110 protein-coding genes and 1 other RNA gene (1 of these 111 running past the window's edge) are annotated in these 115,343 nt (G+C 40.7%); 65 read left to right on the top strand and 46 right to left on the bottom strand.

Annotation, left to right across the window (positions count from 1 at the left end; translation table 11 throughout):
- Window positions 1–225: the 3' end of a GTPase ObgE gene (gene obgE / locus H6G18_RS07075; protein ID WP_190406383.1), read on the top strand. It extends 804 nt beyond the left edge of the window; 225 of the gene's 1,029 nt are visible here — the last part of the coding sequence; its start codon lies beyond the left edge, outside the window; it ends in the stop codon at window positions 223–225.
- Window positions 226–402: 177 nt separating this feature from the next.
- On the opposite strand, the gene H6G18_RS07070 is transcribed toward obgE, so the two are convergent.
- On the bottom strand, window positions 403–1,530 hold the full coding sequence (locus H6G18_RS07070; protein WP_190406382.1) for an acyltransferase family protein: 1,128 nt from the start codon (window positions 1,528–1,530) through the stop codon (window positions 403–405).
- Window positions 1,531–1,744: 214 nt separating this feature from the next.
- Here H6G18_RS07070 and H6G18_RS07065 point away from each other — a divergent pair, with 214 nt between their 5' ends.
- Window positions 1,745–2,341: a Uma2 family endonuclease gene (locus H6G18_RS07065; RefSeq protein ID WP_190406381.1), complete on the top strand. Its 597-nt coding sequence runs from the start codon at window positions 1,745–1,747 to the stop codon at window positions 2,339–2,341.
- Between the two features lie 104 nt (window positions 2,342–2,445).
- Window positions 2,446–2,907, top strand: coding sequence for a peroxiredoxin (locus H6G18_RS07060; protein ID WP_190406380.1), 462 nt, complete (start codon window positions 2,446–2,448; stop codon window positions 2,905–2,907).
- A 52-nt stretch (window positions 2,908–2,959) separates the two neighbouring features.
- Here H6G18_RS07060 and hpf read toward each other — a convergent pair whose 3' ends face one another.
- The gene (gene hpf, locus H6G18_RS07055; protein WP_190406379.1) at window positions 2,960–3,601 is read right to left on the bottom strand and encodes a ribosome hibernation-promoting factor, HPF/YfiA family; all 642 of its coding nucleotides are present in this window, start codon (window positions 3,599–3,601) and stop codon (window positions 2,960–2,962) included.
- Between the two features lie 604 nt (window positions 3,602–4,205).
- Here hpf and lipB point away from each other — a divergent pair.
- From lipB to H6G18_RS07040, 3 genes are all read left to right on the top strand, one after another.
- The gene (lipB, locus tag H6G18_RS07050; RefSeq protein ID WP_190406378.1) at window positions 4,206–4,874 is read left to right on the top strand and encodes a lipoyl(octanoyl) transferase LipB; all 669 of its coding nucleotides are present in this window, start codon (window positions 4,206–4,208) and stop codon (window positions 4,872–4,874) included.
- A 152-nt stretch (window positions 4,875–5,026) separates the two neighbouring features.
- Window positions 5,027–5,227, top strand: a complete 201-nt coding sequence (locus H6G18_RS07045; protein ID WP_390824740.1) for a hypothetical protein — start codon at window positions 5,027–5,029, stop codon at window positions 5,225–5,227.
- Between the two features lie 292 nt (window positions 5,228–5,519).
- Window positions 5,520–5,795 (top strand): DUF5132 domain-containing protein, encoded by a 276-nt coding sequence (locus H6G18_RS07040; protein ID WP_190406376.1) that lies wholly within the window; start codon window positions 5,520–5,522, stop codon window positions 5,793–5,795.
- 89 nt (window positions 5,796–5,884) lie between these two features.
- Here the strand turns inward: H6G18_RS07040 and H6G18_RS07035 are convergent, their stop codons facing one another.
- The 3 genes from H6G18_RS07035 to H6G18_RS07025 all read right to left on the bottom strand — a co-directional run bounded on the left by H6G18_RS07035 (window position 5,885) and on the right by H6G18_RS07025 (window position 8,324).
- On the bottom strand, window positions 5,885–6,235 hold the full coding sequence (locus H6G18_RS07035; protein WP_015136553.1) for a DUF1257 domain-containing protein: 351 nt from the start codon (window positions 6,233–6,235) through the stop codon (window positions 5,885–5,887).
- Between the two features lie 141 nt (window positions 6,236–6,376).
- On the bottom strand, window positions 6,377–7,888 hold the full coding sequence (ycf46, locus tag H6G18_RS07030) for a stress-responsive protein Ycf46 (RefSeq protein ID WP_190406375.1): 1,512 nt from the start codon (window positions 7,886–7,888) through the stop codon (window positions 6,377–6,379).
- Window positions 7,889–7,976: 88 nt separating this feature from the next.
- Window positions 7,977–8,324, bottom strand: coding sequence for a hypothetical protein (locus H6G18_RS07025; protein ID WP_190406374.1), 348 nt, complete (start codon window positions 8,322–8,324; stop codon window positions 7,977–7,979).
- A 285-nt stretch (window positions 8,325–8,609) separates the two neighbouring features.
- On the opposite strand from H6G18_RS07025, the gene H6G18_RS07020 reads away from it, so the two are divergent.
- The 3 genes from H6G18_RS07020 (at window position 8,610) to H6G18_RS07010 (ending at window position 13,766) form a co-directional block, all read left to right on the top strand.
- Window positions 8,610–9,764: an NAD-dependent epimerase/dehydratase family protein gene (locus H6G18_RS07020; RefSeq protein WP_190406373.1), complete on the top strand. Its 1,155-nt coding sequence runs from the start codon at window positions 8,610–8,612 to the stop codon at window positions 9,762–9,764.
- Window positions 9,765–9,988: 224 nt separating this feature from the next.
- Window positions 9,989–11,125, top strand: a complete 1,137-nt coding sequence (locus H6G18_RS07015) for a glycosyltransferase family 4 protein (RefSeq protein ID WP_190406372.1) — start codon at window positions 9,989–9,991, stop codon at window positions 11,123–11,125.
- Between the two features lie 61 nt (window positions 11,126–11,186).
- Window positions 11,187–13,766: a GAF domain-containing protein gene (locus H6G18_RS07010; protein ID WP_190406371.1), complete on the top strand. Its 2,580-nt coding sequence runs from the start codon at window positions 11,187–11,189 to the stop codon at window positions 13,764–13,766.
- 43 nt (window positions 13,767–13,809) lie between these two features.
- Here the strand turns inward: H6G18_RS07010 and H6G18_RS07005 are convergent, their stop codons facing one another.
- Window positions 13,810–14,070 (bottom strand): DUF7219 family protein, encoded by a 261-nt coding sequence (locus H6G18_RS07005; RefSeq protein ID WP_242040216.1) that lies wholly within the window; start codon window positions 14,068–14,070, stop codon window positions 13,810–13,812.
- Window positions 14,071–14,841: 771 nt separating this feature from the next.
- Here H6G18_RS07005 and purC point away from each other — a divergent pair.
- The 6 genes from purC (at window position 14,842) to lpxB (ending at window position 22,360) form a co-directional block, all read left to right on the top strand.
- Window positions 14,842–15,579 (top strand): phosphoribosylaminoimidazolesuccinocarboxamide synthase, encoded by a 738-nt coding sequence (gene purC / locus H6G18_RS07000; protein ID WP_190406369.1) that lies wholly within the window; start codon window positions 14,842–14,844, stop codon window positions 15,577–15,579.
- A 146-nt stretch (window positions 15,580–15,725) separates the two neighbouring features.
- On the top strand, window positions 15,726–18,416 hold the full coding sequence (locus tag H6G18_RS06995; RefSeq protein WP_190406368.1) for a BamA/TamA family outer membrane protein: 2,691 nt from the start codon (window positions 15,726–15,728) through the stop codon (window positions 18,414–18,416).
- Window positions 18,417–18,542: 126 nt separating this feature from the next.
- Entirely contained in the window at window positions 18,543–19,391 is an 849-nt protein-coding gene (gene lpxC, locus H6G18_RS06990; RefSeq protein WP_190406367.1) for a UDP-3-O-acyl-N-acetylglucosamine deacetylase, read from the top strand.
- 76 nt (window positions 19,392–19,467) lie between these two features.
- Window positions 19,468–19,983: a 3-hydroxyacyl-ACP dehydratase FabZ gene (gene fabZ / locus H6G18_RS06985; RefSeq protein ID WP_190406366.1), complete on the top strand. Its 516-nt coding sequence runs from the start codon at window positions 19,468–19,470 to the stop codon at window positions 19,981–19,983.
- Between the two features lie 248 nt (window positions 19,984–20,231).
- Complete coding sequence (gene lpxA, locus H6G18_RS06980; protein ID WP_190406365.1) at window positions 20,232–21,050, top strand: acyl-ACP--UDP-N-acetylglucosamine O-acyltransferase; 819 nt, start codon at window positions 20,232–20,234, stop codon at window positions 21,048–21,050.
- A 149-nt stretch (window positions 21,051–21,199) separates the two neighbouring features.
- Window positions 21,200–22,360 (top strand): lipid-A-disaccharide synthase, encoded by a 1,161-nt coding sequence (gene lpxB / locus H6G18_RS06975; protein WP_190406364.1) that lies wholly within the window; start codon window positions 21,200–21,202, stop codon window positions 22,358–22,360.
- A gap of 122 nt (window positions 22,361–22,482) precedes the next feature.
- On the opposite strand, the gene H6G18_RS06970 is transcribed toward lpxB, so the two are convergent.
- The 3 genes from H6G18_RS06970 to leuB form a co-directional block, all read right to left on the bottom strand.
- Entirely contained in the window at window positions 22,483–23,292 is an 810-nt protein-coding gene (locus H6G18_RS06970) for a prepilin peptidase (protein ID WP_190406363.1), read from the bottom strand.
- 98 nt (window positions 23,293–23,390) lie between these two features.
- On the bottom strand, window positions 23,391–23,657 hold the full coding sequence (locus H6G18_RS06965; RefSeq protein WP_190406362.1) for a hypothetical protein: 267 nt from the start codon (window positions 23,655–23,657) through the stop codon (window positions 23,391–23,393).
- Between the two features lie 88 nt (window positions 23,658–23,745).
- Window positions 23,746–24,834, bottom strand: a complete 1,089-nt coding sequence (gene leuB, locus H6G18_RS06960; RefSeq protein ID WP_190406361.1) for a 3-isopropylmalate dehydrogenase — start codon at window positions 24,832–24,834, stop codon at window positions 23,746–23,748.
- A 178-nt stretch (window positions 24,835–25,012) separates the two neighbouring features.
- On the opposite strand from leuB, the gene H6G18_RS06955 reads away from it, so the two are divergent.
- The 5 genes from H6G18_RS06955 (at window position 25,013) to H6G18_RS06935 (ending at window position 27,994) form a co-directional block, all read left to right on the top strand.
- Window positions 25,013–25,867, top strand: a complete 855-nt coding sequence (locus H6G18_RS06955; RefSeq protein ID WP_190406360.1) for a mechanosensitive ion channel family protein — start codon at window positions 25,013–25,015, stop codon at window positions 25,865–25,867.
- Window positions 25,868–26,179: 312 nt separating this feature from the next.
- Window positions 26,180–27,040, top strand: a complete 861-nt coding sequence (locus tag H6G18_RS06950) for a mechanosensitive ion channel family protein (protein ID WP_190406359.1) — start codon at window positions 26,180–26,182, stop codon at window positions 27,038–27,040.
- A 44-nt stretch (window positions 27,041–27,084) separates the two neighbouring features.
- Complete coding sequence (locus tag H6G18_RS06945; protein ID WP_190406358.1) at window positions 27,085–27,285, top strand: hypothetical protein; 201 nt, start codon at window positions 27,085–27,087, stop codon at window positions 27,283–27,285.
- Between the two features lie 24 nt (window positions 27,286–27,309).
- Window positions 27,310–27,609: a type II toxin-antitoxin system HigB family toxin gene (locus H6G18_RS06940; RefSeq protein ID WP_190406357.1), complete on the top strand. Its 300-nt coding sequence runs from the start codon at window positions 27,310–27,312 to the stop codon at window positions 27,607–27,609.
- Window positions 27,593–27,994: a helix-turn-helix domain-containing protein gene (locus H6G18_RS06935; RefSeq protein WP_190406356.1), complete on the top strand. Its 402-nt coding sequence runs from the start codon at window positions 27,593–27,595 to the stop codon at window positions 27,992–27,994. The genes H6G18_RS06940 and H6G18_RS06935 overlap by 17 nt, the downstream gene beginning before the upstream one ends.
- A 7-nt stretch (window positions 27,995–28,001) precedes the next feature.
- Here the strand turns inward: H6G18_RS06935 and H6G18_RS06930 are convergent, their stop codons facing one another.
- On the bottom strand, window positions 28,002–29,873 hold the full coding sequence (locus H6G18_RS06930; RefSeq protein ID WP_190406355.1) for an ATP-dependent nuclease: 1,872 nt from the start codon (window positions 29,871–29,873) through the stop codon (window positions 28,002–28,004).
- 32 nt (window positions 29,874–29,905) lie between these two features.
- Window positions 29,906–32,791 (bottom strand): excinuclease ABC subunit UvrA, encoded by a 2,886-nt coding sequence (gene uvrA, locus H6G18_RS06925; RefSeq protein ID WP_190406354.1) that lies wholly within the window; start codon window positions 32,789–32,791, stop codon window positions 29,906–29,908.
- A gap of 179 nt (window positions 32,792–32,970) precedes the next feature.
- On the opposite strand from uvrA, the gene H6G18_RS06920 reads away from it, so the two are divergent.
- Entirely contained in the window at window positions 32,971–33,228 is a 258-nt protein-coding gene (locus tag H6G18_RS06920) for a hypothetical protein (RefSeq protein WP_190406353.1), read from the top strand.
- Here the strand turns inward: H6G18_RS06920 and H6G18_RS06915 are convergent.
- A complete protein-coding gene (locus tag H6G18_RS06915) occupies window positions 33,205–33,903 on the bottom strand; it encodes a glutathione binding-like protein (RefSeq protein WP_190406352.1) in 699 nt (232 codons plus the stop codon). The genes H6G18_RS06920 and H6G18_RS06915 overlap by 24 nt on opposite strands.
- A gap of 121 nt (window positions 33,904–34,024) precedes the next feature.
- On the opposite strand from H6G18_RS06915, the gene H6G18_RS06910 reads away from it, so the two are divergent.
- On the top strand, window positions 34,025–34,405 hold the full coding sequence (locus H6G18_RS06910; protein ID WP_190406351.1) for a hypothetical protein: 381 nt from the start codon (window positions 34,025–34,027) through the stop codon (window positions 34,403–34,405).
- Between the two features lie 62 nt (window positions 34,406–34,467).
- On the opposite strand, the gene H6G18_RS06905 is transcribed toward H6G18_RS06910, so the two are convergent.
- Both H6G18_RS06905 and trxA read right to left on the bottom strand, forming a co-directional pair.
- On the bottom strand, window positions 34,468–35,133 hold the full coding sequence (locus tag H6G18_RS06905; RefSeq protein WP_190406350.1) for a nitroreductase family protein: 666 nt from the start codon (window positions 35,131–35,133) through the stop codon (window positions 34,468–34,470).
- A 286-nt stretch (window positions 35,134–35,419) separates the two neighbouring features.
- A complete protein-coding gene (gene trxA / locus H6G18_RS06900; protein ID WP_190406349.1) occupies window positions 35,420–35,752 on the bottom strand; it encodes a thioredoxin in 333 nt (110 codons plus the stop codon).
- A gap of 76 nt (window positions 35,753–35,828) precedes the next feature.
- Here trxA and H6G18_RS06895 point away from each other — a divergent pair, with 76 nt between their 5' ends.
- From H6G18_RS06895 to H6G18_RS06880, 4 genes are all read left to right on the top strand, one after another.
- A complete protein-coding gene (locus H6G18_RS06895) occupies window positions 35,829–36,167 on the top strand; it encodes an ArsR/SmtB family transcription factor (RefSeq protein WP_190406348.1) in 339 nt (112 codons plus the stop codon).
- An 82-nt stretch (window positions 36,168–36,249) separates the two neighbouring features.
- A complete protein-coding gene (locus H6G18_RS06890) occupies window positions 36,250–36,522 on the top strand; it encodes a hypothetical protein (RefSeq protein WP_190406347.1) in 273 nt (90 codons plus the stop codon).
- A 129-nt stretch (window positions 36,523–36,651) separates the two neighbouring features.
- Window positions 36,652–38,886 carry a CHASE2 domain-containing protein gene (locus tag H6G18_RS06885; RefSeq protein ID WP_190406433.1) on the top strand — a complete coding sequence of 745 codons (2,235 nt, stop codon included), beginning with the start codon at window positions 36,652–36,654 and terminating at the stop codon, window positions 38,884–38,886.
- A 37-nt stretch (window positions 38,887–38,923) separates the two neighbouring features.
- Window positions 38,924–39,973, top strand: coding sequence for a VOC family protein (locus H6G18_RS06880; RefSeq protein WP_190406346.1), 1,050 nt, complete (start codon window positions 38,924–38,926; stop codon window positions 39,971–39,973).
- A gap of 53 nt (window positions 39,974–40,026) precedes the next feature.
- On the opposite strand, the gene H6G18_RS06875 is transcribed toward H6G18_RS06880, so the two are convergent.
- Entirely contained in the window at window positions 40,027–40,461 is a 435-nt protein-coding gene (locus H6G18_RS06875) for a hypothetical protein (protein WP_190406345.1), read from the bottom strand.
- 419 nt (window positions 40,462–40,880) lie between these two features.
- On the opposite strand from H6G18_RS06875, the gene H6G18_RS06870 reads away from it, so the two are divergent.
- Window positions 40,881–41,429: a hypothetical protein gene (locus H6G18_RS06870; RefSeq protein WP_190406344.1), complete on the top strand. Its 549-nt coding sequence runs from the start codon at window positions 40,881–40,883 to the stop codon at window positions 41,427–41,429.
- A 111-nt stretch (window positions 41,430–41,540) separates the two neighbouring features.
- On the opposite strand, the gene H6G18_RS06865 is transcribed toward H6G18_RS06870, so the two are convergent.
- The 6 genes from H6G18_RS06865 to H6G18_RS06840 form a co-directional block, all read right to left on the bottom strand.
- Window positions 41,541–41,984, bottom strand: a complete 444-nt coding sequence (locus tag H6G18_RS06865) for an SRPBCC family protein (protein ID WP_190406343.1) — start codon at window positions 41,982–41,984, stop codon at window positions 41,541–41,543.
- A 19-nt stretch (window positions 41,985–42,003) separates the two neighbouring features.
- Entirely contained in the window at window positions 42,004–42,192 is a 189-nt protein-coding gene (locus H6G18_RS06860; RefSeq protein ID WP_190406342.1) for a CPXCG motif-containing cysteine-rich protein, read from the bottom strand.
- Window positions 42,193–42,271: 79 nt separating this feature from the next.
- On the bottom strand, window positions 42,272–43,906 hold the full coding sequence (locus H6G18_RS06855) for a B12-binding domain-containing radical SAM protein (RefSeq protein WP_190406341.1): 1,635 nt from the start codon (window positions 43,904–43,906) through the stop codon (window positions 42,272–42,274).
- A 21-nt stretch (window positions 43,907–43,927) separates the two neighbouring features.
- Window positions 43,928–44,182, bottom strand: coding sequence for a SemiSWEET family sugar transporter (locus tag H6G18_RS06850; RefSeq protein ID WP_190406340.1), 255 nt, complete (start codon window positions 44,180–44,182; stop codon window positions 43,928–43,930).
- A 326-nt stretch (window positions 44,183–44,508) separates the two neighbouring features.
- Complete coding sequence (locus tag H6G18_RS06845; protein ID WP_190406339.1) at window positions 44,509–44,694, bottom strand: hypothetical protein; 186 nt, start codon at window positions 44,692–44,694, stop codon at window positions 44,509–44,511.
- A 1,060-nt stretch (window positions 44,695–45,754) separates the two neighbouring features.
- Complete coding sequence (locus H6G18_RS06840) at window positions 45,755–46,726, bottom strand: DUF362 domain-containing protein (protein ID WP_190406432.1); 972 nt, start codon at window positions 46,724–46,726, stop codon at window positions 45,755–45,757.
- A gap of 239 nt (window positions 46,727–46,965) precedes the next feature.
- Between H6G18_RS06840 and H6G18_RS06835 the strand changes: the two genes are divergently transcribed.
- Window positions 46,966–47,397, top strand: coding sequence for a DUF6006 family protein (locus tag H6G18_RS06835; RefSeq protein ID WP_190406338.1), 432 nt, complete (start codon window positions 46,966–46,968; stop codon window positions 47,395–47,397).
- A 70-nt stretch (window positions 47,398–47,467) separates the two neighbouring features.
- Here the strand turns inward: H6G18_RS06835 and H6G18_RS06830 are convergent, their stop codons facing one another.
- Window positions 47,468–48,883 (bottom strand): aspartate ammonia-lyase, encoded by a 1,416-nt coding sequence (locus H6G18_RS06830; RefSeq protein WP_190406337.1) that lies wholly within the window; start codon window positions 48,881–48,883, stop codon window positions 47,468–47,470.
- 187 nt (window positions 48,884–49,070) lie between these two features.
- On the opposite strand from H6G18_RS06830, the gene H6G18_RS06825 reads away from it, so the two are divergent.
- The 7 genes from H6G18_RS06825 to H6G18_RS06795 all read left to right on the top strand — a co-directional run bounded on the left by H6G18_RS06825 (window position 49,071) and on the right by H6G18_RS06795 (window position 54,407).
- Window positions 49,071–49,634: a Uma2 family endonuclease gene (locus tag H6G18_RS06825; protein ID WP_190406336.1), complete on the top strand. Its 564-nt coding sequence runs from the start codon at window positions 49,071–49,073 to the stop codon at window positions 49,632–49,634.
- A 20-nt stretch (window positions 49,635–49,654) separates the two neighbouring features.
- On the top strand, window positions 49,655–50,173 hold the full coding sequence (pgsA, locus tag H6G18_RS06820) for a CDP-diacylglycerol--glycerol-3-phosphate 3-phosphatidyltransferase (protein WP_190406335.1): 519 nt from the start codon (window positions 49,655–49,657) through the stop codon (window positions 50,171–50,173).
- Window positions 50,174–50,249: 76 nt separating this feature from the next.
- Complete coding sequence (locus H6G18_RS06815; protein ID WP_190406334.1) at window positions 50,250–50,798, top strand: shikimate kinase; 549 nt, start codon at window positions 50,250–50,252, stop codon at window positions 50,796–50,798.
- A 75-nt stretch (window positions 50,799–50,873) separates the two neighbouring features.
- Window positions 50,874–51,767: an acetylglutamate kinase gene (gene argB, locus H6G18_RS06810; protein WP_190406333.1), complete on the top strand. Its 894-nt coding sequence runs from the start codon at window positions 50,874–50,876 to the stop codon at window positions 51,765–51,767.
- A 159-nt stretch (window positions 51,768–51,926) separates the two neighbouring features.
- Window positions 51,927–52,448, top strand: a complete 522-nt coding sequence (locus tag H6G18_RS06805) for a tetratricopeptide repeat protein (RefSeq protein WP_190406332.1) — start codon at window positions 51,927–51,929, stop codon at window positions 52,446–52,448.
- A 260-nt stretch (window positions 52,449–52,708) separates the two neighbouring features.
- On the top strand, window positions 52,709–53,443 hold the full coding sequence (locus tag H6G18_RS06800) for a DUF3153 domain-containing protein (protein WP_190406431.1): 735 nt from the start codon (window positions 52,709–52,711) through the stop codon (window positions 53,441–53,443).
- A gap of 541 nt (window positions 53,444–53,984) precedes the next feature.
- On the top strand, window positions 53,985–54,407 hold the full coding sequence (locus H6G18_RS06795) for a response regulator (RefSeq protein ID WP_190406331.1): 423 nt from the start codon (window positions 53,985–53,987) through the stop codon (window positions 54,405–54,407).
- A 10-nt stretch (window positions 54,408–54,417) separates the two neighbouring features.
- Here H6G18_RS06795 and H6G18_RS06790 read toward each other — a convergent pair whose 3' ends face one another.
- Entirely contained in the window at window positions 54,418–54,597 is a 180-nt protein-coding gene (locus tag H6G18_RS06790; RefSeq protein ID WP_190406330.1) for a hypothetical protein, read from the bottom strand.
- A gap of 623 nt (window positions 54,598–55,220) precedes the next feature.
- On the opposite strand from H6G18_RS06790, the gene uvrC reads away from it, so the two are divergent.
- From uvrC to H6G18_RS06750, 8 genes are all read left to right on the top strand, one after another.
- Window positions 55,221–57,104 (top strand): excinuclease ABC subunit UvrC, encoded by a 1,884-nt coding sequence (gene uvrC / locus H6G18_RS06785; protein WP_190406329.1) that lies wholly within the window; start codon window positions 55,221–55,223, stop codon window positions 57,102–57,104.
- 523 nt (window positions 57,105–57,627) lie between these two features.
- Window positions 57,628–57,807 (top strand): replication restart DNA helicase PriA, encoded by a 180-nt coding sequence (locus H6G18_RS06780; protein ID WP_190406328.1) that lies wholly within the window; start codon window positions 57,628–57,630, stop codon window positions 57,805–57,807.
- A 952-nt stretch (window positions 57,808–58,759) separates the two neighbouring features.
- On the top strand, window positions 58,760–59,260 hold the full coding sequence (locus H6G18_RS06775) for a DUF2231 domain-containing protein (protein ID WP_190406327.1): 501 nt from the start codon (window positions 58,760–58,762) through the stop codon (window positions 59,258–59,260).
- The gene (locus H6G18_RS06770) at window positions 59,257–59,862 is read left to right on the top strand and encodes a DUF2231 domain-containing protein (protein ID WP_190406326.1); all 606 of its coding nucleotides are present in this window, start codon (window positions 59,257–59,259) and stop codon (window positions 59,860–59,862) included. Before H6G18_RS06775 ends, H6G18_RS06770 begins: the two co-directional genes overlap by 4 nt.
- Before the next feature lie 140 nt (window positions 59,863–60,002).
- Window positions 60,003–60,917 carry a cytochrome c oxidase subunit II gene (locus H6G18_RS06765; RefSeq protein WP_190406325.1) on the top strand — a complete coding sequence of 305 codons (915 nt, stop codon included), beginning with the start codon at window positions 60,003–60,005 and terminating at the stop codon, window positions 60,915–60,917.
- 31 nt (window positions 60,918–60,948) lie between these two features.
- Complete coding sequence (ctaD, locus tag H6G18_RS06760) at window positions 60,949–62,616, top strand: cytochrome c oxidase subunit I (protein WP_190406324.1); 1,668 nt, start codon at window positions 60,949–60,951, stop codon at window positions 62,614–62,616.
- 104 nt (window positions 62,617–62,720) lie between these two features.
- Window positions 62,721–63,335, top strand: a complete 615-nt coding sequence (locus H6G18_RS06755) for a cytochrome c oxidase subunit 3 (RefSeq protein ID WP_190406323.1) — start codon at window positions 62,721–62,723, stop codon at window positions 63,333–63,335.
- A gap of 278 nt (window positions 63,336–63,613) precedes the next feature.
- On the top strand, window positions 63,614–64,261 hold the full coding sequence (locus H6G18_RS06750; RefSeq protein ID WP_190406322.1) for a hypothetical protein: 648 nt from the start codon (window positions 63,614–63,616) through the stop codon (window positions 64,259–64,261).
- Window positions 64,262–64,374: 113 nt separating this feature from the next.
- Here H6G18_RS06750 and H6G18_RS06745 read toward each other — a convergent pair whose 3' ends face one another.
- Window positions 64,375–64,992 (bottom strand): hypothetical protein, encoded by a 618-nt coding sequence (locus tag H6G18_RS06745; RefSeq protein WP_190406321.1) that lies wholly within the window; start codon window positions 64,990–64,992, stop codon window positions 64,375–64,377.
- 187 nt (window positions 64,993–65,179) lie between these two features.
- On the opposite strand from H6G18_RS06745, the gene rpsD reads away from it, so the two are divergent.
- From rpsD to H6G18_RS06720, 5 genes are all read left to right on the top strand, one after another.
- On the top strand, window positions 65,180–65,788 hold the full coding sequence (gene rpsD / locus H6G18_RS06740) for a 30S ribosomal protein S4 (RefSeq protein ID WP_190406320.1): 609 nt from the start codon (window positions 65,180–65,182) through the stop codon (window positions 65,786–65,788).
- A gap of 724 nt (window positions 65,789–66,512) precedes the next feature.
- Window positions 66,513–69,200, top strand: a complete 2,688-nt coding sequence (locus tag H6G18_RS06735; RefSeq protein WP_190406319.1) for a PAS domain S-box protein — start codon at window positions 66,513–66,515, stop codon at window positions 69,198–69,200.
- 218 nt (window positions 69,201–69,418) lie between these two features.
- Window positions 69,419–70,465 carry a substrate-binding domain-containing protein gene (locus H6G18_RS06730; protein WP_190406318.1) on the top strand — a complete coding sequence of 349 codons (1,047 nt, stop codon included), beginning with the start codon at window positions 69,419–69,421 and terminating at the stop codon, window positions 70,463–70,465.
- Entirely contained in the window at window positions 70,462–72,249 is a 1,788-nt protein-coding gene (locus H6G18_RS06725) for a sensor histidine kinase (protein WP_190406317.1), read from the top strand. The genes H6G18_RS06730 and H6G18_RS06725 overlap by 4 nt, the downstream gene beginning before the upstream one ends.
- Before the next feature lie 49 nt (window positions 72,250–72,298).
- Entirely contained in the window at window positions 72,299–72,769 is a 471-nt protein-coding gene (locus tag H6G18_RS06720) for a GNAT family N-acetyltransferase (RefSeq protein ID WP_190406316.1), read from the top strand.
- 421 nt (window positions 72,770–73,190) lie between these two features.
- On the opposite strand, the gene H6G18_RS06715 is transcribed toward H6G18_RS06720, so the two are convergent.
- Complete coding sequence (locus H6G18_RS06715) at window positions 73,191–73,514, bottom strand: slr1957 family protein (RefSeq protein ID WP_449224086.1); 324 nt, start codon at window positions 73,512–73,514, stop codon at window positions 73,191–73,193.
- Between the two features lie 604 nt (window positions 73,515–74,118).
- Here H6G18_RS06715 and H6G18_RS06710 point away from each other — a divergent pair.
- From H6G18_RS06710 to H6G18_RS06690, 5 genes are all read left to right on the top strand, one after another.
- Window positions 74,119–74,640 (top strand): pentapeptide repeat-containing protein, encoded by a 522-nt coding sequence (locus H6G18_RS06710; RefSeq protein WP_190406430.1) that lies wholly within the window; start codon window positions 74,119–74,121, stop codon window positions 74,638–74,640.
- Entirely contained in the window at window positions 74,637–75,779 is a 1,143-nt protein-coding gene (locus H6G18_RS06705; RefSeq protein ID WP_190406429.1) for a 5-(carboxyamino)imidazole ribonucleotide synthase, read from the top strand. Before H6G18_RS06710 ends, H6G18_RS06705 begins: the two co-directional genes overlap by 4 nt.
- Window positions 75,780–75,847: 68 nt before the next feature.
- Window positions 75,848–76,031, top strand: a non-coding RNA gene (gene ssrS / locus H6G18_RS06700) — 6S RNA.
- Window positions 76,032–76,320: 289 nt separating this feature from the next.
- Window positions 76,321–77,562, top strand: a complete 1,242-nt coding sequence (locus H6G18_RS06695; RefSeq protein WP_190406428.1) for a M16 family metallopeptidase — start codon at window positions 76,321–76,323, stop codon at window positions 77,560–77,562.
- Window positions 77,563–77,642: 80 nt separating this feature from the next.
- A complete protein-coding gene (locus H6G18_RS06690) occupies window positions 77,643–78,926 on the top strand; it encodes a M16 family metallopeptidase (protein WP_190406314.1) in 1,284 nt (427 codons plus the stop codon).
- A gap of 152 nt (window positions 78,927–79,078) precedes the next feature.
- Here H6G18_RS06690 and H6G18_RS06685 read toward each other — a convergent pair whose 3' ends face one another.
- Window positions 79,079–81,136: a thioredoxin domain-containing protein gene (locus H6G18_RS06685; protein ID WP_190406313.1), complete on the bottom strand. Its 2,058-nt coding sequence runs from the start codon at window positions 81,134–81,136 to the stop codon at window positions 79,079–79,081.
- A 121-nt stretch (window positions 81,137–81,257) separates the two neighbouring features.
- A complete protein-coding gene (locus H6G18_RS06680) occupies window positions 81,258–81,410 on the bottom strand; it encodes a hypothetical protein (RefSeq protein WP_190406312.1) in 153 nt (50 codons plus the stop codon).
- Window positions 81,411–81,866: 456 nt separating this feature from the next.
- Here H6G18_RS06680 and clpP point away from each other — a divergent pair, with 456 nt between their 5' ends.
- On the top strand, window positions 81,867–82,481 hold the full coding sequence (gene clpP, locus H6G18_RS06675) for an ATP-dependent Clp endopeptidase proteolytic subunit ClpP (protein WP_190406311.1): 615 nt from the start codon (window positions 81,867–81,869) through the stop codon (window positions 82,479–82,481).
- 64 nt (window positions 82,482–82,545) lie between these two features.
- On the opposite strand, the gene H6G18_RS06670 is transcribed toward clpP, so the two are convergent.
- A complete protein-coding gene (locus H6G18_RS06670; protein ID WP_190406310.1) occupies window positions 82,546–83,376 on the bottom strand; it encodes a hypothetical protein in 831 nt (276 codons plus the stop codon).
- A 910-nt stretch (window positions 83,377–84,286) separates the two neighbouring features.
- On the opposite strand from H6G18_RS06670, the gene H6G18_RS06665 reads away from it, so the two are divergent.
- From H6G18_RS06665 to H6G18_RS06655, 3 genes are all read left to right on the top strand, one after another.
- Entirely contained in the window at window positions 84,287–86,635 is a 2,349-nt protein-coding gene (locus H6G18_RS06665; RefSeq protein WP_190406309.1) for a ribonuclease R family protein, read from the top strand.
- A gap of 17 nt (window positions 86,636–86,652) precedes the next feature.
- Window positions 86,653–87,282, top strand: coding sequence for a flavin prenyltransferase UbiX (locus H6G18_RS06660; protein WP_190406308.1), 630 nt, complete (start codon window positions 86,653–86,655; stop codon window positions 87,280–87,282).
- A gap of 375 nt (window positions 87,283–87,657) precedes the next feature.
- A complete protein-coding gene (locus tag H6G18_RS06655) occupies window positions 87,658–88,323 on the top strand; it encodes a LapA family protein (protein WP_190406307.1) in 666 nt (221 codons plus the stop codon).
- Window positions 88,324–88,444: 121 nt separating this feature from the next.
- Here the strand turns inward: H6G18_RS06655 and H6G18_RS06650 are convergent, their stop codons facing one another.
- On the bottom strand, window positions 88,445–89,101 hold the full coding sequence (locus H6G18_RS06650; protein ID WP_190406306.1) for an SDR family oxidoreductase: 657 nt from the start codon (window positions 89,099–89,101) through the stop codon (window positions 88,445–88,447).
- A 176-nt stretch (window positions 89,102–89,277) separates the two neighbouring features.
- Between H6G18_RS06650 and H6G18_RS06645 the strand changes: the two genes are divergently transcribed.
- Window positions 89,278–89,943, top strand: a complete 666-nt coding sequence (locus H6G18_RS06645) for a DUF1997 domain-containing protein (RefSeq protein WP_190406305.1) — start codon at window positions 89,278–89,280, stop codon at window positions 89,941–89,943.
- A 64-nt stretch (window positions 89,944–90,007) separates the two neighbouring features.
- Here H6G18_RS06645 and H6G18_RS06640 read toward each other — a convergent pair whose 3' ends face one another.
- Window positions 90,008–90,478 (bottom strand): DUF4079 domain-containing protein, encoded by a 471-nt coding sequence (locus tag H6G18_RS06640; protein WP_190406304.1) that lies wholly within the window; start codon window positions 90,476–90,478, stop codon window positions 90,008–90,010.
- Window positions 90,479–90,593: 115 nt separating this feature from the next.
- Between H6G18_RS06640 and H6G18_RS06635 the strand changes: the two genes are divergently transcribed.
- Together H6G18_RS06635 and H6G18_RS06630 are read left to right on the top strand one after the other, a co-directional pair.
- On the top strand, window positions 90,594–91,874 hold the full coding sequence (locus H6G18_RS06635; RefSeq protein ID WP_190406303.1) for an ankyrin repeat domain-containing protein: 1,281 nt from the start codon (window positions 90,594–90,596) through the stop codon (window positions 91,872–91,874).
- A gap of 752 nt (window positions 91,875–92,626) precedes the next feature.
- Complete coding sequence (locus tag H6G18_RS06630) at window positions 92,627–93,091, top strand: cobalamin biosynthesis protein (protein WP_190406302.1); 465 nt, start codon at window positions 92,627–92,629, stop codon at window positions 93,089–93,091.
- 145 nt (window positions 93,092–93,236) lie between these two features.
- Here the strand turns inward: H6G18_RS06630 and H6G18_RS06625 are convergent, their stop codons facing one another.
- Window positions 93,237–93,590, bottom strand: a complete 354-nt coding sequence (locus H6G18_RS06625; protein WP_190406301.1) for a phage holin family protein — start codon at window positions 93,588–93,590, stop codon at window positions 93,237–93,239.
- 151 nt (window positions 93,591–93,741) lie between these two features.
- The gene (locus H6G18_RS06620; protein ID WP_190406300.1) at window positions 93,742–94,662 is read right to left on the bottom strand and encodes a peptidoglycan-binding domain-containing protein; all 921 of its coding nucleotides are present in this window, start codon (window positions 94,660–94,662) and stop codon (window positions 93,742–93,744) included.
- A gap of 66 nt (window positions 94,663–94,728) precedes the next feature.
- On the opposite strand from H6G18_RS06620, the gene H6G18_RS06615 reads away from it, so the two are divergent.
- Together H6G18_RS06615 and H6G18_RS06610 are read left to right on the top strand one after the other, a co-directional pair.
- Entirely contained in the window at window positions 94,729–94,854 is a 126-nt protein-coding gene (locus H6G18_RS06615) for a pentapeptide repeat-containing protein (protein WP_277875573.1), read from the top strand.
- Between the two features lie 8 nt (window positions 94,855–94,862).
- Window positions 94,863–95,489 (top strand): molybdenum cofactor guanylyltransferase, encoded by a 627-nt coding sequence (locus H6G18_RS06610; protein ID WP_190406299.1) that lies wholly within the window; start codon window positions 94,863–94,865, stop codon window positions 95,487–95,489.
- 75 nt (window positions 95,490–95,564) lie between these two features.
- Here the strand turns inward: H6G18_RS06610 and H6G18_RS06605 are convergent, their stop codons facing one another.
- Window positions 95,565–97,331, bottom strand: coding sequence for a DUF3685 domain-containing protein (locus H6G18_RS06605; RefSeq protein ID WP_190406427.1), 1,767 nt, complete (start codon window positions 97,329–97,331; stop codon window positions 95,565–95,567).
- Between the two features lie 133 nt (window positions 97,332–97,464).
- Between H6G18_RS06605 and H6G18_RS06600 the strand changes: the two genes are divergently transcribed.
- Entirely contained in the window at window positions 97,465–100,344 is a 2,880-nt protein-coding gene (locus H6G18_RS06600) for a pentapeptide repeat-containing protein (RefSeq protein WP_190406298.1), read from the top strand.
- A 55-nt stretch (window positions 100,345–100,399) separates the two neighbouring features.
- Here the strand turns inward: H6G18_RS06600 and H6G18_RS06595 are convergent, their stop codons facing one another.
- The 3 genes from H6G18_RS06595 to H6G18_RS06585 form a co-directional block, all read right to left on the bottom strand.
- Window positions 100,400–100,852: a Fur family transcriptional regulator gene (locus H6G18_RS06595; RefSeq protein ID WP_190406297.1), complete on the bottom strand. Its 453-nt coding sequence runs from the start codon at window positions 100,850–100,852 to the stop codon at window positions 100,400–100,402.
- Between the two features lie 874 nt (window positions 100,853–101,726).
- A complete protein-coding gene (gene era / locus H6G18_RS06590; RefSeq protein ID WP_190406426.1) occupies window positions 101,727–102,701 on the bottom strand; it encodes a GTPase Era in 975 nt (324 codons plus the stop codon).
- Between the two features lie 674 nt (window positions 102,702–103,375).
- The gene (locus H6G18_RS06585) at window positions 103,376–104,014 is read right to left on the bottom strand and encodes a histidine phosphatase family protein (protein ID WP_190406296.1); all 639 of its coding nucleotides are present in this window, start codon (window positions 104,012–104,014) and stop codon (window positions 103,376–103,378) included.
- Between the two features lie 345 nt (window positions 104,015–104,359).
- Here H6G18_RS06585 and H6G18_RS06580 point away from each other — a divergent pair, with 345 nt between their 5' ends.
- Window positions 104,360–105,745 carry a carotenoid oxygenase family protein gene (locus tag H6G18_RS06580; RefSeq protein WP_190406295.1) on the top strand — a complete coding sequence of 462 codons (1,386 nt, stop codon included), beginning with the start codon at window positions 104,360–104,362 and terminating at the stop codon, window positions 105,743–105,745.
- 259 nt (window positions 105,746–106,004) lie between these two features.
- On the opposite strand, the gene arsC is transcribed toward H6G18_RS06580, so the two are convergent.
- Together arsC and H6G18_RS06570 are read right to left on the bottom strand one after the other, a co-directional pair.
- On the bottom strand, window positions 106,005–106,400 hold the full coding sequence (arsC, locus tag H6G18_RS06575; protein WP_190406294.1) for an arsenate reductase, glutathione/glutaredoxin type: 396 nt from the start codon (window positions 106,398–106,400) through the stop codon (window positions 106,005–106,007).
- Between the two features lie 119 nt (window positions 106,401–106,519).
- On the bottom strand, window positions 106,520–106,972 hold the full coding sequence (locus H6G18_RS06570; RefSeq protein ID WP_190406293.1) for an ArsI/CadI family heavy metal resistance metalloenzyme: 453 nt from the start codon (window positions 106,970–106,972) through the stop codon (window positions 106,520–106,522).
- A gap of 96 nt (window positions 106,973–107,068) precedes the next feature.
- On the opposite strand from H6G18_RS06570, the gene H6G18_RS06565 reads away from it, so the two are divergent.
- The gene (locus H6G18_RS06565; protein WP_190406292.1) at window positions 107,069–107,407 is read left to right on the top strand and encodes an ArsR/SmtB family transcription factor; all 339 of its coding nucleotides are present in this window, start codon (window positions 107,069–107,071) and stop codon (window positions 107,405–107,407) included.
- Here H6G18_RS06565 and arsB read toward each other — a convergent pair.
- From arsB to H6G18_RS24595, 8 genes are all read right to left on the bottom strand, one after another.
- Window positions 107,401–108,540, bottom strand: a complete 1,140-nt coding sequence (gene arsB / locus H6G18_RS06560; protein WP_190406291.1) for an ACR3 family arsenite efflux transporter — start codon at window positions 108,538–108,540, stop codon at window positions 107,401–107,403. The two genes, H6G18_RS06565 and arsB, sit on opposite strands and share 7 nt — an antisense overlap.
- A 115-nt stretch (window positions 108,541–108,655) precedes the next feature.
- Window positions 108,656–109,918, bottom strand: coding sequence for an organoarsenical effux MFS transporter ArsJ (gene arsJ / locus H6G18_RS06555; RefSeq protein ID WP_190406290.1), 1,263 nt, complete (start codon window positions 109,916–109,918; stop codon window positions 108,656–108,658).
- 66 nt (window positions 109,919–109,984) lie between these two features.
- Entirely contained in the window at window positions 109,985–111,001 is a 1,017-nt protein-coding gene (locus H6G18_RS06550; protein WP_190406289.1) for an ArsJ-associated glyceraldehyde-3-phosphate dehydrogenase, read from the bottom strand.
- 225 nt (window positions 111,002–111,226) lie between these two features.
- Window positions 111,227–111,553, bottom strand: a complete 327-nt coding sequence (locus H6G18_RS06545) for an ArsR/SmtB family transcription factor (protein WP_190406288.1) — start codon at window positions 111,551–111,553, stop codon at window positions 111,227–111,229.
- Between the two features lie 30 nt (window positions 111,554–111,583).
- Entirely contained in the window at window positions 111,584–112,795 is a 1,212-nt protein-coding gene (locus H6G18_RS06540; RefSeq protein ID WP_190406287.1) for an aspartate aminotransferase, read from the bottom strand.
- Window positions 112,792–113,982: an iron-containing alcohol dehydrogenase family protein gene (locus H6G18_RS06535; RefSeq protein ID WP_190406286.1), complete on the bottom strand. Its 1,191-nt coding sequence runs from the start codon at window positions 113,980–113,982 to the stop codon at window positions 112,792–112,794. Before H6G18_RS06535 ends, H6G18_RS06540 begins: the two co-directional genes overlap by 4 nt.
- A 447-nt stretch (window positions 113,983–114,429) precedes the next feature.
- A complete protein-coding gene (locus tag H6G18_RS06530; RefSeq protein WP_190406285.1) occupies window positions 114,430–114,951 on the bottom strand; it encodes a Ycf51 family protein in 522 nt (173 codons plus the stop codon).
- Between the two features lie 178 nt (window positions 114,952–115,129).
- Window positions 115,130–115,343 (bottom strand): hypothetical protein (locus H6G18_RS24595; protein WP_449224087.1); only part of this gene is annotated, 214 nt, incomplete at its 5' end.

Below are 115,343 nucleotides of genomic sequence, written 5' to 3'. Positions count from 1 at the left end.
GGTTTAACTGAGCGAATGCAGATTTTAGCGCTGAATAAAATTGATGCAGTTGATAGAGAGACTGTGGATTTGGAAGCTTTAGCTACCCAATTAAATCATCTTTCTCACGCTCCGGTTTTCTTAATTTCTGCGGTAACTCGTAGCGGGATAGATGCAATGTTACAAGAAGTTTGGGGAGTTCTTGACCAAATCAATGCAGCCAAGGAAGTAGAGGTGTTTAGTTAAGTAAGAAACATGAGATCAAAACTGATGAAGCCACAGTTGTTGGTAACTTTGGTGTTAATTTACTTCTGACTTTTAAAGGTCAGCCTTATCAAGTCTTTATCCTGAGTCAGCGTCCTTGGATTCCTCAAAAAAGAATGTATGTATATCCTGATATCATAGCGATCGCAGGAAAGAAGGTTAAACTTTGAGGAACCAGCGTTGGCGATACATGAGGACGGCGACACCCCACCATAATAGAACAGTGGTTAGGGCAAATAATAGTGAAGCGTTGAAGGTTCCAGCCCAGGAAGCGAAGATGTTTTGATATATCCAGTTGTAGGTGCTGATAGCGGTTTCACCTACGCCGATTTTGGTTCTGACTAAGATTTTGATTAATAAAACTGATGCGATGAAAAGAGCGATCGCATTTAACCCCATAATTTCAAAAGGTTTACTCCAGCGTTTGATTAACCTGACTTCAATTAGTTCGTAGCAACCCGCGAGTAGCAATAAAGCCCAACCGCTAGTAAACACAACATAAGAACTTGTCCACAGTTTTTTATTAATGGGGAATACCCAACCCCAAGCCCAACCAATAATTAAACAGCCAATTCCCAATAGCGCCAACCCTAAGCTTATACGTGTTTGTACTGCTTGTCTACGTATCCAGTCGCCAGTAAAATAACCAGCTAAAACACTGACAATAGCCGGAATCGTACTGAAAAGTCCCTCTGGGTCGCCCAAATTTTTGTAACCATCCCCAGCATACAGATGAGCTTTCGGTATAATTATGCGATCAATGTAAGCGCCAAAGTTGCCTTCTCTGGTTAATACACCAGTGCCATACTCAGGGACTGGGACATACATCATAGCCAACCAGTAGCCAATAAGTAGCACACCAGCTAATATCCATTGTCCTTGGCGCGGTAGTTTCAAGACTGCCAAGGAAGCAAACAGATAGGTAAGGCTAATACGCTGCAACACTCCCATCAGACGGATGTTAGTTAAATCAAACGTCCCGATACCCTGATTCCAAAAGCCGTTGAGGAACAAACCCAACAAAAAGAGAATAGCAGCGCGGCGGCAGATACGCCAGTAAACAGCCGAGTTTGGTTTATTTTCCTGGGTGTATTTGGATAGAGAGAAAGTCATTGCCACACCGACAATGAACAAGAAAAAGGGAAATACTAAGTCAGTTGGTGTGCAACCATGCCATTCAGCATGAGCTAACGGAGGATAAACATCATTTGCAACTCCCGCCATGTTGACAAGAATCATCCCTGCAATGGTGATACCACGAAACACATCAAGCGAAGTCAGGCGCATGGACGAAATTTTGTATTTTATGAGTATCTAAACTAACTCGCCTGTTGCACACAATCAATTAATTGTTACAAACTTACTTACACAGGATTAATGCAACCGGAGAGCATCGCCCTGCTGTCAGAAAAGTTAAAATAAACAAATTGCCCTTGAATGCTGATTATTTTTCATCCCTCTAAATTAATTTAAGGGGATTTTGAATTAGGAGCAAAGTAACGTGACCCCAGCAGTGATAGCTCAACCCCCAAAAGAATCACCCCTGTTATTTGAAGGGCTGACCTGGAGAGAATTTAAGGCAGTTGAGCAGTTGCTAGACCGTCCAGGATATCGGCTCTCTTTCTTGGATGGAGTTTTGGAGATTCGGAGAATGCCTGGAGAAGCACACGAAACAGTTAAGAAGAGAATAGCTGCATTGTTGGAATTTTACCTACTCATGGCAGGTTTTGACTTTACCCCAACTGGTTCAATGACCTTGGAAAGTGAAGCGGGTGCTGTGAAGCGAGAAGCGGATGAATCCTATAAACTTGCCCCTGGTAGAGTGCGTCCCGATTTGGCAATCGAAGTAGTGTTTACCAGTGGTGGTATCAACAAACTGGAGGCATACAAGAGGCTGTTAATTCCTGAAGTGTGGTTTTGGGAAGATGGAGTTTTAGAAGTCTATCACCTGCGCTTAGATACCAACGCATTACGGTACGAAAAGATTTCTAGTAGTGAGGAAGTCAAAGGCATTGATTTGGATTTGTTGTTACGTTGCATCAATATGGTGAATCATGTTGATGCCATCAAGACTTTTCAGCAGGAGCTTCAACAATAGAGGGGATAGGGGATAAGGCATACGCAACTGATTTTCGGACTAATGACTAATGGCTTTAACAAATAGTCATAAAATATAAAAAATTTATATTTTACTAATTTTCTATGCCAGTCAAAGTTGGAGACACTGCGCCTGATTTTACTTTACCTGCACAAAACGGCTCATCTGTGAGTCTGAGTGAGTTTCGCGGTAAAAAAGCGGTGGTGTTGTACTTTTATCCCAAAGATGATACACCAGGATGTACAGCAGAATCTTGTGCTTTCCGCGATCGCTATGAAGTTTTTCAAAGTACGGGCGCTGAAATTATCGGTGTCAGTGGTGACTCTAATGAATCTCACCAAAAATTTGCTACCAAATACAATCTACCTTTTACATTATTGAGCGACAAAGGCGACCAAGTACGCAAACTTTACGGCGCAACGGCCGCTTTTGGTTTGTTCCCCGGTCGCGTTACTTACGTCATCGACCAACAAGGAGTCATACAGTACGTTTTTGATTCGATGTTTAACTTCCAAGGACACGTGGAAGAAGCACTGAAAACCTTACAACAGTTGGCAACTAAATAGGATTTGGGGCGATGGGGGAGAAAAAGTATAACTTTTCCTCATCCCCAGTTTCTTACCTACTATGAGACTTTTCCGACATCACATTATGGGCTACCTTGCCGTTTTTACCGTTGGTGTGACCGTTATTATTACGGGGTTGAATCACACCATAACCGCCATGATTGCGTTCGTAAATCACGTTAATTTCGTCGGTTTCGGCGTTGCGGAACATATAAAAGTCATGTCCCACTAGTTGCAATTGCTCTAAGGCTTCGTCAACTGTCATGGGGGGCATGGAAAAATATTTGGTACGGACGACTTCTCCTGGGAGTTCGGGAGTGCGATCGCCTATTAAATCTGCAACTACTGGTTCTGGTACAATTACTTCGGTAGTTGGTTGAGCTTGAGTTTTCTTATCTTGCCTTCTCTCTTTATATTTACGTAGTTGTCTAGAAATTTTATCTGCTACTAAGTCAATGCTTGCGTATAAATTTTCGCTGCTCTCCTCGGCACGGATAACGCTACCATTTGCATAGATGGTAACTTCAGCCGCTTGTCTAGTATTAATTCGGGGATTGCGAGCTACGCTTAAATGGACATCCACTTCATTGGTGATGTTCTGAAAGTGATTAACTGCCTTTTCAATTTTTTGATGCACATATTCTCGAATCGCATCGGTGATTTCTATATTTTTGCCGTGGATGACAAGCTTCATGTAAACTCTCCCGCTCAATAGCAAAATATTTGATGTGATGTTGTTTTTGGATGAAAAGAAATTGCGGTAAGTTCTACTTACTGCACCAACACCAACTGTGAACTTTTTTTATGTAAATCCTAGCTTCTTCCTGCCAAGCTTTTTGCATCTTGCTTGTATATAGTTCTACCTGATTTCTATAATACCAATTGCTTGCTAGACAATTAGATCATCGCATATTTTTCTCAACTAAGGTAGTGTGAGCAATAACTATTTTCACTTCCTGCTTCATCAAGACAAACTTTACATAACTCGATAGTAGTTACTTAGTTGTTTGTTAAAAGAGGTTTGCTCATCGTCAATGGATTATACAAGTACTATAGATGCAAACAACTCGGTTTAAATTCATCAGCCACTGTATTTGTTCCTCTGAACTTGGCGTGATGCTTATTGTAGAGAATTCCTCCCAACACCTGATGTGGTTATATATTCAAACTAGCACTTTGTATTGCCTATAGCTGCTTCCCTTGATGTTCCTTTAAAATCCTTTGCAAAGCTTGACAATTGTTGACTCTCAAGCTGTTAGTTGAAATATATTTAGTTGTTAACCCAGTTGATTTTTGGCATGATCCGTAGTAATGAATTTCCAATAAATAGTTGTTTGTTATATAACAAAGGATTGATGCCATACTTAGAGGCTCACGCATGGCAGCGATCGCTCTTGCGTCAACGCATCGATAACCCTAATCTAGATGATGTACTGATATTACTAGAACACCCGCCAGTCTATACCTTAGGGCAAGGCAGTAGTTCAGAATTTCTCAAATTTGACCCTAATTCTAGTGATTTCGAGATACATAGAATTGAACGCGGGGGAGAAGTTACCTACCACTGTCCCGGTCAATTGGTGGGGTATCCGATTTTAAATCTGCAACGCCATCGCCAAGACTTGCATTGGTACTTGCGACAATTAGAAGAAGTTATCATTCGTGTACTAATAGTTTACGGGTTAAAAGGCGATCGCCTTCCGTCTTTGACTGGAGTTTGGATAGAAGGACGGAAAGTTGCAGCAATTGGGATTAAAGTCAGTCGTTGGATTACCATGCACGGTTTTGCTTTAAATGTCTGTCCCGACATGACAGGGTTTCGGCAAATTGTCCCTTGTGGTATTGCTGATAAGCCTGTAGGCAGTTTAGCTGAATGGATACCAGGAATTACTTGTCAAGAAGTACGAGTTCATATTGTCCAAGCTTTTGCAGAAGTGTTTGGGGTATCAATAGTCAATAGTCCATAGTTTAAAAATCTGTTGACTGTTGACTAATTATGTAATAGGTGCAATCTACTACGGAAATTTGCATATATGAGAATTTCCAGGTTCAAGCTAAAATATGAATGTTTACCAGTCTCAAAACCCAATTTTTGCATCAGTCAACTCAAATTTTGCCTGTGAATTATCCAATCAATCCACAGATATACGCTCCAGTATTTACTTCTCTGAAGGATCGAGACTGGAAAGCCTTATTAGAATTATTCGACAGAGAAGACATTGATGAAGTTGAAGCTGACATCAACGGTAATTTGCTGTTGATGATACCAGAACCGTGCTGGGAAGACGATCCCTTCGATTTCTTACGTGAGTATCTTTAAGCGATTATGTACCGCTTGAGTTCCGCAGAAGTTTGACTATGCGATGACCTGCGCTCTGCGGGAAGCGATCGCAACATTCGGATTGTGATACAAATCAATTATAAAAGATGTTTCAACACCAATTTTTATGATCTGACATATTTCATAACAGATGAAATATATAGCAAACTCAAATTTAAATTTGTCGATTTACTTCTAGTTTCCATTACATTACATTGCGTGATGTTTTTATATATAGCTTGAAAAAAGAGCTAAATTAAAATTAAGTAAAACATAGGGATGAAAAAATACTATGTCAATTAAACTTTTGCCAGACCTGGGAGATTTAGCGGAAGGATTAGGAATTACAGGTATTGTAGGAATAGTTCTTGTACCCATATTTCTACCAGTAATAGGTGGTGTTGGTAGACCAATAGCCAAAGCAGTTGTCAAAAGCGGAATTGCTCTTTATGAAAGGAACAAAGAAACTATAGAAGAATTGAAAGAAAACTGGGAAGATATCATCGCAGAAGCAAAGGCTGAAGTAGGTGAAGAAAGAATGAGATCGGCTGAACCGATGGATTCTTAGACTCAGTAGCAATTAACAAATAAAAAAAAGCGGGCTAACCGCTATTAATTGGTTAACCCGTGCAGCTTTGGGAACGCGCAGAGAAATTGTTATTGCAATACCAACTTCACATTTGCATTTTGCAGACCGCGCTGTTTTACTTCAGCTAAGGTTTTGTTAACAGCGTATTTTTGGTTGATGGAGTTGATTAACTCGGTTTGGTTGTGCTTTTTAGCAACGCCCCACAGGTCAGCAATGAGGTCGAAGGAACCATCGCTGTTGCGAGACCAACCTAAATCATATTCGCCTTCCAAAACTGCAACGATATCTGAACGAACGCGCTGACCATTGTAACCACGAACATCAGCTTCAGTCTTTACGCTAATGCCCAGGTCGCGCAGGGAAGCTTTGAGGATTTCTGCATCGGTGATTTTGGTGCGAAGAGTGCTAAAGTGAGACATTTGGGTTTCCTCCAATGAGAAGATTCAGAAAAAGGACAACGTTTTTTTCAGGGAAGCCGCGCATATGTGGGAACGGCTTTTTTCTCGTAACTGCTAGCTTTTTGGGCTAGCCTTTCCCCTTGGGTTAGCAAGGGAAAGCTTTTAAAACTCCATGCGCTGGTATTCAGCGACGGAGGCTGCGGCGGGTCTTGCCCTCTGTCTAGCCCAGTCTCTTAGGGCTGTTACCTGTTCTTGCATCGTGCGAGACAGTGGCAATGTAGCTTTAAGCGCAGCAATAATATCTAATTGGGTGAACTCACGATCTTGGGCAAATGCTTCGTACATTGCCGCAACTAGCGCTTGTTCAATTTCTGCCCCGGAAAAACCATCAGACATCTTGGCGAGTTGCTCCAAATCAAAACGGGTGATGTCTTCACGGCGTTTACTCAGGTGGATCTTGAATATATCACTCCTTTCCTCAGGAGTGGGCAGATCCACAAAGAAAATTTCATCAAAACGACCCTTCCTCAAAAATTCCCCAGGTAAGCGTTCTACTCGGTTGGCTGTAGCCATGACAAACACTGGAGATTTTTTCTCTTGCATCCATGTGAGGAAAGACCCAAAAATCCTGCTGGATGTACCACCGTCGGAGTCACCAGAACCCGAACTACCAGCAAAGGATTTATCTAGTTCGTCAATAAACAGAATCGCTGGTGAGATAGATTCTGCTGTCTTCAGGGCGTTACGCAGATTAGCTTCACTTCTCCCCACCATCGAACCGTCGTAAACTCGACCCATATCCAAACGCAGCAGGGGTAAACCCCACAGGCGGGACGTGGTCTTGGCGATTAATGACTTACCACAACCGGGAACCCCTAAGATTAGCATCCCTTTTGGTTGGGGTAAACCATACTCTCTAGCTCTTTCTGTAAATGCATTTGAGCGTTGTGTGAGCCATTTCTTTAATTCTTCTAAGCCACCTACAGCGTCTATGGTTTCATCTTCTTCTATGTATTCTAAGATGCCATTACGCCGAATTAGTTGCTTTTTCTCAGATAGAACTATATCTACTTCTTCTTCGGTTAAGCGTCCTGTAGTCACCTGCGCTTTCCGATAGACTTTCTCAGCTTCATCTTTGGTTAAGCCCAAAGCTGCTCTGAGGAGCTTTTCTCTCGCTTCTGTCGTCAAGCGTCGTCCGCGATTCTGGTCTAGATGGTGAGTTAAAACTTTGTTTAACTCAGACATATCCGGTAATCGGAAATCTATAACTACTACTTCTTTTTCTAGCTCTATAGGTACTTGCTGCATCGGTGACATCAAAATGATGTTCTTTTGCATTCCCTTGAAGCTAGCGATCGCATCACGCAATGACCTTGTAGTAGCAGGAGCATCAATAAATGGATGTAAATCTTTAAGAATAAATATACCGGGTTCTTTCTGCCGGATAATCCAGTCTATCGCCGCTTCTGGCGAAACAGTGTTGTGTTGGCTTACATTCCGGGGTTGACCATACTCCACGATGCCATGAGTTACTGTCCAAACAAACACTCGCCGTTGAGGCCTTAACACTTGGGCGATTGTGGAAATTGCCTGCTCTGCCCGTTCTTCCTCGGAGGTCACAAGGTAGATTAGTGGGTATTGAGCTTGAATGAGAATGTTGAGCTCTTCTTTCATAAATCGACCTTCTTGAGACCCTAGTACAGTAAAGACATCGTTTTGTTGGGGACAACAACCGAATTATAAATTCCTTCCTAATTCGTACCTAGCAAGGAACTAATTCTTCCTCACCCTTGGGATGGGTTTCCTCTTCAACCATTTCATCATTAGGAAGATGGTCTTGACCAATTAATCCTGGTTGACTTCCTAAAGCCACCAGTTCTCCATCACGTAAGACCAGTGAACTTTCACAATTAGGACATGAATAAACTTTATGAGTTCGTCCGTAAGCGGAAGCCTCTAATTCATCAACTAAATCTGAGTTAGTGAGGTAGAAAACAAGGGCGCGTTCAGCAAGTTCTGACATCGGTTCCGAATCGACTGCCGAACGAATTTTCAGCTTCTTGTGTAGTTCCGGTGATAGATATAACGTAACCTTTTGCTTAGTTTGCATATAACTTTTCGATGGCCTTACCCGGGTATGTATATTACGTTATCGATTCCCTGCTTTGTTGTCAAGACAGCAAGACGCTTTGACGGTATTTTTGTCACACTTCTTTACAATAAGCCTGGTTTGATTACATTGCCCAACAGTATCGGATTACGAGGAGATGAGGGGTAGAGGAGCAGGAAAAATTTCTCCCTCATCTCCCTCATTTCGCCACATCCATCAGAATGATGAGTGAGCAGGGACAGAAAACTGGTAGATTTAGCTAACAGCGAGTACAAACTGGTGAAAATGAAAGTCCTAGTTATTGGTGGCGATGGATATTGCGGTTGGGCAACCGCACTTTATCTTTCCAATCGCGGTTATGAAGTTGGAATATTAGATAGTTTGGTGCGTCGGCACTGGGATAATGAACTGGGTATCGAAACTCTGACTCCGATCGCACCAATTCAGCAACGTCTCCAGCGCTGGCAAGATTTAACAGGGAAACCTATTGACCTGTTCGTTGGCGATATCACCAACTATGAATTTCTCCAGAAGACGTTGCACAAATTTGAGCCAAATGCCATAGTCCATTTTGGTGAACAGCGTTCAGCACCATTTTCGATGATTGACCGTGAACACGCAGTTGTTACCCAGGTCAATAACGTTGTTGGTACTTTGAACTTGCTGTATGCCATGAAGGAAGATTTTCCTGACTGTCACCTAGTCAAGTTGGGAACAATGGGGGAATACGGCACACCCAATATTGATATCGAGGAAGGCTATATCACTATTGAACATAATGGACGCAAGGATACCCTACCTTATCCCAAGCAGCCTGGTTCAATGTATCACTTAAGTAAAGTTCACGACAGCCACAATATCCACTTTGCTTGTCGGATTTGGGGATTGCGGGCAACAGACTTAAACCAAGGTGTGGTTTACGGCGTTCTCACCGAAGAAACGGGGATGGACGAATTATTAATCAACCGATTGGATTACGATGGTGTATTTGGTACAGCGTTAAACCGTTTCTGTATTCAAGCTGCAATTGGTCATCCTCTGACTGTTTACGGTAAGGGTGGACAAACGCGAGGATTTTTGGATATTCGGGATACGGTACGATGTATTGAACTAGCGATCGCTAATCCTGCCCCATCAGGTGAATTCCGCGTCTTTAACCAATTTACCGAACTATTTAGCATTGGTGATTTGGCATTAATGGTGAAAAAAGCTGGTAATGCTTTGGGACTAAATGTGGAAATTAATAACCTCGATAATCCCAGAGTCGAAAAAGAAGAACATTACTTCAACGCCAAAAATACTAAACTGCTCGACTTAGGTCTACAACCTCACTTACTCTCTGATTCTCTGCTCGATTCTCTGTTAAACTTTGCTGTCAAGTATCAAAAACGAGTTGATCACAAGCAGATTTTACCCAAAGTTTCTTGGCATAGAAATTAATTTGGCTTTTTAAGGGTGTAAGGGTGTAAGGGTATGAGGAAAGAATTTAGAATCTACTTTTCCCCTAAAACCCTGAACCCTTTCTTTCAAAACGAACTATTTGGCGACAAAACATTAATTCTGGCTGTACAGAATTGATTACAGCACAGGAGACAGTTTACTCTGTTGTAGATATCGAAATTCAACAGAAGTTGGGACAATTTCCTGGTACTGAATAGTTTTGTATGAGAATTGCTCTATTCACCGAAACCTTTTTGCCTAAGGTTGACGGCATTGTGACACGCCTGCGCCACACCGTTGATCATTTACAACGTATTGGAAATCAAGTCTTAGTAATTGCCCCTGATGGTGGGATCACTGAACACAAAGGAGCGAAAGTTTACGGCGTAAGCGGCTTTCCCTTACCTCTGTATCCAGAGTTAAAAATGGCACTTCCTCGCCCAGCCATTGGTTACGCCCTAGAAGCGTTTCAACCAGATATTATTCATGTTGTGAATCCGGCAGTCTTGGGCTTGTCTGGAATCTTTTATAGTAAAGTCCAGAAAATCCCCTTAGTTGCTTCTTATCATACTCATCTACCCCAATATCTCCAGCATTATGGTTTGGGGATGCTAGAAGGGTTGTTGTGGGAACTTTTAAAAGGAGTGCATAATCAAGCATCCTTAAATCTTTGCACCTCTACAGCGATGGTAGAAGAACTATCAGGACATGGTATTGAACGGGTAGATTTATGGCAACGGGGAGTTGATACAGAATTATTTCATCCTGATTTAGCTAATTTAGAAATGCGATCGCGGCTCTCACAAAATCATCCAGAAAGCCCCCTATTACTATATGTAGGTCGTCTTTCTGCCGAAAAGGAAATTGAGCGTATCAAACCCATCCTAGAGGCAATTCCCCAAGCGCGATTAGCACTGGTGGGAGACGGCCCCCACCGTCAAGCATTAGAAAAACACTTTTCCGGCACCAATACCCATTTTGTTGGCTACCTCATGGGACGGGAATTAGGTTCTGCTTTTGCTAGTGCTGATGCTTTTATCTTCCCATCTCGGACAGAAACACTAGGTTTGGTATTACTAGAAGCAATGGCGGCTGGCTGTCCAGTTGTTGCAGCCCGTTCCGGTGGCATTCCTGATATTGTCACAGATGGGGTAAATGGTTATCTTTTTGACCCCAAAGCCGATATTCAAGATGCCATTAATGCTACTATCCGCCTTTTAGAAAATGCACAAGAACGTGATACCATCCGTCAAAATGCTCGTCGGGAAGCAGAAAGATGGGGATGGGCAGCAGCTACGCGTCAACTACAAGATTATTACCAAAAAGTGCTAATTACAGAAAAGTTGACAAAAGTAGCCTGAAGGAAGCAGGGGAGCAGGGGGAAAAGAGAATTAATGACCAATGACTATTGACCAATAACTAATGACTCTTCCTAATCCTGGTAGCGTTTTAGCTTCATTAACAGAACTGACTCAAGTTAATCGTACCCATGCTTTGTTGCGACGAGTCAAAGACCTTTCTGTTAACGAATTTGTTTGCTTACTAGACTTTATCACTGCCGAATTTCAACAGTTTCTTAGAGCAATTGAACTCATTAATAATGAAGCTCTAGAAAATATGTTGGAGAAAGTATTAGAAGCTATTACACTGAAAATTGGTCAAATTCTCCAAGCAGAACATACAGCTATTTTTTTAGTCGATTATGATAAAGGTCAATTATGGTCAAAAGTACCGCGAGATAATGGGCAGAAATTTTTAGAAATTCGGACTCCCATTACTGTGGGGATTCCTGGTCATGTTGCCAGCACAGGTCAATATTTAAATATTTCTGAAACTGCTACTCATCCTTTGTTTAGTCCAGAATTAGAGAAACAAATGGGCTACAAAATTCACAATATTTTATGTATGCCTGTTGTGAGTAGCAAAAATCAGATTGTGGCAGTAGTACAACTAGCAAATAAGACTGGTAATATACCGTTTAATCAAAATGATGAGGAGTCTTTTCATGACTTTGCTGCCTCTATTGGAATTATTTTAGAAACCTGTCAATCTTTTTATGTAGCAGCTCGCAATCAACGTGGGGTAGCAGCGCTTTTGCGTGCTACTCAAACACTAGGACAAAGTTTAGATTTAGAAGCTACTTTGCAAATAGTGATGGAACAAGCGCGAATTTTAATGCAAGCAGACCGCAGCACATTGTTTCTATATCGCAAAGAAATGGGTGAATTGTGGACTAAAGTAGCAGCAGCAGCAGATACCACAAACTTAATGGAAATTCGTATTTCTGCTAACCGTGGCATTGCTGGTTATGTAGCTTCTACGGGTGATGCACTAAATATTCCTGATGCTTATAAAGACCCACGTTTTGATCCGACAACAGATAGAAAAACAGGTTATTTAACGCGGAATATTCTGTGTTTGCCTGTATTTAATTCAGCAAATGAATTGATTGGAGTCACACAGTTAATTAATAAGCAGCAAGGAAGTTTTACAGCTTCTGATGAAGAATTTATGCGGGCTTTTAATATTCAAGCAGGAATTGCTCTAGAAAATGCTCGCTTATTTGAAAATGTATTGCTAGAAAAACAATACCAAAAAGACATTTTGCAAAGCTTGTCAGATGCTGTAATTTCCACAGATATGGCGGGAAGAATTGTCACAATTAATGATGCAGCCTTGGAATTGCTAGGTTGTCCTTTGGGAGATACTAATAATAAAAGCAATAAGCTGTTGTGGGAACAAAATTTAATTGGTCGCGTAGTTTGGGAGCTTGTACCAATTGAAAATTTGCAGATGCGCTTAGAAGATAGTTTAAAAAGTGGTGCTAAACATTATGTGCCAGAGCAAAGTTTGACAGTGGGTATTTATCAATTACCAACTTCCGAAGGACGAGTTTCACATGAAACTCCAGATTATTCTATTTTGACAGTACGCGATCGCTCTAACCCCAATATTTTTTTACCCTGGAATTTACCTCCAACTCCCCAGTCTAAATGTCTCACTCCTGAAGAAGTACAAGTCTTAGAACGCAGCATTAATCTCACAGTCAATCCCTTGACGAACCCAGAAGGCGGAGTCCGTGGTGGTTTGGTGGTTTTGGAAGATATCAGTCAAGAAAAACGCCTGAAAACTACCATGTATCGTTACCTCACACCCCATGTAGCTGAACAGGTAATGGCATTAGGGGAAGATGCTTTAATGGTGGGTGAGCGCAAAGATGTGACTATTTTATTTTCAGATATCCGGGGTTACACCACACTGACCGAAAATCTGGGAGCAGCTGAAGTAGTATCACTGCTGAATCAGTATTTTGAAACAATGGTTGAGGCAGTTTTTAACTACGAAGGTACTCTAGATAAATTTATCGGTGATGCTTTAATGGCTGTTTTTGGTGCGCCACTACCATTGAGCGAAAATCATGGTTGGCAAGCAGTACAATCAGCCTTAGATATGCGCCAACGTCTAAAGGAATTTAACCAAAGGCGAATTATTCAGGCACAACCACAAATTAAGATTGGTATTGGTATTAGTTCTGGGGAAGTGGTTTCTGGCAATATCGGTTCCCACAAACGCATGGATTACACTGTTATTGGTGATGGTGTAAATTTAAGTTCACGCCTGGAAACTGTAACCAAAGAATACGGTTGTGACATCATTCTCAGTGAGTTCACTTACCAACTTTGCAGCGATCGCATTTGGGTACGCCAGTTAGATAAAATCCGTGTTAAAGGCAAACATCAAGCGGTGAATATCTACGAGTTAATTAGCTGCTGCAACACTCCCCTAGATGCTAACACTCAGGAGTTTCTTTTTCATTATCATCATGGCCGGAGTGCCTACTTATCTCGTAATTTTACACAGGCGATCGCTTGTTTTAACTCGGCTAAACATATCCGACCCACAGACCAAGCGGTTAATATTCACCTAGAACGCGCCTCCAATTACCAACGAACACCGCCTCCAGAAAATTGGGATGGCGTATGGACAATGATCTCCAAGTAATTAAATTATTTTCTTTTATACTGACCGGACTTTTATATCATCCTCAACTTTCAGGATGATCATCTCCATCCTGAAATAGATTTTCGCCAATTTGCAATTGTTTTTTAGTGCGTTTTAAGTTTTTCCACAGCGCTTTTATTTGGTTGTAAGCTTCGTCTGGTGACAGTTTTCCACCAGTTTCTAAGTTGCAAACGTAACTTACTCTTTGAGCAAATTCCTGTAAATTAGCATTAAAAACTAAATTTTCTGGCTTAACTTGACCGTAATAACGACCACGAGGATAGAGAAAATTGTCTTTTTTCATTATTGTTTTTCCCATGTTATTTAACTCCTTCTTGTTTAACATCTGAAGTTGAATAAGTAGCAGCCTGTTCAACATACTTCGGGACACACAAAGTACTTCTACTATTAACTACCTCATTTATTTAAATTTTTCCAGAAAATAATATTTGATTAATTAAAAAATGCTGTTGTTTTTTTCTGTATGCTTAGATACATTTTTGAGATATTTATGGTAACTATTGGTTACCAAACTTGCTACAGAAGCCGCCAAACATATTGATCAGCTTACTTTAATCTTAATTTCAAAAAATGGCTTATTGATTATATTTTATAATCTCAAGATTAAAAGTATCAATTTATACCTTAAGTTAACAGGAAATCTTAAATAGTTACAAAAGTTATTGTTTATATTTATGTACCTTTATATTTATGTGAAAAGAGCTAATCTTAGTAGTGAAAATATCTCAAAAAAAAGAGTCTAGTCTTCTACTGAAAGTAAGAGGTTAGTCTGTGATGGTCTAAATTTTCATCACATCAGGGACTTCCAACTAAAAAAAAGTCCCGCAGGAAACTTAGAGAATGCTGTGTAAGCAGGGGAAGTAGGGGGAAAAGAAATCTGGTAGTCGTATTGGATGCAGTGACTTGAGGAAAAATTATCCGTGCCCTTGGTTAAAGCTAAATCTAAAATTGGTTCACCGAGTACAGGTGAATAGCTAATCGTGAATAACTAAAGATAAAATGGTGAAGCCCGAAAGGGCAAAAGCTGCTCATCGCTCAAACTTTACTTCCCACCATGTCTGTTCATTCCAAGCTATACGAAGGCAAAGCTAAAATTCTCTATACCACCGACGACCCAGAAGTATTATTGGCTGATTTTAAAGATGATGCCACTGCCTTCAACGCTCAAAAGCGTGGCAGTATCCTTGGTAAAGGGAATATAAACTGTAGCATTTCCAGCCAACTTTTTCAGCAGTTGGAAGCATCTGGTATCAAAACTCACTTCATTGATAGCCCTAACCCTAATCAAATGAGGGTGAAAGCAGTCAAGATAGTACCTGTTGAAGTGGTTATCCGTAATATTGCGGCTGGTAGTTTGTGTCAACAAACAGGTATAGAACTGGGTACAGTCTTAAAACAGCCCCTAGTGGAGTTTTATTATAAAAACGATCAGTTGGGAGATCCACTATTAACACGCGATCGCCTGCTATTGATGGAACTAGCCACGGCGGAACAAGTAGATGCAATTACTCATCTTGCATTGCAAATCAATGATTTCCTCAAAAATTTCTGGCACAGTTGCGGTATTACTCTAGTAGACTTCAAACTAGAATTTGGTTTGGACTCACAACAACAACTGCTACTGGCAGATGAAATTAGTCCTGACACCTGCCGTTTGTGGAACACAGCAGAAGCAGATCCCAATCGCCGAGTCATGGATAAAGACCGTTTCCGGCGTGACTTAGGAAATGTAGAAGATGCTTATCAGGAGGTTTTACAAAGAGTACTACAAGCAGTAGAAATTAAAAGTTAAATGTATGAAAACTCAAGCTTAAACTAGAATAATTTTTGCTGATGGCAAAACAAACAAGTATATTTGTTCTTTTACCGTTGGTATAAAAGAGCGATCGCCTGGTAATGGTGTGTGGATGTGAAGAGGAAGAAAGGAATTAAAATAAAATGCGTTTATCTCCTGTATTGGTGGTAGCTGTAGCAATTGCAGCACCCTTAAGTATTTCTTTAACTGCAAATGCCCAAACTTCTAACAGTTTAGAACAAACATTAGAAGCGTTCCCATCGGCGGCAAATCAGCAGCCAGAACAAAATGTCAGTTCAGAATCCCCGTCCGATGTAACGGTTGTTAAGGGAGTGGAACATATTCAATCCCCATCTGTTGAATTATCATCAAACAAGTCAACAAAGTCCGCAACAACAGCAACAAAAGAGATAATCGTACCGACCCTAGAAACATCAGCATCTACACCTAACTTTTCACATCGTGTAGAAAAGTTAACACAAAACCTCACCCCCCAGCCTCCTCTACTAGAGAAGGGGGAAAATTCAAAACCCCTCTCCTTGCGGAAGAAAGGTTTGGAGAAAGATTCTCTAAATCCAGTCAAAAATCAGGTAGCTACAAATACTCCCATTCAACAGCCGAACTCACAGAGTTCGGCTTCTCCTGCGGACGTTAGAAAATCAAAATTAATTGCTGCTTTAAAGATTCATCCTCAGACAATTAATCACGAGAGATCTGCGGTAGACGGAACGCCATCTCACCCACAACAAAAGAATGAAAATTTCTCCTCCCCAATCCCTAATACCCCCGTCATCATTTCCTCCCAAACCCCAACAACAACCGCCAAACAACTTGTACAAGCTCCAGAGCCACAACCTGATACCCAGCCAGAAGTAGCCCCTCCAACTACTGAGCAACAAGCACCTACACCAGCCCCTGAGACTACTCCTGGGACAGGAAATTTCAACACTCCGAGTACTAATCCTGAAACTACTGAAACTACTGAACCCCGTGTGTTGGTATCAGAAGTCTTAGTCAGACCACAAGCAGGTGTACTAACACCCGAATTAGAAACCCAAGTTTACAATGTAATTCGTACCCAACCAGGACGGACAACCACCCGTTCCCAGTTACAAGAAGATATTAACGCCATCTTCGGCACTGGCTTTTTCTCCAACGTCCAAGCAGTGCCAGAAGATACTCCTCTGGGGGTGAGAGTCAGCTTCGTGGTTCAGCCCAACCCCGTCTTAACAAAGGTAGAAATTCAAGCTAATCCTGGTACTAAGGTTCCCTCCGTACTACCTCCTGCCACTGCTGATGAAATCTTTCGCGCTCAGTATGGTAGGATACTTAACCTGCGTGATTTACAAGAAGGTATTAAAGAATTAACCAAACGTTATCAAGACCAAGGTTATGTACTAGCCAACGTTATTGGTGCGCCCCAAGTTTCCGAAACAGGAGTTGTCACCCTGCAAGTAGCAGAAGGGGTTGTAGAAAATATTAACGTCCGGTTTCGCAACAAAGAAGGTCAGGAAGTTGACGAACAAGGACAACCAATTCGGGGACGGACACGGGATTACATAATCACGCGGGAAGTAGAATTACAACCAGGACAAGTATTTAATCGCAACAAAGTACAGCAAGACCTACAACGAGTATTCGGCACAGGATTGTTTGAAGATGTCAATGTTTCTCTTGATCCTGGGACAGACCCCACCACAGTGAATGTAGTCGTGAATGTGGTTGAACGCAGTAGCGGTTCCATCGCGGCTGGTGCTGGTATTAGTTCAGCTAGTGGATTATTTGGTACAGTCAGTTATCAACAGCAAAACTTGGGTGGTAGAAACCAGAAACTAGGAGCAGAAGTACAGGTAGGTGAACGAGAACTACTGTTCGACCTCCGTTTCACAGACCCTTGGATTGCGGGTGACCCTTACCGTACTTCCTACACAGCAAATATTTTCCGCCGTCGTTCCATATCATTAATTTTTGACGGTAAAGACCAAGATATTAGAACATTTGACCCCGGTAATGAGACTGATACAAACCAGCAAGACCGTCCCCGTGTTACTCGTCTAGGTGGCGGTGTCACTTTCACCCGTCCTCTGTCAGCTAATCCCTTTGAGAGAGCAGAATGGACTGCTTCAGCTGGTTTACAGTATCAGCGAGTTAGCGCCCGTGATGCCGATGGTAACTTGAGAAGAGAAGGGGCTGTGTTTGACGATAATGGCAACCGCATCAGTGAAAATGTTCCCCTCAGCTTCTCTGGTAGTGGTGAAGATGATTTATTACTTTTGCAACTGGGAGCGCAACGCGATCTCCGCAATAACCCCTTGCAGCCTACTAGCGGTTCTTACCTACGTTTTGGAGTAGATCAATCAGTACCAGTAGGCTCAGGTAATATTTTTCTCACCAGATTACGGGGTAGTTACAGTCAATATCTTCCTGTCAAATTCACTGGTTTTGCCAGAGGGCCTGAAACTATAGCCTTTAATATACAAGGTGGTACAGTCCTTGGTGATTTACCACCCTATGAAGCCTTTAGCCTTGGTGGTAGTAACTCTGTACGGGGTTACGAAGAAGGTGCATTAGGTAGCGGACGCAGCTTTGTCCAAGCATCTGTTGAGTATCGTTTTCCTGTCTTCTCTGTGGTCAGTGGCGCTCTATTCCTTGATTTTGGTAGCGACCTGGGAACAGGTACTAGAACAGCTGAAGTGCTGAATAAAAGTGGTAGCGGCTACGGTTATGGTCTTGGTGTGCGCGTGCAATCACCATTGGGGCCAATTCGTATTGACTACGGTATCAATGATGATGGTGATAGCCGCATTAACTTTGGTATTGGGGAAAGGTTTTAAGTTAGTCATTAGTCAACAGTCAATAGAGTTTTAAACTATGGACTATGGACTGTTTAAATTGCTGTCAGGGTGTTTACCAAAGATGAATATGAATAACAAAAATCTCAATATCATGGCTTTTCGGGTATGAAACAGCACACTCTAGCAGGAGCGATCGCTCATACTGGAGTAGGTCTGCATAGTGGTGTTAGTACCCATGTACGGATACTCCCTGCTGATACGGGTAGTGGACGCTACTTTGTGCGGGTGGATTTGCCAGATGCACCCATAATCCCAGCCCAAGTAGCGGCGGTGAATCAAACTGTTCTCTCTACTCAGTTGGGTAAGGGTGAAGCCTGTGTTCGCACAGTCGAGCATTTATTAGCAGCCTTGGCGGGAATGGGTGTAGATAATGCCCGTATTGAAATTGATGGTTCAGAATTACCACTTTTAGATGGTTCGGCCAAGGACTGGGTAAAAAGTATTGCGGAAGTTGGTTTAGTAGCCCAACCAGTTACGGAAAATTTACCTTCCTTGGATATTCAAGAACCAATTTGGATTTATCAAGACGATGCTTTTGTAGCGGCTATCCCAGCACAAGAAACCCGCTTTAGTTATGGTATTGACTTTGACTTACCTGCGATTGGTAATCAATGGCATAGTTGGTCACTCCATACTGAGCCAGAACAGTCTGCTAACTTTGCTGAAGAAGTTGCACCTGCTCGGACTTTTGGTTTATTACATCAAATCGAATATTTACAAAAGTCTGGGTTAATTAAAGGTGGTAATTTGGATAATGCCCTTGTTTGTGGCCCTGATGGCTGGGTAAATCCACCATTAAGATTTGCAAATGAGCCAGTACGTCATAAAATCTTGGATCTAGTAGGAGATTTGAGTTTACTGGGATATTTTCCCCGCGCTCATTTTTTAGCGTATAAAGCCAGCCATAATTTACACATTCAACTGGCGCAGCGAATTTTAGCTTTGAGTAACTAAAATTCGGCTCAAATCTCAAATTTCTCATGACGTGTACCTACATTCATGACAAGATTACAAATTAACCACCTTGCCAATGTCTACCCTCTCTGAAGTGAAAGCACCCACATCTACTGAACAACCAGCCACCAATGAGGCGAAAACGCCAGCCGCAATTAAAACGACTTTTACATCTGAAGAAATTCAGAAATTACTACCCCACCGCTATCCATTCTTGCTTGTAGACAAAATCATTGACTACACACCAGGAAAGCAGGCAGTAGGTATTAAAAATGTCACTATTAACGAACCACATTTCACAGGTCATTTTCCAGATAGACCACTGATGCCAGGAGTGCTAATTGTCGAAGCAATGGCCCAAGTAGGTGGTATTGTGATGACGCAACTGCCGGATTTGGAAGGCGGCTTATTTGTATTTGCTGGTATTGATAAAGTCCGCTTCCGCCGCCAAGTAGTACCAGGAGACCAACTGGTAATGACAGTGGAACTGTTATGGATTAAACAACGTCGTTTCGGTAAAATGCAAGCCCGTGCCGAAGTTGACGGTCAACTTGCAGCTGAAGGCGAATTAATGTTTTCGCTCATCAACTAACAAATAGCTTTGGTGGTATAGGTACAACCGTGAAGTACCTTTACTCAATCCTGAAACAGGATAGCAGTAAAAAAAAATCGCCACAAGAGCATCTTATAATTTCTTGATTTTCGCCGCTCACACACTCAACTTGCTTCGCCCGACACTTTCACTCACTGAATATTTATACACTCAGCAACGCCAGACGCTGAAACTTTGACAACCAAAGCAAAGCACTGGCTCCTCAAGACAGTTCTGGAGATTCACCCTTGAAGACGCTTATTCATCCAACTGCTGTAATTCATCCAAATTCGGAACTGCACCCAACAGTGCAAGTCGGTGCTTATGCTGTGATTGGAGCGCACGTCAAAGTCGGCCCGGAAACAATTATTGGCGCTCATGCAGTGCTAGAAGGGCCTTGTGAGATTGGAGCGCGAAATCAGATTTTTACAGGTGCAGCTATCGGCATGGAACCCCAGGATCTCAAATTTGTGGGAGAACCAACCTGGGTCAAAATTGGTGATAATAACTTGATTCGGGAGTATGTCACCATTAACCGCGCTACGGGAGCAGGAGAAGCCACCATCATTGGCAATAATAACTTGTTAATGGCTTACACTCACGTAGCTCATAACTGTGTGATTGAAGACTCCGTGGTAATAGCTAACTCTGTAGCTTTGGCAGGTCATGTCCACATAGAATCACGCGCCAGACTAAGCGGGGTTTTGGGTGTGCATCAGTTCGTACACATTGGTAGACAAGCAATGGTAGGCGGAATGGCACGGATTGACCGGGATGTACCGCCATATATGCTGGTAGAAGGCAACCCAGGCAGGATTAGAACCCTCAACCTGATAGGACTCAAACGCTCTGGGATGGAAGCCAGCGATTTACAACTCCTCAAAAAAGCCTTCCGTATTCTCTACCGTTCTAATTTCACCTTTAAGGATGCCTTAGAACAACTGGAATGCTTAGGAGATACTGAACATCTCCAACACCTCCGCCGCTTCTTGTTACTATCGCAAATGTCAGGAAGACGTGGCTTAATTCCCGGCAAAGGTAAACCAGGCGGGAGTGATGAATCGTAGTCAGGAGGTAAGAGGCAGGGAAGTAGGGGGAGCAGGGGAGCAGGGGAGCAGAGGAGCAGGGGGAGTATTTACTCATTACTCATTACTCATTACTCATTACTCATTACTCAGCATTCCCCAGTCCCCAATCTCTAATTCTGAATAATAAAATGCGGATATTTATTAGCACTGGTGAAGTCTCTGGTGATTTACAAGGGTCGCTGTTGATTGCAGCCTTGAAGCGTCAAGCTGCGACTCTAGGGCTGGAGTTAGAGATTGTGGCTTTGGGTGGCGAAAAAATGGCGGCGGCTGGGGCAGTTATTCTGGGTAATACCAGTGGTATTGGTTCAATGGGAATTTTTGAATCTTTGCCTTATGTTTTGCCTACTTTGATAGTACAGCGTCGAGCGATCGCCTACCTCAAACAAAATCCCCCAGACTTAGTAGTGCTGATAGATTACATGGGGCCGAATCTCGGTGTTGGTACTTATATGCAAAAGCATTTACCAAACGTGCCTGTGGCGTATTACATAGCGCCTCAAGAGTGGGTGTGGTCGATGAGTTTGCGTAATACTTCCCGAATTGTGGGTTTTACAGACAAATTATTGGCAATTTTCCCCGAAGAAGCTCGTTATTTTAGTCACAACGGTGCAAATGTTACCTGGGTAGGACATCCCTTGCTTGACCGGATGCGGGACGTTCCCACCAGAGAAGAGGCTCGCACTAAATTAGGAATTACACCAGACCAGAAAGCGATCGCTCTCCTCCCTGCGTCCCGTAAACAAGAGTTAAAATATCTTTTACCAGTCATATTTGAAGCTGCCCAAATTATTCAAACAAAGTTACCAACAGCTCATTTTTGGATTCCCCTGTCTCTAGAAGTTTACAGACAGCCTATTGAATCAGCAATCAAGCGTTACGGTTTACGGGCGACAGTTGTATCTGGTCAACAAAAAGAAGTTTTTGCGGCGGCCGATTTTGCCATTACTAAATCGGGTACAGTTAACTTAGAACTGGCGCTGTTAAATGTGCCGCAAGTTGTAGTTTATCGCTTGCATCCCGTCACAGTTTGGATTGCGCGAAAAATCCTTAAAGGTTCCATTCCTTTTGCCTCCCCACCTAATTTGGTGGTGATGAAACCAATTGTGCCGGAGTTGTTGCAAGAACAAGCGATTCCAGAGAATATTGTGCAAGCATCAATGGAATTACTACTCAACTCTGAACGGCGTCAGCAAATATTGGCAGATTATCACCAAATGCGCCAATGTTTGGGAGAATTAGGAGTATGCGATCGCGCAGCTCAAGAAATTTTGCAGATGCGGAAAGAGTAAGGAGTAAGGAGTAATGAGTAAGGAGTAATGAGTAATGAGTAATGAGTAATGAGTAAATACTCCCCCTGCTCCCCTGCTTCCCCTGCGCCCCTGCTCCAAATCACGGCTATGACAATTCAAAATTAAAAGAATAATTGCAAATAAGCAGTTAAGATTGGTTTCCCACCAAATAGGGTGATGAAGGCTCCTGAGGCTAGGAAAGGGCCGAAGGGGATTTTTTGCCCCCATTTGCGTTGAGATAGCAGGATAGCACCAATACCTACCAATGCGCCTAAGGTACAGGCAATAAATCCGGCTAATAATAAATACTTCCAACCCAACCACGCGCCCATCATGGCGGCGAGTTTGGCATCTCCTGCACCCATTGCCTCTTTTTGTAAGAAAATACCTAAAAGAGCGATCGCTTCAAATAACCATAAGCCCAATACAGCGCCGACTATCCCCATCATTAGGTGTCTGGCTAATCCTGCCCAACTAGCGTCAGAACTATATCCCGTAATTATTTGAAATATCAACCCTAATACTAACCCTGACTTAGTGAGGGGATTAGGTAAAGTCATAGTATCTAGGTCAATCAGGGACAATGCTAATAACCAACTGCAAAATGCCCAGTAGCCTAACGTGAGAGTCGAAATGTTAAATATCAAAAATACGAGGAGAAAAATCATCCCTGTGGTCGCTTCTACCACGGGATAACGCAGCGAAATCTTGCTTTTACAATAACGGCATCGCCCTTTTAGCCATACCCAGCCCAGCACTGGTACATTATCATAAGCCTTAAGCTGGTTTAAGCAATGGGGACAACGAGAAGGCGGCCAAAGAACTGATAATCCTGCCGGTAATCGATAAACTACCACATTAATAAAGCTGCCAATAGACGCACCCAAGGCGAAAACAAACACATTCGCCAGGGCTACTATCAAAGTTTCCATACAGTCATTTGTCTTAAGTCCTGTGTCATTTGTCGTTGATCTTTTGCTGATTGTCGAGTGTTACTCTTGACAATTGATCACTGACCACTGACTAATGACTAATACATATGAGATTCAATTTGACTCAATGGCACAAAACATTCTTGTGGTAAAAGAACCGGTTGATTTGTAAAAATTACTTTACCCCGATGAGTAACACGATTGATTGCTACTCCTGAAGGCTGGCCAGCGATTTCAGGATGTACTTCGCAGTGGGTGTAATAAATTTGCCCCGCAGCTCTGATGACGGCTGGGTCAACCAGAGGAGACTGGTTCCTTGGGGCAGTGAAATTAGCTTTCTCTTGTCCTTGTTTTAAAGCGTACACTATGCTGTTATGTGATTGCTAGATTTTGGTTCCAGTTTAGCCGAAACATCCAGAAATAGTTGCCAAATTGCCTGGTTTCGCTGGAAAATTATGATTTTTCTAATGCTCTAATTAGGGAGTCGCCCATTGCCCGGCAACCCAAAAGATTCATACCCTCTGCCATTATATCGCCTGTGCGATCGCCTTGCTCTAAAACCTGTAATACAGCTTGTTCTATTTTGTCTGCGGCTTTTGGTTGGTCTAAAGCATAGCGTAACATCATCGCTGCACTCAAAACTTGGGCGAGGGGATTAGCTTTATCTTGTCCTGCAATATCTGGGGCCGAACCGTGGACTGGCTCAAATACTCCAGGCCCAGAAGCACCAAGACTAGCCGAGGGTAACATTCCAATACTACCTGTAAGCATGGCAGCCGCATCTGAGAGAATATCGCCGAATAAGTTACCTGTGACGATGGTATCGAATTGTTTAGGAGCGCGTACCAGCTGCATGGCTGCATTATCTACATATAGATGGGAGAGTTCCACATCTGGATATTCTTGGGAAAGTTGGGTGATGCGATCGCGCCATAATTGGGATACATCTAATACATTGGCTTTATCGACTGAGCAGAGTTTACCCCGGCGTTTCCGGGCAGTTTCAAAGGCGACCCGGCCAATTCTGTCAATTTCCGATTCTGTGTAAACCATTGTATTGACACCGCGTTTCTCACCAGTCTCAGTTGTAAAAATTCCCTTGGGTTTACCAAAGTAAATTCCACCAGTGAGTTCACGCACCACCATAATATCTACCCCTTCCACAACTTCCCGCTTCAGAGTCGAAGCATCGATTAATTGGGGTAAAATTTGGGCTGGGCGTAGGTTAGCAAATAATTCTAATCCGGCACGTAACCCTAATAAACCCGCTTCTGGGCGTTGGTGCGAGGGAAGAGAATCCCATTTATAACCACCGATAGCAGCGAGTAATACAGCATCACTGTTGCGGCAACTATCTAAGGTAGCAGATGGTAGAGGTTCACCAGTGGCGTCAATGGCTGCACCACCAATGAGTGCTTCTTGAAAATCAAACTGAATATCAAATTGTGTACCTACTACTTTCAGCACATCTACAGCCACAGCCATAATTTCAGGGCCAATACCATCGCCGGGAAGTAATATAATGCGGTAGTTCTGAGTCATAGCTAGATTTTCACTTAGTAAATGCTTGCAGATAAAATATCATACCGAGCAAATGGTCACGTCGCTTCGCTCCAAATTCAAAATTCACTTGCAATCCCAAAGATTAAAAAAAAGTATCCTTAACACAATATTTAGAAAATTTCCAGTATCTTTCTTGATAAACAAATAAAACAAATTTATGAATATTGAAGGAATTAGGCAGGTTGCAGTTGCCCTTTTAACTCAATTCGGGCTAAAAGTATTAGGTGCGATCGCACTGTGGATTATTGCTCAAAAGTTGATTGAGTTTGCCATCAAGCTAGTACGTCGTGGTTTCCGCGCTCAGAATATTGAGCCGACACTCATTAACTATCTGCTGAATATTATTTCTGTCACCCTGAGAATTGTGTTGATTGTGGCAATTCTCGGTTTCTTTGGCATCGAAACCACTTCCTTTGCCGCATTGCTAGCAGCCGCAGGTATAGCCATTGGTGCAGCTTGGGGTGGATTATTAGCGAACTTTGCCGCAGGTGCATTTTTAATTATTTTTCGCCCCTTTAAAGTTGGTGATTTTATTACAGCCGCAGGAGTTACGGGTACAGTCAGCGAAATCGGACTTTTCACGACAGATATCACAACCCCTGATAATGTGTTGACAATAGTCGCCAATAACAAAATATTTTCTGATAATATCCAAAATTTTTCTGCTAATCCTTTCCGTCGTGTGGATTTACTGGCGCAACTGCATCATGATGTTGATCATAACCAAGCGATCGCTCTCTTAAAGGCCAGAATCAGCCAAATCCCTAATGTACTAAATAATCCTGTTCCAGATGTAGAAATTCTCACTTTCAATTTAGCTGGCCCAGTATTAGCAGTGCGTCCCTATTGTAATAATGACCATTACTGGCAAGTGTATTTTGACACAAATAAAGCTATACGTGAAACCTTTGGTGAAGCTGGGTATCCAATTCCTGAACAACGCTATGGGTTCAGTATTCCATCCGAAAATGGCACAAGTTCTGTCATTCCATCATCTGCATTATCTTCGTAATACAGCAATTCCAAAATTTTAATTGCTGTATATTTTCTGAATAGCAAAATAAGAATTAACAAAAAGGTAAGCCATGAGATGACTTACCTTTTTTTCTATCTCGTTGCGTGTCACAAATATTTTTTCTCTGTGTTTCTGTGTTTCTGTGGTAAAAAAATAGATTTTCCCATACAAAAACCCAGAGGTAAATAAAACCTGTCTTAAGAAAGAGGTGATTTCCTCAGCTTCTTCTCACTATTATGTCAGCACCAAATAGAATTTTTGTTGAATTTACCGTTTTTTGTAAATAGCATAATAAATAAATAAAAGCTTATGAATATAGCTGCAATTAGTCAAGTTGCTCTTGCTCTTTTAACACAGTTTGGACTAAGAGTTTTAGGAGCGATCGCTCTCTGGATTATTGCTCAATGGTTGATTGATTTTGGCTTAAAACTACTGCGACGTGCTTTTCGCAGTAAACAAGTTGAGCCTACCCTAGTTAACTATATTGTGAATATAGTTAATGTAATTCTGAAAATTGTTTTAATTGTAGCAATTCTTGGCTTTTTCGGCATAGAAACTACTTCTTTTGCAGCATTGCTAGCGGCGGCTGGTATAGCCATTGGTGCGGCTTGGAGTGGTCTTTTGGCTAACTTTGCGGCTGGTGCATTTTTAATTATTTTTCGCCCATTTATGGTTGGTGATACTATTCAAGCAGCAGGAGTTACAGGAACAGTAGAAGAAATTGGACTGTTTACCACAACTATCAATACACTCGATAATGTAAGGACAATTATTGGTAATAATAAAATATTTGCTGATAATATCCAGAATTTTTCTGCCAATCCTTACCGTCGTGTTGACTTACAAGCACAACTGCATCACGCAGTTGATCCTGCGGATGCAATTAGGCGTTTAAAAGAGAGAATTAGCCAAATTCCTCATGTATTAAATAATCCTGCACCAGATGTAGAAATATTGGAGTTCAATTTGGCAGGGCCAGTATTAGCAGTGCGTCCTTATTGCCATCATGAAAATTACTGGCAAGTTTATGTTGATACAAATAAAGCCATAAGGGAGACTTTTGGGGAAGCCGGTTATCCAATTCCCGAACAACGCTATATGTTTAGCGGACAATCACCAGATGGAACATCGGCTAGTGTTGTGCAACGAACCTCTTTAGGGAGAGGTTAGAGCTTAGATATGCGATAATAAAGACATATCTCAATTTACTAGATATGTCTTCTTTTTCTTGCGCTAGTTGTGCAGTCGTCCTGAACCAACAACAGACGCAAAATACCTCTCATCAAAACCAATGTCAGGATACTCCTGTTGACCATAGCAGAAGTGTTGGTAAAAGTCGTACTGTAGTGGAGAATGGTAGGGTTGTAGTGAAAACTTTACAGCCACAAAGTGATGAAACTGCTGATGATGCTTAGTTTTATCTAATCCTGTTTTGAATAATGCACGTCATCAGTCGTAAAAAGCTGAGAGAATTTTTTCAAGCGCACACTGATTCTTGTGAAGCATTTGATGATTTCTATATAACTGCTAGTAAAGCTAATTGGGGAAATCGGCTGGAGATTCAGACTGTTTATCCTAAAGCTGAGGCTGTAGGTAACTTTACAGTTTTCAATATAAAAGGTAATAAATACCGATTAATTACCAGTATTAATTATGAACGACAGGTCATTTATATTAAGTATGCTTTAACTCATGCGGAATATGACAAAGATAAATGGAAAGATGACCCTTACTTTTAATTCAGCAGTATATAGTCAATTATTATCTGAATATCAACCGCGAATTATCAAAACCGAAGCAGAAAATGATAAGTTTTTAGAAGTAGTTGAAGAATTACTAGCTCGTCCTCAACTTGCTCCTGAAGAAAATGCTTTGTTAGAGCTATTAGTAAGGCTAATTGAAGATTTTGAAGATCAACATTATCAAATTAATGCGTCAAATCCTCAGTCAAGACTTTTACATTTGATGGAAGCAAGAAGTTTAACAGAAGCTGACTTAATAGCCGTTTTAGGTTCTGATGATATTGTAGGAAAATTTCTGAGTGATACGATAGAACTCACTCATGAACAAGCAGAAGCTTTAGGAAACTTTTTTCATGTTGATGCAGGCTTATTTAGTTTATAGTAGTGTTTCAAATTTCACTTAACTGGAAATTTGCAGCAACCGTTTTATTATTGAACTTAATCTCTCTTTCTTTCAAATCTATAATTTTTTTAAGTCTAAGTTTGCATATAAAGCCATCTGTATTTTTATTAAAATCTACTATATCAAATATGCGAGAATAATCTTCAAGCTCTAAAATTGATATTTTTACTAAAGAATCTTTATCTAAAATATCTCCACGAGTAAAAGCTGATTGAAATTTGTGTATCCAATCACCAATAGCATAACTAATATATAAATCCATATTAATTTCGTTAGATTCTGATGCTTCGTCCAATATATTTATCAGTTCTGGATATCTTAGGTGAAACATCTCTTCTGTTAAATCATTACTCAATATATAGTTTTTTTCTGAATCAAAAGCTGCTGTCTTATCTTTATCTGAAATTACATAGGGATTACCAGTATAACTTGGTAAGCAGTTCTCAAGTTCTCCTTTTGTAATCAAATAAACACCTGCTTTTTTGAATGCGGTTATAAGTTTCTGCAACGAACTCTTAATAAAGTTTATATCATCTTGTTTCTGAGTCAAAAGAGTATCTATCTCATCACCAATATATTTTAAGCCAACTAAAAATATATATCGTTTCTTATTGTCCTTTTGTTGATCATTAATTTTCTTAGAAAAAATATCAAGCTTATCGTCAACTAAGCTTCCTTCTTTACACTTCAACGTAACTATTTGTAACAATTCAGTGATCTTTTGTTCAAATTGTCCAATATATTTATCTAAATCTGATGCTAAGCCCTCATTTTGGGCATAACTTCCGCAACGACTATCTTTTGTTACTAAGGGTTTTAGACTACCCTCAAATAAAGCATCTAAATCTGCTATAAATCTTGCATCAATATTCAATTTCTTACATAATCTAAAGAAAAGAGCTAACTCATCTTTACCACCAACATCAATAAAGCAACTTCCTGAGGCACCCATTATCCTTCCTCTCTGTTCCTGGATGAGTGCAAATATTTGCTGATCTAAGTATCCTTCTACAAAAATTGGGCTGGACGCAAATAAAAATTGTTTATGATGTGTATTTAATCTTGGTAAAAGTCTTGTTATTTTGTACTCATCATCACTATCTAAGTGGTCTATATAAGTCGGGCATTTATCAGGTTGAAATACTATACAATTTTTTAAATCATGTATTGTCTTAATATCGACAAAATAAGGAGAATGAGTAATTAAGAAAAAGCACTTTTTACTAGTATCCTTACGAGGATCACCAGCTATGCTTCTAATTTCTTGGAGAAATAGAGATTGAAATTGAGGATGAAGGTGTAATTCAGGCTCATCAATAATTAAACAATTATATTGATTATCATACAGGAAAGTTAATAAAGTTATAAGTTCCTTAAGCCCATGACATTCATTCTCTCTTAAAGCATATTCTTCACCTTGAGTTTTCCGTAAAAATGGTTTTAAATAACCACCTTGTTCAGATAAACGAAATCGTCTTCCAAATAACTGTGATATAGTTGCTTCAATCCTTATCCTTACCTCAAGTTTCTCCTTGAGAGTAATGAAAGCATCAGCAGATAGTCCGTATACTAATCCGTTATTTTTATAATTTGTAAACAGTGAAATATCTAAACCCTTTTCTAGTTGGCTATATCCAAATAAATTGTATAAACCTTTCTCAAGGCCAGAAAGACGTTCAGCACTAAGATAGCGTGTGTTCAAGCCTTGAGTTTGACATTGCTGATTTAATTGTTCAGCAAATAGTGTTTTCCCTGTTCCATTTTGCCCGACCAAAAAGTTTAAATAACCCCATTCATTTTTTTGAAAACTTTGACCATTCCATAAATAAGGTAGTGAGATATTTACTTGTAATTCCATAGTATATTTATTGGTATTTACCTACATCCTGGTTAATTTACCACCGCAGGATACTGTTTTAATACCTGCTGCAAATATTGCCCAGTATAAGAACGGGAATTTTTAGCAACTTCCTCTGGTGTTCCAACTGCAATAACTTCTCCCCCCTTATCGCCACCTTCTGGCCCTAAATCAATCACCCAATCAGCACAACGAATCACATCTAAGTTGTGTTCAATAACTAAAATTGAGTTACCTTTATCCACCAATCTTTGTAACACATCTAATAATTTGTGGACATCATAGAAAGATAAACCTGTGGTGGGTTCGTCGATTAAATAAAGTGTCTTACCTGTAGCACGGCGAGATAATTCTGTGGCTAATTTCACCCGTTGCGCTTCACCACCAGATAAAGTAGTTGCAGGTTGTCCTAATTGGACGTAACCCAAACCAACATCGACTAAAGTTTGCAATCTTGTAACAGCTTTGGGAATGTTTTGACAGAAATCTAAACTTTCTTCAACGGTCATGTTGAGAACGTCAGAAATAGATTTATCTTTATATTTCACTTGCAAAGTTTCGCGGTTGTATCTTGCACCTTTACAAATTTCACACTGTACATAAACATCAGGTAAAAAGTTCATTTCAATTACATTTACACCCTGTCCGCTACAGGCTTCACAACGTCCACCTTTCACGTTGAAAGAAAATTGTCCGGGTTTGTAACCTCTGGCTTTTGCTTCTACTGTTTGCGAAAATACATCACGAATGACATCGAAAACCCCTGTGTATGTTGCAGGGTTAGAACGTGGCGTGCGTCCGATTGGTGATTGGTCAATGACAATGGCTTTATCAACTGCATTTAAACCCTGAATTTTTTCTAATTGTTTGGGTAAAGGAACTTTCTTAGTTAAATGATGTTGCAGTGATGGATAAAGTAATTCATTAATTAATGTCGATTTACCAGAACCAGAAACTCCAGTGACAGCGACAAGTTTTCCTAAAGGAATCTCTACATCGATATTTCTTAAATTGTTGCGATAGGCATTTTTAATTGTCAGACTACGACCATTACCTTCGCGGCGTTCTGCTGGTGTATTAATGACTTGTCGTCCTGATAAATATGCACCAGTAAGAGATTTTTTTGCTGTTAATAAAGCCTGCAAATCACCTTGGGCAATAATATTACCACCGTGTATACCTGCACCGGGGCCAATATCAACTAAGTAGTCGGCTGCACGAATTGTTTCTTCATCATGTTCTACTACAATTAAGGTATTACCTAAATCGCGTAATTTTGTTAAGGTTTTTAGCAATCTGCCGTTATCTCTTTGATGTAATCCAATGCTTGGTTCATCTAAAACGTAGAGAACTCCTGTTAGTCCAGAACCAATTTGTGTGGCTAGACGAATGCGTTGGGCTTCGCCACCAGAGAGGGTCATGGCTGCACGGTCTAGGGTGAGGTAATCTAAGCCGACATCTAATAAAAATTGTAATCTAGCTTTCACTTCTCGCAGAACTAAATCGGCAATTTTCATCTGCCGATCGCTCAATTTTAATTGTTCTGTTCTCTCTCGACAATCCCGAATCGAAACTCCAGTTAAATCTAAAATATTATATTGTCCCAACTTCACCGCTAAAGCTTCTGGTTTTAAGCGTTTTCCGTGACAAACTTCGCATGGCTGGTCAATTAAATACTGCTCTAATTTTTGTTTAACTAATTCGGAACCGCCTTCATATTGACGTTGCAAAATTGGTAATACACCTTTAAAACTTGGTGTTTTCGGATTATCTTTACCCTCTGGTTTTTCCCCATACAAAATAATTTGTTGTTGTTCTGGGGTTAGCTTATGCCAATTTATTTGCAACTCAAAATTATGAGTTTGTCCTAAACTATATAATAGTTCCAAGTAATATGAATTCTCTTTTTCTGACCAAGGAGCGATCGCTGCATATACTGGTGCTTCAGGGTCAGGTACAACCAACTCTGGCGAAAATCTTCTTAAGGTTCCCAAACCATGACAGTTGGGACAAGCACCGTAAGGAGAGTTGAATGAGAACAAGCGCGGTGATAACTCCTCCATAACTGCGCCATGTTCAGGACAAGCGAAGTTTTCCGAAAATACTAATTCTTCTTCTTTCTCTTCTGCATTATCTGAAGATGAACTCACCAAAATGGTAGCAATACCACCAGATTGTTTTAAGCACGTAGATAGAGAATCTACCAAACGTTCTTGAATACCGTCTTTTTTGACCAGTCGGTCAATGACAACTTCAATCGTATGAGTAAAATTTTTATCTAGTTCAATCGAGTCGGAAAGTTCGCGGACTTCGCCATTAACGCGCACCCGGACAAAACCTTGAGAAGCCAAACTAGATAATAATTTGCGGTGAGTTCCTTTCTTACCCCTGACAACAGGCGCGAGGATTTGAAACCGAGTCCGTTCTGGTAGTTCCATAATCCTATCTACCATCTCATCAATGGTTTGGGGTGCAATACAGCGATCGCATATGGGACAATGAGGTTCACCAGCTCGACCAAACAACAGTCGCAAATAGTCGTAAATTTCTGTCACCGTCCCCACGGTAGAACGGGGGTTGTGAGATGTGGATTTTTGGTCAATGGAAATCGCTGGACTTAAACCTTCAATGGCTTCCACATCAGGCTTATCTAATTGTCCTAAAAATTGTCTGGCGTAAGCACTGAGAGATTCTACATAACGCCGTTGACCTTCGGCGAAGATGGTATCAAACGCCAAAGAAGACTTCCCCGAACCTGATACACCAGTAAACACGATCAGGCGATCGCGCGGCAATTCCAAGTCAATATTCTTCAGATTATGCTGTCTTGCACCCCGAATCCTAATGGTATTCTGGCTGTCGTGATTAGTGTAGGGAAGATGTCCATTTAAGGATTCGGCTAGCTTTTTATCTGACATATCGACAGGGTGATAGAGTGAGGCAGCGTGAAACAGTTTTTAATAATACTATTTTTACTATGGTTATAGTAGAACAATAGTACTGTTTTAAGTAGGGATTTCCCAATCTTTATTCCACAGACATCCTCCCACGTCTGCTAATTTGGACGCATCCCAATTCAACATCCTGCTGAGGGCGTATGGTATCGCAAATTCCACCGCAGACTCTATCAGAAATCATCTATCCAGACAACGACGGACAACTAGTAGCAAATAACACTATCCAAGAGCGCTGGATTGGCGAAATTAGACAGAATCTTGATTGGTTATTTGCTGAAAATTCTAACGTATTTGTTGCCGAAAATTTATTGTGGGATTCAGTCCCAGAGCGTGAGGCGATCGCTAACACTCCAGATTTGATCATAAATCAACTGTCAGCGCTGAATTGTGTTTGCTGACTGATTAAATAACAAATTTCTAGATTTTTCGATATCTAACGCCTGATTTTTAAAGGCTTCTGCCTTCTCGTAGGCGCGAGTTACAGCAGGACGTGCCTGAATTGATTCAAACCAACGTTTGAGGTTGGGGAAATTTTCTAGGTTTTGGCTTTGGCGCTCATGAGGCACAATCCAAGGATAAGCTGCAATATCTGCAATAGAGTAATCACCAGCGACAAACTCTCTATCTGCAAGTCGTTTATCTAATACTGCATACAAACGTCCTGTTTCATTGACGTAGCGGTTAATTGCATATTCAATTTTTTCAGGTGCGTAAGTACTAAAGTGGTGGTTTTGTCCAGCCATTGGCCCTAGTCCAGCCATTTGCCAGAATAGCCATTCCAAAACCTCTGTGCGTTCCCTGACATTTTGAGAAATTAATTTTCCGGTTTTTTCTGCCAAATACAACAAAATAGCACCAGACTCAAACACAGAAATTGCTTCTCCACCATCTACTGGTTCATGATCAACAATTGCTGGGATGCGGTTATTGGGGGAAATTTTGAGAAACTCTGGCTGGAATTGGTCGCCGGCACCGATATTTACAGGGATGATGTTGTAAGGTAAGCCGACTTCTTCTAAGAAGATGGTGATTTTGTGACCGTTTGGGGTTGTCCAATAGTAAAGATCAATCATGGTTATGTCTTTGATTGTGTTTGTTTTTGCACCGAAATTTTGAACTGTTCTACTCCTGACTATTGCTTTGTCAGGCTGCTATCTTTGATCAGAAAAATTACCAGCCAATGAGAACTCAACGATGAGACTGCACTACAACAAAACTTTCAGCTATTTGTTCATTCCCTTAGGCTTATTAAATCTAGTTTTGGGTAGTATTCTTCTGCTTAGAGGTCAATTCAGCGTTAGCATCATCATTGGATCAATGATCTTATTTATGGGGTGGGCATACTGGAATAAACCTTATGTCACCATTGAAGACAAGCAGTTTATCATTCACACACCTTTAGGATGGCCACAACGCATCTACAATTACAATTCTCCTGAGGACATAAGAATAGCTCATAAGAAGATATTGTTAAAACAAGACGGTGAGTGGAAACGCTTACCAGTGTCCAAATTGATTATGCCAGCCGAAGATTGGTTGGCATTGCAAAAGCGATTTGGTGAAGCTACAGATTAGAGTCTAGGGGCTAAGAGGGAGGAGAGTCAGGGAAATAACCAATACTCATGCCCCATTTCCAATTACCCTATGTAGGGATTATCAATTTTGTCTACAAAGACGTTGGCTGACAATGGCAAGCGGCCAGGATTTAAGCGGGGTTCTGCGGCATAGCCGACGGGAACTAAAACAGCGATCGCTAAATCAGGATCATCCCCTGCACCAATCACTTCTTTGACTTTTTCTTCAATCCAGCCGTTGAGAAAACAGGTAGACAAGCCCAAACTTTCTGCCGCCAATACTAAATGGGTAGCAGCAATCATTGCATCTTTAACTGCGTATTCCCGACGCTTGTCTCCTAAACCTGCTTGAAATTGGGGAATGGAGTTTTTACAATAGTTAATCATGCCTTCATTCCATGCCCCAGTTTCTAAAGCCGTCTCATAAATTTGGGCTAAGTCTCCTTCGCCAGCCTTGGGATCGGCTGCAAAAACAAAAGTGACAGGTGCTTGAATTACTTGCTTTTGGTTCCACGAGGCGGCTGAGAGGGCTGCTTTTTGCTCGTCATCTTGGACAAGAATAATCCGCCAATCCTGAATATTAAAGCTACTAGGTGCGGCTACAGTCAACTCTACCAGTTGTTTCAATAATTCTGGGGCAATTGGGTCTGTTTTAAAAGTTTTTATCGAGCGACGTTGAACTATAGCGCTTGGTACGTCTAGAGGTTGAGTTTGGGTGATGGTACTCATGAGATTCTCCTGTGTGATTGATGATGCTGTTGTTGTAACTTATCTGATTAGGCTCAATGTTCTTTAGGTGTAAAAATCTCCACCTACAAAAGAACTCTTTCCTCCATCTCCAGTCCTGACAGGTGTAGGTAGGTTTTTGATGCTTTGTCCATCAAACACGAGTTTAGGGTGTATAAGGATGTAGGGTTTGATGTGACTATGATTCTATCTTTTGTTTTACAGTCATCACTCATTGCGCCTTGAAAAACCTACACTTGTCAGAATCTCCAGTCCCCTTCCTCAGATATTACCCTTCTTGAATATGCTGTGTTAAAGTCTTAGTCAATGTGGTCTTGGAGACAGCCCCTACAACTGTATCAACTTGTCTTCCTCCCTTAAAAACCATCAGTGTAGGAATGGTGCGAATCCCGTAATGACTAGCAACGGTGGGATTTTGATCCGTATTCAGTTTCACCACTTTAACTTGTCCTTCGTATTCGCTAGCAACTTCATCCACAACTGGCGCTACCATCCGACAAGGGCCGCACCAAGGGGCCCAAAAGTCCACTAAGACTGGAACGTTGCTGTCCAAAACTTCTTGCTTGAATGTGGCTTCTGTGACATTTGTAATGGATGACATAGTTATTAGCCTTAATTCGTTTATTCGATAATATCGAATAATAAAAATATAAGCCATTTTAAGAGATAATGCAAGTATGAGATTTTTATATTATCCAGACCGAAAAGATATTTCTTTACCAGGCGTGCTGTATGCTTTGGGAGATCCAGCCAGACTGGAAATTGTGCGGTTGTTAGCAACCAAGGGGGAGCAATGTTGTGCTGAATTTGATTTTGCGATCGCCAAATCCACCATGTCCAACCACTTCAAGATTTTGCGAGAGTCAGGCGTAGTCATGACTCGTAAAGAAGGAACACAGCACATCAATAAATTGCGGCGTGAAGACTTAGAAATACTGTTTCCAGGTTTACTAGATGCGGTGCTGCGATCAGCTCAACCATTGTTGAGTTGTCAACACTCAGTAGTCGTTAAATAGTAAACTTGTCGTTGCTCAATCATGGCATGGGATGAAATTACCCTATTAGTAGACTAGAGTTGCTTGCACGGGGGATAGGAAAATGAGGGTTTGGCTTGCTTGTTTTTTGGTTTTGTTTGCCTTGGCAGAATTATTTGATTGGTTAAAAGCATTCACTCTGCCATTGCCTATTTATATATTGGGCGGGGCTTTCTTAGCGGTTGCTTCCAACTATGACAAAATCATTGGCTATTATTTCATTGATGCAACCATCGAGGCAGCACTCGAAGAACCTCGGTTAGATTTGCCCTCCCCATCTTCTAGCTCAATTCCTTTGACAGCTTCTAGTCCAGTGGAAGAATTTGATGGGGAGTAGAGAACAAGGAAGAAAAACTAATAACCAATGACTCATAACTAATGACGAAGGATCTCTAGCCAGTAACTTGCTAAATTAAAGAAAGCTTTAGTTAGCTTGTCACAAAATTTAGACTACTGCCCCAATACTGTGATTATTGGAATATCAAACAAACTCCGATCCGCGTTCATCAAAGATAAAAGTTACCGTGACGCGACTTTTAACAAAAACTGGTGGCAAATAATTTTTGTCACTAGTTTGGGAGTCACAGCTTTGGTGTGGGGAGCTAGGGAACTCAAATGGTTGCAGTCTTGGGAGTTAAAAGCTTATGATCAGATGTTGCGATCGCGTCCAGCAGAACCAACCGATCCACGAATTTTGTTAGTCACAATTACTGAAGAGGATTTAGCAAAACAAGGCTGGAATCTTTCAGATAATACCATCAACCAACTGTTAGCTAAACTAGATTCCTCTCAACCGCGTGTCATTGCTCTGAATATTTACCGACCAGAACAGAAGAATCTAGGGGTTGGGCTGGAAAATCCCCACCATATTATTAGCGCCTGCTTATCCAGTAGTATGGGTAGGTCAGAAATACCTCCGCCGCAAAATTTCCCTCAAGAAAATATTGGCTATAACGATTTGATTTCTGATATCGAGGAAGACCAAATTGTTCGCCGTGCTTTGCCATTTTCTGAACCCAATGATAGTAAATGTGATACGCAATTCTCATTTGCGGCTTTAGCAGCAATTACTTACTTAGAGCAAACAGGTATTCACGCAGACTTTGAACATCATAATTTTCAACTCGGTAAAGCAATCTTTCCCATCCTGACACCTAATTCCGGTAGCTACAAAGGTGTTGATGCCAAAGGTTATCAAATATTACTGAATTATCGCCATCCTCATCACTTAGCTCAAACAGTCACTCTCACAGAAGTTTTGAACAATCAAGTTAACCCAAACTTGGTAAAAGATCGTTTAGTAATTATTGGTACAACTGCCTCTAGTGTTCATCCTGGTTTATATACACCCTATAGTGCCGCATCAGGGCAAGCAACTAGAACTCCTCCGCTTTTTATACACGCACAGATAGCCAGTCAGCTACTCAGTACAGTGTTGGATGGACGACCCCTAATTTGGTACTGGCCTGATTGGGCTGAACTAGTTTGGTTGTGGGGTTGGTCACTAGTCGGTGGTATTTTGGCATGGCGACTGCGACATCCTCTGTTATTCGTCGTAGTCGGGGGTCTAGTCCTAACTGGTTTAGTGGTGATTTGCGCTGGTTTGTTTCTACAAGCTGGGTGGATACCTTTAATCCCACCAGCTTTAACTTTAATTATTAGTGGGGTGAGTGTCATGACTTATACGACTCATCGCACACAACAGCAAACAAAGATCATCGTTTTGCAAGTCGAACAACAACAAGAGGTAATTGAGCAGTTAAATATCCTCTTGCAAGAAACTACAGCAACAGCAGATAATACAGCACTTTATGACCAACACTCTCATCATAATTCTAGTGCGATCGCACCAGAAAAAAGTACTGGTGATTTGCTGTTGGGTGGTCGTTATGATATTTCCAGAATCCTTGGTGCTGGTGGATTCGGCCGCACTTATTTAGCACAAGATACTCAAAGACCAGGAAATCCTACCTGTGTCGTAAAACAGTTAATGCCTGCACGCAAAGATACAAAGTTCTTGCAAGTTGCACGTCGGTTATTTACTACAGAAGCAGAAATTTTAGAATCTTTGGGTAAACATCAACAAATTCCCGAACTGCTTGCTTATTTTGAAGTCAAGGAAGAATTTTATTTAGTAGAAGAATACATTCCTGGACATACTTTAAATGAGGAGTTACCACCAGTAACAAGTGTACAGAGTGAAGCTTTTGTCATGGAAATGCTCAAAGGGGTTTTAGAAGTTTTGGCATTTGTGCATGAACATCGGGTAATTCATCGGGATGTAAAACCAACTAATATTATTAGGTCTGCTCAAGATAATCGATTAGTTTTAATTGACTTTGGTGCAGTCAAATTGATGCAACCGCCAACTGATGAAAAAACAGAATTAGCCACTGTAGCCATCGGGACGCGAGGCTATGCACCACCAGAGCAGTTTGCTGGACATCCGCGCTTGGCTAGCGATATTTACGCTGTTGGGATGATGGGGATTCAAGCTCTCACAGGGATATTACCTCAAGAACTACCATTAGATCCCGAAACGGGAAATGTGATGTGGCAAAACAACGCAGAAATTAGTGAAGAACTGGCAGTAATTTTAGATAAAATGGTGCGATATCATTTTAGCGATCGCTACCAATCGGCGGCGGCTGTACTAAAAGATTTAAATCAGATGAAAAACAAAATCTCTGCGTCTTCTTGATAAATTTCTTTTTTAAAGAATCTTCAAAAGCATTAACATGAATCAGAGGCAAGAAACAGCGATGGGCTACGCCCCACCTCCGGCGATCGCCGGCATATATGAAGTGTGTATTGGCGTTCCCGATCCCATTTTTGCCATTCAATATTGGGAGCAATTTGGCTATCGCATCGGTCAAGTGGGTGAATTACCCCAAGCCGCAGCGTATCAATTGTATGGGGTGAACTCTGCTTTGCGTTCGATTCGCCTATATCACCAAAATGCAGATCATGGTTTGATTCGGTTGATGGTTTGGCAAAACCCTACAAATCCAGGCTTGGGGTTAACATCGATGAAAGTTAAGGGTAATCGCTGGGCAACTAGTTTAACTGCTGATATATTAACTATTTTAAATCACGCGGAAGATGCAAAAGCCTCTGGTTGGGCTGTGAGATATAGTTATCCTTACTGGGAGGTAATTTATCACAAAGAGAGGAAAAGCCGTCCTTTTGTAGATCAAGCCGTGGGAGTGCGAGAAATGCTGCTGTTGCAACCCTTAACTCGACAGGTATTTTTCCAAAGATTTGGCTATAGCCTACCTCATTACGGAGAAATTAACCAAGCTAGTGCTTTTAAGACTAGTCAGTTTACTCATATCGGCATTATTGCTCAGGATGACAGCAAGGAAAGCCTGAAATTTTATGAAGAGGTTTTGGGTTTGTTGCGTGTACGCGATGATGTGGAGACTAGCTATGAATCTTCACCAGCTGGACGGGATCTTTTTGACCTAAAACCAGGAGAGAAGTTTATTGTCACTACCTTTGATGATCCACGTTCTTCTCAGTCAGACTTGATGGCTGCACGTAGTGGCAGACTTTATATTATTCGCTTTCCCGATGCAATGAATTTAGAGTCACACTTTGAAGCAGCGCAACCGGGTAGCTTGGGAATGTCTCTGTATACTTACCGCGTGCGAGGATTAGAAATATATAGCGATCGCATCAAATCCAGCTCTGCACAAAAATTTACCAGCATTATTGAAAACGAGTTTCGAGAAAAAAGTTTCTCTTTCGTTGCGCCAGATGGTTACTTTTGGAATTTGCTGGAATAGAGCCTGGAGATTGGGAATTAACAAAGATAACTCAGTAATTCATCATCAAATAATTAAAATTTAGTAACATTTATTTTGACACCCGAATCAAGTCCAGGAACTTTAAAATACTCCACTGGCTCAACACTTTGTGGCGTTCGATTATCTGCGGGATTGACGCATTCTTTGAAGATAGCATCGGGATTGCTAAGTAAATCAAGCGGGCTGAAACTTTCACATCCTTTCTTTTGCTCTAGCGAAATAGAGCTATCTTTCAGGTTTTGAGGCGTGCCTGCAACATTATTCCACTCACTATTTATTGTCGCAGGTTCCGTTGTCAAAGCCGCCGCCTCATGACGTTCAAGGATGCTTTCTTGCCAATTCTCTTGGTTAACATCACTGCTTTGGAGTGGTGCGATCGCTTCTAGTGGGACTTCGCCCATCGCCTCTAGTGGGGCGTAACCCATTGTACTAATTCCCGCTAAGACTACAATGAAAAACGTTTTCATAATTACATCACACAATAATATATCTTAACTTAAAGCACTAATTTTCTATTGCTAGAAAATCCAGTTATACCCAACAATTATAGTTTTAAGATAAGGATTTTGGGAAACTTCCTTTTTTGATAAAATTAAACAAAATTTTAATCCTGAATATATCTAGTTAATAATTCAAAAAGCCAAGACCAAGCAATGTAAGATAAAAATGATAATAAACCTCAGGTAAATAAAGTAGCGATCGCCACAATTAAATTTATCTTTTTAAGCATAAGCTCAAGCAAACTGAGTATCAACAAGTAACATGAATGCAAATGAGCTACTTTTCGGATAAATGTGTTACCGCAAAAATTCCCGCATTACCTCTACCGGAGATGCACAAAAAGTAGTTGAATATGTACTAGTAACTGACCGAAAAATTGAGAAGCATGAGAACTTGGGCTGCGACAGTTGTACTAACTTCTTCTTTGCTGATGTCTGGAGTTATTCACACATCAGTCCTAGCCAACAATCCTATGACAGTTTCTCAGTCAAGCTCTCAGTCTCCACCAAACAAACCTCAAGCGATTACAATCACTAAAGTTGAGTTTGGAGTGGCAAGCCGTGACTCTGAAGGAAAAATTAACCTCACTCCGACAATCAGAGTACCGCTAGAAGAAGGTAACAAATACGGTTGGCGGATTCAAATTCTAGACGTTAAAGGCGAGGTGACATGGCGCGAAGTCTTACGGTTACCAAAACCCCCAGAAACTTGGGCGACTGATAGCGGCGAAAATTTTACACTATCAGCCGATGGCACAGAAGCGGTCACCAAACGTACTCAATTGCCCAAGGATGGTGTGATTGAGAATTTTTGGACGATCGCACCCGGCGATCCACCAGGTAAACATATAATATACGTATACGTTGATGAACGTCTCGTTGGTAATTTTGAGTTTGAAATTGTGCCAAAAGAAAGACAAAAGGTCAGAACTTGAACTGTCCTGGCTTTGAAAAATCAAGATTCCGCTTAGTTGCTGCGAGAAGTTAGGGGAAGGGTTATTTGCGAAATACTGAATTGATTTTCTAGCTTCTTCCCCCCAATTTCTCTATTCACACTCCCGTTTAGTGACATAGTGGCGGTAGCGAAACATTGCTTCTAATTGTGCTTGCACTAGCCAACCAGCTATAAACTCTATTGTCTCTCCACCAGGCATCACGTAGGAAATATCATCAATCAGTTTTGTTTTACCATTTTCTGTCTCAAATTGATGACGATGTATCCAAGACTCAAAAGGCCCAGATATTTGTGTATCAGTAAACAGACGATATTTTTCACATTCAGTGTGACGCGCTAACCAAGTCAAGGGTACAGGGCCAAGAAACAATTTAAATTCTGTGATTGCGCCTACTTCTAGTCCTCCTTCTCGGCGGACAACTTGCACTGGTTGCCAAGGTGGAGTTAGTAGTTGCAAAATATCCGGTCTTTCGTGGAATTTCCAAACTACTTCTGGTGGCGCATTAATTACTGAGGAATGTTGAAAGTGCCGCATGGAAAGAAAAACCTAATATTCAACCTTCGTATTCTGTATCAATTTCGATATCCAGGGAATCTTCATCAACCCGCACATATAAGATATTTGGGTGACAGCAAACTTGACAATCTTCAACGTAAGATTGCTGTCCACCAGCACTCAAATCAATAAAGGTTAAGTTTGGTTCACCACAATAGGCGCAATAAAATTCAGCTGTATTTTGCATTAATTTGTCAGTTGATCAACCTCACAGTTAGTAATTTCATCGCTTGGTGAAACACCAGATGATAACAAATCACTATCTACTAATTTAAGGGCTGTAGTTCTTTTTGAAAATGACTAGTTGCCTCAGCCAAATGCTTTAGTAGTGTAGACTGTGGTAGCGGCCCTTGCAAGTGGCTCCAAGGTAATACTTGCTCTGTAGACCAATCACGATGAACGTAAAATTCTAAGTCAGGGATTTGGCCTTTGAGTTGTTTAAAAGCACGTTTGTAACTACCCAAGGAGTCGCCAAAGTTGCGGGTGATTTCCAGAAGTTGGGAGATGCGGCGATCGCCTCTGGATATCAAAGCCTGTATGATAGACCAATTATAACTTTCTGGGCGAAAATCTATCCCTTGCGGTTTTAACTGTTTTTGCAAAGACTGCAAGCGCTTTTCTGCTTGACGATTTACTCCATACCATTGAAATGGTGTATGAGCTTTAGGCACAAAAGTACTACAACCTAGTGTTAATCGCAACCCTGGCGCAGCTTTCTTAATCGCACCCATCATTGCTACCGTTGCGTCTAAATCTTCTGCTTCTTCTCCTGGGATTCCCACCATACCGTATAGTTTCAACGCTGACAAACCACCGACTTTAGCATTGATAGCAGCTTGAATAATTTCGTCGTTATGGAGTTTTTTGTTGATAATTTGGCGGACTTTTGCCGAACCACTCTCTACAGCAATGGTAAGCGATCGCGTGTCTCGTTTCGCCAAAGTTTTGGCTAACTGTTCTGTCACCGTATTCGTTCGTACCGAGGCAATACTCAGCCGCACATCATCATACTTTGGTTGACTAATATAATCCAGCAATGTCTCAAATTCGGGATGCTGAGTAACAGAAGCACCCAATAACCCCAGCCGATTTGTAACTTGTAACCCTTTCTCAATAGCTGGAATTAAGGAGTTTTCCAAACTAGCCGTTCTAAAGGGTAATGTCAGATAACTAGCTAAACAAAAGCGGCACATTTCTGGACAACTCCGCACCACTTCCACCATGAAAATATTTTCCCATGCCGCCTTTTGGGTGACTACAGTTGATGCTGATAAAGTATTTCCCCGATAAGTCTGCTTCTGCACCACTGCGGGAATTTCTGAGGAAATCGGTTTAATTGAACTAATTGCACCATCTACTGATTGATACTCTACTGCATACAAACTAGGAACATAAATTCCTGGTACTTGTGCGAGTGCTTGCAGTTGAGTTTGTCTAGAAGCATTCCTGACTTCTTTATAAGTTTCAATCAAAGTACCTAGTAGATTTTCTCCATCCCCCAACAAAATTACATCAAAAAAATCAGCAAAAGGTTCTGGGTTAGCCGTTAAAACAGGGCCACCACCAAAAACAATGGGATGAGAATCATCACGATTACTAGTCCTAATGGGAATGGTTAAAGATTCCAGGAGATTGAGAATATTTACATAGTCCAGTTCCCAAGAAATCGAAAATCCCACAATTTCTGGATTTCTCGGCAATGGTTCATAAGTATCAGTAAATAGACGACTAACCTGCACATCACTACGCATTGCCAAAGTCGCCCATACTACCTGATAACCCAAGCTAGTGATACCTACCGTATACTCATTGGGAAAAGCAAATATAAGTGGTATGGCGTTGCTTTCTGGTGTAGCAGGCGTAAATAACAGGCGTTCAGTACTAAATAAAGAAGATGTCACAGGTATTTCATTAAAACATATCTATCTATATTTAATTTTAAGCCATAGAATTATCATGTTAAAAACTAATGTAGTAGCATTAGCAAAGATAACAGGCAATTGTTGCAGAATAATTCCATAAATTAGCCATAATAAGATCCCAGTATTAAAAAATATCAGCATCACAAAAGATACATCTTTTGCTGATTTACTTTGCCATGTTTTCAGCATCTGTGGCAAGAAGGAAAAAGTAGTTAATAAAGCGGCAGCAAATCCCAGAACTGTCACAAAATCCATGTAATTTTACTCTAGAAAATAATGCTTTAATTTAGGCAAATTTACGGTTATTCTTCACCATACTACTTTAGTAGACCACAAAATGAAAATTGTTGAATGCCATTACCCCAATGCAGATTAAAAATCTCCACCCATAAGGGGATGGAGATTTTGTCAGTGGTCAATAATATTTGCGTAGCGTGTCCCTTTGGGACAAGGATGGTTTGAAAGCGCCCACCTGGGAAGCTTTAAACCATATCAAAAACAACTGACACGCGCAGCACAGTAAAATCATTCCGCAACTATGCAACGCCCTTTTTGTCTAGAATTTTCATCTTCAAGTGTGTTTAATCCTCCCCTTGTTGGAGCTGATAGGTTATGGGTTGTGGGTTATTCGGAACATCGGTTGAATAGTGTCCGATAACAAACACAGGTAAGGTTAGAGTTACTAAAGCAATTATTGTTCCCACAATATCTGCCATACGATGGGAGTACGTATCGGAAGGACTGGCAGACTGGCTATCTGAATTCATACAAAGTTTAGAGTCAATCACATTACTTGTAAGTTTGCTCTCTTGAGGAGAGTCTCTCTACTATTTTAGCTATTTTCTACTGTCAAATGTGTGGTGTTTCAAAACATGAGCCAGTTTCGCAGACATCATAATTGTCGTTTTATGGTTGTTAATCTTGATACAAAGCTGATGATAAACATTGCCCAGTTATTCTAGTGACTGATTTGTGACGATTTCTGGATAGAATTAGTTGTCATTAGGTTAACTTTGGGTTAATAGCACCTTATGGGAAATGGCTTTTTTGATTATTTATACATATTAATTATTAACGTCAATGAGGTAATTTAATTAAGATTGTAACATCTCTAAATACTTTATGTAAGGTGTTTCTAGTGATTTAGCTTGTTAGGAACCTGGGATAAAAATACGAAATACTACTGAAGATATAAAGTCTTTTTTCTCCAATAAATAAATACATAACTGAAGACATAGGAAAATTTAACGAAATAGGTTTAGCAGAATTTTGATCCCCAGAACTACACACCGAAAAAATACAGATAAACTTGGCAATTCTATGAGCAATTGTGCGGAGATGCTTTTTTTGCCCTCCTTAGGCGTTGACACAGCCTTTCATTAAGAGATTCTCCGATCAAAAATGATCTGTCAATATACATATAGGTAGATTAATTGAATATGAATGTTGACGGCGTTGCTGATTAGTAGGATGATTTGCCGCTAACACGCAGAGACGCAGTGAACCAGCGCTGCGGGAGGGTTTTCCTCTCTACGAGACGCTACGCGAACCGCAGGCGACTGGTGAACCCGTTGGCGCAGCCTCTCTCAGAAAAGGGAGGCGCGGAGAATAGGAGTTTAAGAGTGTGAATTATTAATTTTCATCTTCATATTCAGCAACGTCATATTGACCGATGACTAATGAATAATGACTATATGATTAAAAAAACCGCCACTAGGTTGGGCGGTCTGGTTAAGCAATCGGAGGGTAATCTATAGACTACTCTGCTAATCTCAACATTGTTGTAGCAGGCTTTGCAGTTGTTTTTGGTTAAAAGCTCAAGGCAAACTACTGTCTACCATAAGCGCTCATTGGTTCTTTGATAAAGCGGATATAAAAATGTTTGAACGTGGATTTAATCACACGGGGCATAGCAAAATCAATGGGCATTAATTTGTCGGGAAGTCGCCAATCATCAATTTTTAATAAATCAGGGTGTAAGTTGGGAAACTCAATATCGGCAATTTCTGGACAAACTCCCAGCCTTTGGGATGCTGCAACGGTGGGTACTTGATGGGGGGGGACGTTGAGAATTTCTACCATTGCCCTGTCTAAAGCAAATATATCTGATGCAGCCGCCAATATACCCAAGGCACGAGGTTCGCCGCCACTGGGGCCATTACCTTCGTGACCGATAATGCCATCTAATATAGTTAAATCTGGGTTAATTGCCCTAGCAGTTTCCACCAACATTTCACCAAATCTGTCAGCATCTTTCCCAGCTTCCAGATGCCACCATGCTTTCATTTTGCCAGGAACGCAACCAAAGAGATTTTTTACTCCCAGGGTTAAAGTTAACTGGCTATGGGATTTAACTTTTGGTAAGTTAATCACCACATCTGCTTCTATAACTTCTTTACTCAGCAGTAGGTGATTAAAATTTTCACTTACAGTTTCGTAACGTTTCCCATGAAAATCGATGATTGGCAGATTAAGTTCTTGGATAAGCGACTGATAACCATTGGCTATTGCAACACCTTTAGCACTACCAAAAGCCGGGCTATCTCCTAAAAATGGTTGTCCACCTGCGGCGATTACCATCTTGGCAACAGCATAAACTAATTCGGGGCGAGTGGTACACTCTTTTGTGGGACGTGATCCTGTCAGCAAGTTCGGTTTAAGTAAAACTCGTTGTCCTGGTTTGACAAAAGTAGCCATCCCCCCAAGAGGTTCTAGCAAGGTGACAAGAGATTCCTGTAGGGCTTCCCGTTCGTAAGAAGTAGCCCGGATGAGGCTGACGGATGATTTTTGAGTCTGCATGGGTGATGGATGAATAAAAATGAGTAGAAAAATTAATACTCCCATTTTCTATCTTTTAGCTGGAAAAAGCAGGGGAGATGGGAGAGTAGGTTAAGCGTCGGCTATTGTTACTTTTTGGCTAGAAATGAAGATTAAGTTTCTGTTTCTCCAGCAGTTGCATAAATAGCGATAGTGATACCTATGAGTCAATAGATGATAAAGATTAACTTTAGATTTAGATATTCCATTGGTAAAGTATAATGGCAAACATCACAAAGTGGCTTTTGGGTTTAGCGATCGCTCCAGCAAGTTTAATACTAGTATCTAATAATGCTGAAGCTAGTCAAATTGCTAGTGAATGGTTCTTTGGCTCGTGGAATTGCAATATTGATGGTAGACCGGCTCAAATGGAATGGAAAGTAGTAGATGACCCAAAAACTACTTGTAGCGGTGGTGTTTGTTCTAGGACTTCTGGTGTCCGTCTCGTCGGGCGGTTTAGTGATAATGGTAGTGCGTGGGTTCCATTAGGAAGACGTTTTTCCAGCAGGCAAAAACAAGATTTAGGTATTCGTTATCTAGGCACAGAACAAGATAATTGGTATCTCAGATACAATAGTAGTACTAGGATCGCCAATGGTTGGACAACATGGCGGGGTAATCGCTACCCATTACAATGTCGCAAGCGCGGATGAATCAATTCAAAATGGTGTAGGGGAAATGGGGAAATTGTGAATCCCCATTAAGTAATACCAATTTTCTTGATTACTCTGTCTGGAGGGGTAAAATAAGACTCATTTGCTCAAGATTTAGCACGTTTGCTAATTCAGCTTCGCTCATCAGTCCTTTTTCTAAAACAATCTGCCGGAGAGATTTTCCAGTTTTTAAGGACTCTTTGGCGACATCTGCGGCATTTAAATAACCGATGTGGGTATTGAGGGCTGTGACTAAAGCTAAACTACCTTCGGCGTAGGCTAAACATCGTTCCTCATTGGCAGTGATTCCTTGAATGCAACGTTCTGTTAGAGAGGCGATAGTTAACCCAAGAATTTCGATGCTGTGAATTAAATTGTAGGCAATCAACGGCATCATCACATTTAATTCTAATTGTCCGGCTTGAGCAGCAAGAGCGATCGCCTGATCATATCCCATCACCTGGAAGCATACCATTGATGTCATCTCTGCCATCACAGGATTATACTTACCCGGCATAATTGAGGAACCAGGTTGCACTGGAGGTAGTTGAATTTCTTTGAAGCCAGTTTTTGGCCCTGAGTCCATCAGGCGTAAGTCGTGGGAGATTTTCGCTAAGTCTTGGGCTAGGTTGCGTAATGCGCCGGAAACATTGACAAATGGCGACATACTCTGCATTGCAGCCATGAGATGGGGGGCGGGTTGTAGTGGTAAGTTCAGTAATTCTGATAGCACTTCGACAACACGGGCGCGGTATTGAGGATGGGTATTTAACCCAGTTCCCGCCGCACTACCACCTAAACCTAATACCATTAAGTCTCCAGAGGCGGTGTAAATCCGATTTTGGTGTTCCGATAAGATGTATGCCCAAGCGGCGAAACTATCACCCAAACGCACGGGAACAGCATCCTGTAAATGGGTTCTGCCTGATTTGATGATATCTTGAAATTCTACAGCTTTGTATTCTAAGGCAGCGATCGCTTTTTCTAATGCTGGCTGTAATGTCCGACTAAGTGCCAACAAGCCACCGATACGAATTGCTGTAGGAATGACATCGTTAGTAGACTGTCCGTAGTTTACATGATCATTAGGGCTAACTCTTTTGTAATTCCCCTTTTCTTCACCGATAATTTCCAAAGCTCGATTTGCTAAGACTTCGTTAATATTCATGTGGTGGGAAGTCCCTGCACCAGCTTGATAGACATCAACAACAAACTGATCTCTTAACTTCCCGGCGAGAATTTCATCGGTTGCTTGGACTATCGCTTGACTAATATCTTGGGGAATGCACCCTAGTTCTCCATTGACAATAGCTGTAGCTTTTTTAATCAAAAGACCTGCATCTACGTAGGTAGGTAAGGGCTTGATGCCGCTAATGGGGAAATTCTCGATTGCCCGTTGGGTTTGAATACCGTAATAAACATCACTAGCAATTTGGCGATCGCCCATTGAATCGCGTTCAATACGAAAATCTGTATTTTCAGTCATATTATTGTTGGGATAATCTCAAGATACAGATCATGCCATGCCAGTAGACTAAATACTAGTTCGTAATTAAGAAAGTCATGTATGGGAAAATCTCTTTCTGCTTTACTCAGAAATCCCTACACCCATTTTTACTATTGATTTTCGAGTTAGGCTAAACTTAGCATTAAATGGGAGAAGGTAAAATCTTATGATAAAAACACCAACTCAATCTATAACTTTGGAAGAATTTTTAAAGTTACCAGAAACAAAACCAGCTAGTGAGTATATCAACGGCGAAATAATTCAAAAGCCTATGCCTCAAGGTAAACATAGTAGACTACAAATTCAATCAGCTAATGCAATTAATAATGTGGTAGAATCCCGAAAAATTGCCTTGGCTTTACCAGAATTACGTTGCACTTTTGGCGGACGTTCCATCGTTCCAGATGTAGCAGTGTTTGCTTGGCAGAGAATACCTGTAGATGAAAAAGGTAATATTGCTAATGTCTTTAATACATATCCAGATTGGATAATTGAAATACTATCACCTGATCAAAGTACAACTAAAGTCACCAGAAATATTTTACATTGTTTAGATCATGGTACTAGCTTAGGTTGGTTAATTGATCCAGAAGAATCTAGCATTTTAATTTATCCACCCCACCAGCAACCAATATATTTAGAAAATGAAGAAGATATATTACCTGTGCCTGAATTAGTTAGTGATTTGCATTTGACATTGGGACAATTATTTGATTGGTTGAAATTATAGAAGATTCTTCACCCAAAATCATGACTTTACCAAACTGGATTACCTTTTCTCGCCTTCTTGGTGTACCATTTTTACTCTACGGTTTATATGACTCTACATCACAGGCTAGGTGGGTGTGTTTGGCTATTTTTTTAGTTGCAGCATTAACAGATTGGTTAGATGGTTATTTAGCGCGGAAACTTAACCAAGTTAGCGATTTGGGCAAATTTCTTGATCCATTGGTAGATAAATTTTTAGTATTAGCACCGTTATTAGTGTTAGTTGAATTGGGAAAAATTCCGGCTTGGGGAGTGTTTTTGATTTTAGCGCGAGAATTAGCGATCGCTGGTTGGCGAGTTAATCAAACAACGATTACAGGGGCGAATATTTGGGGTAAGCTGAAAACTGTGAGTCAGATAGTAGCGATCGCTCTTTTAATTGCACCTCTATCATCAGATTGGCAACTATCATCTTTAATTGCTTTTTGGTTTTCTGTAGCTTTGACCCTAATCTCTGGAATAATTTATCTTTTACCGCAGAAAGTCAACCAAGTTGAATGAACAGGGTGTGGGGTGTAGGGAACCAGTGAACTTAAAAGCAGGGGTTTCAAATCTAAAAACGGAGAATTAAACGAGAGTGAGTAGTTTATTACAGGGAGTCAACCTATATTTAATCGGTATGATGGGGGCTGGTAAAACTACCGTAGGACATTTACTCGCCAAGCAATTGGGCTATGCCTTCGTAGATACTGATGATATTATTGCCCAAGCTGCCAAAAAATCCATCAATGAAATATTTGCCGAAGCTGGGGAAGTTGGGTTTCGCCAGATAGAAAGCGATGTTTTAGCCCAAGTTTGCGCCCATACCAAGTTGACAGTGGCTACAGGTGGCGGTATTGTCTTGCAGCGAGAAAACTGGGGTTACTTGCACCACGGTTTAATTGTGTGGTTAGATGTGCCGATAGATTTACTTTATGAGCGTTTAGCAGAAGATACCACAAGACCACTTTTACAAGATATTGACCCCAAAGGCAAACTGCGATCGCTCCTCGAACAGCGCACACCACTATATAAACAAGCAGATTTGCGGATTCCTGTCAACGCTACAGAAACACCAGAACAAATTGCCGATAAAATTATGCAGGCAATTCCCAGCGTCTTAAAACCAACTACTGTTAATTCTTAATTCGTCATGGATCATCAAAGCCGCAATTACGAATTATACTAAGCTGCATAAATATTAAGTTTCAACGGCTCCTCAATGATGGTCAACGATATTGAGTATATCAGGCAAGCTGAAGCGACTCGTGTACAGGTACTAAGCGAAGCACTACCTTATATTCAACAATTCGCCGGTCGCACCGTCGTCGTTAAATATGGTGGTGCGGCGATGAAAGATAGCTCCCTCAAATACCAAGTTATCCGCGATATAGTCTTTTTATCCTGTGTGGGTTTGCGACCGATATTAGTACACGGTGGCGGCCCAGAAATTAACAGTTGGTTAGATAAACTGGGAATCGAAGCACAATTTAAAAATGGGCTGCGAGTCACCGATGCTCCCACAATGGATGTGGTAGAAATGGTCTTGGTGGGTCGAGTAAATAAAGAAATTGTCTCTCTGATTAACCAAGCTGGCGGTTTGGCTGTAGGACTCTGTGGTAAAGATGGTAACTTAATTACCGCCCGTCCCCAAGGTCAAGAGGGTATCGGTTTTGTTGGGGAAGTCAGTAACGTTAACATCAAAATCTTAGATACCTTGGCGAGTAACGGCTATATTCCCGTTGTTTCCAGCGTTGCTGCCGATGAATCGGGACAGGCTTATAATATTAACGCTGACACTGTAGCCGGGGAAATTGCCGCCGCCTTAGGAGCAGAAAAATTAATTTTATTGACAGATACCAGAGGTATTTTAAAAGATTATAAAGACCCTGGAACCTTGATTCCCAAAGTAGATATTCGTGAAGCCCGCGAATTAATTACGGCTGGTGTCGTTAGCGGTGGGATGATCCCCAAAGTCAATTGTTGCGTGCGATCGCTCGCTCAAGGAGTACGAGCTGCACACATCATCGATGGCCGTATTCCCCACGCCTTACTATTGGAAATCTTCACAGATGTGGGGATTGGGACAATGATTCTCGGTTCTCAGTATAGTTAATTTATAAGTGATACCATTCCTAATTTTGAATTTTGTTGGCGGAAGCCTTGCCGCAGGCTATTTTGAATTTTGAATTGGTATGACTGGGGTAATGGGTAATAATTTTACCTTCTGCTCCCCATTCCCCATCTTAAAGACAGTGCTGATTGGTGTACAAAAGTGAGTACAGAAAGTTTAGAACTAGCGAGAACGCGATATCAAGCAGGCAAATTTGCTGTTGAAAATGGGCAATATCGAGAAGCAGTAGAAAATCTCGAAAAAGCCAGCGCACTAGTGGCGCGTAACTCTCGTCTTGGGGGTGAAGTAGAAATTTGGTTAGTTACAGCCTATGAAGCAGCCGGACGAACTGAAGATGCGATCGCCCTTTGTCAACAACTTTGTCGTCATCCCCACTCAGAAACCAGCCAACAAGCCCGACAGTTGCTTTATATCTTGCAAGCACCAAGATTGAAAAGACCTAGTAATTGGATGACAGAGATTCCCGATTTAGGCACATTGTCTGATAATGAACCTAAAACTCGTGTAACAGCCAAACCCCGTCAACCCAATGAACGCAAAGCACCTGCTGAAATTGAATTTGTTGATCTCTCCCAAGTCAATACTCAAGATAATCGTTTTATCTGGATTGCTTTAATTGTGATTGGATTGACTATCTCATACTTAGTTTGGTTGGGTTTTTAGACCCCCATCAAATTTTAATTTCTGGCGCTCACCAGAGAGGCAGAGAGAGGGAAAGGGCGCTTGACTTTCTTCGGAGTAAAAGCTCCTTCCCCGTCTCTCCCCCTTGCTCCCTGCTCCCCTACCTCTTTTGACTAAGCCGGAAAACCCATCCAAAGCAGTGGCTCAAGCTTTCAAGACGAATTTTAAATTAGGAGCGAAGCAACGTGACTGCTCAAAACAAAATTAAGAACCCCATCTTTTTATTAGTGCTGTTCACAGCCATGCTGTTGACTGGTTGTGTTCAGTACGATGTAGGGGTGAATTTTGATAACTCTAATCGTGGTCAATTGGTGCAGCATATTAAATTGGCAGAAAAGCTGACCAGTTTTAGTGGCGATTATGTGTATGAATGGTTAAACAGCATAGAACGCCGCGCCCGTAAATTAGAAGGTACGGCAAAACGTATTTCTCAAGAAGAAGTGATTGTCACCATTCCTTTTAGTAATGGTCAGGAATTACAAACCAAATTCAACGAATTTTTTAATTCTCGTTCTCCCCAAACATCTGAAACTGAAGCAGATACAGGGAATGAAGAATTTCCCAAAATAGCATCAAATTTGTTGTTAACACAAAACAACTTTCTCCTAGTAGTCCGCAATCAATTAATTTATGATTTAGATTTGCGATCGCTCTCTTTAATTGCCAGCAAAGGTAACGTTTTAGCTGATACTGGTTCTATTCTCGATTTAAAATTTGCTTTAAAGACACCTTGGGGAGCTAAAAGCATTCAAAGGACAGAAACCGCCGTTCAGCCAGAAAAACAAGGTGGACAATTGGTATGGCAACTACAACCCGGTGAACTCAACCATATAGAAGTCGTATTCTGGCTCCCCAGTCCTCTAGGTATTGGTGGGTTGTTAATTATTCTGTTTATCTGGGGCGGAATATATCTAAGATATACATTTATGCCAGACCCCAAACTTGAATTGGCTGCCAAATCCGTAGTAACAGAATAGTACGGTGGTATACAACTTTCTCTCAAACCTAACCCCCAACTCCTTACCTAGTAGGGAAGGAGAGCAAGACTCAAACCCGAAAAAATCAGGAACGAGTAAAATACCCATCCCACAAAACCATCAAAATTATCTCGCAAATATGCAACGCCTAAAATAAATTCCAGTAAAGGGGCTATCAGTCCCTTTTTTTTACGCATTCTTAACCTGACTCATCTAGAATAAAATGGTTATCAATACTACTAGACATTAAATTTCTTAAGTGTATTTACGCTAATCCCCAAAAAAACATTATTTTGAGAATTTGTTCTACCCTTCTGCGCATAAAGCAAAATAATTTAGATACTTTATGTGGTATTTTGCTTAATTTTATATATTAAACTAAAATTACTTATTTATAGATACCAATCAATATGTTCTTGAGCAATTTCTAAATTTGCATTATTTCCTTTTATTTTCTAAAATGTGTCTAATAATTTATATACACAATTGGTTTCAGTATTTAGCGAAGTTTTTTCATTGTTAATATAAAGTAGTATGTAAAATGACAGTACATTTACTGACAAAATATCAACGCTTTCAGTTGCATCCTCTAAAACGTATTTTAATTGTTGAAGATAATGATATCAATAGGATGTTGCTGAGTGATTATCTGAGTTACAGTGGTTATGATGTCCAAAGTTTATCAGATGGCTCAATTTTCTTTAAAACAATAGAGAAATTTCAACCTGATTTAATTTTATTAGACTTGAAGTTGCCAGATATTGATGGATATTATTTACTACAGCAAATCCAGCAACAGCAAGATTTATCTAAAATACCAGTTATTGTTGTTTCAGGTTTTGCTTTTAAAATTGACCAAGAAAGAGCTATTGATTTGGGCGCTCGTAGTTATTTTGTGAAGCCTATAAATTTAAATGCCTTACTCATAAAAATATCCGAAGAGTTAGCCGTTAACTGCATATAGTTTTATTTGTTTATTTCATTTTTTCTTTATTAATAAACTCCTCCATATTTTCATTTATATTCTGTACAGAATTACCAATAGTATATATTTTACGTTGCAATTGTTCTAGTAATAAAACGGCGGATTGAAGTTCATTGAGTGCTTCAGCCATAGCATCTCTATAAGAAGTTTCAAAGTCGTTTATATTCATTTTATTCTGTCTCCAAAAATTATGTAAATATTTATGTTATCAATGATATTCATAAAATTAAATGTGTGAATCCGTTAATTTGCTTAATTTTAAAATATAAATGCTTAATAAAATTAATGAATATAAAAAGTTAGAAAAGAGTATAAAGACAACAATAATATTGTTACTTGATCTATGGTAAATTTTGCTAGAATAATGAAATCAATAAGTAATTGCACACAAATAAAAGCATTTTTCTCACTATAAATAAAGTTCTAGTTAGTTTGATTTTAAATTATATACATAGTGGTTACAGCATAGCCTAAACAAGGGTTTTAAGCTTACAATATTAATTCATGTATCTTTGTTAGGTTTAATTTCTGAACTACTCAATTGGTTGATTTAGAGATTTTTTAGAAAATTTCTTGTATTGATAAATAAACAAAATCATCAATATAAAAAATGGCTCATTACATCAAAAATTTGAAAAACCCTAATACAGGAATTCTAGTATAAATATAAACAGACAATAAAGTAGATATTGACTTTATGTTCGCTTGATAAAAATTCGTCTCCTCAGCACAAAGCGGTAATTTTTCTTAAAATAAGCATAGGTAAATTTGTAAGATTACCTGTTTGAGATTGTGACAACATCTGCTCAGATACAACCACTGGTTAAAGATTCAGAACGTTTAGAAGCTCGTCTGTCCGAAATTCCACCGGAACCCGGCGTTTATTTCATGAGGGACGGGAGCGATCGCATTATTTATATAGGAAAATCACGGAAGTTGCGATCGCGGGTTCGTTCCTATTTCCGCGAAGGATACAACAAAACTGAACGCATAGCCACCATGGCCAAGCAGGTGACAGAAATTGAATTCATTGTCACCGATACCGAAGCTGAAGCCTTGGCGCTAGAAGCCAACTTAATCAAGCAGCACCAGCCATACTTTAATGTCCTGCTCAAAGATGATAAGAAGTATCCTTATGTTTGTATTACTTGGTCAGAAGATTATCCTCGCATTTTCATCACTCGTAGACGACAACTAGGGAAAGAAAAAGATAAATACTACGGGCCTTACACTGATTCAGGTTTGTTAAGAGAAATATTACGCATATCTAAGCGGATATTTGCACTACGACAACGCCCACAACCGTTATTTAAAGACCGTCCTTGCTTAAATTATGATTTAGGTAGGTGTCCGGGGGTGTGTCAACAGCTGATTTCACCGGAAGAATATCGGAAAACTGTGCAGAAAGTGGCGATGGTGTTCCAAGGACGGACTCAAGAATTGATTGATATCTTGAGTGAACAGATGCACAAAGCTGCGGAGGACTTGAAATTTGAAGTAGCAGCGCGGATTCGTGATCAAATATCTGGGTTGAATTCCCTGACTGCGGAACAGAAAGTTTCCTTACCAGATGATACCGTCTCACGAGATGCGCTCGCACTTGCAGCTGACGCACAACACGCCTGTATTCAATTATTCCAGATTCGCGCCGGGCAATTGGTGGGACGTTTGGCTTTTGTCGCCGAATCCCATGCTGAACCAGGAGCGATTTTACAACGAGTACTAGAAGAACATTACCAAACGGCTGAATCTGTAGAAATTCCCGCAGAAATTTTAGTACAGCATGAGTTACCAGACGCGGAAATATTAGCCGATGTCTTAACCCAGCGTAAGGGAAGAAAAGTGACAATCTTAACTCCCCAGCGCCAAGTTAAGGCAGAATTAATTGAGATGGTAGAGCGTAATGCCCAGTATGAATTGCAGAGAATGCAGAAAATGGGCGATCGCAATCACCAAGCAACCCAAGATTTAGCTGCTATTCTCGATTTACCTGACTTACCCCACCGCATCGAAGGTTACGATATTTCTCACATTCAAGGATCTAATGCGGTAGCTTCCCAAGTCGTGTTCATCGACGGATTACCAGCCAAGCAAAATTATCGCCACTACAAAATAAAAAATCCCACAGTCACCATCGGACACTCAGATGATTTTGCCAGTTTGGCTGAAGTCATCCAACGACGCTTCCGCAAGTATGCAGAAGATCCGCAATTATCACGAGTCGGGAATCCTGACTGGCCTGATTTGATTATGATTGATGGCGGTAAGGGTCAGTTATCATCGGTAGTTGCTGTTTTGCAAGAAATGAACTTATTAGAAGACTTGCGGGTGATCAGTTTAGCAAAACGGCGCGAAGAGATTTTCTTACCGGGGGAATCTCAACCCTTAAAAACTGATGCAGAACAACCGGGAGTGCAATTGTTGCGACGACTACGGGATGAAGCGCACCGTTTCGCTGTGAGCTTCCATCGTCAACAGCGAAGTGATAAATTAAAGCGATCGCGCTTAGATGAAATTTCTGGTTTAGGACACCACCGCCAAAAGCAGCTGCTAGCTCATTTTCGCTCTGTTGACTATATTCGCCAAGCCACACCCTCACAAATAGCAGAAGTTCCAGGGATAGGCCCACATCTAGCTCAAGCCATTTACGATTATTTTCATCCCTCTAGTCTTTAACCCCTATCAAAACAAGTTATGGGTAATTTATCTCTAAAGCACTATTACCCATTACCAAGCAATAACTCAGCAAACATAACTAATATCTTTAATCACTAGCGTTGCCAGTTTTGCATAAATTATCTTCTAAAGATATTGCCACTTAAACCTTAAGCAAAGATTAAGAAAATTATTTTGTTACTAAAGATACAGTATTTTCTAGCTTTTGAATTTTGAATACAAAGATACCTTTTGTGTGTGTTTTTGATTAATGCTCATAATGTATCTCAAAGCATTAGCATCGGGGATCAGTCAATATCCATGAAATATTGTCTTAGCAGACTAACTCAATATATCCCAAGTAAGATGGTGAAATTACCAAAATACTAGGATAATGGTTTAAGTTAATAAAACTGTTCAAATGTAAAATTTTAGTTAAATAAACAGCCATAGTTGTTTTTGGTTGTTAATTTAGACAAACCAAAATATATTTTGGTTTCCTTTAGCAAATATCATCAAAATAGTTAAAACCAGGGATTTTTCAATGCAAATAATACAAAAAATTTACTGCCCTAATTGTGGTAGTAATGCTGAACGTTATTATCTAGCAGATAGTGAATTAACAAGAACACAATGCCCAAGTTGTGACTACTTGATGATCAGTTGCACCCGTACAGGAAAGGTGATTGAAGCTTATGCTCCTGGCATTCATGTACATCGTTAAAAATGAAATATTGCTTTCCATTGAGAATATACATAAATAGACTTGTGCTATCTCTTCATTAAAAGTAGGTTTTGCAAATAAAAATGCCTTATACATATCAACTGTATCTAAAGGCTGAGTGAGAAAAGATTGCAAACTTAATTTTGCTTTTAACAGTGCAGAGATTCCAATAAGTCAAAATGTCTTGATGTGATTAAGTCAATTTATGTGGTGTGAGAGGCTGAACCACCTCGTTTAACTTTTGTTCCCCGAATCTAAATATATTCTCTATGCTGTTGTGTCTCTGTGGTTAAATAAAACAGCTTTAAACCACAGAAGCATACAGGCATAGAGAATAAACATATATATATTTTTACCTGATAGGGCTAATAATAGCCTACATACACATATTAAAACTTTGCACAAATGATTTAGATTTTCGATAGTATTAGAAATAATAAATAGAGTTTTATTGATTAACTTTTTTATTTACAAATAACTATTGTATTGTTAATTACAAATTAATAATTGATAGATGTTGCTATTGCACATTTAAATAATTTGTATATGCAATATACTGAAATAGCTAGGGAAGATACATTATAAAACGCTTATTTTTGCTAGCCACAATATTTTTATAAATTTGTTGTAATTACTTTTGACAACAATTAAAAAAATCCTTAAGCTAATAAATAGGTCTCACCAAATAGCCAGACAGCAGCAATTTTGTTAGGTAAATTAAAAATCGCTGTTGCAGCGTATCAGCATGAACAAATAAATTAACCTCAATCATTGACTATAAATAATAGCCTCACCCAATTTGTTGATAACAGGGCTGATACTAGCGTGATTAGACTACGCCACGCAAACCTGATAAACAAATTCCGGTCATGTGTGAATGCCTATTTTGATGTGAGTAATGTCGATCATTGAAGTTTAGCTGCGGTGCAGTAAATATGTCTAGGAGAGGACAATGTTTGATTTTCTTACATCTTTGAATGACCACAATTTACCCTATCCAGATACGATACATCCCATCGTTGTTCACTTCGTAATTGCGATGGTAGTGTTTGCTTTTGCTTGTGATGTAATTGGTTATTTCACTGGTAAAACTCGCCTATTTGAAGTGAGTTGGTGGAATATGTTTGTGGCAACGATCGCCATTTTTGTTGCCATTATTTTTGGTCAATTTGAAGCCGGTTTAGCCAAACCTTACGAAGTGGCTAAATCAGTCTTGAATCTGCATACCCTAATTGGCTGGTCACTTTCGGGAATTATCGCCGCCCTAACAGCATGGCGCTACGTCATCCGTCTCCGCAATCCCCAAAAAGTCCCCTTTTATTACTTGGGTGCAGGGTTGGTGTTAACCATGATAGTTGGTTTGCAGGTATATCTCGGTGATCAACTGGTGTGGATATATGGACTACACACCGTACCAGTTGTTGAAGCGGTAAAGGAAGGACTTCTGCCATGAACTCAGAACTAATTGACCAATTAAACATTCAACTGGGGGCGAATGGGCTACCTTACACAATTCCCATTCACCCGAACCTAGTTCATTTAACCTTGGGCTTGTTCATCATCGGGATTACCTTTGATATCGTTGGCGTACTGTTCCCCTGGGACAAATGGGTTTTCAAATTTTTGGCGATTACTGTAGAACGGGAAAACTTCTTTGATGTTGGCTGGTACAACATGGTTGGTTCCACCATCATCACATTTTTCACAGTAGCCGCCGGCTTTTATGAAATGTTCCTCGCCGCACCAGCACCGGAAATCAAAAGTACTTGGGGATTACAAGCCATGCAAACCATGCTTTGGCATGGTGTAGGTGGAGTATTCCTTTTAGGTCTAATTGCTGTGATGACTCTATGGCGGGCATGGCAACGCTACGTTTGGTCTATAGGAGAGGAGACACAAGTGCAGTGGGGCTATCTGGTAGCAGGTGTAGCCATCATGTTTATCATGTACCTCCACGGCACACTAGGAGCGCAACTAGCAGCCGAATTTGGCGTACATAACACAGCAGATAGCTTATTGCGATTAGGTGAAGACCTCAACACCATGCTCAAGTAATACCAATTCAAAACTCAAAATGCCAAAAATCAGATTACACCCAGATTTAGGGTTTGTATCTGTAGCTTGATTTTGAGAATTGGCATGAGTCTTCGACTATGGACTATGGACTTTTGACTCTTGACTATTGACTCTTAACCATGACACTCCGTAAATTTTCCCACATTGTGACATTGGTAATAGGCGCGATCGCTGTGACTATTACCAGTTTCTGGATAGGTAAACAGGCTTACACCTGGCTACCTCCTCAAGCGGCGGCTGAATCGGTCTTAATTGATGATTTATTCAGCTTCTTGGTAACTATGGGTGCATTCATCTTCTTTGGTGTTACCTGCACCTTAATCTATTCCTTAATGTTCCATCGGGCGGCTGAAAACGACTTCAGCGATGGCCCCCACATTGAAGGTAATGTCACCTTAGAAGTAGTTTGGACAGCCATCCCCATCCTCTTAGTAGTTTGGATTGCCACCTATAGCTACCAAATCTACGAACAAATGGGCATTCAAGGGCCGACAGCACTGGTACACCTACATAACCCAATGGAGATGGAATCAGCTTATGCAGCCACCGATGATGTTTTAGTTGCACCCGAAGAAAAGATTGATGTCCTAGCTAAACAATGGGCGTGGGTGTTCCACTATCCCGAAAAGGATGTTACCAGCACCGAATTACATTTACCAAGCGATCGCCGTGTAAAATTGGCATTGCATTCAGAAGATGTACTGCACGGGTTTTACATTCCCGCCTTCCGCCTCAAGCAAGACATCATCCCCAACCACACAATTGACTTTGAATTTACCCCCATCCGCCCAGGTAAATATCACCTCACCGACTCTCAATATAGCGGTACATACTTCGCCACCATGCAGGCCAATGTAGTTGTGGAATCGCCGGAAGAGTATCACAAATGGCTAGCCAAAATAGCCACCCACAAACCAAGCCCTGCAAACAATCAAGCTGCTGCTGAATATGCAGAAACTGCCAGTCAGCAAGTCATAACTGGTTGGAAAACAGTAGCACCAGCCGCCCCACCTTTGGTTAATTACCCCGGTTGAAAGTCACCCCTACACCCCTAAAACTTCACTGATGACAAACATCCCCATAGAAGGCGTTAAACTCCCTGCGGAGAAGCCTCACCACCAATCCCCCGGAGGTTGGAAGGAATATTTCAGCTTTAGTCATGACCACAAGGTGATTGGTATTCAATACCTTGTTACTTCTTTCGTCTTCTTTCTCATTGGTGGTATCTTCGCCATGATACTGCGAGGAGAACTCATCACCCCTGAATCAGACTTAATTGACCGCACCGTCTATAACGGAATGTTCACCATGCACGGCACTGTGATGCTGTTCTTGTGGACATTCCCCTCACTAGTTGGTCTAGCTAACTACCTTGTACCCTTGATGATTGGGGCGCGGGATATGGCCTTCCCTCGCCTCAACGCCGCCGCCTTCTGGATGGTTCCTGTAGTCGGGATTCTCTTGATGGCTAGCTTTTTTGTACCTGGTGGCCCAGCCCAATCTGGTTGGTGGGCTTATCCCCCGGTAAGTACCCAGAATCCCACGGGTAACTTAATTAATGGTCAAGTAATTTGGTTATTGGCAGTTGCTATTTCCGGTGTCTCCTCAATTATGGGGGCAGTCAACTTTGTTACTACCATCGTGAGGATGCGTGCGCCAGGAATGGGCTTCTTTCGGATGCCCTTATTTGTCTGGGCAGTATTTAGCGCTCAGATTATCCAATTGTTTGGCTTACCAGCCCTGACAGCAGGCGCAGTCATGCTGTTGTTTGATATTACCGTGGGGACTAGCTTTTTTGACCCCAGCAAGGGCGGAAATCCAGTTATGTTTCAACATTACTTCTGGTTTTATTCTCACCCGGCTGTTTACGTCATCATTCTGCCCATCTTCGGTATCTTCTCAGAAATCTTCCCCGTCTACTCTCGTAAACCATTGTTTGGTTACAAGGTAGTGGCAATTTCTTCGATGTTAATTGCCGTAGTTAGTGCCATTGTTTGGGTACACCATTTATATGTCAGTGGTACACCTGCTTGGATGCGGATGTTTTTCATGATGACGACGATGTTAGTATCTGTTCCCACAGGTATTAAGGTATTTGCTTGGGTAGCAACTATCTGGGGCGGTAAAATCCGACTCAACACCCCCATGCTGTTTGCCTTGGGTGGACTAATTTTATTCGTCTTCGCCGGTATCGTCGGCATCATGCTTTCTTCTGTACCAGTTGATGTCCACGTCAACAACACCTATTTTGTCGTCGGACACTTCCACTACGTCCTTTTTGGCACTGTGACGATGGGTATGTATGCAGCCCTCTATCACTGGTTCCCCAAAATGACCGGCAGAATGTACTACGAAGGCTGGGGTAAACTCCACTTCTGGTTGACATTCATCGGTACTAACCTCAACTTCTTCCCCATGCACCCCTTAGGTTTACAAGGGATGCTACGCCGAGTTTCTTCCTACGCACCAGAGTATGAAGGCTGGAATATCGTTGCTAGTCTTGGTGCATTCTTATTAGGTATGTCTACTTTGCCTTTCATCTTCAATATGGTGGTTTCTTGGATGCACGGTGAGAAAGCACCAGATAACCCTTGGCGGGCGATTGGTTTGGAGTGGTTGGTTGCTTCTCCCCCACCTGTAGAAAATTTTGAAGAAATCCCCGTTGTGATTTCTGAACCCTACGGCTACGGCAAATCAGAACCCTTAATTGCAGAAGCTAATAGTCATCACTAATAGTCAGTTCGTAGTAAGAACTTTAGTCCTTATTTTCCCAAAACTAAAGTGCTTACTACAAACCAGTTTACCCAACCAAATTTACACAATAAGAAATCCCACCAATGGACAGCTATATTGTTTCAGATGAGTCGCCCGAACCCCAGCATCATGCAGGCGGCGAACATGGTCATGATGAAGAAGGCAATAAAATGTTCGGCTTTATTGTCTTCTTATTATCTGAAAGTGTCATTTTCTTGAGCTTTTTCGCCGGATATATTGTCTACAAAACAACTACTCCTGACTGGCTACCAGTTGGCGTGGAAGGATTAGAAGTTAGAGAGCCTGCAATTAATACAGTGGTGTTGGTTGCTAGTAGCTTTGTGATTTATTTTGCAGAACTCGCCCTAAAACGCGAAAATTTGCGGTTATTCCGCATCTTTTTGTCAGCAACAATGGCTATGGGTAGCTACTTTTTGGTAGGACAAGCCATTGAATGGAGTCATTTGGAGTTTGGCTTTACTTCCGGCGTATATGGTGGAATGTTCTACCTGTTAACAGGGTTCCACGGTTTGCACGTTTTTACTGGGATCTTGTTACAGTTTATTATTCTCTTGCGATCGCTCATTCCTGGCAACTATGATACAGGTCACTTCGGCGTAAATGCCACTTCTTTGTTTTGGCACTTCGTCGATGTCATCTGGATTATTTTGTTTATCCTTATCTACGTCTGGCAGTAGCACTAAAGCACAACAAAAAATCGCGTTTCAATATCTTGCTAGCTAAAGGATAAATTTTCTGGCTAGCAAGATATTAATTATCCGATCACCTAAATCTTTGATGGGTAAGGGCTTGAACGATTGGTGCAAAATTTGTCTGTGTTCGAGGTTTTTTCTAGAATTTTATAGTACAATTGTACTAAGTAGATTTTTAGTTTTGGCTATTACACTTTGTTGGGGTCAGACAACTACCAGCAATGGTTCAGCCACAAGAAAAACCCTACTGTGAGATCATAACTATGATGACACCAATACAGGGTGTAACTGCCCCAATTAACTCACGCCAGTTTCAGCCATACGTTGAAGAAAATTCTGATGCAATCGCAGATTCTTCTTTTCAATCCTTGACTGATCTCACCAAAGCAATTTTACATCATGCTTTTTGGTTAGCCGAGCAGAAACAAAATCTTCCAGTAAAACAGTATAAAAAGCTACTATCTAGTCAAGGTTGGGAGGGTGAAGAAAAAAAATATCTTAAGATTGCCACAACCTTTGGTAAATTTGAACCTCAAGATTTTGCCCAAGTTGAGCCTAGAACTATATATCAACTAGCGGAAAGAAGTAAACAGTATCAAAAAGTTATAGATAGACTGTTAGATTTAAGTGTAATTAACCAAGAAACGGTACGTGCTTTAATTCAAAAACAGCGTACTCCAAGAGCAGCTAGACCAAAAAAACCCAGTATTTGGCGGCGTTTAAAAAATGGTGGTAGGTACTGCCAAATTCCCCCAATTCATGAAGCCTCGGAGCAAACTGGTACAACACTGCAAAAAATGATGGATGAGGAAGGATTGAGCGCCCAGCAAATCGTAGCAGAAGCGATCGCTCTACGCCAAGCATATAAAAAAGGACAACTTGTATATGCAGACAAGAGAAATGAGTGCTGAGTAATGAGTAAGTTTACCCTGACTCCGTAATGATTTAGTTGGTACAAGCCCTACCCTTTGTGCAGCTAGTAGCATTGTAGTCTTGTAACTCAACACTCAGCACTCAACACTCGTTATCTGCTAGGATTTGCTGGTACTGGTTGAGTTTCAAAAGTAGGATTAAACTGTGTTCCTGGTTGATTTGGTAAATTTGATGGAGGAGTAAATCCGCTAATGCGATCGCTGCCATCAATACAAGTATCAAGCGCCTGAATAGGAACTAAGTCGATTTCACTACGCAACCCAACAACGCATTGAGCAAAGCGCACTGGCAATAAACTACGACCACAGTAGTTCAACACCTCTGGATTAACTGCTCCTTCAGTATTTTTACTTACTGCAACTACACAAGTAGCTAATTCTTGCGGTTGTCTTGCCCGTCTACACCCAGAAAGTGCATCTACGCCAGGGATCTGTGTTTGTCTACTAATATCAAGCACACAAGCAGACAAATCTTTTGGACGCAAGGCTGTAGCACAAGCTTGTGATGCTGCTTGTGCAGTCACACCCACACTTATCAGTCTACCTGCACAGGCACGATAATCATTGCTGTACGAGGCAGTCACAGCCATACTGGGAACACTCATGCCCAGCAGCCCAGCGACAGTCAAAACTGGTGCTGTCAGCCGCATGAGTTGAGTTTTGAGAGCTAATTTTTGTTCTTCCGACCCAAAAACCTGTTTTCTGCACATTGCCGTTCTCCAAACACCCAAAGTTATGCTAACTCAAATGTGCAGCGAATCTTTGGCAAATCAGGTAAAACACCAAATATAAAATAAAATTTTGCCGATTAAGTTAATGATTTTTGCATTTATGATTTCCGAGTACTTATAATAGTATGTCTGGGTAAATTTAAACAGGATTAAATTAAGGAAACTCATGTCCCGATATCGAGGGCCACGTCTTAGAATTGTACGTCGCTTGGGCGATTTGCCAGGATTAACTCGTAAGAGCGCTAGACGCGCTTATCCACCAGGTCAGCATGGTCAGAATCGCAAGAAGCGCTCTGAGTATGCTATCCGTCTAGAAGAAAAGCAAAAGCTGCGTTTAAACTACGGTTTGACTGAAAAGCAACTGTTACGTTATGTGCGTCGAGCTAGACGTGTAACTGGTTCTACCGGACAAGTGCTGCTGCAATTGTTAGAAATGCGCTTGGATAATACGGTTTTCCGTTTGGGTATGGCTCCCACAATTCCAGCCGCTCGCCAGCTGGTAAATCATGGTCATGTCACAGTAAACGGTCGCGTCGTCAATATTGCCAGCTACCAATGCCGTCCTGGCGAAGAAGTTGCTGTCAGAGACAAAGCACCATCACGGAAATTGGTGGAAAATAACCTACAATATCCGGGTTTAGCTAACCTCCCCAGCCATTTAGAGTTTGACAAAAACAAGTTGGTTGGTAAGGTTAACGGTGTTATCGAACGTGAATGGGTGGCGCTGCAAGTTAACGAACTGCTAGTTGTGGAATACTACTCACGGCAAGCGTGACAAACTCCCGCCGCCAACTGCCTTAGCAGTACGGCGCGGGCTTCTTTTAAGAAGTTTTTTCTTCAGAAGGTTAAGAACAGGATGCCTCACCGCGCTTCTCTTGATGTTTATAGCTGTAGTTTTTGTCTAATTTGCTACCATAGTGCAGATACGAATGCCATCTACCCGATAAAAGTTGTGGAACTTTAACATCCCAGCTACTATACACTTGAGATTTACCATTTGGATTCACCTCCAATGTTAACCACCCAGTTCTTCAGACTTTAACGGCTAGTATTACTAATAAATACAGTTACCATAACCTCATTCTGAGGAAAATAGTCACAAACTCAACTACCCTCCGATCTGATTGTGCTTATGCTCAATATTGGTCGGAGGGTGTATTGTTTTTTACCACAAATCTAATAATGATTAATCAGCTTTGATAAATTTTGGGCTGTATCTTTATTCACCATTAGTCTTATCTTCATGAACTAGGGAATAATACTAATTTTACAAAATAAGGCTACAGATACTTTGCTGATGAATTCTGATCAAATCTCCAAACTTAATTACAAACTAAGATTTTTTATAAATCACTCTTATTAATTGTTTCATTTACTTAACAGTGTTATCTTTACAGTTTTTTAGGGAAATCTACATTTAGTAGAGTTTTGATATCAGCCTAAAATCTTCGAGAAAAACTATAGCAATCAAATAATGTTGTTCAACAATCTTGGTAAATATGAAAACAACAAGATTATCTAATTATCTTCATAAAAATAGAGAAGAAAAATATTCACATTTTTTTTCTCTATCTCTAGATTTACTTTGTATTGCTGGTTTTGATGGATATTTTAAATATTTAAATCCAGTATGGTTAAAAATTTTAGGTTGGTCAAATCAAGAACTACTTGATAAGCCTTTTATTGAATTTGTCCATCCAGAAGACCGCAAAAATACTATTTTAGAATCTCAAAAGCTGACTGATTCTGTAGATACAATCTGCTTTGAAAATCGATATTTATGTCGAGATGGTTCCTATAAATGGTTGTCATGGAATGCGACACCGTTTAGTAAAGAGAAGCTCATTTATGCGGTAGCACGTGATATTACAACCACTAAAGAAAATGAAATAACTCTACAAAAAACTATTCAAGAATTAGAAGCTTTTAAATTTGCCTTAAATACTCATTCTTTGGTAGCAATTACTGATCTGAAAGGGCGCATTACTTATGCTAATGACCTGTTCTGTGAAGTTTCTAAATACTCCAGAGAAGAACTTTTAGGACAAGACCATAGAATCATTAATTCAGGCTATCATTCCCAAGAATTTTTTGCAAATTTATGGAAAACTATTTCGCAAGGGAAAATCTGGAAAGGCGAAATTAAAAATAGAGCTAAAGATGGTACATTCTATTGGGTAGATACTTTGATAACCCCCCTTTTAGGGGCTGAATGTAAGCCATATCAATATGTATCAATCCGTACAGATATCACACAGCGCAAGCTTTCAGAGTTAGCTTTATTAGAGCGATCGCGTTTATCGGTTTTAAGTGCAGAAATGAGCTTTGCTTTATCTCAAAGTGGCACATTATCGGAAATTATGCAAGATTGCATAAATAAGATTTCACAACACCTTGATATAGCTCTAGTTTGCATTTGGACGTGTGAACGCCAAACTGAACATTTAGAATTGCAGGCTGGTGTTCAATGTCAAGATACTAAATGTAGTACTTTAAAAAATACTCAAGACTTTCCCGAACACGTGATTTTAGCTAACAATATTATGGTTGGTATGGCACAAAACTACCAACCTATTTTTAATGAAGAAATTACGCTGCACACTCAAGAATATTTAACTACAAATTTATCTGCATATCCGTTGATTATAGAACACAAATTAATTGGTCTTATGGCTTTATTTAGCCACCAATTATTTACTGAAGCAACTCATAATTTATTAAACTGGATTGCAAATAATATTGCTGTTGCGATTGATCGTATATGGGCAAGAGAAGAACTTCTCAGTCGTCGAGAAGCCTTGCTACTGAGGCTAGCCAGCCAAATTCGCAGTTCGCTTGATCTTGACACGATTCTCGAAATTGCTGTCACTGAAATCCGCAGTTTATTACAAATTGATCGCTGCTATTTTTTGCGGTTTTTACCCAATATCGCCCAACATTGCCTCACTATTACTCATGAAGCGATAGATTTGAGTTTACCTAAGATGTTAGGCGAAGTCTCAGTACAAAATAATGACTGGTTGGTAAAAGCATTGCTCAATCAAGAGCTAATTTGTATTGATAATATTAAAGATAATTTTCTTCTATCTCAAGATACACCAGCCATTTTGAGTGAATTTGGTATTACTTCTCAACTGTTGCTACCAGTTAAAAGTCATTCGGGAGAATTTAGCGCTATAGTTTGCAGTCATTGTCGTGGCGAACGAGTTTGGAGTCAGAGCGATATTGTACTGCTACAAGCAGTAACAGATCAATTAGCGATCGCCATCGATCATGCCCAACTATATATTCAAAGCCGTGAGACCGCTTTAGCAGCCCAAGCCCAAGCAGAAAAACTCGCCCAAACTCTTCATCAATTACAACAAACACAATCCCAACTGATACAGCACGAAAAAATGTCTAGCTTGGGACAATTAGTAGCTGGTGTTGCCCATGAAATAAACAATCCGGTTAATTTTATTCATGGCAATATTTCTCATGCCAAAGAATATATTCAAGATATCTTAGAGCTAGTTAATCTTTACCAAGAATATTATCCTAATCCTCAGTCAGCAATTCAAACATTTACGGAAGAAATTGATTTAGATTTTATTACTGATGACTTAGAAAAAATTCTTTCTTCCATGAATATGGGTACTAATCGTATCCGCGAAATTGTCTTGAGTTTACGGAACTTTTCTCGCTTGGATGAAGCTGAGAAAAAATTAGTAGATATTCATGAAGGCATTGACAATACACTTTTAATTTTGCACCATCGTTGGAAAAATAGTGGTATTGGATTGGGTATATCTCTGATTAAAGAATACGGTGAACTACCTTTAGTAGATTGCTACCCAGGACAACTTAATCAAGTATTTATGAATATTCTCACTAATGCTATAGATGCCTTAGAAGAGTCAGTCATAAATGGCACAACAAATACCAATGCCCAAATTCACATTCGTACTGAACTTTTAGATAATAACTTTGTTTCTATTCGCATCGCTGATAATGGTGCTGGAATGACAGAAGAAATTAAAAACCGACTATTCGACCCATTTTTTACAACCAAGGCTGTAGGTAAAGGAACAGGGCTAGGATTATCCATTAGCTATCAAATTATTGTCGAAAAGCATGGTGGAATATTGCAATGTCTGTCAGAACTAGGTAAGGGGACAGAATTTTGTATTCAAATTCCCGTAAAATAGAAGATTAACTTGTAAAATAATTCTTTTAAAAGGAACATATATGTTCCTTTCTCTTTCTGTTCCTCTGTGCATCTGTGGTAAATAAAATCACTTTTAACCACCGGAATACAAAGTCTTGTTACGGTGACATTTTCTTAGGGAAAAATATATCTAGCCAATCTTGGGTAAACAACTAAACCCTGAAATTTGCTTTGGGCTATATATGTGAGTTGAATTCTATGAAAAAAGCCGTACAATTGCTGATTAGTGGAGAAAGTTTATTTAGTTTTCAGGTTTTAATTGTAACTGCGATCGCATCCTTAGTGAGTATAGGCTGTACCGACAACATATCTAGCAATAATCAGCCTACTGTAAATAAAACCTCACTTCCAGTACTCAGAGAAGATGTTCAGGTAGCAAGAAGGACTAGGGAAAGACAGGGTACAGTATACAATAGTGCTTCTGTTTCGGTTGGTAGTAAAAATATTTTACCTAAATTAAAAATTGGCATCCTGGCTACCCAAAATCTTCCAGAGCAACAACAAATTATCAAACCTCTGGATGATTATTTAGAAACATCCCTTGGACGACAGATCGATTTTCTCATAGCTAAAGATTACGAAGAAGTTATAAACTGGTTGATTGAAGATGAACTTGACCTTGCTTATTTAGGCCCCGTAGCTTATCTTAAAGCCGTAGATAGGGGTGCAAAAATTCAACCATTAGTGACTTCTATCGACAAACATACAGGGCAGCCTTGGTATCGAGCGTGTATTCTTGTTAAAAATAATAGTTCTATCAAAACCTTAAAAGACCTCAAAGGCAAGCGCGTTGCTTTTGTGAATAAATCATCTACATCTGGATATCTCATGCCATTAGCAAATCTCAGGAAAGTAAATATTTATCCTGAGCAGGATTTTGCTAAGGTCATTTATGCTGGCAACCATAGCAAAAGTATAAAAGCACTAGAAGATGGTATTGTAGATGCAGCTGCAACTAATGTGTCTTCTTATCTAGCGCTACAAAAAAGCGGTAAAATTACACCACAAAATTATAGATTAATTTGGGAATCTGTCCCCATACCCAATTTTCCCATAGTAGTTTCTAAAAAATTGTCCTCTGAATTGGTTCAACAGCTAAAGCGAGTTTTTATTAGTACCCCAGAAGGTATCAAAAATATTTTAGGAACTGAATCATCTGGATATACTCTTATCAACCCGGATGACTATGCTCCTATTCAAAAACTTCGTCAAGAACTTAACTTAATATCTCTCCCGAAACAATGAAAATCTCCACCAAGTTTCTCACAGGTTCTACTATATCTGTCGGACTCATAGTGGCTATTCTTATCGGCAATACTGTAGTTGTGCAGCAAATTAAGCGAACTGTCCGCTATAAAAGTTATGAAACTGCTCAAACTATCAAAGCCGTTTTAGAAGCAGATAATGCCTTAAAGTCTGAAATAATTGCCCTCAAAGATATTGTTTTATTCAAAAGTGATAACACACAGATAGAACTGTTTCATAAAAATTTTATACAATCCCTAAATCAAGTAGAACAATTGATGCCAAATGCACCAGAAATTTCTCTGATTCGTCGGCGACACAAATTGCTCGACAACATGGCAACACAATTAACTCAATACAGTTCTAGTCCAACCTACATAGCAGATTCACAGCAGTATTTTAGAGCTATTAATTCCTTTAATCAAGATATTCAGTTGTTCCTTGAACAGCTAATTCAACGCGCTTATCAAGAGCGAGTTTTATTAGAGCAAGACTTAGAAAGTCTTTATCAAGTGCAGAGAATTATCTCCTTTATTGTTGTGACAGTAATTGTCATGCTATTTATTGGAAAATTTATTTTGATTTGGCGACCTACAATTAAATCTCTACAAAATTTACAATTAGGTACAGCACAGATTGCGGCTGGTAACTTCGATTATCGCTTAAATATACACACAGGTGATGAAATTGAAGACTTGGCTCAATCATTTAACGACATGGCAGTTAAGTTAGCTCAATCCCGGGAAACGCTGATGAAAAATACTGAGTTAACTCACATGAATCAACGTTTAGAATTAGAAATTTCTGAACGCAAACAAGCTGAACTAGAACTGCAAAAAGCCCTAAAAGAACTACAACAAACTCAAGCACAACTGATTCAAACAGAAAAGATGTCTAGCTTAGGTCAGTTGGTAGCTGGGGTAGCCCATGAAATCAACAATCCGGTAAGTTTTATCTATGGCAACATTACTCACGCGCATGAATATACACAAAAACTTTTAGAATTAATAGATATTTATCAACAAGAGTTTCCCAATTCCAATGATGTAATTCAAGAGAAAGTTGCAGAAATAGACTTAGAGTTTTTACAAGAAGACCTGCCCAAAATCCTTGGTTCAATGAAAATGGGTTCTCAGCGAATTAAGCAGATTGTTTTATCTTTACGCAATTTTTCTCGCCTGGATGAAGCGGAGATGAAAGAGGTCGATATTCACGAAGGAATTGAAAGTACTCTGCTGATTTTACAAAATAGATTTAAAGCTAAATCACAATATTCTCAGATTGAAATTATCAAAGAATATGCACATTTACCTTTAATAGAATGTCATGCAGGACAGTTAAATCAAGTCTTTATGAATATTATTAATAATGCCGTTGATGCTTTGGAAGAATCAATCATCAATAGTCAAAAGTCCACAGTCAAAGATTCTCAACTATTAACTGTTCACCCTGGACTTTTGAATAATCCCCAAATTACAATTCGCACTGAACTGACTAACGATCAACGAGTGGTGATTAGAATTGCTGATAATGGGCCTGGTATGACTCAAAATGTAATGCAAAAGCTGTTTGATCCATTTTTTACGACAAAACCTGTTGGTCAGGGTACAGGGTTGGGTTTATCCATTAGTTACCAAATTGTGGTCGAAAAACATTCTGGAGTCCTGCGGTGTGAGTCCGAACCAGGGAAAGGAACTGAGTTTTGGATTGAAATTCCTTTGCGTCAGGTACAACGTGATCAACCAAGACATGGTTTCACTACAATACTCTCTAGAGAAGTTTAACACTTGCTCCCCAGAAATTAGTTATGGAAATTTTGAGGGCATTTTATAGATGAAAATACGGTTGTTTCAGAAGCAAGACGCTAATCAAATAGCGCTGTTGTTCCACGAAACAGTACGTGAAATTAATATTCACGATTATTCGAGCAATCAGGTCAAGGCATGGGCCCCAGATAATATTCAATTTAAGAACTGGGCAAAGGATTGTTCGGAACGATTTACTTACGTCGCTGATGATGAAGGTGTGATTGCAGGTTTCGGCGAGTTAGAGTTGAGCGGGCATATAAACTGCTTCTACTGCCATAAAGATTATCAGCGCATGGGTATCGGCAGTAAAATTTATCATGCAATTGAGACAAAAGCTCATGAATTAGGAATTACTCGGTTGTATGTTGAAGCAAGTATTACCGCCAAGCCCTTTTTCTTGCACATGGAGTTCAAGATAATTAGTGAACAACAGGTAGAACGTAGGGGCGAGACTTTTATTAATTATCTAATGGAGAAGTTTCTCCTTCCAGGCTAACTGATGACTTCGTTACAACAATTAATTAATCAAAAAATAATAATTGCCAATTAAAAGTTGAGGTTAAGATAAATACAGCAGCAACAGAGTATAAATAAATTTAGCACTGCTGTACTGCTTCCTACTGTCATGCAACCAGGGTTGGTTTATATGGCTGAAAATACACAAAAAATAACAACCCCTGACCACAGTATAGGCAATATCATGATTATTACTTTCCTTGCCTTCTGTGCATTAACTTTCATCTTTCTTTTAGGACTTTTCTAAAAAATTGGCTGTAAGTTCAAACAAAATTTGTGGAAGCAGATAGATTTAAAATCTGCTTCCATTATTAATGTGCTATTGAAGTATTGATTAAAAACTGCTCTCGCATTGAGACATCTAAGAGCAGTTATAGATATTATTGTCCAAAATTGATAACTTACACTTCCTCAGGTTCTAGTTGAGCCACTGTTACTGCGTTGACAGCAAAAGCAAATACTAACGGCATGGGACACCGGAGTACAAAGGTAGAAACAACCGCCAAAATTGTGCTAATTACGGCTGATATTGACCACAATCTCTCATCAAAGGTTAGTCCTTTTTCAGCTTTAATGCCTCTGAGAACATGATTTGGAATAGGTTCAGGCATGACACAACCAGGTGGAAAAGCCCAATAGTGGTTTCTCCGTTCTTCAAACAATTCTGTCCAGCCGTTTTCTTGGCACCATGCTTCGATCCATTCAATAGAGTAATGTGTCATAATCGCTGTTACTGATTCGGCTTGTTGAGTTTGTTGACGTGATAGAAATAAAGCTTGAGAGAAATTATAGTTAGCTAATTCATTCAGGAATTAAGATTAATACTTTTTATAAGAGCGTATTAAGCATCAGAAACATATAGTATTTATGCTTCATGTAATTGCCTAATGCTCACCTTGATTTATAGACTAACAGCCTATTTTGAATGGCAAACATAAAAGACAATAAACTTTACCTACAAAAAATCAAAGTTAATAAATGTAAATTTAAGAGCAATCAACGGCGCTGGGCGGAACCGCCATCACCTAATAACTAATGAAAATATTTATATCGCAAAAATCATCTTCAAAAATCAAGAATTGTAAATCAACGACTGAATGATTATTTGCACATTGACTTAATACTTTATATATCTGCTAAAAATGTCATTTAGCTAGTACCTAAAGTTATATCTAGCTAACTGACTGTAAGTATTTAGTTATAAATTTCTCAATGTAAACAGCTAACACCAGTCTTTTGTGACAAAATGTTAAGAAGTACGCGATCGAAAACAGCTAAAAAAGAGGGGAAAAGCTGCAAGTGGCAATAAAAAATGATATGGGTGCGAATATGGTCATAAAAAACAAAATTCGCCAGCTAAAAAAGTTTGGCTGGCAAGGATTAGCTGTAATTTTGGGGATAGTTGTACTTTGCTTACCTTCCCCAGTCCTAGCCGACTGGACTCATCCTTTATCATTTAGTAATGCCGAATTATCCAGACATAACTTTGCTGGTGAAAGTTTACAAGCTGCTGAGTTTTCCAACGCTAATTTAGAACTGACTAACTTTGTGGGTGCTGACTTACGTGGTGCAGTCTTAAGTGCTTCCGTGATGACACAAGCAAATCTCCAGGGAGCAGATTTAACGAATGCGATGGTTGATCAGGTAAACTTAACAGGGGCTAATTTAAGCGATGTCGTTTTTAAAGAAGCTCTTTTACTCCGCGCCATCTTTGCTAATGTGAACATAGAAGGCGCAGACTTTACTGATGCAATTTTGGATAAAGCACAAATTAGAGAACTTTGTACAAAGGCTAGCGGAGTAAATACAAAAACTGGTGTAGAAACTCGTGATTCTTTGGGATGTCGATGAAGCGTGTAGGTGTAATTGGTGGTGGACAGCTGGCCTGGATGATGGGAGGTGCAGCCAATAAACTAGGGGTTGAATTGATAGTGCAGACTCCTAGTAGTGATGATCCTGCTGTATCTATTGCCCAGGATACTATTTTGGCAGATATTGATGATGCTCATGCTACAAAGGTTTTAGCTAAAAAGAGTGATGTCATCACCTTTGAAAATGAATTCGTCAATCTTCAGGATTTATCATTGTTAGAAAATCAAGGTGTTTGTTTCCGTCCTAAGTTAGACGCTTTAAAACCACTTTTAGATAAATATCATCAACGTTGCTATTTAAAAGATTTGGGTTTACCTGTTCCTGAATTTTTTGCTCTGGAAGATCAAGAAAATCTGACAGCTAAAATAGAAAATATTGGTTTTCCCCTAGTCCTGAAATCTCGCCGCCACGGTTATGACGGACAAGGAACTTTTATCATTGATGATTTAGCAACTTTACAAGAGACAATAGAGTTAAATCAAACTACAAATACGGCATTTTTAATAGAAGAATTTATTTCCTTTGAACGGGAATTAGCAGTAATTGCTGCCCGCTCTGTAGATGGAGAAGTTATTATCTACCCTGTGGTAGAAACGCAACAAGAAAAGCAAGTTTGTAGGCGAGTGATAGCACCTGCCGATATTACACCTAATCAAGCCGCAGCTGCTGGTGCGATCGCTCGTACACTATTAAATAGTCTGGAAGTAGTCGGTGTGTTTGGCATCGAGTTATTTCTCACCGTCGATGGTCAAGTCTTAGTCAACGAAATCGCTCCCCGTACCCACAATTCAGGGCATTTTTCTCTAGATGCGTGCGAAACTTCTCAATTTGAGCAACACTTGAGAGCCGTTTGTGAGCTACCGTTAGGAAGCCCGTCCTTGCAATGTGCTGGTGCAGTCATGGTCAACCTGTTAGGCTATGAAAATTCTGAAAGTGATTACCAAAGCCAGCGCCAACAACTAGCCGCCATTCCCCAAGCCCACGTTCATTGGTACAGCAAAACAGAGTCCCGTCCAGGTCGCAAACTAGGACACGTTACAGTTTTGTTAGATAATCATCACCAAACCACAGCCCAAGAAATAGCCAATACTATAGAATCCATCTGGTATCCCCATTAGGGTAGTGGGGTGAGAAATTTTTGAATTTTGAATTGGTACAACCTGTTTTTGAAGGCTATAATGAGTTAGTTGCACTGCGACGTTGGTGACTGCCATCAAGTTTTTTGATCTATGTCTTTAAGAAAAAGGGAACCAAACGTCTCTCGTGGCAGTATACCGGGCGTGTACCCGGAAACTTTAAACGAGGAAAATCGGTACCCACCTGGTTTAACCAGGTCATAAACTTAGGTAAAACGGCGTTGTGGTGAACTCAAAATTTTTAGCTCCCAAAGTTTGATTAAAACTTGGGAGCTTTAATTATTGATGGGTAGTATTCATAGAAAATAAATTCTTATCATGGCAAAATTTAAAGCTTGTCAACGCAGATGCCGCAAATTCAACAAATATCAGCCTTAAGGGCTACTTTTACTTGGGGATAAATATAGAATTCTGTATCAGTTGATGCCAATTTGGCGATCGTTCAGAGTTAAGATCACAAACATCAAAGTTAAATTGTGGTTAAAGATACAAAACCTTGTCAAAACAACAACTTACCAATCCTGTGTTTCCAGCCTCAGTATTTCGATTAGACAATGGTTTGACATTTATTCATCAAGAAATTCCCACCACGCCTGTAGTCGTGGCTGATGTTTGGGTGAGAGCTGGAGCAATTCGTGAGCCAGAACCTTGGTTTGGGATGGCACACTTTTTAGAACACATGATTTTTAAAGGGACAGCAACTTTATCCCCTGGAATGTTCGATCATCAAATCGAAAACAGGGGTGGAGTGAGTAATGCAGCCACCAGTTTTGATTATGCTAATTACTCTTTGACAACAGCTGCGCCTTACTTGGAAGATACCCTACCATGCTTGGCAGATTTACTGCTGAATGCGGCAATTCCAGATGATGAGTTCAGTCGGGAACGAGATGTAGTACTAGAAGAAATTCGCGCTTGCTATGATGATCCTGACTGGGTAGGATTTCAATGTCTATCGCAAAGCATCTACCAAGATCATCCTTATGGGCGTTCAGTTCTGGGTACTGAAGAAGAACTGATGCAGCAATCACCAGAAGCTATGCGCTGTTTTCATCGCGCTCACTACCAACCGGAAAATATGACAGTGGTGATTGCTGGTGGTATTGCTCAACAACCAGCCTGGGAACTGGTAAATCGTTCATTTGCCAATTTTTCTCAACCTGTCGAATGTCCACAAATCAAACAAGCACCCAAGCCAGTAATTAAAGGAATTCACCGCCAAGAGTTGAGTTTACCACGTATAGAACAAGCCCGATTGTTGATGGCATGGGTTGTACCTGGTGTAGAACAACTCCGCACAGCTTACGGTTTAGATTTGTTGTCAGTATTATTAGCAGAGGGTCGGACTTCACGCTTAGTCAGAGATTTGCGAGAAGAACTACAATTAGTCCAAGGAATTTGCAGTAATTTTTCTCTACAACGTGAATCGAGCCTATTTACAGTTACCGCCTGGTTAGAACCGGAAAATCTAGAACAAGTTGAGGATTTAATTCTGAATCATTTAGATAATATCCAAAGCAATGGCGTTACTGAACAGGAAATAGCTCGTACTCGCAGACTTTTATGTAATGAGTACGCCTTCTCTACAGAAACCCCAAACCAGCTGACAGGGCTTTATGGCTACTACAATACGATCGCTCAAGCAGAATTAGCAATCACATATCCACATCAAATTCAATCATTTGGCACCCAAGAACTGCAACAATTAACTCAACAGCATCTTTCACCAGAAAATTACGCTGTCACCATCCTTAAACCTCTTTAGTTAAAAGTCTACAGTCCATAGTCCACAATAAATGACTAATGACTAACGACTAATGACTAATGACTAATGACTAATAACCAATGACCCAAACTGTGAAACCTTCTATTTCTCACTCTCCCATTCATCGCACTGTACTAAACAATGGCATTGTCGTGTTGGTAGCAGAAAATCCAGCCGCAGATATTATTGCTGGGCGAATTTTTATCCGTGCTGGTAGTTGCTACGAAAAACGAGAACAGGCGGGGTTAGCCCATCTATTAGCGGCTGTGATGACTAAGGGATGTGAAGGACTTTCCAGTTTGGAAATAGCCGAACAAGTGGAATCTGTAGGTGCAAGTTTGAGTACAGATACTTCTACAGATTACTTTCTGCTTTCATTGAAGACAGTAACATCAGACTTTCCCGAAATCTTAACATTGGCGGGACGGATTTTGCGATCGCCCACATTTCCCGAAGCCCAAGTTGAACTAGAGCGGCGTTTAGCACTCCAAGATATTCGTTCCCAAAAAGAACAACCCTTTACCCTTGCCTTTGAGCAAATGCGGCAGGTAATGTATCAAAATCATCCCTATGCCATGTCTATACTAGGAGATGAAACCACCCTGAACAGTATTACCAGGGCAGACTTAGTAGACTATCACCAAACTTATTTTCGTCCAGATAATGTAGTCATTAGTGTTGCTGGTCGAATCACACTACAAGAAACAATAACCTTAGTAGAACAAGTATTTGGTGATTGGCAAGCACCAACCGTAGCCCCAGCAGTCATTAATTTACCAGAAATCCCAATCAATCCCCAGCATCGCTTAAAGCCAGTACAAACACAGCAATCTATTGTCATGCTTGGTTATTTAGGCCCATCAGTGAGTTCTCCTGACTACGCCTCCTTGAAATTACTGTCTACTTATTTAGGCAATGGTCTTTCTAGCCGCTTGTTCGTAGAATTGCGAGAAAAGCGGGGATTAGCTTATGAAGTTTCAGCGTTTTATCCCACTAGGCTTTATCCAGCATCCTTTGTAGTTTACATGGGTACAGCACCAGAAAATACCAGTATTGCCTTAGAAGGATTACGTACAGAAGTCGAGCTACTTTGTAATTCAGAAGTATCCGCAACCAGTTTACAAGCTGCCAAAAACAAGATACTCGGACAATATGCCTTAGGTAAACAAACCAATGGGCAAATTGCTCAAATATACGGCTGGTATGAAATTTTGGGCTTAGGAATTGACTTTGACAGGGAATTTCAAGAACTCATTGCTTCCGTAAGTCCTCAAGACGCTATCACATCAGCACAGCAATATTTACAGCGACCTTATATATCTTTAGTTGGGCAAGAAGAAGCAATTAATCGAGCAATTAAGTAGATGTCGCTATAGTTTGATCAATCAGCCGATATAGCCGCAATTTCACAGAATGCGATCGCCCAATTCTCAATCTAATTCGTCCTCATCTCAAACCAGTATATGAAAATCTGGCTGCTACGCTAAAGCAAATCTAAAATCCCAAATTGTTTGACTCACGCCCTAGTCTGACTCTGTTGCACTTGCTGTAACAACTGCTCAACACTAGAAGCTGATGGAAGACACTTTAAACCTTGGCAAACTAACCCAACACTATTTTCAGGTAAATTAGACACTACAGCAAATGCAACCGTAGGTAAATATCTAGAAATGAGAGAGTTAATTTGCTCATGAGTGCTGCGGATCAAAGTAGAGTTACGATACCAATCTAAAGCTGTAAACAGACTAGGACAAGCTTGAGGAGTGCTAGACATGACACTTTTAAAAGCTTTTAACCCTTGCTCGGCTAAATCGAGATAATGTAAATCATCCGTGAGTAGAGAGAGACGGACAAGGTTAGCGATCGCCACACCGTTAGCCGATGGTGTAGCATTATCCGCATAGCTGCGTTCGCGCACAATTAAATCTTGACTAGCATCACTAGCTGTATTAAAGTAACCACCAAGCTCCACACTCCAGAGAAACTCATCGAATTGTTGTTGGAGTGCGATCGCTTTTTCTAACCAGAATCGATTCTCAGGTTTAGCCGCGTGTAAATCTAGCAATGCTTTAATAAATAAAGCATAATCTTCAGATTGAGCCAACACAGCTGCTTGACCTTGATAGTTGAGTCTATGGAAACGTCCATCGATAAACTGATGCTCTAAAATAAAATTCGCTGCCTTGGTTGCTATTTCCAAATACAAAGATTCTTGAAATACCCCACCCGCCCTTGCTAACCCAGAAATCATCAAACTATTCCAAGCCACAATCATCTTCGTATCGGTCACAGATGGAATACGTCCAGGCCAGTTAACAGTTTTTGCCTCTTGGTTATCCTGTGCTGGGGGAAAAGTTTCTAGTGCATTAGCCGTAGTACCATAACGAGCAGCAAACAATTTTCCTAATGCAGTTTCTAAAGTTGCGCTCAGTTCCCCTGGATGTCGTCGTTGCAGTACATTCTTGCCTTCAAAGTTACCATTAGGAGTGACTGTAAATTGCTGTTGTAATTCTGTGAGTTCTAATGACGTTAACAGTTGTTCTAGTTCGGCGTAACTCCAAACATAAAAAGCACCTTCCTCTGGTTCTACATCCGTGGGAGTTGTAAAACTATCAGCATCTTGAGCAGCGTAAAAATAACCTGCCGGTGCAGCCATTTCTCGTTGCAGCCATTCAATAGTACCAGCCACAGCCCTTTTAAACGCTGGCTCTTGGACTCCTGCACTCCATAAATTTGCTAGATACTCGACAATTTGACCATTGTCATAGAGCATCTTTTCAAAGTGAGGAACCGTCCAAGTAGGGTCAACAGTGTACCGATGAAATCCTCCGGCCACATGGTCATAAATTCCCCCCAGCCCTAAATCTAGCCCCCGTTGAGTAGAAACTTGTTTGCCATCGTATCGAGATGCAAAATTAAATCTAGTTCCCCGTAGAGCTAATTCAGCATAGGGGATCATCGGAAAGCTGTTACCGTATTGGTTGGCACTAATTACCCCCGTGTTAGTTTCCCAGCCCTGACGCAGCAATTCATTTTCTTCAGCTTCTTGACTAGCGTCCCCTTTTAAAACCGCAGAGGTAAGGAGTGACTCAACAATCAAGGCTTTCCGTTGGCGCAAATCCTCTTTTTCTGTATCGTAGTAACGGCGTAGTGCTTGCAGGATTTGCAAAAATCCCGGACGATTATACTTTGGTTCCAAAGGAAAATAAGTGCCAGCATAAAATGGGACTAAATCCTCTGGTGAAAGAAAGACATTTAAAGGCCAACCTCCTTGACCACTCATCATCTGCAAAGCCTGCATATAAATGCTGTCAATATCTGGTCTTTCTTCCCTATCTACTTTGATAGGCAAAAAATTGGCGTTCATGTAGTTGGCTACAGCTTGGCTAGAAAAAGCCTCACCTTCCATGACAGTACACCAGTGGCAACTGGAGTAACCAATCGACAGAAAAATCGGTTTATCTTGGGTTTTGGCAGTAGCAAGAGCTGCATCACACCAAGGCCACCAATCAATAGGGTTTTCGGCGTGTTTGCGGAGGTAGAGACTCTTGGTTTGGGCAAGGCGATTAGTCATAATACAGATGATGGTAGTTGCCTTCTTTGCCCAGTCTAGCTTGAATGAGTGCTGTTAGCGGTAGCAGGAAGTTGAGCAGCGTGCTGAGTAAAAATTTCTTCTTCTACTCCCCACTCCCTATTTACTGTAGGGAACGTAAAAAGCTGACAAGTGATGCTGGTGTTTCTGGGGTGGGTGAAACTACCCTAGTTTGAATTCTAGTCGTTGGGTTAATTCCTGCTATCAAATGGAGCAAGAAAGTGATGATGGCGGCTTGCACAAGTTTTTCTGGCATGGCAGGTCTCCCTCAGTTGATAGCATTGCTAGTAAGTTTGGTTAGTCTAACTACATCCTTTTATATTGGTTTACCGGATTTGCGGTAAATATCCAGTATCTTGGCTTATAAAAAAGCTAAAGAAATTTTGAATATTGAGGATGTAAGACTGATTTAGTCAGTAAAACTTTTACTTTTCCGACTAAACTAGTCATTTCTTTAGACGCATCTCACTATCAAAAGTGCCTGAAGGATTAATTACATCCACCAAAGCATAGAAGAAATTAAGTCCAATTTAGGTTAATTGGTGAGATGGGGGCATTAGAGACGTAGGATTGCTACATCTCTACCAAGGCTTTTGGGTAGCACATAGACACGCTACGAGAACGAAGAGAACACAAAATCTCAAATCTAAAATTCCCCAATCCCCAATCCCCTATTGATAAAATGAATGTAAATTAGCTACAAGCACGCTGCATGACTATTCCTATCGTCATTGAACAATCGGGTCGAGGCGAACGCGCTTTTGATATTTACTCACGGCTGTTACGTGAGCGGATTATCTTTTTGGGTCAACAAGTTGACAGCAATTTAGCTAACTTAATTGTTGCTCAGTTACTGTTTCTTGATGCAGAAGACCCAGAGAAAGATATTTATTTGTATATAAATTCTCCTGGTGGTTCAGTAACTGCTGGTATGGGAATTTTTGATACCATGAAACACATTCGCCCTGATGTTTGTACCATTTGTACAGGATTGGCGGCAAGTATGGGTGCTTTTCTCCTCAGTGCTGGTGCTAAAGGCAAGCGAATGAGTTTACCCCATTCGCGGATTATGATTCACCAACCTCTCGGCGGCGCTCAAGGTCAAGCTACTGATATTGAAATTCAGGCGCGGGAAATTCTCTATCACAAGCGGCGGTTAAATGATTACTTAGCCGAACACACCGGTCAACCTCTTGACCGTATTGCCGAAGATACTGAGCGTGACTTCTTCATGTCTCCAGATGAAGCCAAAGATTACGGCTTAATTGACCAAGTGATTGACCGTCATGCTGCTGGTAGTCGTCCGGTGGCAATGGTTAGTCAGTAGTTATTTAGTCAATAGTCAGTAGTCATTGGTCATTAGTAACTATTGACTGTGGACTATTGACTAATTAAAACCCTGCAATTGGGTCTGGCTGAGATTCTAGATGTTTGAGGAAACTGTGTAATTCATCTTCTGTTAATAAAGTACGTCCCCGCTTACCGTAGGTTTTTATTAAATATTCTCTTCCTTGTTCTGGTGTCCAACCTAAGCGCTGCAATTCGACATCAGTTTTAGCAATCACATCTGATAAATCTACCGGCTCGGCTTTTTTCTTTTTCTTCCCCGTGTTTGATATATTGGTTACGTTCTCTTGGGGACTATAGCTGCGGGGGGCAAATGGAGTGACATTACTATTAGCTACTTCCGATATGCTAGGACTGTCTGGCTGTTTTGGTGACAACAGGGGAGAGTCTTCACTTGGCAGATCAAATTCTGACTCATGGTAGCTAGTACTGGGGAAAATTTGATGGAAATCTTGGCTTTGGGTATCGATTTTACTACTACTGGGTGCTTCAGTTTTAGGCGAGAAGCGATTCAGCACATCTTTGCTTTCATCAGTTTCACTGGTGATTGACCAATTATTGCTGCCAAAATCCTCATTTTTAACTGAGGTATAAGTAGGCTCACTAGAGGTAGGATTAATCTGTCGCTGAGACGTTAGTTTTGCGGAAGGTGCTACTGATGCCTGTGGCGCATCTGTGATCCCCAAAACCGTCAGCGCTCTTGTTCTAGCTTGGTCTTCGGCGGCTTCCACAGTTTCTGCTGCTGCCATACCAGTTGCGCGAGTTACACCTTCAATTTGAACGCTTGCCCGAACGATGTATTTTCCCTGAAAAATTTGTACTAATTCAGAAATCAGATTGCCGTTGGGATACAAGCTCTGGAATTGAGCCAACATAATACTGCCACCAAATCTTAATCTATTTGAATAACGGGGTTGATGCTACCTGTGTACCCCAGCAACTTGTTGCGCCCTGATGATTTTTCTTTCTACCTAAGTTGTCAACAAAGCTTTAGTAGATGAAAAATATTGGTAAGTGTTACCAACCTTGTCTAAGTCTAAAGTTGCTATGTGGATTTATTTTAACTTTACTACGCTCTCGCGTGTCAGTTGTCAGTTGTCAGTACAATAGCTTTTTGTAGAGCCGATTGGTAGTCTTCGCTGACTAACTCTAGGTGGCTTGCCTATTAATGCTATACTATTTACCCAATTCAAGATCCAGAACTATTTTCTGGAAGTGCGCTCTAAATCTACAATAATGGAGATAAGGTTCGCCCTCACTGCTTATTAAGCTGCTACCTAATTGTTACCGATTCTACATAAGGACAAATTAGGTGGTTCAGCAGTTTTTCTTAGTAAAAATCAGAGTATCATGGCGTAAAAGTACCTTCCATCTAGACAATCAAACACCTGTATTTTCCCCCAAATAACGCTTTTGGTCAGCGTGGAGAGTAAATCCTAAAACAGCCTCTCAAAACCAGTCGCGTAATTCCTGATGGGGCAAAATATGAATCAGGCGTACTTTTTCAGTTTGGTTAGATGAAGGAACCCAAGCACAAGCTAACTCTGAGTTTGTCGTGCAGTGAGAAGTTCTTCAGAAGTTTACTCCTGCGAAGAAGCAATCTACGCGGAGTGTCTGACGAAGAAGCAACTTACCATTTGGTTGGGTTAGCTTCCTTTGTTGGAACTTCGAGAACCCAACCTCAGGGTAATTCGTTTCCAGCTAGTATCTGTAAGCCGTGAGGGTATACGGCAAAGAACCAAATTCAAGCAAAAATGATGTTTTGACCAAAGGTCGGTTCACTGCATGGAATTTTCAATCGCTACACTCCTTGCCAATTTCACCGATGATAAATTGGTGGCTCGCAAAGTTTTAGAAAAGAAACTAGGATGCGAGGATGAAGACAGTTTACAAAAACTCCACATTGCTTTGGAAGTGCTGGAGAAAATCGGGATTTTGGCGAAAGAACGCGGGAAGTATCGCCGCATCTCCGAAGAAGGGATAATTGAAGCAAAGCTACGTTGTTCTAGTAAGGGCTTTTGCTTTGCCATTCAAGATGTAGAAGGGGCTGAGGATATTTATATCCGTGAAAGTCATCTTAGTAATGCTTGGAATGGCGATCGCGTTTTGGTACGTGTTCTCAAAGAAGGTAGTCGTCGCCGTTCTCCTGAAGGAGAAGTCAAATTAATTCTAGAACGTTCCAATCACACTTTACTAGCACGAATTAAGCAAGTAGAAGGCGGTTTTCGGGCTGTCCCCTTGGATGATCGACTGCTGTTTGAACTGAAAATTCAAGCCAACAAGCTGAAATTGGAGGAAGCACTTGATCACCTCGCTCATGTCGAAGTCCTACGTTATCCTTTAGCACAATATCCCCCCGTAGGTCGTGTAGTCCAAATCTTGGGCAGTGATGCGGAAGCGGCGGCTGATATAGATTTAGTAACTTGTAAACATGATTTATCCCGTAATTTCCCGGATTCAATATTAGAAGCAGCAGCTAAATTACCCAAAAGGCTACTCAAGGCAGACCTAAAAAATAAACTAGATTTACGCAATCTATTTACCTTTACTATTAGTGGCATCAATAGTGACACTAAGGTAGTAGAAAATGCCATTAGTTTAGAAAAAACGATCGCTGGTAATTGGCAATTAGGTTTTCACATTGCCGATGTTTCTCACTATGTGCAACCAGACGAACCTCTAGACAGGGAAGCAATCAAACGGGGTAGGTCGGTATATTTGGGAGACTTGGTACTGTCAATGTTACCAGATACTGTAGCCGATCGTGCCTCATTAGTGACCGGGAGCGATCGCTTGGCAGTGTCTTTTTTAATCACGATTTCTCCCCAGTCAGGAGAAGTTTTGGAATGGGAAATCCAACCTAGTGTAATTAACGTAGACACCACTATCACTAAGCAGCAAGCCGAAGCAATTCTCCAAGGTGAAGCTAAAAAAGAATCAGCACAGATAGTAGAACTACTAGAAAACTTAGCCACTATTGGGCAAGCCATCAAAGAATCACGTCTTGCTCGTGGTAGTTTGCAATTAAATCTACCATCGAATCAAAACCCCTACTATGACGAAGGAGTTTTAGGGGCTGTACTTGTGAATGATTCCCCAGTGCGATCGCTACTGACGGAATTGGTGTTATTAGTTAACGAATTGGTGGCTACTCATTTGAGTGCTTTAGGTGTCCCCGCCATCTGGCGGACTCAAGGTACACCAGACTCGGAAGATGTCCAAGAAATGCTGAAATTAGCGATAAATTTGGGGGTCGAACTGGCATTAGAACCAGATGTAGATATTGAACCCCTAGATTATCAACATTTAACTAGGGCTTTTGCCGAGTCTCCATCAGAACAGGTACTCACTTATCTCCTGCAAGATACCCTCAAGCCTGCGGTGTACAGCACAACCAAAGCGACTCACTTTGGTTTAGCACTACCACAATATACTCACTTCACAGCACCTCTACGCCGTTATCCAGATTTGCTGATGCAGAGAGTGTATTATCAGCTACTAGAACACGGACGCGATCGCCGTAACACCAGAGTCAAAGAACGAGTAAACCTGCGCCACTCCTCCAGCCACACCGAAATTAACTGGAACGTGTTAGCCCCAGAGTTGCAGCAGGAAATGCAAAGCGACTTGACCAGGGTGATTATCCAAATCAACGACAGGGAAAAAGAAGTCCAAGAAGCCGAAGCCGATTTAGCTGGACTGCAAAAAGCCCAACTGATGAAACAGCGCATTGGTCAAGTCTTCCAAGGCGTGATTACTGGCGTCCAGTCCTACGGTTTCTTTGTGGAAATTGAAGTACCAGCCGCAGAAGCTGCAACTAATCCAGGTGTACCTTTGCGGGTAGAAGGATTAGTACACGTCAGTTCCCTTAAAGATGACTGGTATGAATACCGCGCCAGACAACAGGCACTATTTGGCAGAAAAAATCGGGCTTCTTATAGATTAGGCGATCGCGTCTCTGTACAAGTCAAGAGTGTCGATTACTATCGTCAGCAAATCGATTTAGTTACAGTTGGTAGTGATGGCTTAGTCAAAAATTTAGGTGTGGGTAGTGACAATGGTGACATTTCCGATATCTATTTGTCCAATCACCTTGAATCTGATGATTTAGACCCTTATGCTGATGAAGAATAAATTTTGTTAAGCATCTGGTGTCACAACATAACAAACCCTTGATTATCGGCGTATCAGGAGCATCTGGACTGATTTACGCCGTCCGCGCCCTGAAATATCTGTTAGCAGCTGACTACGAAATTGAATTAGTTGCCTCTAAATCAACTTACATAGTTTGGCAAGCAGAACAGGAAACTCGGATGCCGTCAGAACCAAATCAACAAGAGCAATTCTGGCGAGAACAAGCCGGGGTTGCTCTCTCTGGTAAACTGCGTTGCCATCCTTGGAGTGATGTAGGAGCCAATATTGCCAGTGGCTCCTTTCGTACCTTGGGAATGATTGTGATTCCCTGTAGTATGAGTACAGTAGCCAAGCTAGCAGGTGGCTTGAGTTCCGACTTATTAGAACGGGCTGCTGATGTCCATCTTAAAGAAGGACGTAAGCTAGTTATCGTTCCTAGAGAAACTCCGTTCAGTTTGATTCACCTGCGAAACTTAACCACCTTGGCGGAAACTGGTGTCCGAATTGTCCCCGCCATTCCTGCTTGGTATCACAACCCGCAAACTATTGAGGACTTAGTTGATTTTGTTGTTGCTCGTACTTTAGATCAACTTGATATTGATTGCGTACCTTTAAAACGATGGGAAGGAGGTAAGCGTAATTCGTAATTCGTAATTTGTAATTCGTAATTAATTTAGGTCTTATTCCCTGAAAGTGGTGGATGTAAGAGCAAAACAGCTAATCACAGAAAAAACGCACGACCAACAAGACCAACGGTTTCTTTGTCTACTCCGTACTTTCTAGACGGCATTTGCGGTTTACCCAAGTATTATGATTGGGTTAAGGGTAAAAATTACGAATTACGTGAGCATTAGCCTTTCCTACGTTGGCGTTAGCCTACAAGCTATCACAAATAAAGCATTTGCGGTTTACCCAAGCCTTATTATGGGGTTAAGAGTAAAAATTACGAATTACGACGAATTACGTAGCTTGCTTTTCTACGAAACGCTACGCGAACCCGTAGGGTATTACTAATTATTTTTATGGCTGTAATTCGCTTAACTTTATTAGTAACAGTACTAGGTGGACTAACACTATTGTTAGTTCAAAATTGGTCGCCAGTTTTATCGCTGGTATTTTTGGGTATGCGAAGCCTACCATTACCATTGGCACTGTGGATACTGTTTAGTACTGCTGCTGGTGCTGGCACATCTTTACTAATAACTAGCTTGTTTAAATTATCCAATTATTTTGGGGGTCAACCACGTCAAGCCCCACCCAAATCAACCACCACTTCTAGGCGTAGTAGAGCGAATCGCCAAGAAGAATATACACCCCCCCCATCCAGCCAAGCACCAGCGAGTAAAGCCAACGACGCTTCGAGTGATGAGTTTGATGATTGGGAAACGAATAGTGCAGATGATGATTGGGATGTAGAAGAGGAGTCACAGAAAGCACCAACTCCCAAATCACAGGATGAGTCATTTCCAGATTCTTCTACTTACGAACGCCCACAACAACCCAAAAGCAGTTCTCAGTCTGGTTCTACATATTCCTACAGTTACCGAGAACCGAAAAACACCGCAGCCGGCAAGTCTGAATCTGTTTACGATGCTGATTACCGAGTCATCATCCCCCCATATCAGCCACCAACTAACAATGTAGCCAATGATGATGACGATGATTGGGGGTTTGATGATGATGAATGAGACTGTTAGGGTGAGCTTACAGTTAGTAGGGTGCGTCAGTATGAATAATTTCTTGGTAAAGCTAAGTTTTCTCGCACTGACGCACCCAACCTAGTTGGATATTTTTTTATCTGGAAATCCCTTAGCATTGTTGAAATAACTCTGTAAAAGTTTTTGAGATAGCTTCTGGTTTAGCGACAATCTCGACTATTTTATTGCGTGCGCCTGGCTCAAACAAAGACTCGACGCAGACTTGTGCTACTTTTTGGCGAGGAATACCACCTTCAAATAAGGTATCAGCACTTTGCATGACGATCGCATCTGAGTTATCTTCATTCTTCAAACCACCAGGACGGACTATCGTATAAGTAAGTCCACTTTTTTGCAAATACTCTTCCGCTTGTTTTTTCCATACCAGAATGAGCCAAAACAAGTTTAATGGATGGAAAAATTGGGAGACACACAAAGAAGTTACTAAAACAAAATTTTCAATTCCCTTGGCTTTTGCTACATCGACTAAATTTTTAGTGCCTTCAAAATCTACCTTATAAGGCCCAGTGGGATCGAAACTGGGTTTTGCTCCAGTCGCACACAGTACTACAGTACTATCTCCCAAGGCAGCAGTTAGGCTATTTGGGTTTAACACGTCACCCACAACTAACTCCGCATCAGGAGGTAAAATAGCTCTAGCTGTTTGTTCATCTCGCACCAAAGCACGTACAGGAATATTGCGCGCTATTAACTCTTGCACGATGCGGCGACCTGTTTCACCTGTTGCCCCTGCTACAAATGCTTTCATGATTAACGCTATCCTGGGTATCTAGTATATGACTGCTCAGTATATTGTAGTGATTCCATGAAGTTTATGACAGATTCATAAGGTTTCAGTCAAAATAGGAATTTAGTACTAAATTACCCACACACCTTGGGAATTATTAAATATAAACAAACGCCAAATTAGAGGGGAACGCATTGATGCTTTCAACAAACGGCGAATATCAATCTCTGGATATAACAGAATCAACTGTGCCTGTCGTTCCCAATTTACCAGAAACTGAGAATACAGACACAGGATTAAGTGTTGGTACATCAAGTAAGTTTTACGGTCGTTATAGCGACTCTATGAAGATGTACGCTCCAGCACAGATGGTTGCTGAGTATCTTAATAGTCACGCTTCTTGGTTTACACGCTGTGCTGAACCGATGAAAGTCCAACCTTTGGGAGAACATGGTTATGCTTTAACCATTGGTCGTTTTGGCTCTTTTGGTTATGAAGTAGAACCAAAGATTGGTTTGGAACTTTTACCTCCACAACAGGGTGTTTATTGCATTCGGACAATCCCCATTCCTGATTATCAACCGCCTGGATATGATGTGGATTATCGGGCTGCACTTCAGTTAAAAGAAGATTTTAGCGATAATATTCTCACACGAGTTGAATGGGAATTAGATTTGACCGTTTGTCTCCACTTTCCTCGGTTTATTCAGCGTTTACCTCAATCTTTAATTCAGTCTACAGGCGATCGCTTACTAAACCAAATCGTTCGCCAAGTCTCCCGTCGCCTAACTCGCAAAGTCCAAGAAGATTTTCATCAATCTTTTGGAGTTCCTTTTCCTGGTAGTTGTAAGAAGAAGTGGTGAGTCAATAGTCAATAGTCTAAAGTCAATAACTTATGACTAATGACCATTGACCAATGACTCATAATTAAGCCTGAGTCAAAATTCTTTGGACAATCTGCACACCGGTGATGGCCTGCCAAGTAAACAGCCCTAAAATCACAAAGTTTATTAATATATGGCTCACCCGCGCCCAATTTGCTCCTTTTTGCATATAAGGAGATAGGGCAGCAGAAAATGCAATTAAACCCGTCATACCGAGTCCTGCTAGTAAGTGCGGGCCTACAAACAACTTGCCGTTATTGATGTAGGTAACAGCCATCCCACCAATCGCACCAGTAACCATCAAAGCTAAAAGTATCGAGCCTATTTGGTAGTGCCTGACATTGTATCTACCTTTAATCAGTTCTTTCTTTTCTTCCCCTTGAGCATTTCTGGTACGCTGTACCTGTAGTCCTAAGTAAGCCGCATAGAGTGAAAGCGCCAACAACACCCACATAATGAATGGGTGAAAGAAATTTAGCCAATATTTAACCGAGGCAGACAGTTCCAAATTCATTGTGTTCTCGCCCAATCCTTAAATCTTAATAAAAATTAGCATAACTCTAAGTTACGTGGTTGAGGCCACAGAGTGTGAATATGAGTGTTAAGTCCTGAGAAAATACTAATGACTAATGACTAACAACGATGTTTTGCTGTTAAAGGCTGCGAAAATTGGCGATATTAAGGGGGTGGGTGCGCTGCTGGCTGCTGGTGCTAGGGCGGATGTATGCGATCGCGATGGGACTACGGCGTTAATGTTTGCTGCTAATCTAGGCTATACCGAAATTGTGCGATCGCTCCTAGATGCGGGAGCAAATATCAATTCACCGAGAAAACGCTATGGTTTAACGGCTTTGATGTTGGCTGCTAGTGCTAATCAGTTTGACATTGTGCAGTTTTTAATCTCCAGAGGCGCTGATGTGAATGCTACCAATGAAGATGGTAGTACAGCATTAATGGCAGCCGCCTTAAAAGGTTATGTAGAAGTGGTGCGGATTTTGTTAGCTGCTGGTGCTGATGTCTACTCCACAGATAAAGATGATGATACTGCTTTGAAACTTGCTGTGAAGCGAGGACAAGCGGCTGTGGTGCAATTAATTTTACAAAGTGGTGCAGATGCTAATTCTGAAGATGAAGAAGGCGAAACCCTCTTAATGCTGGCAGCTGACTTAGGACATTTGGATGTGGTACAGGTGTTAGTAGCAGCTGGGGTTGATGTCAACCGACAAAATAAAGACGGTGGTACTGCATTGTTAGCAAGTGTAGCAGCAGGAAATAGAGCGATCGCAGAAATTTTATTAGATCGAGGCGCTCAGGTAAATCATCAAGACGAAGATGGGGAAACTGCCCTACACCTTGCCACGGTGGAAGGATATATTGATGTGGTACAAGTGTTACTTAACCGGGGCGCAGATACCCAAATTAAAAACCATCTGGGTGATACACCATTATTGGTAGCAGCATTGCAGGGACATCATCAGATAGTCAAAACACTGCTGAGTTATGGTGCAAATTTGCATGGAGATAATTTAGGTGAGACACCCCTCACCTTAGCAGCATCTCAAGGTCACATTGAGACAGTCAAGGTATTGCTAGACTACGGTGCAGATGCCAACATTCCAACAGGTGATGGTAAAACTGCTTTGATAAAAGCTACAGAATATAACCATCCAGCAATCATGCAGTTGTTGTTGACAAAAGGTGCCAATGTCAACTATCAAGACTCAGTAGGGGCTACAGCCTTAATATGGGCTGCCTCTGGTGGCTATAATAAGGCGGTGCAAATATTACTGGAAGGTGGGGCTGATACGAATTTAAAAAATCGGGGTGGTTATACAGCTTTGATGATTGCCGAGTTTAATGGTTTTAGGAGTATAGTTCAGAGTTTAAAGCTGGCTGGGGCGCAGGATTAATAACCAATCAAAAATTAAAATTAAATAATACATGAAGAATATAGGTTAATTGGACGCAAGTAAATCCAGCATTCCCAAAGGTTATGTTGGGTTAAGTAAGCCGTAACCCAACTTTGGTAGACTTTTACTTGCATATTTTCAAAGCAGAGGAACACGAAGGTTAGCGCAGAAAGACGCTGAATATTTCCAAAGTTAGTTCGCTAGGAATTAATGAAATGGTGTACTTAGTTTTTATTCTTACGTGAGATTAATTGTATTGTAAAATACCAAAAAAAATCAATAAATTACTATTTTTTAGGAAATTTTGAACTAGATTTATTTAATGTTCAAAACCCTTGACCAACATCTTGACAACCAATAAAAATCCAGTTATTTAATTAAATACTAAGGGGGTGTAAAAATAAATCTCAGAAATGAAAAACTAAAGTTCCGTTGTAACTTTTTGACAATGCCTACTTCAAAAATATGAAGAAATTGAAACACCGAAGTAGACTAGGTAAAATGTTTTTGTTTCAAAAAAATTAAAGAAACTAAACTTAAAAAGTAAATATACTTTCTAGTTTTACCTTGTCCTCCCCCGGCGTTTCCTACTGTGCTAGATATGCTCAATATATAGTTTTTCATTTCTGAGAACAGTATTATAATTATCAGTTTATAGGTATCTTAATAAACGCCAAAATAGTATCAATATATCAATTTTCCCAGTGAATAAGAGTTAAAAGTCTTAAGCTTTACCTAGTAGACAATTAGTAGTGAAACTCAAAATTATTGAACAAAGGTGTTTTTTAGACAATTTATGGTTGGGATTTGGTTGTCAATCTGGTATCTCTCATCACTTAATCGCCGCAGCAATCCACCAAGTTTTTCAAGAAAATCAACTTGAGCAAAAAGAAATTGTAGGTATTGCCACTATCGATACCAAAGCATCAGAACCTGGTTTAGTGGAGTTTTGCGACCTATTTAACTTGCCTTTAAAAACTTTTAGTATAGAAATGCTGGCAAATATTGCCGTTCCCAATCCTAGCAGAGTGATTGCGGAAAAAGTAGGAATTCCTAGTGTTGCTGAGGCGGCTGCTATTATCGCAGTTTCCGCCAATGAAAAACAACAGTTAGGGGTAAAACTTTTGGTTCCTAAACGAATTTTTCGCTTACCTGGACAACCAGGGGTAGTAACGATTGCCGTTGCTCAGGCATCGTCAAACAATTTTGGATTTTAGATCAACTACACTAAGCCACTCCCCTCTCTACGAGATGCAGAAACACAAATAGCAACCAATTTCTATGCCTTGACAGTATAAATTCTTTTGCGGAGCGATTGATCGCTCACTACGAACAAAAAACTAATATTGGATTTAATTACATTTATTCAACTGCTCTCAAAAGGTAATTAATCAAGCTGGAAACAATAGACAGGACAATTGATCCCAAAAAAGCAGCTAAGAAGCCTTTAATTTCAAATCCAGAACCAGGTGTAAGGACACTGGCTAACCAAAGGGTTAAGGCATTGATTACAAATGTAAATAAACCAAAAGTCAATAGGGTGATAGGAAATGACAAAATGCTTAAAATTGGTTTAATAAAAGCATTAACTAACCCAATTACGAATACGGCAACTAAAGCAGCCACAAAACTACGTACAGAGAAGCCAGGCACGATATGGGCGGTAATGAGCAAAGCCACCGCAGTACCGAGCCAAGTTAAGAAAAAGTTTTTCATCAGTTGTTGTTTAGCAGAAATCAGTAATCACTTGAACAGAAATTACACAAAAAGAATTTTCGCTTTTTAGGTGTTAGGGCGAAATTAATGCTGAGTTAAGATACCTAATTTAGGACTGGAAACTCAGCACTTAGGAATAACTTATTTCAGCCTAACGTCCCTGGGGGGATTGCCGCAATAGTGCCTCCCAAGTGGCACCGCCAGCTACACCATCAGGTTCTAAACCGTAGCGTTTTTGAGCAGTTTTGAGTGCGGCCTCTGTCTGAACTCCAAAATATCCATCTACACCGCCTTTTAAAAAACCAAGTTGACTCAATCTTTGTTGCAATTTAGTAACTTCGGAATTTTTCATCCCTACACGCAAAATCGGCCAGCCTTCGGTAGTGTATTGCACACCAGAAATTCTTTGAGCAGATGGGGTGGGTCTGAAGCCTGGGGTTGAAGATGGTCTTTGTGGGGGTGTTTGTTGTCTTGGGGTGGGAGTCGTAACTCTGGCGGGAGCAGGTCTTGTATTGACAACTTGATTAGGAGCAGGCCTAGTGGTGGCTGATGGACTGGGAGTTGTAGGTCTGGGGTTAGCAGTAGGATTAGTAGCAGGCTGGGTGGGAACTGGGAAATCAGTTGTCAAGTTTGTTGGTGGAATAATTGTTGAATTCGGTAAAGATGCGCTTGGTGTACCCATCGCTTGATTGGGGAACAACCTCTGCCAAGTAGCAGTATCAACAACACCATCTGGAGTCAAGCCAGCCGCTTGTTTAAACTGAGACACAGCATTTGCTGTACTCTCACTATAGACTCCATCTATTGCACCTGAATAAAAGCCCAAAAGCCTCAGAGTTGCTTGAAGTTCTGAAACACGTTCACCTTGACTCCCAACTCTGAGGGTGGGACGGTTAATGATAACTTGTTGGGCAATTTGTTGTGGTGCTGCAATTGCTAATTCAGCCGAGGAGCCGACGAACATAGTCGTAGAGGATAACATAAGTAGCCAATAAAACTTGCTTGCGCTGAAGCAGCGAAATGCTTTTTGTGGCTCTAAGTAAGCGATACTTGCTCTCAAGCTGCCTTTCATAGAAATTGCTCTCAGGATTTTCTGATGCTAATATTACCGCCGCTTGAGGTAATTGAGTAGTCTTTTTTGAGTAGAGCTGATTTGGAAGATGCTAGTCTCACTAATGCAGATGTGACCGGAGCAAACTTTCAAGGAGCCTCTTTAGAGGTATTAATTGGTTTAAGGGATTTCCAGAAAATAAAGGCATTTTAAAAAGGGAAATGAAGGAATCTGCTTTCGATTTAACAGCTATAGTCCTAGCGGGTGGTAAAAGTTCTCGTATGGGACAGGATAAAGCTTTGATCCCCTTTCAGGGTGTGCCGTTGTTAAAGTTGGTATGTACCACTGCTGCAAGTTGCGCTGATACCGTTTATGTCGTTACTCCTTGGCCAGAACGCTATCAGCATTTAGTTTTACCGGGTTGTCAGTTTATTGAGGAAGTCCCTTTACTGGGAGAATCGCGGAATGAACCGCTAACTCACGGGCCTTTGATTGGCTTTGCTCAAGGGTTGGCGCAAGTAAAAACTGATTGGGTATTGTTGCTAGCTTGCGATTTACCTAAGTTGCGAGTTGAGGTATTGCAAGAGTGGTCTTCTGGTCTTGATAGTGTACCAGAGGAAGCGATCGCAGCTCTTGCTCATCACGCCAAAGGCTGGGAACCTCTCTGTGGTTTCTATCGCCGTCGCTGTTTACCGCAATTATTAGAGTTTATCAGTCAAGGTGGGCGATCATTTCAACAATGGCTACAATACCATTCTGTACAAGTCTTAACCTTACCAACCCCAGAAATATTATTCAACTGCAACACACCAGAAGACTGGGCTGCAATTCAATCAGAGACTTATTAAAAAATATCTTATCAAGGTAAGTAGAGGTACAGAGGCGCAGAGGAGAATAACTAATAACTATTGACTATTGATCAATTACTTCTGTCGCTCCTTATTCCGCTTAAAATTCTTGTCGAAAGATACGCTACCAATACCTTGAATAATTCCGCGACCAATTAAACCTAAACCTCGACCAACTATTTGAGTCAGTACAAAGACAATCCCACTACCGACAACAGATAATAGTGATTGTAAACGAGGAGCGATCGCATCTCGAAATTCTAGCCCCAATGTTACTGTTAGTGGGACGCCAGACAGTTGTGCTAGTTCTTCGTTCCGGGGAGCATAAATCGACATTTGGGCAATACCACGCGGTGCGAAAACAAATAACTCATAGCGGCTCTCAAAAATTGCCTTGGCTTCATTCACATAATTATTTAAGCGATATTTCCAAGATAAATTATTTCTAAACCGTTCAAGTTCTCGTGTAGACATTAATGTTTTCACGTAGAAATCTTGTTTAATTTCTTCTACGTCTGCTAAATTATTTAATAATGGTTGTACTACACTATTTGCCACTTGAATTAATAAATTTTCTAGTAAAAATTCAGCGTGGAAATTAGCTTCCGGGCTACCTGCTGGGTAAGATGTATGTTCGACTTTTAAATCTGTTTGAAATAGCAGATAAGAAAACAATTCTAATACTAAAGGTATCTTATTAAGAATTGCTGTTTGCACAACTTGGGGATTTTGCAACAATATGGTGACTATTTCTAGGTTGCGTTTTCCTACTTGTATTCTGGAAAACTTGCCAAAAAAATCTGTAATTACTGCTTGCCATAAATCATGTAAGATTACAGGTTGTAAATCTGTCAATTGATTAATTGTGATTTGGGCATTACGTAAAGCATCTAGTTGTTGAGCTAATTTTTGCAGAATTAAGTACAATAATTCCCGTTTCTTGTCTTCCCGAAAGATATCAATTTCTAAGACAGACTCTGAAACATTTCTCAAAGAAAATTGCAATTTGTTAATACAAGATGCAAATAAATGAGATTGCAAAGCTCTGGGACTGAGGAGTGGCGGCGAAGTAGACGCTCGTTGTGAATCTGAGATGGTAATAGTAGGAGTTGGTGGTGGTACTATAGGCGGAGATTGTTCAACTGATGAGGTTAATGGTTGCTGTTGTTTTTCTTGGGGTAAAGCAAGCAACTGATTCAGCAACCAACGACTGGCTAAAAGTTCTCGTCGCTGACCGGCTAGTACTGCTCTATCTAATATTGGTAAGCCAGGAGTTTGTAATTGTGCTGTGACTTCTTGAAGAGCAGCATCAATATAATCCATGCTCGATAAACGTAAATTTTGCCGCCATCTAGCTAAAGGGATACGAGGCGCAGTCGCCACAATGGTAGGAGTAATTTCTGTGTTTACCCTTTCAGTTAACCAGTAGGAATTACCAACTACTACTTCTTCTATAGCTGTGACTAATTCAGTAATGGGAGTACCTTTAGGACAGTAACCATTGACACCAGCAGCCCTCGCTGCCATTATTAGACCTTGTTCTTGAATGGAACTCAGGAGAAAAATTGGTAGTGTGGGGTATGTAGCTTTTAGTTGTTGACAGAGTTGTAAACCTTGCTGTTGACTATGAGTAGAACGACCATTACCTAATTCTAAAATCACCAAGTTCACTTGGTTTGGGTCAATTTGGGCAAGTTCCGCAAGTATCTGTAAGGCTGCTGTATCTGTTGCGGCTTCTGATACCACTTCTATGTTAGGTATGGCTTCCAAGGCTACCCTTAATCCCAGGCGGAATATGGGGTCTTGGTCAACTAATAATAATTTTACAGGGCGATCGCTCATAGTCTGATCAAATACACCAGCGCTGTCTTGGCTGCAACTTGTCAAAAGTAAAATCCCTCCTTATTGTCACCGGTTTTCGTCCACTAATAAATGAAAGATAATTACCATAAGCATCAACTATTTATGTGATTAAATGAATCTGAGTATCCGGCATTGGTTGACAGAACGCCAAATTGAAATCAGCCACATTAACAGTTTTGCCTCTGGGCAATTGGCAGGTATTGCCTATCGTATCGTTCAGGATATGGAACTTAAAAGCCTGATGCCGTTGGATATTTGTACCTTAGCAGAAGTATTGCAATTACCATTAGGCACGGTTGAGCAAGAAATTTCTGTGATTGCTTTATTGACAGAAAATCTTCTCCGTAGCCTCAGTCAAAAAAAAGCTCTGAAACGTAACGAAGGTACTTGGTTAACATTTCAAATTGCTTACCTTTTGGCGTTAGAACAAATTTTACTCCAAGAAGAACACCTGCATAGACCTTGGCTCAATCGTGCCAGGATACCCTCCCAAACCCAAATAATTATTTTCGCTCCTCAACTCCAAGGTTTATTAAAAACTCTCTCTCCTGGTAAATTGAGTGATACTCAAGCCGAACAAGCGCTTTCTTCTATAGCAGATTCATTACTGGTGCAACAGATGAACAATGCTACTGAAGCTTGGTTAGTCGCCAATGGTGCGGAGGAATTGGAAGCTAAATTGTTGGCGCAGCGTTTAGACAAAGCTCTTCCAGGATACCTGCTAAAAATTATTGCTCAGAATCCTGCACCTTTAGCCCAACTACAAAAATTTTTCCGCTTGGGAACTCTGGGAGATGTCTCAACTATTGATTTATATAGAGAAAATTATCGCGCTAGTTTACTCCAAACGCTCAGTACACCGTTGCTGATGGAATATTTCGCGTTAAAAGATATTTATATTCCTTTAGTTGGTATACCGGAAGAACCTAATGGTGGAAAGCCAGTTGATTTAAAAACATGGGTGGAAAAACAATTAACTGATTTAGAAACTATTGCTGTGATTGAGTCTGAACCTGGCTATGGTAAAACCAGTTTCTGTCAAATTTGGGCTGCGGAAGTAGCACTAAAACTTTATCCGACTTGGATGCCGGTGGTGATTCGCCTGCGAGATATTAAGTATGGAAAAAGTTTGCTGGAAACTCTCAACTCTGGTTTTACATTTAATGGTGATACCAATTTAGCCACTTGCTTGGAAGAAGCACATCCTCGCTGTGTATTATTACTGGATGGGTTAGATGAACTTCCTCCTTGTCGTCAGGGAAATAGGGCAAAGGCAATTTTTCTCCAACAGTTATGGCAATTTCAGTCTCAAGGACAACATAAAATTGTGTTGACTGGTCGCAGGACAACTGTGGAGGAATTTACTTCAGAAATACCCCAGCTATGGCGAAGAATTACTATTCAACCTTTAGAAGTTAATCAGTTGAAGCAATGGTTTCATCAATGGGCATTAGTTCATTCTTTACCTATTGCCCAAAACTTTTTTACCTTCTTAAAACAGGCGGGATCATTTACTAATAAATCTCACTTACCAGAACTCTCTAATCTGGTACGTCAGCCATTAATGCTGCATTTATTGGGTATTCTACATCGAGACGGATTATTAGATGATGAGATATTACAAAACAATACTGGAGCTTCTCTTCACTGGGAAATTCACTCTCGCCTAAGACTATGGTTGCTGGGTTATCCCTTGACTGGGGGGATGAAGACAATGTTATTACGGGCGGGAACGGCTCATATCCACCGTACACAAGAAGCGATCGCCAGTCTACTCTCAGATTACCATCCCCAAGATTATATCGACAAAATGCAAGCGATCGCTCTGAAAATTTTACACAGCGATCGCCATCAAGTCACCCTGACTGATGAATTAAATACCAACACCCTACCAGCTTTCTATTTTCGCTCTTTTGTTAGTAGTCATTCACCACGAGCCACTGACAAAGAACAATTGACAATTCAAATAGAATTTTCTCACCCAAAATTAGGGGATTATCTCTGTGCTGAAGCTTTAGCTGCCCAACTGCAAATGCTAACGCAGTACCAAGAGGATGTTTACGGAACAGAAACATTCATATTCAATCATCCTAGCAGTGTTGCCCAACATCTCTACTATTTGCTAGGTTATGGCATTATCACACAAGAAATTGAGGAATTAGCGATCGCTGCTTTACAAACTCAGCAAAAGCCAACTCTATTACAATGTCTGGAATCTTTTTGGCGTGCTTGGTGTCAAGGGCGTTGGTTAGATGAAGGGATTGCTCACAAAGTATTACCCTACTTTCACACCTTACAAAATCCTGTGAATGTTGAGCAAGTTAATACAAATGTGGGAGTGAATATATTTTTATTGCTTGCTACTATTTGTCGAGACACCCAAATTTCTTTTTACCCTTGTGGTAATCCTGCCAATGTTAGCGATTTTTATCCAGAAACATTGCGGCTTTTATTAGCGAAAGCATCGGTTTTAGCTAAAAATACTCTAATAAAGCGCATCTTGTCCCAATCTTTGTCTAAAATAAATCTCTCAGGTGCATTTTTGTCGCAAGTTATGTTAAATGGGGCAAATCTTGAACAATCAGATTTATCTGACGCTATGTTAGTAAACGCCAATTTAACTAATGCTAACTTGACTGGTGTAAATTTAACTGGTGCTAACTTGACTGGTGCAAATTTAACTGGTGTAAATCTGGAAACAACCAATCTCACTAATGCTTGCTTATGTGATGTTATCTGCACTGAAGCAGACAGAGAAATTGCTAAAATCAACGGTGCATTATTCTCTGTAGAACAGTTTCAAGTAGTAAAAACTTTGTTATCCAAGCAATCATCTCTTAGTGTCTTTAGTTCCACGGAGAAAACTAAAATTTGGGATCGAAATACTCTTGATATCGGCTTGATTGAAAGCTTGGAAGGTGAGCTAATTATGCCTACGCTTTTAGACAACGACACTTATGATGAAACAGTTTTTGCTTCTAAAAGTGAGTAAGTGAGTTTTGAGTGGGGAGTGCTGAGTAAGAAATTCTTGCCCTACACCCCTACCTTCATTGGTTATTATCTTGAGGATGGCGATACCCATAAAAGTTGATGCTGTAATCTGTAATTTTTATTCCTGTTCTTTGTTCAACTTCTTTGAGCAAATCTTCTGGTAGTTGAATATGAACATCTAGAATTTGGTTAGTATCTAAACTGTGGACATGACTGTGAGAGTCACTGATATTGCCATATAAACGCCCATCACAACGTTCAATACTTTCGATGATGCCTTGACTTGATAATGCTTCTAAATTTTGATATACAGATGTATGACCAATGTCTTTACCTTGCTGGTTGAGGCGATCGTAAATTTCTCTAGCAGAAAGGTGTTCATTTGCTTGCCACAGCAGTTCTAGAATAAAGCGGCGCTGGCGACTAACGCGCATACCTAACACTTGACACCTCTCAAGTGCATCTTCTAGAGAACGAATTGGTTTTGTAGATATTGCTTGTTGTTCCATAATTTTAAGTTTATTTACTATTAGGGAATTTTCCCAGTTTTATGGTTATGGCTGTTTTATATATGTGAGTTTATACATAACGCGGTGTACGACTTATTCTGAAAATCCCTCTCTCTCTATAGCTTGCTTTTCTACGAAGGCTTAAGCCTAATCACAGGGTACTTCTCTCTGCTGGCATCACCCTGCCTTTAGGCAAGGGAAGAGAGGCTTTGAGTCTTGCTCCCCTTCCCTAATCGGAAAGGGGTTGGGGGTTAGGTTTGAGAGAAAGTTACACATCGTTCGCGTTATATAACAATGTCTTACCTTTAACTGTGTTGTTGCTTTCGTCTGCTGCGGTAGTCACAGTTTGAGGTAATATTTTTTTGGCTTTTTGATAGCTTGTCTCGTCACACCTTAATCTAAAACAAACTCATTACAACTTTAACTTAAATTTGCCGTAAATGTCCAGCACACGACTAGTGAAAGTACTATAAAACGGAACTTAGGAGCTAAAAATGAGGAGTGGGTAGTAGGAAGTGAGGGAATAAACCTTTTTCATGTTTGGTGGTGGTTTTTCCGTGATGAGATGATTTAATGAGTAGTCCGACGACAATGGAATATTAAGTTAATTGTGCATTAAGTTTGCTGAAAAAAGCGATCGCGGCTGTTATGAAACTTTAACTTAGCTGGCTGAAAATCTGACGCAGGTAGATTGCAGTATCAACAGCAGATGCGAAGGTTTCCTCCACTCAGAACTTCGGGAGATTCAGCGATACTAAATTAGTCCAGCCACGCTACTAGTATACGGATAGCAAAAATAATTCGTAATTAATCTTTTAATTACGAATTACGTTAGCGTAGCTTGCCCCAGGCTATTCGGAATTACGAATTATTTCTATTCTTCCACCCGATAGCCTAACTCTGATAGTCTCACGCGAGAGTGTCGCCATTTTGGTTGGACTTTGACGAATAGTTCTAAGTAGACTTTACCAGCAATTAGCTTTTGAATTTGTTCGCGGGCTGCACTACCGATTGATTTGAGCATTGAGCCGCCTTTACCGATGAGAATTCCTTTTTGGGAATCACGCTCAACGTGAATTGTAGCGAGGACGCGGGTAATACTTGGTGTTTCTTCTACTAAATCAATAGCGATCGCTACTGAATGGGGTACTTCTTCACGAGTCAATAGCAAAATCTGTTCACGTATCAATTCCCCCATAATAAACCTTTCTGGCTGGTCTGTTACCAAGTCTGGGGGATAATAGTACGGCCCATCATCTAAATGTTCTACTAGTAATTTTTGGAGTTGGGGCAATTCTGCGCCAGTCTTAGCTGAGAATTTTACTATCGGCCATTGATAAGCACCTGCCAACTGCTGGTAGCTATCATCTATAGCCTGGAAATTTGGCGGTTGTTGGTCAACTTTATTGATACCCAAAATTACGGGAGTTTGGCTGTGAGTCAATAAATCGGCAATAAAGCGATCGCCCGCACCACAAGCTACTGTACCATCAACAACAAACAACACTACATCTACTGACTCAATAGCGATTTTGGCATTTTTCACCAGCACTTCACCTAATTGATGATGGGGTTTGTGAATCCCTGGTGTATCTACGAAGATTAACTGCGCTTCTGGCGTAGTAACAATTCCTCTTAAACGATTACGCGTTGTTTGTGCTACTGGTGATGTGATAGCAATTTTTTGTCCTACTAATTCATTCATCAAAGTAGATTTACCGACATTAGGACGGCCAATAATGCCAATGAAACCCGATTTAAATTCAGGTGGAGCTTGGGGGATTGATACTTCGCCTGAGACAGAGGAGATGTGATTATCAATACTAGCCACTTTTAGTTCCGCCGTCATACTTTCTAGCTGGGATAAGTTAATTTTTTCGTCAGACACATAACCCACATAAATTCACCCTGGGATTTTGGGGGGAACTGCCTTGTTTCAGTTTAATCTACTACTAAATATATTTTGCTGGAATTTCAAAACAATGAAATGTTTACAAGTAAAGCAGTATTACTAATTAAAGTTTTTAGTAGAGCTAAAGCCCCAATTTAATGGCTATTCGCGCAGTATTCCTGTAGGTTAGCCTTCTCTACGAGGCGCTATGTGAATACTACGAGCCAAATTTATTTTTTACATTAGTTAACATCCTCTGATTTATTTGTTATTCTCACCTACTTACTTAAATAAAAGCCTAAAATTCTCTTTCTTTTAGGGGATTGCTTTAATTTAAACGCTGTGATTTTCTCTTAATGGTCTTGATCACTAACTTTCATGAGTAGCTACATCACAAATGTTTTATTTGCTTCACCAACCCCTACAGCTTAAAACCAGTTTTTTAGGGTTTACAAGGCAAAATTAAAGAATACACTCAAAACTCTGATAGTGCTTTTTTACTTAATAGTATAATTGGCTCTTTGGTAGTTCTTGATGCTGCGATCGCTATAATTAGCGTAAACGTTTTCTGCAAATATACTAAAGATAATTAATTCGTAATTAAGAAAGTTAGTTTTTGATTATTGACTCTTTCAACTTCCTGCTAAATTTCGTAAATGCTCATCTAAATGGGTGCGGTCTGCCAAAGCTTGTAAAATAGGGCCGTGAGAAGTAAATTCTACAACGCTGACAGAAGCAACTGGACATCCTAAACGATAGCGAAAACGTCCAACATCAATTCCTAACAAACTGCATAAAATAATCCTAATTGTGGCTTTGTGAGACACCACTAAAACATTGCCACTAGTATAAAGATGTTTAATTTCTTCGATTACTTTCATCGCACGAGAAGCAATTGTAATTGCCATCTCTCCATCTGTGGGTGCATACCACGCAGGGTCAGCCGACCAGCGAATATAATCATCATGGTATTCTAAATTGATTTGTTTTGGGGTTTTTCCTTCCCATTTACCGTAATTAATTTCTTTTAAACCATCCCGCAGTTCTGGTTTCATTCCTATCGCTTGACTTAAAGGCTCGGCTGTGTCAATAGTTCGCTGCATGGGACTAGAAAAAATTGCTGTCCAAGGAAGAGAACTATAAATAGATGCAAAAGCTTTTGCCATTTCCAAACCTTCTGGGGTTAGTTCTGAGTCTATCGAACCGCAAAAGGCATTGTTACGGCTGCATTCTGTCTGTCCGTGACGCAGTAAATAAAGATTTAGGCTCATAATTAATTCTCACTCAACTGGAACTTCAGAATGTTGCTCATCAGAAAGGACTAAAGAGGGATAATTGGCAATGAGCTTCTCTCTGAAAGGCTTCACCAACACCCTACTGTAAGCGATCGCTTGAACTAAGCAAGGATAATATACTACGGAAAATCTAACTATTAGGTTAAATTGTGGTGCTGATGTTAGCAGTTTAGCTAATTGTTCTTCAACCAGAAAACCTTAAACCTGTACCTGAAGCAAAAATATGGGCGCTTTGGGGTTTATGGGTGCTTACTGTGTTGCCAAGTACAGTGAGAGCGATCGCTAAGATGGTAATAGATTTTTGCTTTCTTATGCAATACCATGACGACAACAGCCGTTAACCCCTATCTTGATGGCAATTTTGCCCCTGTCCATGAAGAAATTACTACTGATACCTTAAAAGTTATCGGAGAACTTCCTCCTGATTTATCAGGGATGTTTGTCCGTAATGGCCCGAATCCTCAATGGACACCCATCGGCCAATATCACTGGTTTGATGGTGATGGGATGTTACACGGTGTGAGAATTAGAAACGGTAAAGCCACTTATTGCAATCGCTACATCCGCACTCAAGGCTGGCAAATCGAACATGAAGCAGGTAAAGCCGTCTGGAGTGGACTTATGGAAGCACCGCAACCAGAACTTCCTAGTAAAAATACTGCTAATACTGCTCTGATTTGGCACGCAGGGCAACTATTGGCGCTATGGGAAGGAGGCGCACCCCATGCAATTCAGGTTCCGGAGTTAGCAACTATTGGTGAGCATACATACAATCACAAGCTCAGTTCTGCTTTCACTGCCCATCCTAAAGTAGATCCGGTAACAGGTGAAATGATGTTTTTCGGCTACTCATTTGCACCACCATATCTACAATATAGTGTAGTGTCAGCAGGTGGGGAACTGGTGCGGACAGTACCTATAGATTTGCAGACAGGTGTGATGATGCACGACTTTGCTATCACCGCCAACTATACAATCTTTATGGATTTGCCGTTGACTTTTAGTGTAGAAAGAATGCAACGAGGAGAAAGTGCGTTAATGTTTGAGAGCGATCGCTCTAGTCGCTTCGGTATTGTACCCCGTCACGGTGACAATAGTCATGTTCGCTGGTTTGAAACTCCTTCTTGCTATATTTTTCATACTCTCAACGCCTACGAAGAGCAAGACGAATTAGTCTTGATTGCTTGTCGGATGAGTTCCACTACAGTTCTTGGCTCTAATAATTCCGACTCTAACGCAGATATTCCTCGTTTACATCGCTGGCGTTTTAACCTCAACACTGGTCAAGTACACGAGGAAATGCTTGATGATGTCCCTGCTGAATTTCCCCGCGTCAACGAGAACCTTTTAGGGCGACCAACTCAATATGGTTATGCTGGTAAAATGAGCAAAGGTCTTTTACCTTTGTTCGATGGCATAATTAAATACGATTTGCACAATGGCAAATCTCAAACCCATGAATATGGACAGGGACGCTATGGCGGTGAAGCTGTATTTGTAGCACGTCCTGGCGCAAAATCTGAAGATGACGGCTGGTTAGTCACTTACGTTTATGATCATGCTGAAGAAAGTTCTGAGTTATTTGTGGTTAATGCTCAAGATGTAAATAGTGAACCTGTGGCGCGAGTTTTGCTTCCTCAACGAGTACCTTATGGTTTTCATGGTGCTTGGGTTTCTGAAGAACAGTTGAATTTTGGCAGAATTTAATCACAGATACAGAGAGATGAGGGAATAATTCTTTTCATCTCCTCTACTTCCTACTCTCCAATTAGAACGTTGAATTTCAACTAAATAGAACGAGTTGAAAAAACAAACTATGTTAATCAATGTAAAGATTATAGGATTGGTTTCGTAGTAAGGACTTTAGTCCTTTTTTGTTCGCGGAGCGTAGCTTGCTTCCCCATAGGGTTACACTACAAACCTCTAATTATTTACCCTGTTCTACTTAAATCGAATTAGTTTGAATTTAGCTTAAGGATGCAATTAACTGGAGGACTCTTTCTTTGATTTGATCACGTACATTGCGAAAGGTTTCTATAGGCTGTCTTTCTGGATTGTCAATTTGCCAATCTTCAAAAATTTCTCTTAATACCCAAGGTTCTGGTAAATTAACACCGCAACCACATAAAGAAATTACTGCGTCATAATTTTCTGGATTAAAGTTATCCAATGGCTTAGAAGTTTGGTGACTAATATCAATCCCTACTTCTGACATGACTTCAATCGCTATCGGATCAACTTTACTTACACCTAAACCTGAACTGGTGACAGTAATTTTCCCATTTCCTAAAGTGCGAGCAAACCCTTCTGCCATTTGGGAACGACGGGAGTTATGTTGACAAACAAACATCACATTTTTCATTGTTTACACCCTTTTTTTAAAAAATTGTCAACCAACAATTAATCCTAATTTATGACTCTTAAACTTAGGTTGATGAAAGGTTAACAGAGACAAGAATTGTCCCTGTTAAATATGGTTATTTAAGCACAGCATGGCTTATTTACAGCCTGGACTTCCCCAACAGAATCGATAATTGCCAGATTTTTTTCTGGTGCTGTATCTGCTACTTTCACAACAAAAACTTCCCATCTATTCCCATCTGGATCTGTTACCCACACTTTATCTTGTAAGGCATAGCAACAATCTGTATTATCTTCTGTAAATAAAGCTAGTCCCGCCTTTGTAAAACGTTTGATTGCTGATTCTACTTCTTGGGTGCTTTCAACTTGTACGCCTAAATGGGACAAGCCACCACCCGTTTGTACACTGTCGCTTAGGTTCAGTGTCAGGTTTAAGGCTGGGTTGGGAATATCAAATTTGGCGTAGTCAGCTTTATATTTTACGGGTTCTATGCCAAACATTGCCCCATAAAAGGCTACAGACTGATCAATATTGGTGACATTTAAAGCTATGTGAGTTTTCATTGCAGACATAAGTTTTTCCTTGGTAAACTATAAATATTGACGCGTGTCAATATTTACTTATATCAATATGTTGCTAAATATATTGATAGATGTCAATATAAAAGGATGAATTTATCTCAACCAATGTTTAATTGTTGTCAATCAGTACTTTCAGCATTGATCAAGCCGGAAGAAGCGGTGCAAACTGCCGCTATCTTTAAAGTTTTGGGAGAACCGGCGAGGTTGCAACTGTTGAGTTTCATTGCTAATCAACCAACTGGTGAAGCTTGTGTGTGTGAGTTAACAGAACCGTTGGGACTGTCCCAACCGACAGTTAGCCATCATCTCAAAGTGTTGTATGAAGTTGGGTTGCTGGCAAAAGAAAGGCGGGGTACTTGGATTTACTATCGACTGATACCTGAACAGATTGAAGCTTTGCGAAACGCTTTGACACTACCTCAATGAAAGGGAGTAATACAGCGTGGATCTCTTAGTGATGCCTTTTCTGGCTCCCTGGGAAACCAAGATGCTGTACGTTTACATAACTCGACTAACATCAGCATCACTGGAACTTCAATTAAAACACCGACAACGGTGGCGAGTGCAGCACCAGAATTTAAGCCAAATAGCATCACGGCTGTGGCGATCGCCACTTCAAAATGGTTGCTGGCTCCAATTAAAGCAGCTGGTGCAGCATCTTCGTAAGAAAGATTAAGCTTTAAAGCTGCTACATAACTAATTAAAAAGATAAAATTTGTTTGAATAAATAATGGTACAGCAATTAACAAAATATGTAGGGGATTGTTGACGATTAATTCACCTTTAAAGGCAAATAATAAGATTAAAGTAATCAACAACGCGATAATAGCAATGGGGCTGAGATACTTCAAAAAGCGCCTTTCAAACCATTCTCTACCTTTGTATTTGAAAATCCAGTAACGGCTATATATCCCGGCTATTAATGGCAAACCAACATAAATTAGCACCGATAAAACTATGGTTTGCCAAGGTACAGTTAAATCATTTGCTGCTAGTAACCACCTTCCCAAAGGTGCGTACAAAAATAGCATTGCCAGAGAGTTCACAGCCACCATAACCAAAGTGTGACCTTGATTACCATAGGACAGATAACCCCACATCAATACCATTGCCGTACAAGGGGCGATTCCTAGTAAAATTGCTCCAGCTATGTAGGAGTTGGCGATCGCTACTTCGCTACCACGAATCAATTCAGTCCCTGTAATTAACGGACGAAACAACCAGCCTAAGAAAAACTGGGCAAAAGCCACCATTGTAAATGGTTTAATTAGCCAGTTCACCACCAAGGTGAGAATTACGGGCTTTGGCGCACGAATGGCATTCATGGCTTGGCTGAAGTCTATCTTCACCATGATGGGATACATCATGAAAAACAGACATACCGCAATGGGAATTGATACTTGATAGACACTGATGGCATCTAGCCTTACCGCCACTTCTGGAAATAATCTTCCTAAAGCAATCCCAGCAAAGATACACAAAAATACCCACAGGGTAAGGTATTTTTCAAAAAAGCTGAGATTACTTTGACTACTTCTGGTTTGTTGATTGAGGCTCATCGATAATTCCTGTGATACGTCAGATGTGCTACCAATTCTCTGAAATCAAGCAAAGGATACAAACCCTGGAAGCAATCATAAGTCTGACTGTTTTCGTTTTGAATTTTGAATTGCTTTAATCTCCGTCTCCAGCTTTCCAAGCAACTGCTTTACTAGGACTAGGATCTGGTAATTTCAGGGAAACTAATGCTGCACCTAGTACCAAAAACGTAGATGTCCACAGACAGCCCACCAAGCCCAGCCATTGATAGACTAAACCAGATAAAACCGTACCAGCCAAGCGTCCGCCAGAGTTAGCCATGTAGTAAAATCCGACGTTAAGGGCTACTTTGTCATCATCAGTAAATGCCAAGACTAGGTAAGAGTGAACCGCAGAGTTAAAAGCAAACACCACACCAAATAGCAGCAGTCCCCCAATGATCGCAATATTAGCAGGTACACCTAATTGCAAAGCTAAGGCGATCGCAGCTGGAACCGCAGTTAATGTAAATGTCCAAAATTGGATAGTCTTTGATTGTGGAGGACGACCAGAACCAAATCGCCGAATTATTGTTGGTGCTGACGACTGAATAATGCCATAGCCAATCACCCACACCGCCAAAAATCCACCAACTTGGTAGAAAGACCAACCTAAAACCTCACGCAAGAATACTGGTAACGCCACCACAAACCAGACATCCCGCGAACCAAAGAGAAAGAATCGGGCTGCTGAAAGAATGTTAATTTCTGGACTCTTGGAAAACAATTGGCTAAACTTAACTTTCTTCTTAATTCTGCCCATGCCTTTAGGTAGCATTAACCCAGTGAACATCAGCACGAACAATCCAGCCGCCATAATTAACAGAGAATTGACAAAGCCAACAGCACCTAACAAAGCACTACCAAGAAAAAAGCCAACTCCTTTGAGAGCATTTTTAGAACCCGTTAATATAGCCACCCACTTGAACAAAGAAGATTGTGCATCTTGGGGAACCACCAAGCGAATTGCACTTTTAGAACTCATCTTGGTTAAGTCTTTAGCAACTCCCGAAAAGGCCTGAGCTACCATCACATAAGTCACAGCTAACCACTGCGCCCAAGTAGGATTGAGGAATGCCAGCATCACCAAAGAGAAAATCTGTAAGCCAATGCCAGTGTAAAGAGTAACCTTTAGCCCTAATTGTGAGCCAATCCAACCGCCTAAAAAGTTGGTGATGATACCAAAGACTTCGTAAAACAGAAACAAAGAGGCTATTTGTAGCGGAGTGTAGCCAATATTGTTGAAGTAGAGCAACACTAGCATTCTCAGAGAGCCATCGGTGAGGGTGAAACCCCAATATGCAAGCGTTACTAGAATATAGTTTTTGAAATTGGCTTTAGAAGCTGTAGTGGAAGTCATGGGGTCATGGGTAATAAGGTCATGGGTGATGGGTTATGGAGAAGTTCTTACCAATTACCAATCACTTCAATTTTTAAGACTCAATGCAACCTTACGAGCGAGTTCAACCATGCGGTTGGCATAACCCCATTCGTTGTCATACCAAGCCAGAATTTTTACTTGTGTCTCATCGACAACCATTGTAGAGAGGGCATCAATGATGGACGAACGAGGATCATCTTTGTAATCAATAGATACTAAAGGACGTTCCTCATAGCCAAGGATGCCTTTGAGTGGTGCTTGCAGAGATGCGGTTTTGAGTAGTGCGTTAATTTCTTCTACTGTGGTTGGTCGGACAACTTCAAATACACAGTCTGTCAGAGAAGCATTGAGTAGTGGTACTCGCACAGCGATACCGTTGAGTTTACCTTTAAGTTCTGGGTAAATTAAGGCGATCGCAGTAGCTGATCCTGTTGTTGTCGGAATCAAGGATAAACTAGTAGCTCGTGCGCGGCGTAAATCTTTGTGGGGCGCATCGACGAGGGTTTGAGTATTGGTATTGTCATGGATGGTGGTAATGATTCCATGTTTAATCCCCAAGCCTTCATGAATAACTTTCACCACTGGCGCTAAACAGTTGGTTGTACAAGACGCAGCAGTTAAAAGGTGATGCTTTTCTGGCTCATATAAATAGTCATTGACTCCCATGACTATATTTAAGGCTTCTTCTTTCACGGGAGCTGCCACAATTACCTTCTGGACTCCCCGCTTAAAATAGGGGTCGAGGGTTGCAGGAGTGCGAAACTTACCGGAACATTCCAGCACTATATCAACACCGATATCTTCCCAAGGCACATCATCGGGTTTAGCATACTCACTAAAGCTCAAAGGTGTACCATCAATCAGTACCCTTTCACCCTCTGCTTCTACCTCTGGTGTCCAGCGTCCATGAACAGAATCAAACTTAAGTAAGTGGGCTGCGGCTACTGCTCCACCTTTAATTTCATTAATATGGACAAATTCTAGTTCCGGCCAACCCCATGCAGCCCGTAATGCTAGCCGTCCAATCCTACCAAATCCGTTGATGCCAACACGAACTCTCATGATTTTTCCTGTTAATACTTACATCCAAAAAAATTGGAGTTTTGATATCGGCTCACCTTGTAGAGGTGATATTGAATGTATATTTATATCATTTCAAAAAAAATTGATATGTCAACTACGGACAATGTACTATACACAAAAATTCATCAAAAAAAGTTGATGTGTCAGGAAAACTTATAAATATCAATAATTACGTAGCTTGCTTTCGGGTAGCAGAATTAAAAATTACGAATTATCACAGCACCGCGCAGATAATATTTGTCCCAAATTCCGGTAATCGGCTAAATACTGCTCTAATACGGTAAATTGCGGTAAATTTAGGCTGTAATAAATCCAACGTCCTTCGTGACGGGAGTTAACTAAACTCGCTTCCTTAAGAGTTTTTAGATGAAAAGATAATTTTGATTGGCTTACCCCCAAAGCTTCGCACAAGTCACAGACACACAATTCTCGCTGACGTAGCAATTCCAGTACGTTAATCCTAATGGGATCAGAAAGGGCATGGAAACCGGCAGCAATGAAATGAGGAACGGTAGCGATGGGGGTTTGCATTAATCAAACGTAAATAAAGGTCTGCTATCTCTATTCTGAAGCAGAAACAAGAGCTTCTGGGCGATAACGGATGCCAGCTTGCTTAATCCGATGTAAGGCTTCACCCAAGCGATCGCAATCTGCAATTAAGCTTATCCGCACATAGCCTTCACCAGCAACCCCAAAGGCATTACCAGGAGTGACAACAACGCCTGTTTGCTGCAACAAATTGAGGGCAAAATCTGTAGAACCCATACCTACAGGACATTTTACCCACAGATACATTGTAGCTTTCGTTTTGGGGACATCCCAGCCCAATTCTCCTAATCCTTGAATTAGGAAATCTCGGCGGGTGCGGTAGCGTTGCTGTACCTCATGCAGATAAATGTCTGGTAGTTGTAAGGCTGTTTCGGCCGCTGTTTGCAAGGCGGCAAAAATGCCATAGTCTAAGTTGGTTTTGAGTGTCCGCAACCCTTGAATTACATGGCGATTCCCCACAACAAAGCCGACACGCCATCCAGCCATGTTGTAGGTTTTAGATAAGGTATGGAACTCCACACCAATATCTTTGGCACCCGGAATTTCTAGCAAGCTTGTAGGTTGATAGCCATCAAAAGCTAACTCGGCATAACACAAGTCATGCACCAAGAGAATTTCGTATTTGCGGGCAAATGCCACGATTTCCTCAAAAAATTCGCGGGCTGCTGTAGCGCCTGTGGGGTTGCTGGGATAGTTGAAATAGAGTATCTTGGCTTTTCTGGCAACCTCTTCAGGAATGGCAGTTAAATCGATTAACCAGTCATTCTCTGGCTTGAGAATTAAGCTGTGGACTTTACCCCCAGCGATTACCGGACCACGAAAATGGGCAGGGTAGGCGGGAGAAGGAACCAGCACCACATCGCCAGGGTTAACATAGGCAATCGCTAGATGAGATAATCCTTCTTTAGAACCAAGTAGGGGTAAGGCCTCACTATCGGGATCTAGTACAACACCATAACGGCGATTGTACCAGTTAGTAATGGCACGGCGGAAACTGGCTGTACCTTCAAAGGGAGGATAGCCATGATTGGCGGGATCTTGCAAAGCTTTGATAGCTGCCTCTACCACTGGCTGTGGTGTTGCGCCATCAGGGTTTCCCATCCCCAAATCTATTAAATCAATTCCTTGCTCCCTGGCCTTAGCTTTCAACTCGTCGAGACGGGCAAATACATAAGGTGGTAGTTGCTGTATCCTATCTGCTGGGGTAATCCAATCGAAACTCATTCCTCAACCTCGTCACTTATTCCCCTGGTGGAGACACGATGAACTGCGTCTCTACTATCTGTTGGTGCAGTGGTAGAAACCATCGCTGCCATTAACTGTTCCAACGCAACTTTGAATGGTAGTCGATGAATGTCAGATTGAGGTGTTAAAGCGATTTCGGCGGCTTTCTGTAACTCGCCTAAGGTAATATTACCCAACCCCAAATCTCCTAATTTTTGTGGTAATCCAATCTCTGCGTAAAATTTTAATAGTTGTTGTCTTGCTGAGGCTGCTAGTTGATTACCTTGTACCATTTCTTCCAGACGCAGTTGGACTAAAATACCATAGGCGACTTTTTCGCCATGAATGCTGTTGTGTCCGGCAATGTGGGTTAACCCATTATGTACTGCATGAGCTGCCACCGTGCGACACTGCGCCCCACCTAGTCCGCCGATGACACCAGCGAGTAGAACAGTAGCATCAACAACTTCTTGCCAAGCTCCACTACCAGGTTGTTGTAAAGCAACCACCGACTTTTGGAATAAAATATCACGCAAAACTCGCGCTTGTTGAACTGAGGCAATAATTAAACTCTGTTCTAAATGCCCGCTACTGACTGAAGCTTCGTACCATTTAGCGATCGCATCCCCAATCCCTGCCACTAGTGTATGTTGCGGTGCAGTTTGGATCAAGTCGTAGTCAAGTATGAGTAAATCGGGACAGCAAGACAAGGCTACATCGTAGAGAAATGCTCCTTCTTCAGAATACACGTTGGATAGGGCAGTCCAAGCCGCACAGGTAGCCGCCGAGGTGGGAATTGTGGCTACAGGTATATCTAACTGATGGGCTACTAATTTCGCTGTATCTAAACTTTTACCACCACCAATCCCGATAATGACATCGGCTTTATGTTCTTTAGCCGCCTTCTGCAAGGCTTTTAAGCTAGCTTCCGTACAATCTGCCCCATAAGAGGCTTGGGCGATGTGCAGATTGTGGTTTTCTAAAATTGGTTGCAGACTCTCTTGGCTAATAGCAACGGTGCTATTACCCGCCACAATTAAGGGACGACTGCCCAATTTGGCAATTTCTGCGGCAGCTGTCTGCAATATATGAGAACCACGGATTACTTTTGCCGGGGCAACCGCGAGGGTAATTAATGAACTAGGAGTTTGAGTAGACAAGGTTTGATTAGATAATTTATTAGGCATATACTCTAGTTTGCCAAAAACCTTGATATTTCTTAATAAAATTAGACTAGTGAGAACTCATACTGGTTTCCCCAGAGAAGGGAAATACTGCTCAGAGAATGATTTGTGGGTTTGGCTGGAATTCAATATTACCCATTATTCTTAAGTTCTGAACTACCAAACTATTGAATAAACGTATATTTATTAACAATACCACTGCCAGAATACTAAGCCAAAGTATTGTTGTTCATAGTTACCAAATGGATGAAGAAACAGAATCTCCATTTCTTTTTACCCAGGATTCATACTTTTATTAAGTTTAGGTAAATAACATCTTAATATAAAAATAATAAATATTGTATATGAAAATACAAAAAACTCATGCACTCATGATGGTTGGCAAATTTACTACCTTAGTGCCTCTGTGGTAAAACGTCTTTAACCACAAAGACACTAAAGAGTTTGCCGTTAGGCGTTTGATTGTGGCAATTGAGCAAATTTTTCTGGATATATTTCCACTGATATCTGAGGATCTTCCCGATTAACGAGCGATCGCTTAATTTCTCCGAGGTAAAGTGGTATCGTTAGTCCCGGTTCTGGGTGGATGAGGGTACGGGCACGAATTGTGAGTTGGTCATTATCTCTTCTACCGGAACGCCCAGAAGAATAAAGATTACTGGCTGCTTGCAGTAAAGTCGCTTCTACTTCTGAAGGAGAAATTTGGGGAGATAAAGAAATCACTGCTTGGTTTGAGCCATTATCATAAACTAGAGTGTACTTCACAGCCCCCGGAATCACAGTACGGCTCAAAGGAACCAGTGAAAGTGCAAATAAACCACTAGTTAGCACCAACATAAAGCCAGTTGTACCCACTAGCCGAAAGCGGATGCCCCACTTGAAGAGAAAAGCTAGTATTGCCAAAGCAGCAAACACCAAAGTGGCAATACCAGACCATTGAGTATATTTTAAAAATTCAGCCGTTGTGAGCATACAGATTGGTTACTTAGGTGTTGTTTAGTTCATCACGAACACACCCATTTTACCTGTAGTCGGGCATAGAGCATAAATAGAAGAGTTTTTTATTTGATAAGTAATGTGAAAGTTTGGAACTTCTACTCGTTGTCCAGTACCTCTGTGTTGTAACCCTTTATTTACAGAAGTTTGCGCCTTAACTGATTGGTTTATATCCAACTACTGGTCTTGGTTTTGTATCTAACAACAAGGTGCGATCAAAGATTGCCCCCAAGTCTCGAACCCAAAAATATGATTTTAGGCAAAACAAAAACCCCATTTTCGTGTAAGAAAAGGGGGTTTTTGAGTAGAGTATAGAACCTGGCACCGAGCGATTGTGGCGTAGGGCAACCCCTAAACTATCGTAGCCG

The organism is Anabaena subtropica FACHB-260 (genome assembly GCF_014697105.1).
Lineage (GTDB): Bacteria > Cyanobacteriota > Cyanobacteriia > Cyanobacteriales > Nostocaceae > Trichormus > Trichormus subtropicus.
This window is presented reverse-complemented; position numbering and strand designations above follow the sequence as displayed.

Excerpts from the sequence above, each read along its gene's own strand:
- H6G18_RS07070 (WP_190406382.1), bottom strand. The coding sequence starts at position 1,530 with ATGCGCCTGACTTCGCTTGATGTGTTTCGTGGTATCACCATTGCAGGG.
- H6G18_RS07060 (WP_190406380.1), top strand. The coding sequence starts at position 2,446 with ATGCCAGTCAAAGTTGGAGACACTGCGCCTGATTTTACTTTACCTGCA.
- hpf (WP_190406379.1), bottom strand. The coding sequence starts at position 3,601 with ATGAAGCTTGTCATCCACGGCAAAAATATAGAAATCACCGATGCGATT.
- lipB (WP_190406378.1), top strand. The coding sequence starts at position 4,206 with ATGATCCGTAGTAATGAATTTCCAATAAATAGTTGTTTGTTATATAAC.
- H6G18_RS07040 (WP_190406376.1), top strand. The coding sequence starts at position 5,520 with ATGTCAATTAAACTTTTGCCAGACCTGGGAGATTTAGCGGAAGGATTA.
- H6G18_RS07035 (WP_015136553.1), bottom strand. The coding sequence starts at position 6,235 with ATGTCTCACTTTAGCACTCTTCGCACCAAAATCACCGATGCAGAAATC.
- ycf46 (WP_190406375.1), bottom strand. The coding sequence starts at position 7,888 with ATGAAAGAAGAGCTCAACATTCTCATTCAAGCTCAATACCCACTAATC.
- H6G18_RS07025 (WP_190406374.1), bottom strand. The coding sequence starts at position 8,324 with ATGCAAACTAAGCAAAAGGTTACGTTATATCTATCACCGGAACTACAC.
- H6G18_RS07020 (WP_190406373.1), top strand. The coding sequence starts at position 8,610 with ATGAAAGTCCTAGTTATTGGTGGCGATGGATATTGCGGTTGGGCAACC.
- H6G18_RS07015 (WP_190406372.1), top strand. The coding sequence starts at position 9,989 with ATGAGAATTGCTCTATTCACCGAAACCTTTTTGCCTAAGGTTGACGGC.
- H6G18_RS07010 (WP_190406371.1), top strand. The coding sequence starts at position 11,187 with ATGACTCTTCCTAATCCTGGTAGCGTTTTAGCTTCATTAACAGAACTG.
- H6G18_RS07005 (WP_242040216.1), bottom strand. The coding sequence starts at position 14,070 with ATGAAAAAAGACAATTTTCTCTATCCTCGTGGTCGTTATTACGGTCAA.
- purC (WP_190406369.1), top strand. The coding sequence starts at position 14,842 with ATGTCTGTTCATTCCAAGCTATACGAAGGCAAAGCTAAAATTCTCTAT.
- H6G18_RS06995 (WP_190406368.1), top strand. The coding sequence starts at position 15,726 with ATGCGTTTATCTCCTGTATTGGTGGTAGCTGTAGCAATTGCAGCACCC.
- lpxC (WP_190406367.1), top strand. The coding sequence starts at position 18,543 with ATGAAACAGCACACTCTAGCAGGAGCGATCGCTCATACTGGAGTAGGT.
- fabZ (WP_190406366.1), top strand. The coding sequence starts at position 19,468 with ATGTCTACCCTCTCTGAAGTGAAAGCACCCACATCTACTGAACAACCA.
- lpxB (WP_190406364.1), top strand. The coding sequence starts at position 21,200 with ATGCGGATATTTATTAGCACTGGTGAAGTCTCTGGTGATTTACAAGGG.
- H6G18_RS06970 (WP_190406363.1), bottom strand. The coding sequence starts at position 23,292 with ATGGAAACTTTGATAGTAGCCCTGGCGAATGTGTTTGTTTTCGCCTTG.
- leuB (WP_190406361.1), bottom strand. The coding sequence starts at position 24,834 with ATGACTCAGAACTACCGCATTATATTACTTCCCGGCGATGGTATTGGC.
- H6G18_RS06955 (WP_190406360.1), top strand. The coding sequence starts at position 25,013 with ATGAATATTGAAGGAATTAGGCAGGTTGCAGTTGCCCTTTTAACTCAA.
- H6G18_RS06950 (WP_190406359.1), top strand. The coding sequence starts at position 26,180 with ATGAATATAGCTGCAATTAGTCAAGTTGCTCTTGCTCTTTTAACACAG.
- H6G18_RS06945 (WP_190406358.1), top strand. The coding sequence starts at position 27,085 with ATGTCTTCTTTTTCTTGCGCTAGTTGTGCAGTCGTCCTGAACCAACAA.
- H6G18_RS06940 (WP_190406357.1), top strand. The coding sequence starts at position 27,310 with ATGCACGTCATCAGTCGTAAAAAGCTGAGAGAATTTTTTCAAGCGCAC.
- H6G18_RS06935 (WP_190406356.1), top strand. The coding sequence starts at position 27,593 with ATGACCCTTACTTTTAATTCAGCAGTATATAGTCAATTATTATCTGAA.
- H6G18_RS06930 (WP_190406355.1), bottom strand. The coding sequence starts at position 29,873 with ATGGAATTACAAGTAAATATCTCACTACCTTATTTATGGAATGGTCAA.
- uvrA (WP_190406354.1), bottom strand. The coding sequence starts at position 32,791 with ATGTCAGATAAAAAGCTAGCCGAATCCTTAAATGGACATCTTCCCTAC.
- H6G18_RS06920 (WP_190406353.1), top strand. The coding sequence starts at position 32,971 with ATGGTATCGCAAATTCCACCGCAGACTCTATCAGAAATCATCTATCCA.
- H6G18_RS06915 (WP_190406352.1), bottom strand. The coding sequence starts at position 33,903 with ATGATTGATCTTTACTATTGGACAACCCCAAACGGTCACAAAATCACC.
- H6G18_RS06910 (WP_190406351.1), top strand. The coding sequence starts at position 34,025 with ATGAGACTGCACTACAACAAAACTTTCAGCTATTTGTTCATTCCCTTA.
- H6G18_RS06905 (WP_190406350.1), bottom strand. The coding sequence starts at position 35,133 with ATGAGTACCATCACCCAAACTCAACCTCTAGACGTACCAAGCGCTATA.
- trxA (WP_190406349.1), bottom strand. The coding sequence starts at position 35,752 with ATGTCATCCATTACAAATGTCACAGAAGCCACATTCAAGCAAGAAGTT.
- H6G18_RS06895 (WP_190406348.1), top strand. The coding sequence starts at position 35,829 with ATGAGATTTTTATATTATCCAGACCGAAAAGATATTTCTTTACCAGGC.
- H6G18_RS06890 (WP_190406347.1), top strand. The coding sequence starts at position 36,250 with ATGAGGGTTTGGCTTGCTTGTTTTTTGGTTTTGTTTGCCTTGGCAGAA.
- H6G18_RS06880 (WP_190406346.1), top strand. The coding sequence starts at position 38,924 with ATGAATCAGAGGCAAGAAACAGCGATGGGCTACGCCCCACCTCCGGCG.
- H6G18_RS06875 (WP_190406345.1), bottom strand. The coding sequence starts at position 40,461 with ATGAAAACGTTTTTCATTGTAGTCTTAGCGGGAATTAGTACAATGGGT.
- H6G18_RS06870 (WP_190406344.1), top strand. The coding sequence starts at position 40,881 with ATGAGAACTTGGGCTGCGACAGTTGTACTAACTTCTTCTTTGCTGATG.
- H6G18_RS06865 (WP_190406343.1), bottom strand. The coding sequence starts at position 41,984 with ATGCGGCACTTTCAACATTCCTCAGTAATTAATGCGCCACCAGAAGTA.
- H6G18_RS06860 (WP_190406342.1), bottom strand. The coding sequence starts at position 42,192 with ATGCAAAATACAGCTGAATTTTATTGCGCCTATTGTGGTGAACCAAAC.
- H6G18_RS06850 (WP_190406340.1), bottom strand. The coding sequence starts at position 44,182 with ATGGATTTTGTGACAGTTCTGGGATTTGCTGCCGCTTTATTAACTACT.
- H6G18_RS06845 (WP_190406339.1), bottom strand. The coding sequence starts at position 44,694 with ATGAATTCAGATAGCCAGTCTGCCAGTCCTTCCGATACGTACTCCCAT.
- H6G18_RS06840 (WP_190406432.1), bottom strand. The coding sequence starts at position 46,726 with ATGCAGACTCAAAAATCATCCGTCAGCCTCATCCGGGCTACTTCTTAC.
- H6G18_RS06835 (WP_190406338.1), top strand. The coding sequence starts at position 46,966 with ATGGCAAACATCACAAAGTGGCTTTTGGGTTTAGCGATCGCTCCAGCA.
- H6G18_RS06830 (WP_190406337.1), bottom strand. The coding sequence starts at position 48,883 with ATGACTGAAAATACAGATTTTCGTATTGAACGCGATTCAATGGGCGAT.
- H6G18_RS06825 (WP_190406336.1), top strand. The coding sequence starts at position 49,071 with ATGATAAAAACACCAACTCAATCTATAACTTTGGAAGAATTTTTAAAG.
- pgsA (WP_190406335.1), top strand. The coding sequence starts at position 49,655 with ATGACTTTACCAAACTGGATTACCTTTTCTCGCCTTCTTGGTGTACCA.
- argB (WP_190406333.1), top strand. The coding sequence starts at position 50,874 with ATGATGGTCAACGATATTGAGTATATCAGGCAAGCTGAAGCGACTCGT.
- H6G18_RS06800 (WP_190406431.1), top strand. The coding sequence starts at position 52,709 with ATGCTGTTGACTGGTTGTGTTCAGTACGATGTAGGGGTGAATTTTGAT.
- H6G18_RS06795 (WP_190406331.1), top strand. The coding sequence starts at position 53,985 with ATGACAGTACATTTACTGACAAAATATCAACGCTTTCAGTTGCATCCT.
- H6G18_RS06790 (WP_190406330.1), bottom strand. The coding sequence starts at position 54,597 with ATGAATATAAACGACTTTGAAACTTCTTATAGAGATGCTATGGCTGAA.
- H6G18_RS06780 (WP_190406328.1), top strand. The coding sequence starts at position 57,628 with ATGCAAATAATACAAAAAATTTACTGCCCTAATTGTGGTAGTAATGCT.
- H6G18_RS06775 (WP_190406327.1), top strand. The coding sequence starts at position 58,760 with ATGTTTGATTTTCTTACATCTTTGAATGACCACAATTTACCCTATCCA.
- H6G18_RS06770 (WP_190406326.1), top strand. The coding sequence starts at position 59,257 with ATGAACTCAGAACTAATTGACCAATTAAACATTCAACTGGGGGCGAAT.
- H6G18_RS06765 (WP_190406325.1), top strand. The coding sequence starts at position 60,003 with ATGACACTCCGTAAATTTTCCCACATTGTGACATTGGTAATAGGCGCG.
- ctaD (WP_190406324.1), top strand. The coding sequence starts at position 60,949 with ATGACAAACATCCCCATAGAAGGCGTTAAACTCCCTGCGGAGAAGCCT.
- H6G18_RS06755 (WP_190406323.1), top strand. The coding sequence starts at position 62,721 with ATGGACAGCTATATTGTTTCAGATGAGTCGCCCGAACCCCAGCATCAT.
- H6G18_RS06750 (WP_190406322.1), top strand. The coding sequence starts at position 63,614 with ATGATGACACCAATACAGGGTGTAACTGCCCCAATTAACTCACGCCAG.
- H6G18_RS06745 (WP_190406321.1), bottom strand. The coding sequence starts at position 64,992 with ATGTGCAGAAAACAGGTTTTTGGGTCGGAAGAACAAAAATTAGCTCTC.
- rpsD (WP_190406320.1), top strand. The coding sequence starts at position 65,180 with ATGTCCCGATATCGAGGGCCACGTCTTAGAATTGTACGTCGCTTGGGC.
- H6G18_RS06735 (WP_190406319.1), top strand. The coding sequence starts at position 66,513 with ATGAAAACAACAAGATTATCTAATTATCTTCATAAAAATAGAGAAGAA.
- H6G18_RS06730 (WP_190406318.1), top strand. The coding sequence starts at position 69,419 with ATGAAAAAAGCCGTACAATTGCTGATTAGTGGAGAAAGTTTATTTAGT.
- H6G18_RS06725 (WP_190406317.1), top strand. The coding sequence starts at position 70,462 with ATGAAAATCTCCACCAAGTTTCTCACAGGTTCTACTATATCTGTCGGA.
- H6G18_RS06720 (WP_190406316.1), top strand. The coding sequence starts at position 72,299 with ATGAAAATACGGTTGTTTCAGAAGCAAGACGCTAATCAAATAGCGCTG.
- H6G18_RS06710 (WP_190406430.1), top strand. The coding sequence starts at position 74,119 with ATGGTCATAAAAAACAAAATTCGCCAGCTAAAAAAGTTTGGCTGGCAA.
- H6G18_RS06705 (WP_190406429.1), top strand. The coding sequence starts at position 74,637 with ATGAAGCGTGTAGGTGTAATTGGTGGTGGACAGCTGGCCTGGATGATG.
- H6G18_RS06690 (WP_190406314.1), top strand. The coding sequence starts at position 77,643 with ATGACCCAAACTGTGAAACCTTCTATTTCTCACTCTCCCATTCATCGC.
- H6G18_RS06685 (WP_190406313.1), bottom strand. The coding sequence starts at position 81,136 with ATGACTAATCGCCTTGCCCAAACCAAGAGTCTCTACCTCCGCAAACAC.
- H6G18_RS06680 (WP_190406312.1), bottom strand. The coding sequence starts at position 81,410 with ATGCCAGAAAAACTTGTGCAAGCCGCCATCATCACTTTCTTGCTCCAT.
- clpP (WP_190406311.1), top strand. The coding sequence starts at position 81,867 with ATGACTATTCCTATCGTCATTGAACAATCGGGTCGAGGCGAACGCGCT.
- H6G18_RS06670 (WP_190406310.1), bottom strand. The coding sequence starts at position 83,376 with ATGTTGGCTCAATTCCAGAGCTTGTATCCCAACGGCAATCTGATTTCT.
- H6G18_RS06665 (WP_190406309.1), top strand. The coding sequence starts at position 84,287 with ATGGAATTTTCAATCGCTACACTCCTTGCCAATTTCACCGATGATAAA.
- H6G18_RS06655 (WP_190406307.1), top strand. The coding sequence starts at position 87,658 with ATGGCTGTAATTCGCTTAACTTTATTAGTAACAGTACTAGGTGGACTA.
- H6G18_RS06650 (WP_190406306.1), bottom strand. The coding sequence starts at position 89,101 with ATGAAAGCATTTGTAGCAGGGGCAACAGGTGAAACAGGTCGCCGCATC.
- H6G18_RS06645 (WP_190406305.1), top strand. The coding sequence starts at position 89,278 with ATGCTTTCAACAAACGGCGAATATCAATCTCTGGATATAACAGAATCA.
- H6G18_RS06640 (WP_190406304.1), bottom strand. The coding sequence starts at position 90,478 with ATGAATTTGGAACTGTCTGCCTCGGTTAAATATTGGCTAAATTTCTTT.
- H6G18_RS06635 (WP_190406303.1), top strand. The coding sequence starts at position 90,594 with ATGACTAACAACGATGTTTTGCTGTTAAAGGCTGCGAAAATTGGCGAT.
- H6G18_RS06625 (WP_190406301.1), bottom strand. The coding sequence starts at position 93,590 with ATGAAAAACTTTTTCTTAACTTGGCTCGGTACTGCGGTGGCTTTGCTC.
- H6G18_RS06620 (WP_190406300.1), bottom strand. The coding sequence starts at position 94,662 with ATGAAAGGCAGCTTGAGAGCAAGTATCGCTTACTTAGAGCCACAAAAA.
- H6G18_RS06610 (WP_190406299.1), top strand. The coding sequence starts at position 94,863 with ATGAAGGAATCTGCTTTCGATTTAACAGCTATAGTCCTAGCGGGTGGT.
- H6G18_RS06605 (WP_190406427.1), bottom strand. The coding sequence starts at position 97,331 with ATGAGCGATCGCCCTGTAAAATTATTATTAGTTGACCAAGACCCCATA.
- H6G18_RS06600 (WP_190406298.1), top strand. The coding sequence starts at position 97,465 with ATGAATCTGAGTATCCGGCATTGGTTGACAGAACGCCAAATTGAAATC.
- H6G18_RS06595 (WP_190406297.1), bottom strand. The coding sequence starts at position 100,852 with ATGGAACAACAAGCAATATCTACAAAACCAATTCGTTCTCTAGAAGAT.
- era (WP_190406426.1), bottom strand. The coding sequence starts at position 102,701 with ATGACGGCGGAACTAAAAGTGGCTAGTATTGATAATCACATCTCCTCT.
- H6G18_RS06585 (WP_190406296.1), bottom strand. The coding sequence starts at position 104,014 with ATGAGCCTAAATCTTTATTTACTGCGTCACGGACAGACAGAATGCAGC.
- H6G18_RS06580 (WP_190406295.1), top strand. The coding sequence starts at position 104,360 with ATGACGACAACAGCCGTTAACCCCTATCTTGATGGCAATTTTGCCCCT.
- arsC (WP_190406294.1), bottom strand. The coding sequence starts at position 106,400 with ATGAAAAATGTGATGTTTGTTTGTCAACATAACTCCCGTCGTTCCCAA.
- H6G18_RS06570 (WP_190406293.1), bottom strand. The coding sequence starts at position 106,972 with ATGTCTGCAATGAAAACTCACATAGCTTTAAATGTCACCAATATTGAT.
- H6G18_RS06565 (WP_190406292.1), top strand. The coding sequence starts at position 107,069 with ATGAATTTATCTCAACCAATGTTTAATTGTTGTCAATCAGTACTTTCA.
- arsB (WP_190406291.1), bottom strand. The coding sequence starts at position 108,540 with ATGAGCCTCAATCAACAAACCAGAAGTAGTCAAAGTAATCTCAGCTTT.
- arsJ (WP_190406290.1), bottom strand. The coding sequence starts at position 109,918 with ATGACTTCCACTACAGCTTCTAAAGCCAATTTCAAAAACTATATTCTA.
- H6G18_RS06550 (WP_190406289.1), bottom strand. The coding sequence starts at position 111,001 with ATGAGAGTTCGTGTTGGCATCAACGGATTTGGTAGGATTGGACGGCTA.
- H6G18_RS06545 (WP_190406288.1), bottom strand. The coding sequence starts at position 111,553 with ATGCAAACCCCCATCGCTACCGTTCCTCATTTCATTGCTGCCGGTTTC.
- H6G18_RS06540 (WP_190406287.1), bottom strand. The coding sequence starts at position 112,795 with ATGAGTTTCGATTGGATTACCCCAGCAGATAGGATACAGCAACTACCA.
- H6G18_RS06535 (WP_190406286.1), bottom strand. The coding sequence starts at position 113,982 with ATGCCTAATAAATTATCTAATCAAACCTTGTCTACTCAAACTCCTAGT.
- H6G18_RS06530 (WP_190406285.1), bottom strand. The coding sequence starts at position 114,951 with ATGCTCACAACGGCTGAATTTTTAAAATATACTCAATGGTCTGGTATT.